We start from the raw sequence: 115343 nt of genomic DNA on the forward strand, positions 1-115343 counted from the left end.
CGCGAGGCGATGGAAGAAGCGTGCGGGCGCATCGGCACCCAGCCGATGCGCCCGCACCGAAAAACCGAAGATCGAACAATTCCGGAAGAACAGGCCGTCGAGCAATTCGAACAGGCAACCGAACTCAAAACAGCCACGCAACCGAAAGCTAGAACAAAGCCGCCGAGAATCGCATCAGCCAGCCGCGAATAATCGCACAGGCGAACGACGAAAAACGTACGCACGCACCCAGCTATACGAATTCAAGACAACGCCCTAGGGAAATCGCAAACGCCGATCGGCGGCCGAATGGACGCGGCGTTCACCAATCCGGCCCGCCCGGCAGATTCCCGGCGCCGCGAATCCCGTCACCGACGGTCAACAATGGAACCCGCTCCGATGGCGCGAAGGGGGCCCCGGCCACTAGACTCCGCCGACCCGACCCGACCCGACCCGACCCGACCCGACCCGACCCGACCCGACCCGACCCGACCCGACCCGTGGCCGGGCCGACCCGACCCGACCCGTGGCCGGGCCGACCCGACCCGACCCGTGGCCGGGCCGACCCGTGGCCGGGCCGTCGGTCTTCAGGCGGTTAGAGGTCGGCGCCGGCCGCGGCGGTGCCGAAGGTGCGCAGGTCGCCCAGGTCGACGACCTCGACGCCGAGCGACGGCAGCCACCGCTGCGGAACTCCGGGACAGGCCGCTTCATAGCGGGCGGCGACGCGCTCCTCGGCGGTGCGGCGCCGGGCCAGGTCGGCGTGGGTGCGCAAGACGGCCGCCACCGGGTCCTGCGAGTCGGCTTCTTCGAGCTGGGCCGCGGCGCCCAGGGCGCGTTCGGCCGAGAGGTCGGCGGCGACCGGGGTGAGGCGGTTGAGGATCATGCCGTCGAGCGGCATCCGCTCCTCGGTGAGGCGCCGCGTGAAGTACACGGCCTCGCTGACCGCGGCCGGCTCGGGGGCCGCGATGACCAGGAACGACGTCTGCTCGTCCTGAAGGGCCCGGAAGGTCGCCTCGGCCCGCTTGCGGAACCCGCCGAAGGTGTCCTCCAGGCTCGCTGTGAACTCGGCGACATCGGTCAGCAGGTGCCCGCCGAGGACCTTGTTGAACACGCGCGTGAACACCGCCGCGCTCGCGCCCATGAGCGACAGCATCGAGCGCCGCGCCCCCGGTGTGGAGGCCGACAGGAGGCGGATGACGCGCCCGTCGAGGAACCGGGCCAGGCGGGCCGGGGCGTCGAGGAAGTCCAGGGCCGAGCGCGACGGCGGCGTGTCGAGCACGATGAGGTCCCACCGGCCCGTCGCCCGCAACTGGCCGAGCTTCTCCATCGCCATGTACTCCTGCGTGCCCGAGAACGTCGACGACACCGCCTGGTAGAACGGGTTCGCGAAGATCTCCGCCGCCCGCTCCTTCGTCGTGTGCGACGCCACGACCTCGTCGAACGTCCGCTTCATGTCGAGCATCATCGCGTCCAGGGACCCGTCCCGGACCCCCGCGACCGGTCGCGGCGTGTTGTCGAGCGCCTCCATGCCCAGCGACTGCGCCAGCCGCCGCGCCGGGTCGATCGTGAGTACCACCGTGCGGCGCCCGTGCACCTCCGCCGCCCGCAGCGCCAGCGCCGCGGCCGTCGTGGTCTTGCCCACGCCGCCCGAGCCGCAGCACGCGATCACATGCTTGCGCTCGTCACCCAGGAGCGCGTCGACGTCGAGCTCAGTTCGCATCCGGTCCTCCAGGCATGAGCCGCCGGGCCAGCTGGTACAGGCCCGACAGGTCGACCCCCTCGGGGATCAGCGGCAGCTCCTCGACCGGCCGGCCCAGCTGCTCGAGCCGGTCCCGGTACCCGTCGACCGCGCGGATCTCGGTCCGCGCCGACTCGTACTCCGACATCAGGCCCTTCACGACGGCGTCGTCGGGCGCGATCCCCGCCCGCGCCAGGCCCGCGGCGAGCTCCTCGGCCGTGACCTCGGCCGGCTTCGCGCCCGTCACCTTGTTCAGGATGATCCGCCCCACGGGCAGGTCCGCGGCCATGAGCTCGCGGTGCGCGTCCACGGTCTCCTGCACCGGCATCGCCGCCGGCGTCGTCACCAGGTGCACCGCCGTCTGCGACGAGTGCAGCAGCCGCGCCACCGACCGCGAGTGCTTCCCGATCGGCCCCGTCTTCGCGAGCCGCCCCGACTCGACCGTGACGTTCAGGAACTTCACCACCCGGCCCGTCGGCGGCGCGTCGAGGACGACCGCGTCGTACGCCATCCGCCCCGCCTCCGCGCGCGACACCGCCTCCTTCAGCTTGCCGGTGAGGAGGATGTCGCGCAGCCCCGGCGCGATCGTCGTCGCGAAGTCGATCGCCCCGAACTTCTGGAGCACCCGCCCCGCCGAACCGAGCCGGTAGAACAGCGTCAAATAGTCGAGCAGCGCCTCGTCGGCGTCCACCGACTGACCGAACACCTCGCCGCCGCCCGCGCCCGCCGCGAGGTGCCGCTCCTCGTAACCGAGGGACGACGTCTCGAACAGCGGCGCGATCCCTTGGCGCCCTTCGACCTCCACCAGCAGCACCCGCCGGCCGGGGCCGGCCAGCGCGAGCGCGAGCGCGGCCGCGACCGAGGTCTTCCCGGTGCCGCCCTTCCCGGTGACGACATGCAGGCGCGGCACCGGGAACGCAGAGGCAGTCATTCATCGGAGTCTAGTCATCCGGCGGCGATCCCGCAGATGAGCCATTGCGGCTCGCCCTCCTCGGCTACGAGCGTGAACTCCCAGGTCGCCGGGGACGCGCCGCCCTCGATGCCGATCTCGGCAGTGACGGTCGCCGCACCGACCGAGCGGCCGGTCTCGGTCACCTCGCCCCATTCGAAGCCGCGGTCGCCCTCGGCCGCCGACATCGCCGCGACCGCCTCGCTCAGGTCCCGGTCGGCCTTGTCGGTGCACAGCCAGGCCGCGGCCGCGTCGGCGTCGCGCTCGTCGAGGAGCGCGCCGAGGAACGCGGACACGGTCCGCTCCGGTGTGTCGGTGACGTCGGCGGCGGTGCCGCCGACGAACAGGCGGGTCGCGCCGAACACGAGCGCGGCGCAGAACAGGACCGCCGCGGCGGCCGTCACGACCGACCACAGCAGGCCGGAGTCGCGCGCGGGCGGCGGATCGGACGGGGCGGGGCGCCGCAACGCGGGCTCCTGGCGCGGGACCTGCGCGGGCGGAGGCTCGGCGGTGCGCACGGGTTCGGCGGCGTCCGACGACTGCGCCGCAGTGTCTGCCGGCATGGGGACTCCCTGGTTCACTGGTGCGGCCCGGGGCCGCGGGACTCTTCGGGGAGGCGACGCACTCTGAGCGTAGCGGTGCGCCGCGGGCGAATCAAGACGCCGTACTGTGGGCGCATGGAGAAATGGGAGTACCTCACGGCGCCGCTGCTGATCCACAACACCAAGATGATCCTCGATACGTTCGGTGACGACGGCTGGGAACTGGTCACGGTCCTGCCCGGCCAGAACTCGGAGCAGCTGGTGGCGTACTTCAAGCGCAAGAAGGAGCAGTAGCCGTGGCGGACGTGGAGCAGGCGCTCGCGCGCCTCGGCCTGAAGCTGCCGGCGGTCGTGCCGCCGGTCGCCGCCTACCAGCCCGCCGTCGTGTCGGGGGAGTACGTGTACACCTCGGGGCAGCTCCCGATGGTCGAGGGCGCCCTGGCCGCGACCGGGAAGGTCGGCGCGGAGGTCGACCCGGAGCGGGCGTACGACCTGGCGCGGATCTGCGCGCTGAACGCGCTGGCCGCGGTGGCGTCGGTGGCGCCGCTCGACCAGGTGGTCCAGATCGTGAAGGTCGTGGGCTTCGTGGCGTCGGCGCCGGAGTTCACCGGGCAGCCGAAGGTCGTGAACGGCGCCTCGGAGCTGCTGGGGGAGGTGTTCGGGGAGGCCGGGACGCACGCGCGCAGCGCGGTCGGCGTGGCCGTGCTCCCGCTGGACGCGCCGGTCGAGGTCGAGCTCGTCGCCCGGCTCGCGCCGAGCGCGAAGACCGTCCTCGTCTAGCGGCCTCCTCGAGCGGCACCGTCGAGTCGCGTCATCGAGCCGCATCGTCGAGCGGGCATCGTCGAAAGCCGGCATGGTCGAGTCGCATCGTCTCGGTCGCGTCGCCTCGTCGCATCCTGATTCCCGGACCGGTCGGCCCCCGCGGGGGCCGACCGGTCCGCTGTTTCGTCAGGTGATGGACGGGAGGATGCGGGTCTGGACCTCGCCGAGGGCGACGGTGGTGCCGCGCGGGCCGGGCGCGGTGGCGGTGATGGTGACGACGTCGCCGTTCTCGAGGTTCCAGCGGCCGGTGACGGCCTCGCCGGAGCCGTACATGAGGCCGGGGCGCAGGACCGCGCCGCCGGCGGTGAGCTGGGCGAGCTGCTGCGCGGGCGTCCAGCAGGCCTCGGCGAAGTCGGCGCCGGCGACCGCGACCCCGTTGACCTCGATGTTCAGGTGCAGGTCGAAGCCGTACCGGTCGGACTCCTTCAGGTAGGAGGCCATGTCGGGGGCGGGCTGGGGCGCGGCGGTGCGGGCGGCGCCGAGCGACTCGATCGGGGTGACCCAGGCGCTCATGGACGTCGCGAACGACTTGGAGGCGACCGGGCCGAGGCCGTCGGTCTCGAGCTCCTGGAAGTCGCGGGCGGTCCAGTCGTTGAGGAGGACCGCGCCGAACACGTAGTCCTCGAACGCGTCGGGGGACACGGGCCGGCCGAGTTCGGACTCGCCGCCGACGATGAACCCGACCTCGGCCTCGATGTCGAGGGCGCGGGTCGGCCCGAACGCGGGCTGCCCGTCGTCGCCGCGGCGGTGCCCGGCGGGCCGCACGAGGTCCATCCCGGAGGGGATGAGCGTCGAGGGCCGGCCGTTCGAGGCGCGCGGGTAGACCCGGTCGGAGCCGGGGGCGCGCATCGTGAAGTCGACGTAGTCGGTGACCAGGAGCGGGGCGTGCATGACCGCGTCGGCGAGCGGCGTGAGCCAGGTGGACGCGACGTCCTGGAGGCTCGGTTCGCTCAAGGCCTCCTGGACCTGGGCGCGGACCTGCTTCCACGCAGGCTTGCCGAGCGACAGGAGCCGGTTGAGGGCGGGGTCGCGCAGCGCGGTGCAGGCGGCGCACGTCTGGCAGTCGCCGGAGAGGACCGCCTTGTGCATGTCGAGGATCTGGTCGCCGATGCGCACGCCGATCCGCGGCAGCGTCTCGTCGGCGGTCGAGAAGACCCCGAACGGGAGGTTGTGGATGTTGAAGGGGCTGTCGTCGGCCCCGGGTACCCAGCAGGTCGTCACTTGTCGTCCTCCATCGGATCGGTGTGATGGAGTAACGAGCGCGGACCGCCGGAGGTCACTCGGGGTTGCGGTGCCGGCGCAGAACTGTGAACCATCCCACCCAGGCGGCGACGGCGACGGCGGCGAAGCACAGGCGCGCCCCGGTGCCGATCTCGGAGCCGAGGAGCGCGGGGACGGCGAAGACGACGGCGAGGCCGAGGAGGATCGAGCGGCCGAGCGCGCCGCTGAAGACGCCGTCGCCGGCGATCTTCTCGCGCCACTGCGGGTCGCCTGCGTCCGCGTCGACCCAGCGGCGGCGCACGCGCCGCGCCTCGGGCGGCAGGGTCGGGGCGTAGGCCTCGGCGCCGTCCGGGTCGAGGTCGGCGGCGGCCCGCCGGGAGCGCTTCGCGAGGTCGTCCATGCCGAGGTCCTCGGCGATCGCGGCGAGCGTGCGGTGGGTGCGCGGCTGGTCCGGCGCGAGGTTCACGGCGTTCCAGGCGGCGTCGAGCGCGGGCTGCGCGGCCCCGGCGCGGCGGGTGATGAGCGCGTAGTGGACGTGGTGCAGCCAGGACGTCCGGTCGAGGTCCAGGAGGCTCGCGGCGGCCTGCATCGCCTCGTCGCGGCGGCCCGCGTCCGCGAGCGCGTACCCGCGGGTGATCATGGCGCGGCGGTGCCCGGGCGTCTGGGCGAGGGCGGCCCCGGCGTAGACGAGGGCCTCGTCGGGGTCGTGCTCGGCGAGGGCGCAGACCGCGGCCATCGCGTTCGCGTCGGGGTCGAGGGGGTCGAGGCGCAGGGCCGCGTCCGTCTCGGCGCGCGCGTCGGGCACCTGGCCGAGGTCGTACAGCATCTCGGCGCTCTGGAGGTGCTCGGCGACCGTGCGCTTGGGGTCTGCGTCCATGGGTCTACTCCCGGACAGGTCTCAGGGCTGGTACAGCAACGCTACCGCGGTCGCTGCCAGGCCCTCGCCGCGTCCGGTGAAGCCCAGGCCGTCGGTGGTGGTCGCGGAGAGCCTGACGGGCGCGCCGACCGCCTCGGACATGGCGGCCTCGGCCTCGGCCCGGCGGGGCCCGATCTTGGGGCGGTTGCCGATCACCTGCACGGAGACGTTCCCGACGGCCCAGCCGGCGTCGCGGACGCGGCGGGCGGTCTCGGCCAGGAGGGCGGTCCCGGAGGCGCCGGCCCATTCGGGCCGGTCGGTGCCGTAGTTGGAGCCGAGGTCGCCGAGGCCGGCGGCGGAGAGCAGGGCGTCGCAGGCCGCGTGGGCGGCCGCGTCCCCGTCGGAGTGCCCGGCCAGCCCGGCCTCGCCGGGCCAGTCGAGGCAGGCGAGGCGGCAGGGCCGGGCGGCGTCGAAGCGGTGCACGTCGGTGCCGTGCCCGACGACGGTGGGCAGGATGGAGTTCACGCTGGCGTACTGCTGGCGGGGCCGGCTACTTGACCGGGGCCTCCGAGAGCAGGACCTTGTCGAGGATGTTGTCGGCCTCGTCCTTGACGCAGTCCTCGGCGAGGGCGATCTCGCCGGTGAGGATCTCGCGGGCCTTGGAGAGCATGCGCTTCTCGCCGGCCGAGAGGCCGCGTTCGCGGTCGCGTCGCCACAGGTCGCGGACGACTTCCGCGATCTTGAGCGGGGACCCGGAGGCGAGCTTCTCGACGTTCGCCTTGTACCGCCGCGACCAGTTGGTGGGTTCCTCGGTGTGGGGGGCGCGCAGCACCTCGAAGACCTCTTCGAGGCCCTCGGCGCCGACGACTTCCCGGACGCCGACGAGCTCGACGTTCTTTGCTGGAACCTTGACCGTGAGGTCACCCTGCTCGACGCGCAGCACGAGGTATTCCTGTTCGATACCGCCGATGACGCGAGTCTCTACAGCTTCAACGAGTGCGGCCCCGTGGTGGGGGTAGACAACGGTCTCGCCGACACTAAAACCCATAGGATCGAAACCCCTTTCGCTGTGTCTAGCCTAACACGGGTTCGGGGTTTTCCCCGACAGCGGATCGCCACGAATTCCCTGGTCAATTGGTATGTGACTGATTACTCTACGGCACCTTGCACTTTCGGCGGAGATGCGGATGAGGCGAATGAGGCCCAGGTCGCTCCGCTGTGCCGGGCGTCTCCCCGCGCCGTTCGCGCCGGGGGCGGGCCCGCGGGACGGGGCCGGGCGGGCTCGCCGGGACGGCCCGCCGACCGCGGCCCCGGCCCCGATGCCGTTCGAGCCCAACGCGACCCGCGATCCCGTGAGACCTGGGTTCCACCGCCGCACCGGCCCGGGGGAGAGGTGAGAGCGAGTCGTCTACGCTGTCGTCAGCATTCCTGTCGGAACTCGGAGAGGACCAGCAGTGGCCAAGGGGATCAGGACGGCGGTCACGGCCCGCCGGGCGGCCGCCATCGCGATCGCGGGCGCCGCGGCCGCGACGCTGTCGGCGTGCGGCGCGGGCCAGGTGACCCAGACCGACGTGAAGGTGAGCGCGATCGCCGGGGTGAACCTCGACGAGGGCGACCTCGCGCTGCGCGACCTCCAGGTCGAGTTCGACTCCGCCGAGGGCTACGCCGCCGGCGACGACGCCGCCCTGCGCGCGTGGATCGGCAACGAGGGCGACGACGAGGCCCGCCTCACCGGCGTGGTCGCGTACGCCAGCGAAGAGGACGCCCTCGCCGACGCCGACGAGACCCTCACCGACACCTGGGCCGGCACCGTCACCCTCGTCAGCCCCGCCGCGCCCGTCGAGGAGACCCCCGCCGAGGACGCCACCCCGTCCGAGGGGACCTCCGAGAGCCCCGCCGGCGAGACGCCCTCCGAGGGCGAGAGCGAGTCCCCCGCGGCCGAGGAGCCCGAGTTCGAGGGCGACCCCGTCATCGACGTCGCCATCGCCCCCTCCGACTACGTGCGCCTCGACCAGGGCGTCGAGGACGGCGACTACCTCCTCGTCGAGGACCTCGCGGTCGACCTCCCGGTCGGCGGCCGGCTGTGGGTCAAGTTCGTCTTCGCCGACGGCACCGAGGCCCTCGCCGCCCTCCCCATCGGCCAGGACCTCACCGGCGACGAGGAGCGCGAATACTACGAGCCCGAGGAAGCGGCCGAAGGCCACTAAGACGTCGCGTCGAGGCCCCGGTCCGCTCGGACCGGGGCCTCGCCCGTTCACCGGCACAGCGGCCAGCGCCGCTCCACGGCCTCGTCGCGGCCCTTCCGCTTGAAGTACGCCTCCAGGCTCGCCGCGTCCTCCGCGTGCCACCGGATCTGCGACACGTGCAGCTCCTGCGGGGTCAGGTCGCCGACCTCCGGGTACAGCGCCCCGATCGCGCGCGCCAGCGCGACCGTCGCGGCCGCGTCGCCCGCCGCCGAGTGCGCCCCGTCGTGCACGACCCCGTAGTGCAGCGCCGTCGCCCCCAGGGTGCGCTTCCCGCGCCGGTACCGGTCGACGCGCTTGTCGAGCACCGACGGGTCGATGATCGACATCCGCTCCCACGCCGGCTGCTCGATGCCGTGCCGCTCCAGCTCGTACGACAGGAGCGTGCAGTCGAACCCGGCCCGGTACGCCACCACCGGCGTGCCCGCGTCGACGGCCGCGCGCAGCGCCGCCGCGACCTCCGCGAGCGCCTCCGCCGCGGGCCGCCCCTCCGCCTTCACCTTCTCGTCGGTGATCCCGTGGACCTTCGTGGCGCCCGGCGGGATCGGCACCCCCGGGTCGATCAGCCACGTCAGGTCGCCCGTGCCGGTCACCAAGGCCGCCTGCACGATCCGGTCCCGGTCGACGCCCACGCCCGTGGTCTCCGTGTCGAACCCCAGCAGGGGCCCCTCAAACCATCGCTCGCTCATGTCCACACCGTACCCGTGGCCACCGACAATCCCGCCGATGCGCTGCGGGGAGCGAGGAACCGCCACGAGCCGGGCAATGCCGACCCGGTGTTCGAAACGGACTGACGGACCCGCCGTCTACCGTTGCCGCATGGCGGAGAACCGAGGGCCGGGGACGCCGGGCACCGTCCTGGAGGCGGTGCTCGAACGCGTCACGTACGCGAACGAGGAGACCGGGTACACGATCGCCCGCGCCAGCCCCGCGCGCGGCGGCGCCGACCTCGTCACCGTCGTCGGCCCGCTCCTCGGCGCCCAAGTGGGCGAGTCGCTCTCGCTCACCGGCCGCTGGTCCAGCCACCCCAAGTACGGCCGCCAGTTCGAGGTCTGGTCCTACCGGACCGTCCTCCCCGCCACCGTCCAGGGCATCGAGCGGTACCTCGGCTCCGGGCTCGTCAAGGGTGTCGGCCCCAAGACCGCCGCGAAGATCGTCGCCCACTTCGGCACCGACACCCTCGACGTCATCGACGCCGACGCCGCCCGCCTCATCGAGGTCCCCGGCCTGGGACCCAAGCGCACCAAGGCGATCGCCGCCGCCTGGGAGGAGCAGCGCGCGATCAAGGAGGTCATGGTGTTCCTCCAGTCCGTCGAGGTCTCCACCTCCCTCGCCGTCCGCGTCTACAAGCAGTACGGCGACGCCTCCATCGGCGTCGTTAAGAACGAGCCCTACCGGCTCGCGAACGAGGTGTGGGGCATCGGGTTCAAGACCGCCGACGCCATCGCCCGCGCCGTCGGCATCCCCGAGGACTCGCCCGAGCGCATCAAGGCGGCCCTCCAGTACACGCTCTCGCAGGCCTCCGACTCCGGCCACTGCTTCCTGCCCGCCCCGAACCTCGTCGCCGACACCGTCGAACTCCTCGCGCTCCCCGCCGGGCCCGTCGCCGCCGCCCTCGCCGAACTCGCGGACGCCGGCGAGCGCGTCGTCGCCGACGACGTCCCCGCCGGCGACTCCACCGTGCCCGCCCGGTACCTCGCCCCGTTCTTCCACGCCGAGCGCGGCCTCGCCGCCGGGCTCCTCTCGCTCCTGCGCACGAGCGAGGACCGGCTCGGCGCCTTCCGCGGCGTCGACTGGGACAGGGCGTTCGCGTGGCTGCGCCGCCGCACCGACGCCGAACTCGCCCCCGAGCAGGCCGAGGCCGTGCGCCTGGCCCTCACCGAACGCGTCGCCGTCCTCACCGGCGGGCCCGGCTGCGGCAAGTCGTTCACCGTCGCGTCCATCGTGGCCCTCGCCCGCGCCAAGGGCGCCAAGGTCATGCTCGCGGCCCCCACCGGGCGCGCCGCCAAGCGCCTCGCCGAGCTCACCGGGTTCGAGGCCCGCACCCTCCACCGGATGCTCGAACTGCGGCCCCGCGGCGACGCCGCCTACGACCGCGACAACCCCCTCGACGTCGACCTCCTCGTCGTCGACGAGTCCTCCATGCTCGACACGGTCCTCGCGAACAAGCTCGTCAAAGCCGTCCCGCCCGGCGCGCACCTGCTCCTCGTCGGCGACGTCGACCAGCTCCCCAGCGTCGGCGCCGGCGAAGTCCTCCGCGACCTCCTCGCCGCCGATGCGATCCCCCGCGTCCGCCTCACCCGGATCTTCCGGCAGGCCGCCGAGTCCGGCGTGGTCGCCAACGCCCACAAGGTCAACCGCGGCCAGTTCCCCGAACTCGACGGCTACGGCGACTTCTTCTGGTTCGCGTGCGACGACAACGACCTCGTCGCCGACCGGATCGTCGAGATCGTCGCCCGCCGCATCCCCGCCCGCTTCGGGCTCCACCCCGTCCGCGACGTCCAGGTCCTCACCCCCGTGCACCGCGGCGGCCCCGGCGCCGGGAACCTGAACGCGCGCCTCCAGGAGGCCCTCACGCCCGCCCGCGACGGGCTCCCCGAACGCCGCCACGGCGGCCGCGTCTTCCGCGTCGGCGACAAGGTCGTCCAGATCCGCAACGACTACCAGAAGGGGAAGGCCGGCGTGTTCAACGGCACCGTCGGCATCGTCCAGGGCATCGACCCCGTCGCCCAGACCCTCACCGTCCGCACCGACGAGGACGAGGACGTCGACTACGACTTCACCGAACTCGACGAGCTCCAGCACGCGTACGCGATCACCGTCCACCGCTCCCAGGGCTCCGAGTACCCCGCGGTCGTCGTGCCCGTGACCACGAGCGCGTGGACGATGCTCCAGCGCAACCTCGTGTACACCGCGATCACGCGCGCCAAGCGGCTCGTCGTCCTCGTCGGCTCCAAGCAGGCGCTCGCGGCCGCGGTGCGCACCGCGGGCACCGGGAAGCGCCACACCGGGCTCACGCACCGGCTCGCGGCCTGACGGCCGCTAGTCCTCGCGGGGCGGCTCGATCGGCCGCTCGCCCTTCGCGGTCGGGTACACGACCCAGTACGGGGACCGCTCGTCCCGCTTGTACGAGCGCTGCGTCACCACGACCATGAGCCCCACCAGGCCTCCGCCCACGACGAACAGGGCGAGCGCGACGGCGCTGGAGGCGTCCACCGCTAGCGGTAGTTCGTGAACTGGAGCGCGACCTCGAGGTCCTTGCCCTTGAGGAGCGCGATGACCTCCTGGAGGTCGTCGCGCTTCTTCCCGGTGACGCGCAGCTTGTCGCCCTGCACCTGCGGCTTCACGCCCTTGGGGCCCTCGTCGCGGATGATCTTCCCGATCTTCTTCGCGTCCTCGGTGGAGATCCCCTGCTTGAACGCGACGTCGATCTTCGTCTCCTTGCCGGACTGGCGCGGCTCGGACGCGTCCAGGGCCTTCAGGGAGATCCCGCGCTTGACGAGCTTCTCCCTGAGGACCTCCAGGGCCGCCTTCGCGCGGTCCTCGGTCTCGGCCGAGATCACGGCCGCCTCGTCGCCGCTGCGGTCGACCTTCGCGCCGGTCCCGCGGAAGTCGAACCTGGTCCCCAGCTCCCGCTGGGCCTGGTTGATCGCGTTGTCGAGCTCGGCGAGGTCGATCTCGGAGACGATGTCGAACGAGGCGTCGGCCATGGCGTCCGTCCTTCCAGTGTCGTAGGCAGCTCCGCGTCGGCACCGCAGCGAAGCGGCACAGCACACGACGCGGGGGCGCGACCGCCAAGCTTAGTCCGGGCCCGCAGCCCCGCGCGCCCGCGCCCGGACCCGACGGCAGTGAACGCGGTCTCAACAGGGGACAACCCGCTTGCGCGCCCCCAGGGAGGGGACGCTATTCTTGCTCTCGCTACACGCCACGGCAGGTTACCCAAGTGGCCAAAGGGAGCTGACTGTAAATCAGCCGTCATCGACTTCGCAGGTTCGAATCCTGCACCTGCCACCAGTAGCACAAGGCCCGCCTCAGACGCTGAGGCGGGCCTTCCGCGTTCCCTGCCCGCGCGGCCGGGCGCGGCGAGCCGACGGCGTCCCGGACGCCGCCACCGCGGACTCTCCGGCCGCTGGAACCGGACCATGACCGGCCGGGCCCCGGCGCCTCCACGACCCCCGGCCGCCGCTCACACCTGCGCCGGCGCCGCCGCCCGCGGCAGCCACGCCGCCGTCTCCCAGCCGCCCTCCGGGCGCTCCTGCGCCCGCAGCTGCCCGCCGACCGCCTCCACGCGCTCCCGCAGCCCCACCAGGCCCAGGCCCGAACCCGACAGCGCCAGCGGCTCGCGGCCGAACCGGCCCCGCGCCTGCCGGCCGTCGTCGCGCACCGACACCTCCATGCCGTGCCCGCCCGCCGCGGCCACGACTACCCGCACCCGCGTCGCCTCCCGGGCGTGCTTGCGCACGTTCGTCAGCGCCTCCCGCACCACCCGGTGCGCCGTCGCCGCGATCTCCGGCGCCACCGCGCCCGCCAGCTCCGGCGAGATGAAGCACGTCGCGTCCGTCCCCTCCCGGTTGAACCGCTCCACCAGGTCCTCGATCTGCGACAGGTCGCCCAGCGGGTTCACGCCCCCGCCCGCGTCGTCGTCGCGCAGCATCCGCACCATCCGCCGCATCGACGCCAGCGCCGCCAAGCCCGCCTCCTCGATGTCCGCGAACGACTTCCGCGGATCGGTCGCCGCGACCTGACCCGCCTGCGCCAGCACCACCATGCCCGTCACGTGGTGCGCCACGAAGTCGTGCATCTCCCGCGCCAGCTCCAGCCGCTCGGCCCGCCGCACCTCCTCCTGCGTCTCCTGCCGCAGCTTGTCCATCGACCGCAGGTACGCGCCGAACCCGATGACCGAGAGCATCGCCATGACGACCATGACCGTCCCGCCGACCGCCGACCCCGGGTACACGAACAGGCGCGCGCCGACCACCAGGATCGCCGCGCCGAGCGCGAACGCCACCCACCGGCCCGGCGCCGCGTCCCAGTGCCGCACCGCGAACAGCAGCAGCAGTCCCAGCGCCAGCAGCTCCGCCGACCCGACCCCGCGCGGCCCCTGGTCGTACACCATGTCGACCCCGGTCGCCACCAGCGACGCGACCGACGCGATCGCGATCCAGTGCTTGCGGCCCGGCCGGTACCAGACGTACACGCCGATCGCGAGCAGCGACGTCGCGCACTGCAACCACGCCACCCACGAGTGGTAGGGCGGCTTCTCGTCCGGGAGGTGCGAGGTCGTCTCCGCGACGAGGGTGACCAGGAGGACGGAGACGATGCCGATCTTGAGCAGGCGCATCAGCAGCCGGTTGAAGCGGCTCGACATCGGCCGCCTGGGAGCGTTCATGCGCTCGAAGGTAACCCGGATTCCGGCGTCCTCGGTCGAACGGCCGACCCGCGCCGCCCGAAACCCGTCGCCGAGCCGAAGCAGGCCGCACCCGTCCCGGGCGACGCTGGACCGCATGAACGGAATCCTGGAGATCGGCACCGCCCTGGGCCTCGTGCTCACCGCCGTGTTCCTCATCGCGGGCGTCGCCCTGCCCTTCCTCCCCGACCAGCGAAAGGCCCGCCGATGAGACCCCCCATGCTCAGCGCCAGCTCCCTCGTCAAGCACTTCGGGACCGCGCCCGCGCTCGACGGCGTCGACTTCGCCGTCGCCCCGGGCGAATCGGTCGCCGTGACCGGGCCCAGCGGCTCCGGCAAGTCCACGCTCCTGCACTGCCTCGCCGGGATCATCCGGCCCGACGCCGGCGAGGTGCGCCTCTACGACGAGCGCATCGACACGCTCTCCGAGCGGTCCCGCAGCCACCTGCGGCGCACCCGGTTCGCGTTCCTGTTCCAGTTCGGGCAGCTCCTGCCCGAACTGCCCGCCGAGGAGAACGTCGCGCTGCCGCTCATGCTCGGCGGCACGCCGCGGCGGGCCGCGCTCGGACCGGCCCGCGCGCAGCTCAAGCGGCTCGGCCTCGAAGGCAAGGAGGGGCGGCGCCCCGGGGAGCTGTCGGGCGGGGAGGCGCAGCGGGTCGCGCTCGCGCGGGCGCTCGTCGTCAACCCGGCGGTGGTGTTCGCGGACGAGCCGACCGGCGCGCTCGACCGGGCCACCGGCGACCAGGTGATGGGCGTCCTGCTCGACACGGTCGCCGAACTCGACGCGGCGCTCGTGGTCGTCACGCACGACCCGCGGATCGCGTCCCGGTGCACGCGCACGATCGAGATCCGGGACGGCCGCCTCAGCGGCGTCCCGCGGACCGGCGACGGCGCGAAGGACTTCGACGGGTTCGCCGACGCCGCGGCGCGGCGCCCTGTCATCGACGGCGAGGGCCGGTTCGGGCCCGAACCGGTCGCGGAGGTGTGGCGATGACCGAGCTGGCCTGGCGCCTGACCCGGCTCGGGGGGCGCGGGGCGCTCCTCAGCACCGGGCTGACCGCGCTCGCGGTCGCGGTGGCGACGCTGCTGCTCCAGTTCGCGGTCGCGGGGAACTTCGCGTTCGACGCGCGGGGCGACCGCACGTCGTGGCGCGACGCGCCCGAGGCCGACGGGGCCGGGACGGCGGTCGTGGCGACCGCGCTCGACCACTTCGGCGGCACGTCGGTCACCCGGGTCGACCTCGCGGCGCTCGACGGCGACGCGCCCGCGCCTCCCGGCATGGACGCGTTCCCGGCGCCCGGCGAGGTGTGGCTCTCCCCGGCCGCGGCCGAGCTGCTCGAGGGCGTGCCCGAGTCGGAGTTCCTCGCCCGCTACGGCGACGTGGAGGTCGCGGGGGAGCTCGGCGCGGAGGCGCTCGCGCACCCGAACGAGGTGGTCGCGGTCGTGGGCCGCGCCGCGGACGACCCGGTGATGAGCGCGGAGCGGTTCAACGCGGACGCGGTGTCGCCGCGGGCGATCGACGGGTTCGAGGGCGGCCGGAAGGACGTCGTGTACGGCTTCTACATGATCCTCATGGTGCTGGCCGCGATCCTCATGGCCGTCCCGGCGGCGGTCTTCGGGGCGGCGGCCGCGCGGCTCACGGTGTCGCGGCGCGACGAGCGCCTGGCGACGCTCCGCCTGATCGGCGCGACGCCGGGGCAGGTGATGCGGTTGACGCTCATCGAAACGGTGCTCGCGGCGGCCGCCGGCTCCGTGGCCGGGACCCTCCTCTGGATGCTCGTGACGCCCCTGGTGGCGCTCATCCCGATCGACGGCGGCCGCTGGTTCGTCGCCGACCTGTGGTCCGGCGCGCCCTGGATGGCGGTCGTGGCGCTCGCGGTGCCGGTGCTCGTCGCCGGCTCGGCCCTCATCGGGCTCCGCAGCGTCGTGATCAGCCCCCTCGGGGTGGCCCGGCGGGTGAAGCCCAAGGGCCTCAAGGCGATCCGGGTCGCGGTGTTCGTGGTCCTGTCGGTGCTGTTCATGATCGCGACCCAGCTGGTCGGCGGGAGCATGATCGCGGTCGCGATCCTCATCGTGCTCTTCGCGGCGACCCTCGCGGCCGTGAACCTCATCGGCCCCTGGACCGTGCAGCGCCTGGGCCGCCTGCTGGCCCGCACCGCGAAGAGCCCCGCCCGGCTCCTGGCCGCCCGGCGCCTCGCCGAGGACCCGAAGGCCGCCTGGCGCACCGTGTCCGGTGTCGCGATCGCGGGCTTCGTCGCCGGGTCGGTCGCGCTCTTCCCGATGATCGTGACCGACACGAGCACCGAGGCGACCGAGTCCCTGGCCGCCCTGGTCCCCGCCGACGAGGCCGAGGCCCTCGCGGCGACCCTGACGGCCGAGCTCGGGGACCAGGCCGAGGTCGCGGTCGTCGACGGCAGCGGATACCTCACCGGCGGCCCGGGCACGGCCGTGATCGAGGCGACCACCGCGGGCGCGGAGGTCGAATCGGTGCGCACCACCATGACCGCGGTCCTCCCGGGCGACCCGCCCGAGCGCGAGATCGACTCGAGCATCCTGTCGAACCGCCTCGTGGACTCGGTCCGCACGGGTGTCACCGTGGTCCTCGCGGTGGTCTTCCTGACCGCGGCCGTCTCGGCCGCGATCAGCGCCATCGGCTCGGTCCTCGACCGCCGCCAGACCTACCGCCTCCTCCACCTCGCCGGCACCCCGCAGGAAGTCCTCGACCGGGCCCGGCGCCAGGAGACCCTGCTGCCGCTCGCGATCCTGGGCGGGGCGTCGGTCCTCACCGGGATGCTCCTGACCTCACCGGTCATGGGAGGCATGGGCTTCGACGTGAGCGGGGCCCTGATTCTCGGCGCGACGCTCGCAGTCGGCACCGCATCGGTGATCGGCGCCGGGGCCCTCTCGCGGCCTCTGCTGCGGTCGGTGATGCAGGACGTGAGCCCGCGGCCCGACTAGGCTCCCCGGCGAGTCCGCGAGTCCGCGAGTCCGCGAGTCCGCGAGTCCGCGAGTCCGCGAGTCCGCGAGTCCGCGAGTCCGCGAGTCCGCGAGTCCGCCTCCGATGCGGGGCGGCCCGGGCCTCTTGATTGCGCATCTGCGGAGGTGGCTGGCGTTTGCGGCTTGGGCGTCGGCTGTTGGTTCGGGCGGTTGGTTCGGCTCGGATTGTTGGTTTTTCGGTGCGGGCGCATCGGCTGGGTGCCGATGCGCCCGCACTTTCTTCCATCGCCTCGCGAGGCGTCATCTGGCAGGAGCCGCGCGGGAGTGCACTCCCGCGCGAACTTCAGGGGGCGGCCCCCGAGGTATCCCACATTCACCGCCAGTCCTTCCAGACCAGCACCACCTCCCTCCTCCTCCACCACCACCAGGAGAAAGGTGTTTTTGCTACCAACAATCACAGGTCCCACCAGATCTGTACAGGAGAAGTTTCGGGCCTGTGGATAACTTTTGTCCTTGCTGGTGGTGGGGGTTTTGGGGTGGACGATGCGACGAAAGGCGGCTCAGCGGGTTGAATTCGGGCGGCTCGGGGTAGGCGGGGTGGTGGGGCGGCGAGGTACAACTAGAGGGGTGATGGTTAGGCGAGCCTAACCGCTTTTTCTTGACGAGGCCGACCTTGCGGCTCGACGGCTTCGCCGAGTGGACCTGTGAGCCGCTTGACTGAAGGAGCCCGCATGGCTGAGCGCCGTGAACGCAGGAGCCCGCAGCTGACGACCGCCGAAGTGGTGCGGACCGAGCAGGTCACGCCGCACATGATCCGCGTGGTGCTCGGCGGGGAGGGCCTCGCGGACTTCGCGTGCGGCGACTTCACCGACCACTACCTGAAGCTCCAGTTCCCGGTCCCCGGCGTCGAGTATCCCGAGCCGTTCGACCTCGCGAGGATCCGCGAGGAGTACCCGCGCGAGCAGTGGCCCGTGACCCGCACCTACACCGTGCGCCGCTGGGACCCCGCCGCGCGCGAGCTCTGGATCGACTTCGTCTACCACGGCGACGAGGGCGTCGCCGGCCCCTGGGCCGCCAGCGCGCGGCCCGGGTCACTGCTGCGGTTCGCCGGGCCCGGCGGCGGGTACGCGCCCGGTCCCGAGGCCGACTGGCACCTGCTCGCGGGTGACGAGAGCGCGCTGCCGGCGATCGCGTCGGCGGTGGAGCGGCTCTCGCCCGGCGCGCGGGCCTACGTGTTCCTCGAAGTCGAAGGGCCCGAAGAGGAGCAGCAGCTCAAGTCCGCCGGCGACGTCACCGTCTCCTGGCTCCATCGGGGCGGGGAGCGGGTCGGGAGCCGGCTCGTGGACGCCGTGCGGGACTTGGAGTTCCCGTCGCCGAACGTGCAGGCGTTCGTGCACGGCGAGGCCGGGTTCGTGCGGGAGATCCGCCGCTACCTGCGGTTCGAGCGGGAGGTCCCGCGCGAGCGGCTCTCGATCTCCGGGTACTGGCGGGTCGGGCACAACGAGGACGGCTGGCAGTCCTCCAAGCGCGAGTGGAACGCCGTCGACGAGGCCGAGGAGGCCCGCGCCGCCCACTAGCCGGCGCCCCCTGCCGCGCACTGGTCCGCTCGACGCAAGCACTCCTAGTCGGTGCGGCACCGCTTGCCAAGCACTCCTAGCCGGTGCGGCGGCGACCAGCTCGCCCAGCACTCCTAGCGGGTGCTGCACAGCTCGCCCAGTGCTCCTGGCCGGTGCGGCCGTGTCCGGCAGCTCCTCCTCGCGGGCGGACGCTCTACGGGCGCAACCGGTCTCGGGAGAGGCCGAGCCCTCGCCGCTAGTCCCCGGTCGTCGCCGCGTCGTCGGTCGCCGCGCCCGGGTCGACCGTGCTCGTCTTGACCCACTGCGGGTTCGCGGCCATCCACTCGGCCATCGTGTCGTTCTGGAGCGCCGCCCACAGCGACTCCGCCGCCTCGGCCTCGGCGCCCTCGTGGATGAGCTCGATGTCGCCCCACTCGGTGCCCTGCTCGGAGCTCGCCGGGACGCGGACCGTCGTCATCGCGTTCGGGTCGATGTCGCGCAGGCTCAGCGCCAGGTCCGTCACCGTCAGGCCCGCCGGGAGGTCCAGGGTCACCTTGTCGCCGAAGCCCTCCAGGAGGTCGGTGAGCTTCGCGGGGTCCTGGAGGAAGCCCTGCTCCTTCGCCTTCTCCAGCAGCGACTTGATCGCCTGCTGCTGGAAGTTCTGCCGCGCGTAGTCGCCGTACAGGTCCAGCTCGTAGTCGATCTCGTCGTAGAACTGGTAGCGCTGGCGCACCAGGTCGAGCGCCGCCTCCTGCTCGTACTCGTGGCAGCCCTCTTCGAAGACGCGGTCGGTGTGGTGGGACTGGAACTCCTTCCAGGTGCACACCTCGATCGAGCCGACGAGGTCGACCATCTCCACGAAGCCGTTGAAGTCCGCGGTCGCCCCGAGGTGGAAGTCGAGGCCGGTGAGCTCGTGGACGGTGGCGACGACGTTCGCGCGGGTCTCGTCCCAGTCGTCGGAGATCGACGCGGCGTGGTTGAGCTTGTTCTGGCACGGGTTGTTGGAGAAGCCCGGCCCGCAGTCGGGGATGTCCACGAGGAGGTCGCGCGGGAGCGACACCATGGTCGCCTCGGTGAGCTCCTTGTTGACGTGCACCACGATCATCGTGTCGGACCGCACCGAACCACCCTGCTTGTCGGTGCCGAGGACCAGGATGTTCAGGGGCCCTTCGAGGTTGCTCACGTCGACCTCGGCCTGGTAGTCGTCGAGGATGTTCTCCTGCTCGATCGTGTTGTTCGCGCGCTCCAGCGCGTACTGCGCGAACCCGGCGGTCGCGCCGGCCACGACGAGGGTCACCCCGCCGGCGTACATCATGAAATGGGCCCACCAGGGCGCGCCGCTCTTGCCGGCCATGCGTCTCCAAAGGCTCGGGGTCAGTCCCGTGGAAGACGCTCCGGAACGCCGCAGGGGTTGCCCGGCGCGGAGCCCGGCAACCCCTGGAGCGGCTGCGTGACGGTCAGTCGGTGGTCGCCTCCGTGGAGGCGTCCTCCCCGGCGGGCTCCTCGGTCGTGGCGCCGGTGTTGCTGCCGGTCTGCTTGACCCACTCGGGGTACTGGGCGATCCACTCGGTCATGGTGTCCTCCTGGAGCGCCCGCCACAGCGCGTCGGCCGCGATCTGCTGCTCGCCCTCGGCGATGACCTCGGAGGAGCCGACGTCGGTCTCCTGGGACGTGGCCGGGACGCGGATCGAGGTGATGTCCTCGGGGTTGAGGTCGCGCAGGTTCAGGGCCAGGTCGATCGCGGTGAGGCCGTCGGGGAGGTCGAGGGTGAGCTTGCCCTCCAGGCCCTCGAGGACCTCGTTGAGGCGCGTCGGGTCCGTGGCGTAGCCGTCGGCCTTGAGCTCCTTGATGAGCGCCTTGATGGCCTGCTGCTGCATGGCCTGGCGGCCGTAGTCGCCCCACAGGCCCTTCTCGTAGTCCTCGGGCTCGTCCCACGGGTAGCGCTGCCGGATGAGGTCGAGGGCCTCCTCCTTGTTGTAGTAGTTGCAGCCCTCGGGGAATGTGCGGTTCTCGCCGTGGATCGAGGTGATCTCGTGCCAGGGGCACAGCTCGATCTCGCCGACGAGGTCGACCAGGTCCATGAAGCCGTTGAAGTCGACGGTCGCGCCGATGTGGAACTCGACGCCGGTGAGGTTGTAGATCGTGTCCACGACGTTCGCGCGGGTGACGTCCCAGTCGTCGGAGATCGACGCGGCGTGGTTGAGCTTCTGCATGCAGGTGTTGTTGCCCCAGTCGGGGCCGCAGTCGGGGATCTCCACGTACAGGTCGCGGGGCAGCGACACCATCGAGACCTCGGTGAGCTCCTTGTTGATGTGCACCATGATCATGGTGTCGGAGCGGGTGGAGTCGCCCTGTTTGTCGATGCCGAGCACGAGGATGTTCAGGGGGCCCTCGATGTTCTCGACGTCCATCTCGCCCCGGTTGTTGATGATGTCCTCTTGCTCGATGGTGTTGTTCGCCGTGTGGAGGGCGTACTGGGCGATCCCCGCTGTCGTGCCGGCGACGACCATCGTCACGCCGCCGGCGTACATCATCAGGTGGGCCCACCAGGGCGCGCCGCTCTTCACTGCCATGCTTCTCCCAGGGTCGGGTGAGCCTACTGCCGTATAACGCTTCGGTAACGCCCCCCGGTTGCGCTCCGGGACCAGGCTAATCGGCGGTCTCCGTCACGGCGTCGCTAGGGGCGCCGGTCGTGGCGGGCGACGTGGTCGCGCAGTCGGGGGCGGAGTCGCCGCTCAACCAGTCAGGATACTCGCACGCCCACTGCTCGACCGTGTCGTTCGCGATCGCCTCCCACAGGGCGTCGGCCGCGACCTGCTCGTCGGTGCCCTCGTGGATGAGGACGTACGAGGTCCCGTTGATGCTCCCCTCCGAGGAGGGCGTGCCGATCGAGATGATCTCGTTCGGGTCGACGTCGCGCATCTGCGTGATCATGTCGACCAGGTTGTAGCCGCCGACGTCGACGGTGAGCGCGTCGCCGAACGAGTTGAGCAGCTCCACGGCCTTCGCCGGGTTCGTCGCGTAGCCCTGCTCCTTGGCCCGCTCCAGGATCTTCTTGATCGCCTGCTGCTGCATCTTCTGGCGCCCGAAGTCCCCCCAGGTGCCGTTCGCGTAGTCCTCCTCGGAGTCCCACCCGTACCGCTGGCGCACCAGGTCGAGCGCGTCCTTCTTGTCGTACTCGGCGCAGCCCTCGGGGAACGTCTTGTCCGTGTGGATCGAGGTGATCTCGTGCCAGGGGCACAGCTCGATCGTGCCCAGCTCGTCGACCATGTCGAGGAAGCCCTCGAAGTTCGCGATCGCGCCGCCGTCGAACTGGATGCCCGTCAGGTTCGTGATCGTCTCCGCCGTGTTCTGGAACGACTCGCCCCAGTCCTCGGAGTACGCGAACGCCTCGGTCAGCTTCGTCTCCTCCGCCGGGACCCCCGAGGGGATCTCCACCAGCAGGTCGCGCGGCAGCGAGATCATCGAGACCTGCGTCAGGTCCTTGTTGATGTGCACGATGATGTCGGCGTCGGTGCGGGCCTCGCCGCCCGCGTCCACCCGCTCGTCGGTGCCGAGGACGAGGAAGTTCAGCGGCCCCTCGATCGGGGCGCCCTCCTCGGTCTCGACCCGCTGGTCGCCCAGCAGGTCCTCCTGGTTCACCGAGTTGTTCACGAGGTTGAGGCTCACCTGGGCCGCGATCGCGCCGCCGCCGGCCACGACCATCACCATCGAGCCGCCGATGACCATCGCCTTCGCCCACCACGGCGAGGTCGCCTTGGCAGCGTGCCTGATCGGGTCGCCCATGAGCCTTCTCCCGGGAACTACAGGTGGGGTGTCGCGGCGCGGCTGGGGGAGGCCGTCCGCCTCGCGGTGAACACGCGTCGTCCACCAGCGGGGTTGCGTTCACCAGACAGTAGTTCATGTTCATCCGGTAACCGCTTCGCATACCATGCCGTCCGGCTCCCGGTCCGGACGAAAACGGATTACAAGACCGAATACAGTATGACGCTTGCCACAGCCGCCGCGAAGGCGAACGCGGCACCGAGCTTCGGCCCGCTCCACGGGCGCCCGCACACCACCCGGCCGGTCTCCCCGTGCACCGCCACCATCCGCCGCCCGCCCCGGTGCGGGTACGACGCCAGCCACACCGGCAGCAGCACCAGCCGGTACCCCAGGCCCGAGAACGCCGTCTCGATCACCGGCACGTGCTGCGCGTCCCCGCCCACCCGGGACCGCACCTCCCGCTCGATCCCGGCCGCCATCCGCGCCTTCGCCAGCTCCAGCCCGACCTCCGGCTCCAGGTCGTACCGCTGCACCCAGCAGCCCTCCAGCAGCGACGCGTCGAACGGCACCGCATCGCCGAGCGTCCAGTCCCGCATCAGGTCCGCGAGCATCCGCGCCTCCACCCGCACCGTCGCCGGGATCGCCACGTCCGCGAACACCAGGTCTACCGACCCCGCCGCCGGACGCCACCGCACGCCCCGCACCCGGCTCCCGCGCGCCCCCGCCCGGCCCGCCCGCGACCAGTAGAAGTCCCCGCGCGCCGCCCGGTACCGCGACCGCGTCCACGCCCCCCACACCCAGTGCGGCAGGTACGCCGCCCGGAAGGACTCCGACTCGTCCACCCGCCGGAACGCCCGCGGCGCGAACCACCGCCGCCGCGCCGCCTCCCGCAGCAGCCGCCGCGCCGTCGCCCGCTCCACCCGGAACGGCACCATCGCGTCCGGCACCACGATCGCCTCCGGCGTGTCGTCCGCGTACCGCCCGGTCGCCTTGGGCGGCAGCGCCGCCCAGTCCGGGTCGACCAGGCGCCGGGCCGCGGGCCGCCCGTGCAGCGACGTCCCGCAGGAGCCGCAGGCCACGACGGTCGCACCGGCGGCCACCGGCAGCGGCTCGCCGCACGCGACGCACGGACACACAGGGAGCAAAGCCCACCATCCTTCCATTTCGGGCACTGCCCCAACTCTAGGGGCCCGAACGCCCCGAGGGGGGAGAACGCTTCGCGCCCATGCCCTTCCGAGGTCGCATCGGACGGCGCCCCGCACCTGCGGCACTGGATATATCGGCGCGGCGGTGGCAGGATAGAGCGCGTGACGCCACGGAGGGAGCTCACGTCAGCGCGTGATTATGCCGACCAGTACCGGCGTCTGCGCGGACTCATGCGGTCCGGCCAGGTGGCCGAGGCCGTCAGCGAGGCGACCTGGATCGTCTACAACTCCGAGACCGCCCAGCAGCGGGCCCAGGCGTGGCTGTTCATCCTCCAGGGCCAGATCAGCCAGCGCGCGATCGACAAGATCCCGAACACGATCGACCAGGCCGGCACCGCCGTCGCCCGGTGCCGGGACCCGCGCCTGGACGGGAAGTACCACGCGCTCGCGGCCTGGTACTACCACCACCACATCAAGTCCCTCGACTTCACCGCGCAGCGCCTGGTGCTGTCGTCCCGGGCGCTGCGGTCGATGACGGAGGCGAGCCAGGCCGCGGTGGACGCCTGGTACGACCTGGCGGTGATCCTCTCGAACTGCGGGTACCAGCAGCAGGCGGCGGGGGCGCTGGACCAGTGCCACATGCTCGCCGAGCGCGCCGGCGTGACGAGGTCCTCTGTGGAGGGCGTGGAGATCCGGGTGCGGGACGCGCTGCTGCGGTACTACACGGGCGATCCGCGGGCGTGCACGGGCCTGCTGCGGCAGGAGCTGCGGCGGGTGAAGCCGAACCTGCACGACCTGGACACGCGGGAGCTGGAGTGGGTGCACTACGCGCTGGCCCGGTTGAGCCTCCTGGGGTTCAGCGAGCAGTGGTCGGTAGAGCACCTGCTGCCGGAGGAGACGTCGTCGGTGGAGGCGCTGGACCTGCGGACGATGGCGCGGGCGTCGCGGCTGATCGCGCAGGCGCGGGGGCTGGAGGCCCTGGAGGTGCTGGAGGCGCGGGAGATCGGGGACGAGACGCTGGGGGTGATGGAGCCGCAGCACCTGCGGTCGCTGGCGCTGGTGGCGAAGGGCGACCACGCGGCGTCGATCCTGGCGGCGCACGCGACGACGTACGCGCTGTACAAGCAGATCAACGAGTTCCACACGATCTACCTGGCGTCGGCGGCGGCGCTGGTGGACCACGACCAGCTGCGGCGGGCGGCGGCGGGGTGGGCCGACCGGGCGAACACGGACGAGTTGACGGGGCTGCCGAACCGGCGGCGCCTGGACGCGTTCCTCGCGGAGGTCGAGGGGGACGGGATGATCGCGGTGCTGGACCTGGACGGGTTCAAGGCGGTGAACGACACGCACGGGCACCAGGCGGGGGACGCGATCCTACAGCGGTTGGCGGCGCTCCTGTCGAGCGTGGTGCGGTCGGGGGACCTGTTGGCGCGCACCGGGGGCGACGAGTTCATCATGGTGCTGCCGGGGGCGACGGAGTACGACGCGGACGCGGTGTCGGAGCGGATCCGGATCGCGGTTGCGGCGGAGAACTGGGAGTACTCGGTGCCGGGGACGCCGGTGGACGTGTCGATCGGGTGGGCGCGGCTGGCGTCGGGCGGGAACCCGGCGCAGACGCTGTGGGCCGCGGATCAGGCGATGTACCAGATGAAGCGGTCGCGGAAGGGACTTTTAACGCCTGACGGGGTCGAGGACTTCGGCGCGGTCTACTGGCAGGGTTCGTAGACGGTGTCGAGGTCGACGCCGGCGACGGCGCCCCAGAAGCCCTCTTCGGCGTAGTGGGCGCAGGCGGCGTCGCGGTTGGCGGGGTCGGCGGCGTAGTCGACGGCGAGGATGCGCTTGCCGGCGTCGTGGATGGCGCGGGTGTTGTCGAGGTTCTCGGCGCACCAGTCCTCGTCGCAGGGGGTGTCGGGGTTGAGGAACCAGAGTTCTTCGATGCCGATGCCGTCGATGGCGTCGAGGTAGCCGTCCTGGTGGACGAGTTCGGGGGAGTTCTGGGGGAGGATCGCGAACGGCCGGTCGGCGCCGTACTCGGCTGTGTATTCATCCGCGGCGATGACGAGGTCGGCCATCTTGCGGGCGAGGGTGTCGCGGGTCTCGCCGGGGACGAGGGCGAGGTCGATCTCCTCGTAGGCGTTGGGGACGTCGAGGTAGACGCCGTCGAAGCCGGCGCTGATGGCCTGGTCGAGGCGGGGCTGCATGACGAGGTCCCACCAGTCGGGCTCCCAGTACCTGACGAAGTGCTCGTCGGGCCAGTCGTCCCACCGGTTGAGGACGAGGCCGGCGTCCGAGGCGGTGACGGCGTCGTATTCGGGGCGGTAGGTCTCGATGGAGCCCATGGAGAAGTAGGCGTAGACGGTCTTGCCGGCGTCGTGGAGGGCGGCGATCTCGGCGGCGGTCCAGTAGCCGTCGCCGCCGTCGCGGGCGAGGTCGATGACGGCGGTGGTCTGGGGTGCGGCGGCGACGGCGTCGAGGGCGTCGTCCTCGTAGCCGCTGAGCTGGTAGAGCCAGCCGTCGGGGGCGGCGGGGGCCTCGGTGGCGGCGTCGGTGCCGGCGTTGGTGCCGGCGTCGGGCTCGTCGGCGTCGGCCTGGGTGCAGCCGGCGAGGAGGAGGAGCGGGGCTGCGAGGGCGGCGCCGATGCGTCGGGTCATGCCGTGGAGCCTAACGCGGTCCGTCCATGGCGAGCGCGGGTCGCGGCCGCGGCGGGCGCGGCTCGGGGGCCGGTGGGCGGCGTCGGTCTCGCGGGGCCCGGTGTCCGTGTCGCGGTTGTGCGCCGCGCGCGGTTCAGGCGCCGGAGCTGATGGCCTCGGCGACGGCTTCGACGGCGAGGGCGCGCACGACGTCGACGTTCGCGGGGACGGCGCCGGTGGCGGCGGCGATGAACGCGTCGCCGTCCATGCGGGTGTGGATGACCGGGCTGACGGCCTTGGCGAGGCCGTCGTGGGCGCCTTGGGAGACGAGCGCGCACTCGACCTTGTCGAGGCGGGCGTTGGTGACGACGACGCCGATGGTGGTGTTGCGTCCGAAGGTCCCGCTCGCGAACCCCTCGGGGCGCAGGAGGCCGCGGTCGAGGGGGCCGGGTTCGCCGAAGGCGTTGACGGCGGCGAGGGCGGCGACGACGACGGGTCCGGCGCTGACGGTGGCGGTGCGCAGGCCCGAGGGGAGGGTGACGCCGCGCCACTGGCCGACGGTGGCGCCGCGGCCGGCGCCGATGGGGCCGTCGAGCGCGGGTTCGAAGGGGGCCATGGCGGCGTCGCAGGCCTCGTAGCCCTGGGCGGCGGCGGGGGCGGTCCCGGTGCCGTCGAGGTCGTAGAGGCCGAGGGCGGGGACGATCGGGACGGTGCCGCCGGGGGTGGCGACGCCGCGGCCGCGCTCGGCGAGCCACTGCATGACGCCGTCGGCGGCGGCGAGGCCGAACGCGGAGCCGCCGGTGAGGAGGACGGCGTCGATGCCGGCGTTCGAGCGGAGGGGGTCGAGGAGCTCGATCTCGCGGCTGGCGGGGGCGCCGCCGCGGACTTCGCCGGAGGCGAGGACGGCCTCCTCGAACAGCAGCACCGTGCAGCCGGTGTGCTCGCCGGTCCAGTGGCCGACGCGAACTCCCAAGTCCCGCATCCGGACAGCGTACCGCCACGGGGCCCTTGGACGCCTCCCGAATTCGATGACCGAACGGTAACTCAGTTCTTTGTAGACAGTGTCGCGGGACACCTGTGACCCACGCGAAATCCCTGGATTTCCTCGTCGGACGGGCTTAACATTGACGCAGAGGCCCGGAAGCAGCGGAGCCGGAACGGTGAACCCGAACCGCTCCTGCAAGCGGTCTCCCGAAGCGGTCCAAGGCGACCGCGACGGCTCCCCGCCGTCGACAATGGCGTCATCGACGAGCGGCCAATCCCCCTTCATCAACAATCCGGCGCACCCCGCCGGGAAGGAAACCATCATGTACGAGTTCGTAGGTGCTTACCTCGCAGTCGACGCCGCCAACACCGTTGCCACCTCGGCCCTGCCGAACGCCCCGGTCGTTGACGACGGGCGGGCCGACAAGCCGTATGCCTTCGGCGTCACCCGCCCCGAGAAGGTCCGCCTCTCGACCGCCGGCGTCCTGCGCCGCGTGGCCGACCGCGTCGAGGGCCGCGCCCTCGCCGGCCTGGCCCGCTAGGTCCGAGCGGCGAGCGCGCCCACAAGGCGCCGCGCCCAGACTGCAACACTCAACCCGCTGAACGCGCCGAAGGCCCTCCAGGGCCCGGCGCGTTTCGCACGCCCGGACACGGGTGCGGGCCCCGGCCGCCACGGCCGGGGCCCGTTTCGCCGCGCCCGGCCCTAGCCGCGGACCCTGCGCCGCGCCAGCGCGAGCAGGGCCGCGCCGGCCAGGACGGCGGCCGCTGCGGCGGCGAGGCCGGCGGCCGTCTCGTTCCCGGTGGCCGGGAGCTTCGGGGGCGCGGTCGCGTCGGCGTCGACCTCCACGTCGAACACGGCGGTGTTGTCGCCGAGGTCGGCGTCGAGGAGCGGCGGGACGCCGCCGTCGCGGACCGCGTCGATCTCGACCAGGCCGCCCGCGGTCGCCTCGGCGTCGGCGATGCGGACCGTGAGGCCGAGCGGCAGCTCCGCCCCGGCTTCGACGCTCAAGGTGAAGCAGGCGAAGTCGAACCGGTCGAGCGCGGTCCCCTCGGCCGCCGCCCGGTCGTATTCGGCCTCGAGATCGGCGGGGTCGAGGCACTCCCATGCCGAATCCGGGTCGAACGACACGAGTTCGAGGCCCGCGGGCAGCTGCCCGCGCAGCGTGTACGAGCCGGGCTCCATGTTCTGGAAGAGGGCGCCGGCCGGGCCCGCGTTGGACGCCTCGACGGCGGTCTCGACGGTGTCGCCCGCACCGCCGGCGACCGGGACGTCGGCGACCGCGAGGTCGTACGGGTGCTCGGTCGTCTCGATGGTGATGTCCCCGCCGAACTCCGGGTCCGAGGCGCCTGGGCCGTCCCAGGTGTCGGCGGTGGTGAGGCCGAGGAGGTTCGGCGAGTCCGGGTCCCACCACGGGACGCCGTAGAGGTCCAGCTCGTCGGCGCTCACCGCCTGCACGGTGTAGGCGCACGCGCAGACCTCGAAGGGGCCCGGCGCGTCCGGGTCGACGGTGTAGGTCGCCGGCCCGGTGAACGTGAAGACCTCCCCGGGGAGGTCCTCGAACTCGGTGAAGAAGCAGGCGCGGCCGCGCGGGTCGTCGAAGAACGAGGAGCCGGTGAAGCAGTTGTCGTAGGGCGCGTCGACTTCGAGGCCGTCGACCGTCTGCCCGTTGCGGGCGGGGCCGCCGAACTGGACCAGGATCGCGCCGGTGTCGGCGGGCAGCGCCGCGTCCTGGAGGAAGCGCGGGTTCACCTCGACCGAGCCGCCCGGGTCGACCCCGGTGAACGCCAGGTCGGCGTGGAGGTACGGCTGGTAGGGGTGCTCGTCCTGCGCCTGGGCCTGCGCCGGGGCGGCGGCGGCCGCCGCGAGCAGCGCCGCGGCCGCGGCGGCCAGACGGATCGGGATTCGGTTGGACGCCATCGGGGGCTCCCTTCGTCGGTGTCGATCCCCCCGTGTCCGAAACGTCCGGAGGCCGCTGCCGGTTGCGCGGCACCGGGGAAACGTTCGGTGCCGACCGGTGCTCCGGGGACGCGGCAGGGCGCCCGGCCTGTGGAGGCCGGGCGCCCGGTGTCCTGGTGGTTCGTCGCCTCGGGCTACTCGGCGGCGGTGGCCTTGCGGCGGCGGGTGAGGACGAACAGGACCACGCCGAGGACGAGCGCGGCGGCCGCGCCGGCCAGGATCCACGTCATGGACGAGCCGGTCTTCGGGAGCTTCCCGGAGCCGCTGCCGTCGGCGTTGAGCGTGAGGTCGGCGGTGTTGTTGGACAGGTCGCCGTCGAGGGCGCCCGGGTACTCGGTGTCGCCGAAGGCGACGAGCTGGAGCGAGCCCTTCGCGTCCGCCTTGGCGTCGGTGATCTCGACGGTCAGGTCGAGCTCGGTCTCGCTCAGGGCGGGGAACTCCGCGAAGATGCAGATGAAGTCGGCGCCTTCGACGTCCTCGATCGCGGGCGTGGTCTCGCGGAAGTACTGGTCCGCGTCGTCCTCGCAGTAGTAGGAGTCGGTGTCGTCGACGGACACGAGCTCGGTGCCCTTGGGCAGGTGGCCGACGAGGGCGTAGGAGCCGGGGCCGTCGAAGAAGCTCGGGGCCCAGGTCGACTCGGAGTTCTCGATCTTGACGGTCACGTCGACCTCGTCGCCGTTGGCGCCCTTGATGTTCTCGTCGCCGACGGCGAGGTCGTACGCGTTCGGGGTGCTGCTGATGGTGATGGCGCCCGCGTAGGGCTGGCCGAACTCGCCGGTGGCGCCGGTGGAGACGAGGCCGAGCAGGTTGTCGGAGCCCTCGTCCCAGAAGACGCCGCCGTACTCGGACTCGAAGGTCTCGGCGTCGATCGCGGCGACGGTGTAGTAGCAGCCGCAGACCTCGATCGGGCCGGGGGCGTTCTGGTTCACGAGGTACGGGACGGGCTCGCTGAGGGTGAACCCGGTGCCCGGGGCGTCCTCGAAGTCGGTGACGAGGCAGGCGACGTCGCCGTACTCGAGCTCGGTGCAGTTGTCGAACACCGCCTGCGCGAAGGCGAGGTTGTGGGGGAGGTACTCGGCTCCGGCGAGGGTGACGACCACGGCCGCGGTGTCCTCGGGGAGCGCGTCCAGCTGGTAGACGTCCGGCTTGACCGCGGCGGTGTCGCCCGGGGCCACGCCGTCGAAGTCGACGCCGCCGTGCAGGTACTGGCCGTCGTGGTCGGGGACGACGATCTCGGTGACGCCCTCCTGGACCGCGACGCTCTCGTCGTCGACCATGACGGTGAGCGTGTAGCCCCACTCGCCCGCCTGCGCCGCGTCGAGCGCCCCGTACTCGAGCTCGAAGTGCAGCGAGCCGTCGGCGTCGTGGGCGATGCACGAGAGGGTGTTGTAGGTCGCGTCCATCCCGCAGAATCCGTCGTCGGTGCTGACGCCGCCGTAGTGCATCTCCTCCTGGTTCTCCCATTCGAGGACGGCGGTGACCTTGTGGGCGTCGGGCTCGAAGTCGTCGCCGAACTCGATGTCGAGGGTCGCCGGGGAGAACCCGGCGCCGGCCTCGAGGACCTCGGGGTGGTCGAACGCGATCTCCGGTTCGGCGGGCTGGGCCTGGGCCGGGAGGGCGAACGCCCCGGCGCCGAGGGCGGCGGCCCCGAGCAGGGCGGCCAGGCGCAGAGGGGCGCGCTCGGGCCGGAAAAAGGGTGCAGACATGGCAGGGTTCCTTGACTGGTGAGAGTGGACAGTCCCTTGTGGGTTCCTCCGCGGGGACTCGATGACAGTAAGACGCCCTCGGCCGCGCACCTGATGCACTCCGGTCCGAGATTTTTCCGGAGTGTTGCGCAGTGCACACGCAGAGGGCGCCCCTCCGGTGGAGAGACGCCCTTCTTGTCCGTGTCTGTACGGGTGCTAGGCGCGCCAGCCCGGGATCGGGAACGCCTTGGTGTACTCGCGGATCTCGCCCGCGATCACCTCGAGCTCGGCGTCCTTGCCGTCCTTCGCCGCCCCCACGGCCCGGTCGATCCAGCCCGCGATCGCGTCCATGTCGCCCTCGCCCATGCCGCGGGTCGTCACCGCGGCGGTGCCCAGGCGCAGGCCCGACGGGTCGAACGGCTTGCGGGTGTCGAACGGGACCGTGTTGAAGTTCAGCTCGATGCCCGCGATGTCGAGGGCCTTCGCGGCCGGCTTGCCGCCGATGCCCTTGCTCGTCAGGTCGGCCAGGATCAGGTGGTTGTCGGTGCCGCCCGAGACCAGGTCGAAGCCGCGCTCGGCGAGCGCGGCGGCGAGCGCCTTCGCGTTCTTCACGATCTGCGCCGCGTAGTCCTTGAACGACGCCTTCGCGGCCTCGCGCAGCGCGACCGCGATCGCCGCGGTCGTGTGGTTGTGCGGGCCGCCCTGGAGGCCGGGGAACACGGCCTTGTCGATCGCCTTCGCGTGCTCCTCGTTCGCGAGGATCATCGCGCCGCGCGGGCCGCGCAGGGTCTTGTGCGTGGTGGTGGTGACGACGTCGGCGTGGCCGACCGGCGTCGGGTGCGCCCCGCCCGCCACGAGCCCGGCGATGTGCGCGATGTCGGCCATGAGGACCGCGCCCACCTCGTCGGCGATGGCCTTGAAGCCGGCGAAGTCGATCGTGCGGGGGATCGCGGTCCCGCCGCAGATGATGAGCTTCGGGCGCTCCTTGCGGGCGATCTCGGCGACCTCGTCGAGGTCGATCAGGCCGGTGTCCTTGCGGACGCCGTACCGCGGGTTGTTGAACCACTTGCCCGTCGCGGACACCGCGTGCCCGTGGGTCAGGTGCCCGCCCATGTCGAGGGCCATGCCCAGGACGGTGTCGCCCGGGTTCAGGAACGCCAGGTAGACGGCCAGGTTCGCGGGGGACCCGGAGTACGGCTGGACGTTCGCGTGGTCGGCCCCGAACAGCTCCTTGGCCCGGTCGACGGCCAGCTGCTCGATCGGGTCGATGAACTGCTGGCCCTCGTAGTAGCGCTTCCCGGCGTACCCCTCGGAGTACTTGTTGGTCAGGATCGAGCCCGTCGCCTCCATGACCGCCTGGGACACGTAGTTCTCGGACGCGATGAGGCGGATCTTCTCGGACTCGCGGCGACCCTCGGCCTCGATGAGCCGTTCGATCTCGGGGTCGGCGGCCGCGAGGTTCGCGGTGAGGGCCTCGTAGGCGTCGGACATGCAATGCTCCTCGCTGATCGGCATGATCTCGCACGGCGACCGGGCAGGTGGCCTTGATGGTCCGAGCATAGCCCGGGGCCCCGGCCCGGGGCCGGGACGTTTCCCTGCGTGTGAGACGGCCCGGGGCCTCCGCGCTCACCGGACCGGCCGTACGAGACTCCATTGCGTACACGCAGTAGCGTGCGACGTATGTCACCTAGATCCGCCGCGAAGACCGTCGGCGCCGGGTTCGCGGTCGCGGCGCTCGCCGCGCTCGCCCAGCTCGGCCTGGCCTACGGCTTCGGGCTCCTCTCCTGGGCCGACGCGGCCCCCGGCGCCGCCGACCCCGTCCTCGACTACCGCTGGAACGCCAACCTCGCGTGGGTCGCGTGGTTCTCGGCCGCGTCCGGCGTCGTCGGCGGCCTCGCCTCCGGCGCGATCGGCTCCCGGGCCTCCTCGCGCGCCACCCCCGCCACCCGCGTCGCCGCCGTCCTCGCCTCCGCCGCCGGCGCGTTCGCCGTCGGCCCCCTCGTCTCCCTCTCCGCCGAGCAGGGCGCCGGCTTCTCCCGCTTCCCCGTCGACCCGCTCATCGCCGCCGGCCTCGGCGCCGCCGTCGGGTTCGCGCTCGCGCTCATCGGCCTCTCCTCCCGGTCCGTGGCCGTCAACGTCGGCGCCTCCGCCGGCCTCGTCTGGCTCCTCGCGGTCCTCGGGGTGTTCTGGGAGGTCGGCGACCGCGTCTCCCCGGTCACCGAGCTCGCCGTGTGGGGCTCGTGGGCCGGGCCCGACACGTTCCTCGGCACCCGCGGGTTCTCCATCGCGCTCCCGTTCGTGACCGGGTCCCTCGTCATCGGCGCCGTCGTCGCCGCGTTCGCCCGCCGCGGCCACATCTCCTCCTCCGGGTACCGCATCGCCGCGGCCTCCGGCATCGCCGGGCCCCTCATCGTCACCGTCGCCCACCTCGTCGCCGGGCCTTCCCGCCTCGACAACGCCGAGTCCCTCGCCGTCATGCTCGTCGGCCCCTACGCCGCCATCGCCGGGCTCCTCGGCTCCCTCGTCGTGTGCGCCCTCCCCAAGGCCGGCGGCCAGCTCGACGACCGGCCCGAGCCGGCCGGGCCCCCCGCCGGCCTCGTCGAGTCCGCCCCCGGCTGGACCGTCCCCTCCCCGGCCTCCGCCTACGACGACGAGGAGGACACCCGCGAACTCGCCGCCGCCCCCGCCAAGCCCAAGCGCCCCACCCGCCGCGAGAAGCAGGCCGCGAAGGACGCCGAGCGCGCCGCGAAGCAGGAGGCCGCCAAGCGCGCCGAATGGGAGCCGCAGGCCGGCGACGACGACCCGAACCCCGACGTCGACTGGGTGCAGGAGCTCAAGGCCGTCGACGCCGACGAGCCGCAGGAGGCCCCCGCGCGGCGCGCCAAGAAGACCGCCGCCCGCACTCGCCGCAAACTCGGCGGCGACGCGAGCGCCGAGTAGGGGCGCGCAGAGATATTAGGAGCGCACAGAGATATAAGGAATACAGAGCGCAAGCGGCGCAAGCGAAAGCGGCCGGGCCCCGCGGGGCCCGGCCGCTCACGCGCTCACACGTCCCACTCGTGCACGGGGCGCCCGTCCGCCGCGCGGGCCGCGTAGTCCAGGACCATCGCCCGCAGCGCGTCCCGCCGCTCCAGCCGCTGCCGGTGCTCGGCCACCTGCACCCGCGCCACCTGCCAGGTCGCGCCGTTCACGCCCCGGCGGCACCGCGCCTCGATCACCCCCAGGTAGCGGTCCGCGTCCCGGCCGCTCACCCCCAGCGACGACAGCCCCTCCGCGGCCTTCGGCAGCAGCTCCTCCAGCACCAGGCGCCGCACCGGGACCAATCCCAGGCCCGGCCACTCCTGGTCGGCGTTGATGCCGTGCCGCGCCGCCGCCCGGAAGTTCGCCGCCGCCGTCGCGAACGAGAACCGCTCGCTCAGCGGCACCGGCGCGTCCGCGAAGGACGCGACCAGGCCGTAGAACAGCGCCATGTTCGCGCAGATGTCCACCGCCGTCGGCCCCGCCGCCACCACCCGGTTCTCCACGCGCACATGCGGACGGCCCCGGTGCACGTCGTACACCGGCCGGTTCCAGCGGTACACGGTCCCGTTGTGGTAGCGCAGCTCCCGCAGGGACGGCACCCCGCCGCCGGCCACGACCGCCGCGGGGTCCTCCTCGTCGCACAGCGGTAAAAGCGGCGCGAAGTGCCGGTAGTTCTCGTCGAACAGGTCGAGCACGCCGCCGATCCACCGCTCCCCGAACCACGCCCGCGGCTTCGCGCCCGCCGCCCGCTGCTGCGGCCGCCGCGTGTCCGTGCCCTGCTCGAACAGGATCACCCGCGTCTCGGCCCACAGCTGCCGCCCGAACAGGTACGGCGAGTTCGCCGCCGTCGCCACCTGCACGCCCGCGAACGCCTGCGCCGCGTTCCAGTACCGCGCGAAGTCCTCCGGCGCGACCTGGAGGTGGAACTGCACCGACGTGTTCGCCGACTCCGGCGCGATCGTCGACGACGTGAAGTCCACCGACTCCGCGCCCTCGATCTCGATCCGCAGGTCCTCGCCCCGCTGGGACATGATCTCCTCGTTGAGGATCCGGTACCGCCGCGCCCGCGACAGCGCGTCCACCCCCATGTGGTCGGTGAACAGCGTCGGCATCGTCCCGATCGGGCAGATCTGCACCCCGGCCTTCCCGGCCGCCTCCCGCACCTCCGCCAGCACCGCCGCCAGATCGCTCTCGTACCAGGACAGCCCGGCCCCGTCCAGCAGCCGCGGCGGCAGGTTCAGCTCGAGGTTGAACGCCCCCAGCTCGTGCTGGGCGCCGTACAGCGCGTCCTCCTCGCCGGAGGTGTGCAGGTGCTCCAGCACCGCGTCGTTCGCGAACGCCGGACTCCCGTCGGGCTCAAGGAGGTCCAGCTCGAGTTCGAGGCCCGTCATGGGCCGGCCGCGGTCCAGGCGCTCCTCGGAGAGCAACTGCGCGAGGGCCGCTCGTCCCGCCTGGAGTCTCGCCGAATACGCGGGGTGATCCCAGTGCTTCAAGGCAGAGCCGGTCACCTCGTCGCCCATATGTCCCTCCCCAGGAATCGAACGTCCATCAACTCTAGGACGCTTGGTCATGCGCTGGCTACCAAAGGAGAAGTTGTTTCGTCCCAAATGGTGTACGTCGCGCTCATATTAGGGAGTCGTCCGAGGAGGTGGTGTCGGGATCTTGACACAACGGGGTCCCGTCCGGCGACGCACCGTCGCCGCGCCCGCCGCCTCCGTTGCAGCCCCGGCAGTCCCGGCCCGGCGCCCCCGCCCCGATAGGATCGCCGCGTGTCCGAACAGCGCCCGCCCCGCCGGCCCGCCGACTTCCTCGCCGCCCACCGCGGGGGCGGCCTCGCCACCCTCCTCGACCAGCGCGGCGGCGCGCTCTTCGCCTACGCCGCATGGCGGACCGGCCTCAAGCCGACCCACCTCACCCTGCTCAACCTGGTGCTCGGCCTGGGCACCAGCGCCACCGTCATCGCCTACATCCCCGCGGCGCAGGACGGCGCGCCGTGGTGGCCCGTCGCCCTCGGCGCCCTCGTGCTGTGGCACACCGCGTACATGCTCGACTGCGCCGACGGGCAGCTCGCGCGCGTCACCCGCACCGGCTCCGACGCCGGCGCGCGCGTCGACATCCTCGCCGACGTCGCCGTCCAGGTGTCGGTCGTCGCCGCCGTCGTCGCCGTCACCAGCGCCTACGCGCCGTGGGTCCCCGCCTGGTGCGGCGGCGCGTACGCGGCCGTGAACATGACGAACCTCGTCACCTCGGTCATGGCCAAAGAGGACGCCTCGGTGTCGATGGTCAAGAGCACCAACATCATCGTGCGGCTGATCAAGCTCGTCCGCGACTACGGCTTCGTCATCGCCGCCGTCGCCCTCGCGCTGCTGCGGCCCGAGCTCATGGCGTTCGTGATGCTGTTCTTCGGGACCGTGAACGCGCTGTTCCTGCTGGCGAGCATCGCCGTCAACGCCCGCGCCACGCTCCGCTGAGCCGGGGGCTCACCGCCGCTCGGCGAGGAGCTCCTCGTAGATCTCGATCTGGCGGCGCAGCGTCACGTCCGGGGAGAACACCGACTCGTAGCGGGCGCGCGCGTTCGCGGCGAACGGCGCCGGGTCCTTCGCGACCGTGTTGATCGCGGCCGCCAGGGCGACCGGGTCGGTCGGCGCCACGACGCCGGCCGGGGCCGGGGTGGACTCGCCGACGATGAACGGTGAGCCGCCCTTGTCGGTCACGACGAGCGCGCGCCCGGCGGCGATGGCCTCGACGCCCGCGGTCGGGAGGAGGTCCCCACAGACCGAGGGGACGACGACCGCGGCGGCGGCCGCGATCGCGGCGTCCCGGTCGGCCGGCTCGAGCTGGCCCAGGTACTCGATCTCGGGGTTCGCGGCGGCGGCGTCCTCGACGAGGCCGCGCAGGGGGCCGTCCCCGGCGATGCGCAGCGGCACGCCCGGGCGCGCCTCGCGCCACGCGTCGAGGAGCAGCTGCACGCCCTTCTCCTCCGAGAGCCGGGCCACGAGCAGGAAGCCCTCGCCGAGCGGGGCGACCCCGGGGTCGGTGACCGTGTTCGGCTTCAGGCGGATCCGCTCGTCCGGGATGTCGATGCTGCGCAGGAACGCGGCCATCGCGTCGGTGGGCACCAGGTACCGGTCGACCGACCGCCAGGTGTCGCGGTGCGCGCCGAGGGCCACGGCCATGACCGCGCTCTGCGCGCGCGAGCCGCGGTAGCAGGCGTGCAGGACCCCGGGCCCGTTCCAGCGCTTCCCGTGGCAGTCCCGGCACTCGCGGCCGTCGCGGAAGTACAGCCCGTTGATGCAGTCGTGCCGGACGTTGTGGATGGTGTGCACCACCGGGAGGCCGGCGCGGTGCGCGGTGCGGACCACCGACGGCGACAGCAGCGGGTAGGGGTTGTGCAGGTGGAGCAGGTCGGGCCGCTCGCGCTCGATGAGCTCGGCGAGGCGCCGCTGCGTCCCGGGGGCGTGGATCGGCGACGTCGCCAGCTTCGCCTTCTCGTGCGGGGGAAGGGAGGCGATCTCGTCGGAGGAGCGCATGAACGGGACGACCTCGACCCCGGCGTCGCGGAGACCGGCGATCTCGTTGTCCACGACGACGTTCTCGCCCGACGGCCGTTCCGAGACGTACCTGTTGTGGGCGACGATGATCTTCAAGGAGGTCTTCCTCACGCGGGGTGGTGGGAACGGCTTTCAGCTCGGCCGAATATACCGCAGGAGCTGAATAGGTGTAGGTTGTCGGGTACCGTGTCGGCGGGCCGCCCGGTGATGAGGAGACGCAGCGTCGATCTCCGCCCGCGGACACTCACCTCCACCGTAAGCTGACGACCGCAGGGATGTGCAGTGGCTACGAGCCTGGAACGTCCAGCAAATAATCTCCACGGACGTGGAAGTGTTCCGTACGGACGGACGGGGACGCAGGTGGCCGGTGCGCGCGTGGGCGGTGACCCCCAGCTGGTCACGAACGGAGCGACCCGCCGCACCTGGCGGCGCCTCGTCCGCGCCTCGAACTGGCACCGCTACTACCAGGGCGCGCTCGTGGGCGTCGACCTGTTCGCGGCCCTGCTCGCCACCGTGATCGCCGTCAACTTCACCCACTCCCCGAGCGCCGGCTTCGACTCCGACGACCAGCTCCACTTCTTCTACCTCACCGTGTGGGTGTTCCTGCCGGTCGCGTGGCTGCTCGCCCTGTGGGGCACCGGCTCCTACGACCGCCGCTACTTCGGCATGGGCAACGAGGAGTTCAAGCGCGTCATCCGCGCCTCCATGTTCATGCTCGCGCTCGTGTCCTTCGCGGCCCTGACGTTCAAGGCCGACGTCTCCCGCGTCGCGGTCGCCGTCATCCTCCTCGCCGCCGCGCTCCTCGTCTGCGGCCTGCGCTACGCCGCCCGGTACGGCCTGCACAAGATGCGCCTCGCCGGGAAGGGCGTGCAGCGCGTCCTGCTCATCGGCGCCTACCCCGAGGCGCTCGAGGTGTACCGGACGGTGCGCCGCGCCCCCGCCGCGGGCCTGGTCCCCGTCGGCATATACGTGACCGAGGGCGCCTCCTCGGTCCGCAACCTCGACACCCCGGTCCCGGTCTTCGCCGGGACCGACGTCGTCACCTGCGCCGAGCGCCTCGAGGCCGACACGCTCGCCGTGTGCGGCTCCGCCTCGGCCGACGCCGCCGACCTGCGCCGCCTCGCCTGGCAGCTCGAGGGCACCGGCCGCGACCTCGTCGTCGCCCCCGCCCTCACCGACATCGCCGGCCCCCGCGTGCACATCCGCCCCGTCGAGGGCCTGCCGCTCCTGCACGTCGAGGAGCCGAAGATCTCCGGCATCGGCTGGCTCATCAAGAACGTGCTCGACATCTCCTCCTCGGTGTTCGGCCTGGTCCTGCTCTCGCCCCTGTTCCTGGCCGTCGCGATCGCGATCAAGTCCGACAGCCCCGGGCCGGTGTTCTTCCGCCAGAACCGCGTGGGCCGCGACGGCGAGACGTTCTCGTGCTGGAAGTTCCGCACCATGTACATCGACGCCGAGGAGCGCCAGGCCGCGCTCATGATGCACAACGAGACCGACGGCCTGCTGTTCAAGATGAAGGACGACCCGCGCATCACCAAGGTCGGCAAGTGGCTCCGCCGCACCTCCATCGACGAGTTCCCGCAGCTCATCAATGTCGTCCGCGGCGAGATGAGCCTCGTGGGCCCCCGCCCGCTCCCGGCCGAGAACGGCGACTTCCTCGGCGACGTGCGCCGCCGCCTGCTCGTGCGCCCCGGCATCACCGGCCTGTGGCAGGTCTCGGGCCGCTCCGACCTCTCCTGGGACGACGCGGTCCGCCTCGACCTCTACTACGTCGACAACTGGTCCCTCACGACCGACCTCCAGATCCTTTTCCGCACCGTCGCCGTAGTATTGCGCCGAAAGGGCGCGTACTGACGGGCACACGGGCGTGCGTTGAGCGAATGCACAGCCTGCGCCCAGGTGAACGCCAGGCCAACCCTGATAATCTGGGATCTTGATGACTACTTACGGAACCGGCAGCCGCATCCTCGTCACGGGCGGCGCGGGCCTGGTGGGCAGCCACCTGGTCGACGCGCTCCTGGCGAAGGGCTGCGACGTGACCGCTGTCGACAACTTCTCCACCGGCTCCCGGGCCAACCTCGACCCCCACGAGCGCCTCACCGTGGTCGAGGCCGACGTCACCGAGGGCCTCCCCGTCGGCGACGAGCCGTTCGACGCCGTCCTCCACTTCGCGTGCCCGGCGAGCCCGGTCGACTTCGAGACGCTCCCGGTCGAGATCCTCCGCGTCGACTCCGTCGGCACCCTCCACGCGCTCGACCGCGCGCTCGCCGACGGCGCCCGCTTCCTCATGGCCTCCACCTCCGAGGTCTACGGCGACCCGCTCGTCCACCCGCAGCCGGAGTCCTACTGGGGCAACGTGAACCCGATCGGGATCCGCTCCTGCTACGACGAGGCCAAGCGCTTCTCGGAGGCCGCGGTCGCGGCCTACCACCGCCACAAGGGCCTCGACGCCGCGATCGTGCGGATCTTCAACACGTACGGCCCGCGGATGCGCCCCGACGACGGCCGCGTCATCCCGAACTTCATCTCCCAGGCGCTCGCGGGCGAGCCGCTCACCATCCACGGCGACGGCTCCCAGACCCGCTCCCTGTGCTACGTCGACGACCTCGTGGCCGGCCTGGTCCTGCTGCTCGAGTCCGGCGAGTACGGCCCGGTCAACCTCGGCACCGAGTACGAGCTCACCGTCGGCGAGATGGCCGAGGTCATCCTGCGCCTGACCGGCTCCTCGTCCCCGATCGAGTACACCGACCGGCCCTCCGACGACCCCGAGCGCCGCCGCCCCGACCTCACCGCCGCCCGCGAACTCCTCGGCTACGAGCCGCAGGTCCACTACGAGGCCGGCCTCAAGGCCACCATCGACTACTTCGCGGCGCAGCGCGCTGCGGGGAAGCTCACCGCCGTCTGAGCGTGCTCCGGCCTCCCGCCCCGCGTGCGCGGTCCGGGAGGCGGGCGGACACCACGTAAGCTGGCGCCATGACGTATTCCGGTTCCAACTACCGCGGCAGCGCCTCGGTGCCGCCCGCGGGCGGCGGCGGGGGCGCGCGCGTCGCCGCGGCGGCGGCCGGCGGACCGACCCGGCGGGGCCTCATCGGCTCCGGGATCGGCCTGGTGGCCTCCATCGCGGCCACCGGCGGCGGGTTCGCGATCTGGTCGACCGCCAAGACCGCCGACGCGGACCTCGACCGGCCGTTCGACCTCGAGGCCATCCCCGAGGACGAGCGCCCCGAGCGGCTCAACGGCGCCCTCAACATCCTCGTGGTCGGCTCCGACCACCGCGAGGGCAACGCGGAGGAGGACGCCCGCTCCGACACGGTCATCCTCATGCACGTCAACGAGGAGGGCACCGAGGCGTACGGGGTCTCGATCCCGCGCGACCTGTACGTGCACATCCCCGAGTACCCCGAGGCCAGCAACTACCCCGAGTACACCGGGGACGACGCGAAGTTCAACGCCGCGTACCACTGGGGCGGCGTGCCGCTGACCGTGCTCACCGTCGAGGAGCTCACCGGGGTCCGCATCGACCACGTCGTCGAGATCGACTTCGCCGGCCTCGTCCAGGTCGTCGACGCCCTCGGCGGCGTCACGATGGACATCGAGCCCGCCGACGCCCCCGACTACTACGACGAGAACGGCGTCACCTCGATCCACGGCGAGCACCGCTACTTCGAGGCCGGCCCGCTGCTGCTGAACGGCGAGGAGGCGCTCGACTACGTGCGCCAGCGCTACCAGTGGAACCGCGGCGACTTCGCCCGCATGCAGCACCAGCAGGAGCTCATCAAGGCCATCATGGACTCGGCGCTGAGCGCCGGCGTCCTCACCGACCGGGGCCGGCTCACCAGCTTCATCGAGTCGACCTCGGACGCGGTCAAGGTCGACACCGAGTTCAACGTGGTGTCGACGGCGATCAGCCTCATGGACCTGCGCAGCGACGACCTGGTCTTCATGACCACGCCGAACCTCGGCACCGACACGATCGACGGCGAGTCCGTCGTCGTCTACACGTACGACCTCGAGAACCCCGAGGCCGACAACCCGGAGGCGACGAGCCTGTGGGAGGCGATCCGCGAGGACACCGTGTCCGCGTGGATCGAGGCCAACCCGGCCGACGAAGGGGAATAGGCGCCGCGCGACGGGGCCCGGCCGTCCGGCCGGGCCCCGCCGCGTTCCCGCATGCCTGTGCGAACCGGTTGGTCCTCAGTGGCTGGTGCGGCCACCGGTTCGCTTGCGCCCATTGGGACTTGTGGGGCCCGATGGAGTGATCCCGAAGCCCGGCAGTGTGATCAAGGTCGTACGATGTGCGCAACGTACCTTCGACGAAGAGGCTGAGCCATGGCAGAGAACGACGAATACGTGCCCGACTTCGACATCTCCAGGCCGACCATCGCCCGCGTCTACGACGCGATCCTCGGCGGCAAGGACAACTTCGCGGCCGACCGCGAGGGCGCGGCCGCCTACATGAAGTACGTGCCCAACGCGAAGGACGTCGCGCTCGACAACCGCGCCGGCCTCAAGAAGGGCGTGGAGTACATGGCGCGCAAGGGGATCGACCAGTTCCTCGACATCGGCGCCGGGCTGCCCACGATGGAGAACACGCACCAGATCGCGCAGGCGATCAACCCGGACGCGAAGGTCGTGTACGTGGACAACGACCCGATCGTGCTCGCGCACGGCCGGGCCCTGCTGGCCACCAACAAGTCCACGACGATCGTGACCGCGGACCTGCGCGACCCCCAGAGCATCCTGGACAACGAGGAGGTGCAGGCCGCGCTCGACTTCACCCGCCCGATCGGGCTCATGGTCGTGGGCCTGCACATGCACTTCCACGACGACGAGCAGCCCGACGAGTGGGTGCGGGTCCTCATGGACGCCTGCCCGAGCGGCTCCTACCTGCTCATCACCGACTTCGTGGACACCGGCGAACCGCTCCAGAAGGCCATCGAGCAGGCCGGCCTGGAGTCCCTGGGCAACGGCTGGATCCGCACGCCCGAGCGCATCCGGGAGCACTTCCTGGGCCTGCCGCTGGTGGACGACAAGCTGGAGTTCATCCCCCGCTGGTTCCCCGGCGAGCCCGACCGCGAGGTCCCGGCCGTCGAGGACCTCGAGCCCTGGCACAAGATCATGATGGGCGGCATCGCCTACAAGGCGTAGCCCGCACCGCTCTGCGAACGGCGCGCGGCCCCCGGGCCGCGCGCCGTCGGCGTGCCCGGGCATTCCCGGCACCCCGAGTTCACTCTTCAGGGTGAATTCACGAGGATCGGGCGGAAGCGTCCAGGGGCCGGTTCCGGGCGCCGGAACCGAGAAGCGGTCACTAAGAGTAGTGGTCGCGGATGATCTTGTGGATGATGTCGGGCGTCTCGCGCGGCTGGGCGGCCTGCACGCAGAGGTGCTCCATCGCCGCCTGGTAGGCGTCCACGTCGGCGTCCCGGTCGAGGTAGAGCCCGCCGGTGAGGTGCTCCATGTAGATGACGTCGTCGAGCTCGGGGTAGGCGAAGCGCAGCCACGTGAAGGGCGCGCCGGCGCCGGAGTGGGCGCCGCTGGTGAAGCGCACGATCTGGATCCGCACGTTGGGCCGGTCGCAGGCCTCGATGAGCGAGACGAGCTGCTCGCGCATGACGGTGCGCCCGCCGAAGGGCCGGTGCAGCGCGGCCTCGTCGATGACCGTCCACAGGGTCGCCGGGTCGTGCTCGCGGTCGAGCACCTTCTGCCGCGCCATGCGCGCGTCGATCCGGTTGTCGATCTCCTGGAGCGGGGTGTGCCCGTAGCCGAGCATGAGCAGCGAGCGGGCGTAGTCGCGGGACTGGAGCAGGCCGGGCACGAGCTGCACCTCGTAGGTGCGGATCGTGGAGGCGGCGCTCTCCATGTCGAGGTAGGTGGCGAACCAGTCGGGCAGGGCGTCGCCGTACGGGTGCCACCAGCTGGGCTTGTTCGCCTCGCGGCACAGGGTGAGGACGCGGTCGATCTCGGCCTGGTCCCTGACGCCGTACATGACCATGAGGTCCTCGACGTCCCTGAGCCGGAACGAGACGCGGCCCAGCTCCATGCGGCTGATCTTCGACTCGGAGCCGCGGATCTCGAAGCCCGCCTCCTTGCGCGTGATGTCCGCGGCCTCGCGGAGGCGGCGCAGCTGCCCGCCGATGATCATCCGCAGCGCTGTGGGCCCGGTCGGGTTGTCCTCTTTGCTCGCCATACCGCCCACCTCCTCTCGCGGGGATCCGTCCGGCAGGAACAGCTCACCCTGACAGGGTAGCCCGTCGGGCCGGTCCTGCCAGGGTGAGTCTGTCGCCGTTGGGCTTCCGTCCGACGGTCCTAAGCGATCATGTCGTCGAACTCGCCGTCCTTGGCGCCTTCGACCAGGGCCCGGATCTCGCCGATCGTGTAGATGAGGGCGGGACCCTCGGGGAACCGGGAGTTGCGCACCGCGATCTCGTCCCCGCCGGGGAGCGCCGCCAGCTCGACGCAGTTGCCGCCGTTGGGGCCGCTGCGGCTGCTCTTGCGCCAGGTCAGCGTCGAGGGGAGTTCCCCTGCCGGGATGCCGTTGCGTGCCATGTCCATAGAGATCCTTCCACCAGTGGCCGGTAGGTCCGGCCGGATCTGTCTGCTTGCGCCGAATGCCGGAGGCGTGGAACCGGGCGCCGGCGGGGAATACCAGACGGACACCGCAGCGGACGATTCCGACATCCCCGCAGTCGATCGGATCAAGTGTTGCACATTACACACAGTGACTGCACGGGAGGATGGGCGCGCAGATGCACGTGCATCTGCCCGGTGTCGATGCATGTTACGATGAATGTGACAATGCACATAGACACGGCCGCGCCAGGTGTGCGACCGTTGTCCCGGTCTCAAATGCCGCTAACCGACGTTCCGGGCAGCGACAGGCGGAACGGTGCGAAACCTCCGGGTTCCGCTCCGGCAATCGCCTTCGATGGAGCGTCGCGCATCGCACAACCGAACACGCCAGTCGTCGTCATGCAGTGCCTGACCGGGCCCCGCCTCGGTGAGGCCCGATCGTCGCCCGGAGAGGGGTTGGGTGCCATATGGAACGTCTCGAGGCGCAGACGTTGCTACAGGCAGCCGCGGCAGGCAAGCTGCGGAGCTCGATGTGTCAGCAGGTGATGGCCATCGAGTACGACCGCAGCGGCCAGGTGCTCTACCGTTGCGCCCGCTCGTGCGGGAAGCACACCGCGGACGCCGCCCAGGTCCAGGCAGGACTCCTGTGGCACTACCGCGGCCGGAGCATGGGGGAGCACTACGGGCTCCCGGACGAGGACATCGTGGACGACATGTTCGCCTCCCTCCAGCTCGCCTGGATCAGGGACGGCGACATCTACACGGCGCGCTTCCGCTGACCGCAGCGCGTCCCGAAGACCTTTCTCCATTTGGTGGGATAGAGCTTCGGGGAGGCCGGTGGGGGCCTCCCCGAGCTCTTCACCAAGACCAGAACACACCGCGAACAGTGCTGACACACTGAACAGAACGGGCGGGACCACCAGGGCCCCGCCCGTTCGCCGTCCCCGGCCGCGCAGCGTCGTTCCCGACGGCTCCGACGTTCACGGTGCCGACCTGGCGGGGAGACGAAGCCGGTGCCGGCGGAGGGCGTCGGCGATCCGGCCCGGGATCAGGCGGACTGGTCGGTCGTCGGTGGTGAAGGGTGCCGGTGGAACGCACCTCCTAGGCTGATCCGCGGGGCGCGGCGGAGCTCGATCGCTGTGGCTTCCACATTGGAGGCGACGTCGGTCGTCGGGAGGAGACGCATGAGGCATCGTGAAGCGGAGCTCTGGGCGGCGCTGGAGTCCGCGCAGTCGGTGGAGGACTTCGAGATACAGCAGGCGCAGCTTGAGGACGTGGTCAGCGGTGCCGAGGCCGGAGGCTTCGCCTCGCTCGCCTTCGTCGCCCGGCGGGCGCTGGCGGACGCGTACTGCGTGGGGCGGCAATGGGACCGGGCCTTCCCCCTGTTCGCCCGCTGCCTCGCCGAACACGACGCCCGCACGCGTGAATTCGATCCGCGCGAAGAGGCGGAACTGCGCTCCTGGTACTGCTGGATCATCCGGTCGATGGCCGAGTTCCCGGCCATCGGCCTGCCCCAGATCTCCACCGCGCTCGACGACGTCGAACAGCGCTACAAGGCGGCGGGCGGGGACCTCCGGGAGGTGTTCGCGCTCCGCCGCTCCGTGGCGCACATCGCCGCGGTCTGGGAGCAGGAGGAGCATTACTTCCGGCAGTGGACCGCCGCGGGCGGACCGGACCCGGACAGCATGTGGGACTTCAGCTTGCAGGTCGCCCGGCTCACCGACCGCGGCGACGACGCGGCGGCGTACGAGCTGGCCTCCGCGGTGCTGGCCGGCGCGCGGACCTTCGCCGAGCCTCCGGTGCCGGTGCAGATCGACATGCTCCTCCCCCTGGTGCGGCTGGGCCTGCACGCCGAGGCCCGGCGGGCGTTCCGGCTCGCCCGCCGCGGCATCACCCGCGACGTCTACCGCTACGAGTACAGCGGCAGGCTCATCGAGTTCTGCGCGCTCACCGGGAACCTCGACGCGGGCCTCGAGACGTTCAGCAGGATGATGTGGGGCTTCGCGACCCTGAACCGGCCCACCGGGAAGATGGACTTCGCCGCCGCGGTGGCGGTGCTGATGCGGCGGATGGTCGACGCCGGCCGCGGCGACGAGCCCGTCGCCTGGGCGAAGCAGGGCGAGGACGAGTACGCCGACGCCGCGCAGATGCTGGAGCGGATGCGCGGCATCGCGCTCGATCTGGCGGCGCAGTTCGACGCGCGCAACGGCACCACCGCCCAAGGCGACCGGATCCGCGCCCGCCTCGCCGCGCGACCGGTCGCGCAGGTCCGGATGAGCGCCGCGAGCTACCGGCTCACCGCGGGCATCCCGGCCGGTCTGCCGGCCGAGGAGCTGCTGTCCCAGGCCGAACGGCACTTCGAGCGCGAGCAGCGCACCGCGGCCCGCGACCACCTCCTGGCACTCGGGCGGCCGCCCGCGCACCTGGCCGCCCGCCATGCGCATCTGCGGGCGCTGCTGCACGGCGGACCGGACCAGGGGCCCGCGCTGCACGAAGCCGCCGAGCGGTACCAGGCCGAGGAGGAGTGGGTTCGCTTCGCGCTCTGCATGTGCGACCTGACGGTCTGGATGGCCGACAACGGGAGGGTCGACGACGCGGCGCCGCTGGTCACCCAGATGCGCGACCTGCTGCGCAGACTGCCCGACCAGAGGGCGATCGCACTGGCGGAGTTCGCGTTCGCCAACGTCATGACCGGAGTGGTGGACTCGGAGGAGATCGACCTCGCCCTGGCCCGTGCCGCCGAGGCCGCCGCCGAGTCCGGCGACCCCTACGTCGTCGCCCTCGTCGCGAACCGGCGGGTGGGCAGGGCGGTGCGGCGGGAGGACCCGCCGGAGCAGGTCATCGCGCTGGCGGCGACGATGCGCGACGCCGCGTTGGACGCGGACTGGCCGGCCCAGGCGGTCCGCGCGCTCTCCCTCCTGGAGACGGCCCACGCCAGGGCGGGCACCACGGCCGCGTACCGCCGGGAGGTCGACCGGAGGATCGCCGGGTTCCCTTCGGACACACCGCGTGTCGTGCGGGCGGGCTACGGCTATGCGCAGGCCCGCGGACTCCTCGCCGACGGCCGGGCGGCAGCGGCCGTCCCCGCCCTGGAGGAGCTGATCGCCGTGGAGCGCCCCAGCGGCGTGCCGACCATGCACTGGCACTGGCTCGCCCAGGGCTACGTCGCGGCCGATCGCCTCGACGATGCGGTCGACGCCGCGGAGATCGACGCGGACTTCCTCGACGAGCAGCGGGAACGCGACAGCCTCGAGGAGCCCTCGACGGCCGACGCGAACCGTAAGCTGCTCGTCGAGTGCTACCGCCGGCTCGGCGATGCCGAAAGCGCCCTGGAGCACCTGGAGATCCTGAGTCGCAACGCCCACAAACGGGACGACGCGCAGCTCCAGGACTACGTGCGGGCGCAGGTCGATCAGGTCCGGCAGGTCATGGCGCGCCGCACCTGATCGGCCCGACCGGAAGGAGCGGACCGGCTGCGGCGGCCACCGGATCACGCCGGAGCACGCCGCCGCGGGCCCGAGGGCTCAATCGCGACCCGGTCCGACGATGTCGATCTCCGGTCCTTCGACCCCGCTGACCACGGGGGTCCGGGCGATCGGCGCGGATGCGGCATCAGGCGGGCTCGCCGGGATCGCGTCGGGGGCGGCGTCGTGGATGACCGGGAGCCTCGTCCAGCGGAGCAGGGTGCGGAGCTGGCCCGCGGCGTGCTGGATCGCGGGATCGGCGCCGAAGCGCATGGCGGCCTCGAGCGCCCGGGTCTCATCGGAGAGGCGCATGGCGCGGCTGCGGTGGTCGGCGAGTTCGATGACGGCTTCGCGGTCACCGGTCGCGGAGAGCAGCACCAGGACCGGCCGGTAGCTGCCGGTCTGCTCGCGCGCCTCGGCGCTGCCCGGCTGTGAACCGCGGACCTGCTCCAGGCGCACTTCCGAACGGACCCGGGAGAGGTCGAGGACTGCGGGCGCGCGCCGACCGGGCCTGACCACGGTCAGCTCGGTGCCGTCGAGGTACAGCAGGTCACCCGCGCCCACCCGGAACGCGTAGCCGATGGCGTAGGGCCACGTCAGGAAGATGAGCCCGACGATGACGCCGGTGCCCTCGTAGGAGAGCCCGGTGCCGCTGCTGCTGCGGAAGCTCGATCCGTGATACGCGGTCCACTCGAATCCGCCGTCCATGGTTCCGAGGACCACGGACACCGCGATGAGGGCGACCCCGAGGCAGGTGCCGACGATGCGCATGCGGCGAACGAGGACCGCCGTCTGTTCGGGGCCGAGGAAGGCGCCGACTCGCGACTCCATGCGCCGACCGCTGAATGATCTACCGGGCATCAGGCCTGGCCGCCGGTCGCGTCGGAGGGGACGCCGTCGGACGCGGTGTCGAAGGAGGATGCGTCGTAGCCGGCGAAGTCCTTGTACGCCACGACGTTCCGGGACCGCAGGATCTTCAGCGCCCGCCGCCGGACCTTCCGGAGGACTTCGATGTCGCTCGGCGACAAGGAGGCGACGTCCACCGTCGGGGGCTTCTCGGTGACCCGGAACCGGACGTGGACGACGATGGTGCCGACCGCGAACGCCGTCAACAGGAGGAACGGCGCGGCCAGCACCGCGTTCGGGGCGGACTCCCAGGTGCGGAACAGGGCCGCCCCGAGGGACAGGGTCGCGATCACGACGATCATCACCGTGATGCCGTTCAGGGTCCGGTCCCACTGCCGGTACGGCGTCAGCAGCCACGGCACGAAGAAGCCGAGGACCGCGCAGGCGGACAGGCCGGCGCCCGCCCACGCCACCGGGAGCAGCGCTTCGTTGTCGACGGCGCCGGTGAGCATGAGGATGCCCAGCGCCACCGCCGCGCACAGGGAGAAGATCGCGAAGCCGAAACCGAGCCCGGCCACGGCCTTCCCCAGCGCCGTGCGCCGGTACCAGCGGTTCGCGAGCGCCAGCTCCACGTGCGCGTAGTCGAGCACGACCCGGTTGAGCGCCCCGATCTCGAACGGTTCGAAGGTGTCGTAGACGGTCGCCCACTCATTGGGCTGGATGGCGGCTGCCTTGGGCATCGGGCCTCCTCGATCTCGGTGGCGACGCCGCCGCGAATTCTACGGAACGAGCGCAAGAGCACTCGCCGGCGCTGCGAAGACCGGCGGGCGGGACGCGGAGGAAATCTGACCCAAATCTGACCGGCGGGCCGGAATCGGCCGCCCAGAGCCGGACCCAGCCCGACCGGACCTGAGAGAACACGAACGGCCCATGACCGGGAAGTCCCTGGTCAGGGCCGTTTCGGCTGGTGTCTGCGGTGGCAGGAGTGCCCCAGGCAGGATTCGAACCTGCGACGCACGGTTTAGGAAACCGACGCTCTATCCCCTGAGCTACTGGGGCGACGGATGCCGAGTCTAGCCGATCGGTCGGGCGCGGGCGAGGCGGCGCAGCTCGACCGCGGCGAGCCTGGCGGTCTCGGCCGCGTCGTCGTCGGGCTGCTGCTGGGAGCGGCGCTCGGCGTCGACGCGGTGCAGGTACGTCTCGACTTCGAGGGCCCGGCGGGGCTCCTCCCAGCCGAGGACGGCGCCGGCGAGGGCCGCGGCGTCCATCGCGGCGCGGGTGCCGCGGTCGAAGCTCTCGATGGACAGGCGCAGGCGGCGGGTGAGCAGGTCGTCCAGGTGCAGCGCGCCCTCGTACCGCGCGGCGTACACGATCTCCGCGCGCAGGTAGTCGCTGTCGGCGACCGGGCGGGCGAGCTGCGGCTGCTCGGCGACCATCTGGAGGAGCTGCGACGCGAGGTTCCCGTAGCGGCGCAGCAGGTGCTCCACGACCTCGACGGACACCTTGGCGCGCTTCGCCATGCGGGCCCGCGCGCTCCAGTAGACGTCGAAGCCGTCGGCCCCGAGGAGGGGGAGGAGGTGCGTGCCGCTGGCCGGGACGTCGGGGCCGAGCCGCGCGGCGGCGGCGTCGACCGCGTCCCGCGCCATGATCCGGTAGGTCGTGAGCTTGCCGCCCGCCACGAAGAACAGGCCCGGCTCGGGCTCGACCACGGCGTGCTCGCGGCTGAGCTTCGAGGTCTCCTCGGTCTCGCCGCGCAGCAGCGGGCGCAGCCCCGCGTAGACGCCCTCGACCTCGGACACGTCGAGGCGCTTGCCGAGGACGTCGCTCGCCTGCTGGAGCAGGTACGCGACGTCGCTCGCCGACGCCGCCGGGTGGGCCGGGTCGAGGTCCCACGCGGTGTCCGTGGTGCCCACCAGCCAGTGCCGGTCCCACGGGATGATGAACAGGACGCTCCACTTCGTGCGGGAGATGATCCCCGCCGAGCCCCGGATCGCCGACCCCGGCAGCACCAGGTGCACGCCCTTCGACGCCTTCACCGCCATGCCCGACCGCTCCGGGAGCATCCGCGCCAGCTCGTCGCTCCACACCCCGGCCGCGCAGACGACCGTGCGCGCCTTGACGAACCGCTTCACGCCCGCCTCGACGTCGAGGACCTCCACGCCCGAGAGGCGGCCCCGCTCGCGGCCGAAGCCCACCGCCTGCGCCGAGGTCACCACGGTCGCGCCGAGCGAGGCGGCGGTGCGCGCCAGCGACACCACCAGGCGGGCGTCGTCCACCTGCGCGTCGTAGTAGCGGATCGCGCCGCGGACGCGCGGGTCGAGGTCGGGGAAGGCCCGGAGCGCGCCGGCCCGGGACAGGTGCCGGTGCCACGGCAGGCCCCCGCGGCCGCGGCCGGGGCCGAGCGCGCTGGCGAGCACATCGTAGGCGGCGACGCCCGCGCCGTAGTACGCCCGCTCCCAGACCCCCTTGAGCGGCAGCAGGAACGGCACCGGCCGCACCAGGTGCGGGGCCAGGCTCCCGGCGAGGAGGCCGCGCTCGGTGAGCGCCTCGTGGACGAGGCCGAGCTCGAGCTGCTCGAGGTAGCGCAGGCCGCCGTGGACGAGCTTGCTGGAGCGCGAGGAGGTCCCGGACGCCAGGTCGCGGGCCTCGACGAGCGCGGTCTTCAGCCCCCGCGAGGCGGCGTCGACGGCCGCCCCCGCGCCGGTCGCGCCGCCGCCGACGACGAGCACGTCGAACTCCTCGCGCCCGAGCCGCTCCAGGTCCGCCCGCCGCCGCTCCGGAGAGAGGCGGCCGGCCTGCGATCGGGTCCAGGACACGGGCGTGCGCATGCGTTCACGATACGTGCAGCGAGCTGGGCTGACACCCGTCTCCGCGCACCCGGCGCGTAAATTGGAAGGGTGAGCACGCACCCCCCTTCGCGCCCGGACAAGCTCACCGTCGTCGCCCGGTTCCTCCAGTTCAAGCTGCGGATCCCGGTCATCGCCGCGGTGTGCGCCTCGATCCCCGCCGTGTTCCTCACCGTCTGGACCGACGGCGACCTCGCCTTCGCGGGCAAGGCGATCGGGTGGGCGGCCGGCGCGGTCCTGTGGTTCGAGTCGGTGGTGCTCCTGCTCGCGGCCGAGCACAAGCGCGCATGGCTGTGGCGCCACAAGTGGATGCTCATGGTGTGCGCGCTGACCCTCGCCAGCCTCGTCCTCGCCGCGGGCGGCGCGCAGGTCCTGCGCCTGGCCTACCTGCTCGGGACGATCCGGGCGCTGCGGGCCAAGCGCATCTTCGACGCCGCCGGCGTCCTCGCCCGGCGCTTCAGCCTCGGCCTGTGGTGGCGCTCGGGCCTGTTCACCGGCGCGGGCGTCGCCGCCGCGATCGCCGCCGTGCTCCTGTTCGACCCCGACGCCGAGTACCGCGAACTCCTGCACTGGTTCGACGCGAACCTGCGGCTCCTGCCGATCCTCGTCGCCGGCGCGGTCCTCGCCGTCGCCACGTGGTACTTCGTGCGCTCGCGCGCCGACGCCCGCCGCGCCGAGCGGGCCGCCGCGGCCGCCGTCCCCGGGCCGCGCGCCCCCGCCGAGACCCCGATCGAAGCCGCTGTCGAAGCCGCTGTCGAAGCAGCCGTGGAGGCCGCGGCCCCGGCCGCCGAGACCCCCTGAGATCGTCCTTCCTCGACGCCGCCGGCCCTTCGAGTAGGCTCGGGCGCGTGGATACCGACGACCTGATCACCCTGACCGGACTGCGCGTCCACGGACGCCACGGCGTCTTCGACTTCGAGCGGGACACCGGGCAGGACTTCATCGTCGACGTCGCCCTCCGCACCTCCACCGCCAAGGCCGCCGCCAGCGACGACCTCAAGGACACCGTCGACTACGGCGCCCTCGCCGACACCCTCGCCGCCATCGTCGCGGGCGAGCCCGTCGACCTCATCGAGACCCTCGCCGAGCGCCTCGCCGCCGCCTGCCTCGCGCTCGACGGCGTCCGCTCCGCGCGAGTGACCGTCCACAAGCCACAGGCGCCGATCGCCCAGCGGTTCACCGACGTCGCCGTCACCATCGAGCGGAGTGCACCGTGAGCAGGGTCGTCTTCAGCATGGGCTCCAACCTCGGCGACCGCGAGGCCGCGCTCCTCGCCGCCGTCCGCGCCGTCGGCCCCGAGGCGGTGTCCGACGTGTACGAGACCGCGCCGTGGGGCGGGGACGACGAGCAGCCCGCCTACTACAACATCGCGGTGATCGCCGACGACCCCGCGCGCTCCCCGCACGACTGGCTCGCCCTCGGCCAGCGCCTCGAGGCCGAGTCCGGCCGCGTCCGCGACCCCGAGCGCCCCTACGGGCCGCGCACGCTCGACGTCGACCTGATCGCCGTGTGGGACGAGCACGGCCCCGTCCGCTCCGACGAGCCCCGCCTCCTCCTGCCCCACCCGCTCGCCCATCTGCGGGCGTTCGTGCTGGTCCCGTGGTTCGCCGTCGACCGAGACGCGGAGCTGCCCGGCAAGGGCCGGGTGCGGGACCTGCTCCGCGACGAGACCGTCGCGGCGGACGCGCGCGCGCTCCGCCGCCTCCACCCGATATGGTCAAGACATCATGAGTGACGGGAAGCACGGTCCGACGCCGAGCCTTCGACCGACTGCGCCGTCCACCCTCGCGGTGGCGGCACTCGTCGGGGCCGCGTTCACGCTGCTTTTCGTCGCCCGCTACTACCAGCACGCCCCCGACCTCGCCTGGTACAACTCCGTGGTCGTCCTCGCCCTCGCCGCGCTCCTCGCCTGGCTGGCCTGGACCACCCGGAAGGCGCTGCGCCCCAGCAGGCGCCGCCTCCAGGCGGCCGCGATCGACGGGCGCGACCCGTCGCCCGCCCCCGGACGGCTCGACGGCCCGGAGCACGCGCTCCAGATCGCCCGCCTCGCCGTCCTCGGCAAGGCCGCCTCCATCGCCGGTGCCGCGTTCTTCGGCGCGTACCTCGGCTTCACCGTGTGGCTCGCGGTCCAGGCCGGGCGCCTGACCGCCGCCGCCGACGACCTTCCCGCGGCGGTGCTCGGCACCGCCGCCTGCGCCGTGCTCACCGCGGCCGCGGTCTGGCTCGAGCACTCCTGCCGCATCCCCCCGCAGGACCGCGACGGCCGCGACCGCCCCGACCGACCCTGAACCGACCCCGCAGCGCTGGACCCATCCCCCGACATCCCCCATATCTCGCGCGTTTAGAGGTGCGCCCCATGAAATTCGACTCCCCATCGCAAGACCGCGACTCGACCTCGCAGATGAAGACCGTCGCGACGGGCGACGACGAGACCCCCGCCGACCGCATGGCGGTGCACGTGGTCTGGGAGATCGGCCTGCTGCTCCTCGGCGGCGGCGTCCTGTTCGCCCTCACCCAGTCCTCCGGCGGGCCCTTCGGCGAGGGCGGCTGGAGCGCCTTCGCCGCCGCGCTCGCCCCGGCGGTCATGCTGACCTGCGCGATGGCCGTGTCGCTGCGCGTCGGCGCCGTCAACCTCGCCGTCGGCCCGATCGCGCTCCTCGCGGCCTGGATGTTCGCCGACGCCTCGGGCTCCGGCTCGGTCATGGCGCTCGCCGTCGGCCTCGGCGCCGCCGCGTTCACCGGCATCGTCCTCGCCACGCTCACCGCGTGGCTGCGCGCCCCCGGATGGGCGGCGAGCGGCGCCGTCGGCGGCGCGATCGGCCTGTGGGCCGGGACCGCCGGCGACCCGGGCGCGTTCGCGCTGTCCGCGCTGCCGGGCACCGGCGTCCTCGCCGCGCTCGCCGGCGCGGCGGGCGTCTCGCTGTTCCTCGGCCTGGTCGGCGCGTTCGCGGGCGTCCGCGCGCGCCTCGCCCCGATCCGCGAGACCGCGGCCGGCGAGCGGCACGGCCGCGGGGGACTGGTGTTCCTCGGCGTGCTGCTCTCCTCGTGCCTGTCCGGCGCCGCCGGCGTCGTCACCGCCTGGACCGCGGTCCCGGACGCGGGCGCCGCGGGCCTCCCGGACCCGATCCTGCTCACGGTGCTCGCGCTCGGCGCGGCGCTCCTGGGCGGGACGAGCCTCCTCGGCCGCCGCGGCGGCGTGTGCGGCACCGTGTTCGCCGCGGCCCTCGTGCTCGGCCTGATGTGGCTCGCGGAGGCGCGCGGCTGGAGCTTCGACCCGAGCTGGATCGCGTTGAGCGCCATCGTCGCCGGCTTCCTCGTGACCCGCCTCGTGGAGGCCATGAACCAGGTCGACGAGGTCGAGGCCGCCTCGGCCTCCCGCGCCGGGTCGGTCGAGGACCTGCGCGAGGAGGACCCGCGCGACCGCCGCGACACCGGCGCCTACGAGCGCTACGACGAGGACCTCGCCGACCTCGGCGCCGGCGGCGACCCGTGGACGACGAACTCGGGGAGCATCCGCACCGGCGGCGTCCCGCAGCAGCCCGCCGACCCGTTCGGGGCCTCCGGGGTGTTCGACGACCTGCGGGACGGGTACGGGACCCGCTTCGACACCGACCGCCGCCACGGCCGCTGACCGACCGCCCTCGACACCCCATAGAGGACAGAGACCATGACGTACGTACCCCCGGACCGCGACGACCAGGCCCTGGACCAGACCCAGCACCTCGACTTCGCGGCCGCCCCCGGCGCCGGCCATCCCTTCGGGAGCGGCGTCGACGACGCCCGGCCGGTCGACCCGTTCGCGGGCCGGCCCGCGACGACCGTCGGCTACGCCGAGGCGGCCGCGCCCGCGCGCGACCGCGTCGGCTTCCAGTTCGTCTGGGAGGGCATCCTCCTGCTGCTGACCCTGAACGCCCTGTTCCTGGTCTACCAGCGCCGCGAGGAGGTCTTCGGCGGCGGCCTGTCCATGGACGCGCTCGGCCCGCACTTCGCGGGCCTCGCCTCCCTGATCCTCGTCGCGGCCGCGTTCGGCCTGACGCTGCGCCTCGGCGCGGTGAACCTGGCCGTCCCGGCCATGCCGGTCCTGGTCCTCATGAGCCCGTCGCTGTTCGTCGGGCCGGACCCGCTGGTGGGCCTGGCCTACACGGCCGGGGCCGCGGCGGCCGTCGCGGTCCTGTTCACGGTGCTCACCGTGGTCCTGCGGATTCCGCCGTGGCTCGCGGGCCTGGCCTCGCTCGTGGTCATGGGCGGCTCGTACGCGGCGCTCGACGAGCTCGCGGGCGCGCTCGGGTCCGGCGAGCCCGGCGCCTGGACGAACCCGGGGAACCTGTGGCTGCTCCTCGGCGCGGCCGTGCTCTCCGCGATCGGCGGGCTCATCGGGCTGGCGCCGGGCGTGCGCGAGCGGTTCAGCAAGGTGAAGGGCGCGGCCGACGGCACCGGCGACCGCGAGGCCGGCTCGGTCGCCGTCCTCCTGGGCGGGACGTTCCTGGCGCTGCTCCTCAGTGCCCTTGCCGGGTTCCTGCCGCTGGTGTTCGGCGGCGACCTGGAACCGGAGCTGTCCGCGGTGTTCGCGGTGAACGCGGACGCGAGCCTGGTGCTGACCCCGCTGGTGTTCATCGTGGTCTTCCTCGCGGGCACCAGCCCGTGGGGCCGGCGCGGCGGCGTCCTCGGCACCGTGCTCGCCGCGGTCGCGGTGTGGGCGCTCGCGCTGGTGTGGAACAGCCTCGACCAGGACGTGTACGGCGAGTGGACCGGCGCGGCCGCCGCCGGCCTGCTGCTGCTCGGCCTCTTCGTGTCCTTCGGCCTCGACCGCCTCGGCCGGCCCCGGGAGGCGCTGGAGCCCGAGGACGCCACGGCCGAGATGCGGCCCTTCGACTCCCCGAACGGCGCTGTCGACGACGGCACCGGCCTGTTCGAACCGACCCTGCCGGACGCGGCCTCCGCGAACCGGTAGCGGCGCATCGAGTGCGGGGCCGTCCTCCGGGGCGGCCCCGTGCGCCGTCCGCGGGCGGTCCGAGGCGGCGGCTGCTGACTGCGGTGCCCCTAAACGGCAATGCTTTGAAACGCAGTGCCCCCACACGACGGTGCTTCTAAACGACGGTGCCCCTTATACGACGATGACGCGGATGCCGGCCTCCTCGAAGCCGCGCAGCTGGTCGGCGGGGGCGTTGCCGTCGGTGACGAGGGTGTGGACGCGGTCGGTGGGGCAGATGCGCGCGAAGGCGTGGCCGCCGATCTTGGAGCCGTCGGCGATGACGACGACCTTGCGCGCGCGGGCGGCCATGAGCGCGTTGATCGCCGCCTCGCCCTCGTGGTGGCTGGTGGCGCCGAGCTTGTGGTCGATGGCGTCGACGCCGAGGAACGCGATGTCGAGGGTGATCTCGCGCAGGATCGGGGCCGCGAGCGGGCCGATGAGCTCGTAGGACTGCGGCCGCACCACGCCGCCGACGACCACCACCTTCAAGTGGGGCCGCACGATGAGCTCGTTGGCGATGTTGAGCGCGTTCGTGACGATCGTGAGCCCGGTCGAGCCGGGGGTCGCGACGAGGTCGGTGCGGGTGGCGAGGGCGCGGGCGACCTCGGTGATCGTGGTGCCGCCGTTCAGGGCGATGACCTGGCCGGGGCTGACGAGCCCCGCGGCGGCGGTGCCGATGCGGTGCTTCTCCTCGACGTGGCGGGCGGTCTTGTAGCGCAGCGGGAGGTCGTACGAGATGCCGCCGGCGACCGCGCCGCCGCGGGTGCGGGTGATCATCTGCTGCTGCGAGAGCTGGTCGAAGTCGCGCCGGATCGTCGCCTGCGAGACGCCGAGCCGCTCGGCGGCCTCCTCCACGGTGATGCGTCCGGTCTCTGCGAGGATCTCCAGCAGGGTGTTCCACCGGGCGTAGCGGTCCACGGCGCTCCTCGTCGTTCGCAAGTCGGGATCGGGACGGCGGCGGGCCGCCGCCGTCTGCACGATAGTGTTCGAAGTATGCTCTGGGGCGCTCGGGCCGTGCTCATGCGGTGCTCGCGCGCTCACGATCATTGTGCCGCACCGGGGTGGGCCGACACACGCCGGACCGATTGGAAGGAGCGCCGGTGGACGGCGTCATGCTGCCGGCCGTGGGCCGGATCGTCACCCCCGACGGCGTGGTCAACGGGACCCTGAGCGTCGACGGCGACCGCTTCGAAGGGGTCCTGGAGCGGGACGGCGAGCCCACCGGGTGGGTCCTGCCCGGGTTCGTCGACGTCCACTGCCACGGCGGCGGCGGGTTCTCGCTCGCCAACGGCGACGCGGACTCGGCCCGCGCGGCCGCGGCCTTCCACGCCTCCCGCGGGACGACCACCGTCGTCGCCTCGCTCGTGTCCTCGCCGCACCGGTTCCTGCTCGACGCGACGAAGGCCCTCGCGCCGCTCGCCGCCGAGGGCGTCATCGCCGGGGTGCACTTCGAGGGGCCCTACATCTCGGCCGCCAAGTGCGGCGCGCACGCCGTCGAGGTCCTGCGCGACCCCGACGTCGGCGAGCTGACCGAGCTCATCGAGGCCGGGCGGCTCGCGGACGGCACCAGCGCCGTCAAGATGGTCACGGTCGCGCCCGAGCTCGACGGCGCCCTGGAGGCGATCGAGTTCCTCGACGGGCAGGGCGTCGTCCCCTCGATCGGGCACACGAACGCCTCCTACGAGGAGACCGTCGCCGGGATCGACGCGGGCGCCCAGGCCGCCACGCACCTGTTCAACGCCATGCGCGCCTTCAACCACCGCGACCCCGGGCCCATCCCCGCGCTCCTGAACGACGAGCGGATCTTCTCCGAGGTCGTGGCCGACCCGGTGCACCTGCACCCGGGCACGATGCGCTTCGCGTTCGACCTCTCGCTGCCGGCGTGGACGCTCCTGGTCTCCGACGCGATGGACGCCGCCGGGCTCTCGGACGGGCACTACGTGCTCGGCCGCCACGAGGTCGAGGTCGAGGACGGCGTCGCCACCGTGGCGGGCACCGACGTCATCGCCGGTTCCACGATCACCATGCTCGACGCGGTCCGCAACGCGGTGCGCCTGGCCGGGCAGAGCGTCGAGGCCGCCTCGCAGATGGCCTCCGCGACCCCGGCCGAGCTGCTCGGCCTGCGCGAGGTCGGCGCGATCGAGTCGGGGAAGTACGCCGACGCCGTCGTCCTCGACGACGACCTGAACCTGGTCTCGGTCATGCGCCGCGGCGCCTGGCTCCAGGTCTGAGACGCGAGGAGGGGCCCGGCGGTCCGCCGGGCCCCTCTCCTTGCGCGTCAGTACATGTCGTACGTGGCGGTGCCCGCGCCGATGAGCACGTAGATCAGGCAGAACGTGAAGAACGAGACGATGCCGAGCACGAGCCCGGCGATCGCCGCGTTCCTGTTCGTCGCCTGGCCCTTGTTCGCGCGCGACCAGCCGATCGCGCCGAAGATGATCGCGAGGACGCCGAGCGGCCAGCTGAACGCGTTGAGCCCCGGCACGAACGACAGCGCGACCGCGATGATGCCGAGGACGAGCGCGGCCTTGCCGAGGCCGTTGCGCTCCTGCTGGGCGTAGAGCGGGCCGTCGCCGTTGTAGGGCGGCGGGGGCGGAGGCGGCGGCGCGGCCGCGTACGGGCTGTACCCGGCGCCGGCGGGCGGCGGCCCGGGCGGGACGCCCCCGGGGATGTCCGGGCTCGGCGTCCCGAAGTCCTTCGGCGGCCGGCCCGGCGACTCCGACACCGAGCGCGGCGCGCCCTCGCCGGTGTCGGCGAACCCGTCCGGGTTGCCCTCGGGCGGCGCGCCGGGCGTCTCCCGCGGCTCGGCGAAGTCCGCCGGGGTCGTCGCGGGGCCGTCCTCGTTGCCGGTGAAGGGCGCGTTCTCCGGTTCGCCCGCGGGCGAGCTGTCGGTGTTCGGGCTCCAGGGGCGGTCCTCGTCGTCCGGGCGCTCCGGTTCGGGCGGCCCGGGGACCGGCGGGTAGGTCGTCATGGTGCCCCTCCTCGGATCGTGCGCACGCGGCGCCGATGCCCCGCAAGGTAACCCAAACCTCACCGGGCGTGTGCCGAATCAGGGGAACCGGAGGGGCGCTCACGCGATTCGAGAACTCCGTTCGGATTTTTTGGGGTTAGGGGTTTACTACCCGTCAGTAGACGAGTAGAAATGAGTTACGGATCCGGACGGACTTCCCGGGGACATGGTCCCCAGAGATCGGAAGGATTCGTGCACCGCCGCCGAGCACCCACGTGCGACCTGAGCCGTCGGGAGGCGCAGCGGGTCCAGCACCTAGGAGCAGGACGCCGCTAGAAAAGACTTCACGCTTGGTAACTCGGTCGGAAGTGCAGCTAGTTCGAGCGGCCCAGTCGAGGCGATTGACCGACTGGGCCGTGTCGTCTGCCCGCCAAGGGGTTCCGCCCGCCCGCGGCCCGCTCCCGGCGCCTGTGTCCGAACTGACTGGGAACCGTCGGCCGCGGCTGCAAGAATGGGCCTCGATGACCACGATCGAACCCGGCTGGTACGCCGACCCCGCCGACCCGTCCACCCAGCGCTACTGGGACGGCTCCGCCTGGGTCGGGAAGCCGATCCCCGCGGGGGCCGAGCCCCCCGCCGAGCCCGAGCCGCTCGACCCCGCACCGGAGCCCCTCCCCGCCTCTACTGTGGACGCGAACGTCCAGGAGCTCCCGCCGGACCCCCGCTTCGGCGCCGGCCCGCCCCCCAAGGTGATCCAGCGGACCCCCGGCGCGGTCCAGCCGCCCGGGACCCTCCCCATCCGCTCCCTCGGCGTCACCGTCGGCTGGATCTCCGGCCGCGACGTCGACCGCATCCTCGAAGGCCGCGTCCTCGCCCACCCCGGGCAGCGGTTCGTGGCCCGCATCGTCGACACCGTCGCCCTCGTCCTGCTGAACGCGGTCGTCAACGGCTACTTCATCTACCAGTTCATGCAGACGGTCTGGCCGTACATGCTCGAGATGGCCGCCGCCGACGACCCGAACGACGTGCAGCTGCCCGCCCGCGCCTCCGACCAGTGGTGGGTCGTCCTCCTCATCTCCCTCGGCCTCTGGTTCGCGTACGAGGTCCCCGCGACCCTGAACTCCGGGCAGACCCTCGGCAAGCGCCTCATGGGCATCAAGGTCGTCTCGCTCGCCCCCGCCGGCCTCGGCTGGGGCCGGCTGCTGCTGCGCTGGTCGTACGCGGCGCTGCCGCTCCTGTGCTTCCCCTTCGGCGCGATCCTCTGGATCATGGACGGGATATGGTGCATCCGAGACCAACCCTTCCGCCAGTGCCTCCACGACAAGTCGCCGGGAACGGCCGTCGTGGAGGCGGGACCCCAGAAGGAGCCCACACCATGACGAACGAGCCGATCCGCGAAGACCTCGCCGCGATCCCCCGCTACGTCCCCGGCAAGGCGCTGCCCCAGGCGCTCAAGCTCTCCAGCAACGAGGTGCCGTACGGGCCGCTGCCCGGCGTGCCCGAGGCGATCGCCGACGCCGCCGCGAACGTCCACCGCTACCCCGACATGGGCGTGGTGCGGCTGCGCGAGGAGCTCGCCGCGCGCCTCGGCGTCGACGCCGACCGGATCGCCACCGGCACCGGGTCGGTGGCCCTCATCGGCCACCTCCTCCAGGCGATCGCGGTCCCCGGCGGGGAGGTCGTGTACTCGTGGCGGTCCTTCGAGGCGTACCCGATCGCCGCCACCGTCGCCGGACTCAGGTCGGTGCAGGTCCCCAACACCGCCGACCACCGGCACGACGTCGACGCGATGATCGCGGCCGTCGGGCCCGACACGCGCGCGGTCATCGTGTGCAGCCCCAACAACCCGACCGGCCCGGCCGTGACGGCCGAGGAGCTCGACCGGGTCTTCGGCGCGGTGCCCGAGTCGGTGCTCGTCGTGATCGACGAGGCGTACCGGGAGTTCGTGACCGACCCGTCGCTGCCGGACGGCGTCGAGCGGTACGGGGACCGGCCGAACGCGGTCGTGTTCCGGACCTTCTCGAAGGCGTGGGGCCTCGCGGGCCTGCGCGTCGGCTACATGCTCGCGCGCGCCGACGTGGCGGACGCGGTGCGCCGGTGCGTGATCCCCTTCGCGGTCAACGGGCCCGCGCAGGCGGCGGCGCTCGCGGCGCTCGCGGCCGAGGACGAGATGCGGCGGCGGGTGGCGCTGGTGACCTCGGAGCGCAAGCGGGTCGTCATGGGCGCCAGGGAGATCGTGCCGGACGTGCCGGAGACGCAGGCGAACTTCTGCTGGCTTCCCCTGGGGGAGCGGGCGGTCGAGTTCGCGGCGCACTGCGAGGCGCGCGGGATCCTGGTGCGGCCCTTCGCGGGCGACGGGGTGCGGGTGACCGTGGGCCTGCCCGAGGAGAACGACGCGCTGCTGGAGGCGCTGCGCGACTGGCGCTGAACGCGAGGGCCGGTCGGGTTCGGTGCCGCCCCCGGTCGCAAGGATGCCCGGGGGGTCCGACGGTTCGATGTGATCTGAAGGGCCGCAACGGCTTCGCGGGTGTCCGGGCGCCCCACCGGCGCCCGGAGCCGGCTACTTGGCGGCGGTGCTGCGCTCGTTCTGGTCGCAGAACGCCTCGTACATCTCGGTCAGGGTCTGCTTCTGGCGCGGGGTGAGGTCCCGGTCGGTGGCGATCGCCAGGGGCGTCGCGGAACCCTCGTCGCCGCCCATGCCGGCCCGGAGGTACATGATCGGGGTGGTCATCCGCAGCGCCAGCGCCAGCTGGCGGAGGACGGCGCCGCTGGGGCGGCGCACGCCGCGCTCGCCCTGGAGGTAGGGGTTCGAGACCCCGGCGGAGTCGGAGAGCTCGCGGAACGAGACGTGCGCGCGTTTGCGCACGTCCCGGACGAATGAGCTGAAGTCGCGATCTGTCACCCGCGTCACCATACGCGCCTCGGCGCGGCGCCGCCACCTGGGCCCGCCTGTCCAACCCGACATTCGGTACTACCGGCCGACACCGGGCTCACCCGATCAGACGATATGAAAGGGACTCGGCAGGCGGTTGCGTCTCAACCCCTCGCCGCCGTGTGAACGCAGCCGATACCATCGGAAGTCGACGCGTAGCGCGTCCCTGCGACGCATGACGAGGAGGGGAGAACCGGTGAGCGTTCTGCAACGCTTGGAAAAACAACTGGAGGGCCTGTTCGAGGGCACCTTCAACAAGATGTTCAAGGGCGTTGTGCACCCGGTCGAGATCGCCAGCGCCATGCAGCGCGAGGCGGAGACCCACAAGGCGGTCCTCGCCGGAGGCCGCGTGCTGGTGCCGAACCGATACGTCATCGACCTCTCGCCGCCGGACCACGACCGGCTGGCGCCGTACGCCGCGGCGCTCGCCCAGGAGCTGGCGCAGTCGCAGGCGGAGTTCATCGGCGAGAACGGCTGGACGGTCTACGGCGACGTCATCGTCGAGATCGAGCGCGGCGAGGGCCTGGACACGGGCATGTTCCGCGTGACGGCCGAGGTCGCGGCCCTGAACGAGGGCGTCGACCAGCCGGTGTCCGGCGGCGGCTACGGTCCCGCGCACCCGCAGGCCCCCACCGGCCCGGTGCTGGTGACCGCCGACGGCCGCCAGTTCTCGGTCGCCCACGGCGCCACCGTGATCGGCCGCGGCGAGCAGGCGCAGATCCGCCTCCCCGACGTCGGGATCTCCCGCCGCCACGTGCGCATCGACTTCGACGGCCGCCAGGTGTCGGTCACCGACCTCGGCTCCACGAACGGGACCCTGGTCAACGGCCAGCGGGTCACCACCGTCTCGATGCAGCCCGGTGACGTGATCCAGATCGGCACCACGTCGCTCACCCTCCAGGCCGGGTAGTCCACCGGCGTCCTCGGCGCGCCCCGACCCGCGAGGGCCGGGGCTTCGTTCATGGCTCGCCGCCGCGGCCGCGCCGTCGTGTGCGCGGCCTTTCTTCTACGGGCCCTTGCGTGTAGCGGTCGGATGACGGGGCGGCTTCGGCGGCTCCGCCGCTGGGGCGCGCGCCCGTGGGCTACCGTGTTCGTGACCGTTCGTTCAGCCGCTGGGGAGCCGCGCCATGCCTGAGATAGTCCAGACCGTCGCCCGGTTCGGGTTCCTGGTGCTCCTGTGGCTGTTCGTGTTCGCGGCGGCCCGGACGATCACCCGCGACCTCCTGGCGCAGCGGCGCCCCGCCGCGGCCGGCGGACCGGCCGCGGGGCCGGTGTCGGCGCCGCCCGCGCCGGGGAACCGCGGCGGCCGCCCGCAGGCCGCGCAGGCCGCCCAGTGGCTGGTGGTGACGACCGGCGAGCTCCAGGGGCGCCGGTTCGTGCTCTCGGGCCAGCCGATCTCGATCGGGCGCGCGGCGGACTCGACGATCGTCATCCGCGACGACTTCGCGTCGAACCGGCACGCGCGCGTGGTCCCCGTCGACGGGCAGTGGATGGTCGAGGACCTGGGCTCCACGAACGGCACCTACCTGGGGCGCGCTAGAGTCACCAGACCCACGCCGGTCCCGCTCGGGGTGCCCATCCGGATCGGTCGCTCCTCGTTCGAGCTGCGCCCGTGAGCCCGAGGTGTGACGCGGCGATGTCGGCATCGATCAGCGGGCGTGCCCCGCGCTACGGCGGTTGATACATGAGTTTGCACCTGCGATACGCGGCCATCTCCGACCGCGGTGTGGTGAGGCAAGGGAACCAGGACTCGGTGTTCGCCGGGTCCCACTTCATCGCCGTCGCCGACGGCATGGGCGGCATGGCCGCCGGCGACCTCGCCTCGGCCATCGTCATCAACACCGTGGCCCGACTCGACGTGCCCCCGCCGCCGGACTCCGTCGTGGACGAGCTCGCGGACGCCGTCGCCGACGCGAACCGCGCGATCCGCCGCTGCGTGGCCGACGACCCGCAGAAGGAGGGCATGGGCACCACGCTCACCGCCCTGTGGTTCGACGGCGAGTGGTTCAACCTGGTGCACATCGGCGACTCGCGTGCCTACCGGATGCGCGAGGGCGGGTTCGAGCAGGTCACGGTCGACGACACGTACGTGCAGATGCTCGTCGACGAGGGCCGGATCACCGCCGAGGAGGCCGAGCGGCACCCGCAGCGCTCGCTGCTGCTGCGGGCCCTGGGCGCCTCCGAGGTCGAGCCGGCGTTCCAGACGATCAAGGGCATGCCGGGCGACCGGCTGCTGCTGTGCTCCGACGGCCTGTCCGGGCCGGTCTCGGACGCCGACATCGCGCGCACCCTCCAGTCCTCGGCCACGCCGCAGGAGGCCGCGCAGACCCTGGTCCAGCAGGCGCTCGACGCGGGCGCGCCCGACAACGTGACCGTGCTCGTCGCGGACGTCGTCGAGGAGGACCCGGGCGAGCAGCGCCAGATCATCGGCGGCGCGGCCGCCGACCAGCGCCTCGCCGAGTCCGACACGGCCGTGCTGCGCGCGGTGAGGGAGGACGGCGAGCCCGCGGACGAGGCCACCGTCGACCTCCGCCCGAGCGGCGGCGGCGAGCAGGCGGAGGACGGGAAGCCGGCGAAGCGGCGCGGCCGGGTGTGGCGGACCGTGCTCTCGTGCCTCATCGTCCTGGTCCTCGCGGCCGGGGCGGGCGCCTACTGGGCGCGGACGCAGTACTTCATCGGGGTCTCCGACGCGGGCAACATCAGCGTCTTCCGGGGCCTCCCTTTTGAGGTGGCCGGGCTCCGCGCGGCCTGGCTGGACACCGAGTCGGACCGGCCCGCCTCCGAGGCGACCGACGAGGTCGAGGCGGACCTGGCCGACGGCATCCGCGTGGACGGGCGCGAGGGCGCCGAAGCCGAGCTGGAGGAGCTGACCGATCCGGCCTCCACCAACGAGAACCTGGACCCGCTGTGCTCCGCTTCGGACACTGAGGCGGTGCCGACCGCCGCAAAGGACTGCCGCGAGGACTGAGCGTCACCGTTGTACGCTCACAGCGTCCGGCCCCCGAGTGCGCGGGGAGCGTCCAGGCGCGTGAGGAACCCGGCGCGCGGGCGCCATAGCAGAGCGAGGGGAACCGATGGCCCAGCCCATGTCGGCGACAGCCCGGGCGGCGGCGCCGACCGAGACGCCGCTCACGCCGCTGACGGGCATGCCCAAGCGCATCGGCCGCGAGATCGTCATGCTCGTCATGGGCGGGATCGGTGTCTTCTGCTTCCAGCTGACGATCGACCTGGCGCTGGCGCAGCGGACCACGGACGTCACCTACCTGCTGCCGCTGACGATCTTCATCGTCTCGATGTGCGCGTGGGGGTCGGTGAAGTTCCTGGCGCCCTACGCCGACCCGCTGTTCGTGCCGATCGCCGCGTTCCTCACCGGCATCGGCATCGTCTACATCCGCCGGATCGACCGGACCGCGCTCCTCGACGCCGATCCGCTGCCCGAGTCCGCGGGCGTCTTCGCCGGCCAGGGCGGGCGCCAGCTCATGTACTACATGGCCGCGGTCGTCGTCATGACGGTCCTGCTCGCCGTCGTGCGCAACCACCGGATGCTCCGCGGCTACGCGTACATCCTCCTGTTCGCGGGCATCACGCTCGCGGCGCTGCCGGGCTTCCTGCCGGCGTCGATCTCGGAGTCGGGCGGCTCCAAGAACTGGATCCGCTTCGGGTCGTTCTCGGTGCAGCCCAGCGAGTTCGCGAAGCTGATGCTGCTCATCTTCTTCGCGGTCTACCTGGTGCGCAAGCGCGACATGCTGTCGGTGGCCGGGAAGAAGATCCTCGGGCTCCAGCTGCCGCGCATGAAGGACCTCGGCCCCATCGTGATCGTGTGGGCCGCCAGCCTCGTCATCCTCGTCATGGAGCGCGACCTCGGCACCTCGCTGCTGCTGTTCTCGATCTTCCTGTCGATGCTGTACATGGCGACGCGCCGCGCCTCGTGGATCCTCATCGGCCTGACGATGTTCATCGGCGGCTGCGTCGCGATCTACCCGTTCTTCTCGCACCTCCAAGTGCGCGTGGCGATCTGGCTCGACCCGTGGGCGTACGTCGACGACCCGGTGACCTCCTCGTACCAGCTCGTGCAGGGCCTCGTGGCGCTCAACTCGGGCGGCCTGCTCGGGAACGGCCCCGGCGCGGGCAACCCGAACCGCATCCCCGCCTCCGAGTCCGACTTCATCCTCGCCGCGATCGGCGAGGAGGTCGGCCTCATCGGGCTCATCGCGATCCTGCTGCTGTACGCGGTCCTGGTCGAGCGCGGCTTCAAGACCGGCATCATGTCGCGGGACCTGTTCGGCAAGCTCATGGCCGGCGGCCTGGCGTTCCTGGTCGCGTTCCAGCTGTTCGTGGTGTTCGGCGGCGTCACCGGCCTCATCCCGATGACCGGCCAGACCACGACGTTCCTCGCCGCGGGCGGCTCCTCGCTCGTCGGCTCCTGGCTGCTCCTCGGCCTCCTCGCGCGCGTCTCCGACGACGCCCGCAAGCCCTGGCAGGCCTCCTACGGCCTCATGAAGACCGAGGCCCCGCCGGAGTTCCTCGCCGAGCAGGCCGCCAAGCGCGCCGCCGAGGAGGCCGCGAAGGCCGAGGCCGCCGGCGTCATGGACTCCGGCCCGATCCCCGGCGGCGACCAGCCGACCGAGCTGATCATCCCCGGGCACCTCCAGGGCGGTGCGCCCGGCACCGGCACCATGGAGGAGGACGTGGTCGCCCCGACCCGCCAGGGCCCGCAGTCCCCGCCCGCCGGCCCGTCCTCGCCGCCGCCCGGCGGCCCGCACTCCCCGCCGCCGCCCGCGGGCGCCCAGCCGTACCGGCCGCAGACCCCGCCGCCCGGTTCCGCGTACGGCCCGCCGCCGGGGCCGCCCCAGGGCCCGCCGACCCGGCCGGCCCCGCACACCCCGCCACCGCCGCCGCCCTCGGCGTTCGACCCCCGGACCGACTCGAAGGAGGGCGACCGATGAACCCGGCACTGCGCCGCACCGGCATGCTCGCGCTGATCCTGCTGGGCGCCCTCATCGCCCAGTCCACCTGGGTCGGCTTCTTCGACCACGAGGACTACCAGGGCCAGCTCGACGCCCGCACCCTCATCGCCGAGTACTCGGTGCCGCGCGGGCAGATCCTCGCCGGGGACGTCGTCATCGCCGAGTCGCTGCCGAGCGGCGGGCAGACGTACAAGTACCAGCGCAACTACCCCGAGGGCGACTACTTCGGGAACATCACCGGCTTCAACTCCTTCAACTACGGCTCCAGCCGCCTGGAGGCCGCCGAGGACTCGATCCTCGACGGCTCCAGCTCGCTGCTCGCCTTCGACGACTTCTGGGCCACGGTCACCAAGGAGCAGAAGCCCGGCGGGAACGTCGTCACCACGCTCGACGCCGACCTCCAGCGGACCGCGTACGACGCGCTCGCCGACGCCGGCGTCAAGGGCGGCGCGGTCGTCATCGACCCGCAGACCGGGCGCATCCTCGCGCAGGCGTCCTACCCGGGCTGGAACCCGACCGAGGTGTCCTCGAACGACGGCGACACCGCGACCGCGGCGTGGACGGCGGTCAACGAGGACGAGGACAACCCGGCCCTCGACCGCACCGGCCAGGAGTGGTACCCGCCCGGGTCCACGTTCAAGACCATCGTCGCCGCCGCCTACATCGAGGCCACCGGCGCGGACGCCGGCACGATGGTGCCGGCCGGGAACGAGTACGACCCGCCGAACACCGACCACGTCATCACCAACTCGTCCGACCAGTGCCCGGACCAGGAGATGACCCTCGAGGACGCGTTCCGCCTGTCGTGCAACACGACCTTCGCGCGCCTGTGCGTCGAGGAGCTCTCGGCCGACGACATCACGAGCATGGCCGAGCAGTTCGGGTTCGGCGAGGCGTTCGCGACCCCGCTGGAGACCCTCGCCTCGCAGACCGGCGACATCTCCGAGGACGCCTTCCGCGCCCAGGCGTGCATCGGCCAGCAGGAGGTCCGCGAGACCGTCCTCCAGAACGCGATCATCGCCGGCACCATCGCCAACGACGGCGAGCGGATGCAGCCCCAGCTCATCGACCGGCTCACCGACTCGCAGGGCGACACGGTCGAGAACGGCGACGAGGACTCGGCCGGGCGCGCGATCGACGGCGACACCGCCGAGGAGCTGCGCAAGCTCATGGAGGCCGTCGTCGAGGACGGCACCGGCTCGAACGCGCAGATCGACGGCTACACCGTCGGCGGCAAGACCGGCACCGCCGAGCACTCCGACTCCAGCGAGAACCGCCTCCCCGACCACGGCTGGTTCCACGGCTGGGCCATGAACGAGGACGGCGAGCCCGCCGTCGCGGTCGCCGTGTTCCTCGACTCCTACGGCCAGGGCGCCTCCGCCGAGGCCGCCGACATCTCCGGCACCCTCATGCAGCAGGTGCTGGAGGGCGGCGGCGAATGACCGCCCGCGCGCCGCGCCGCAAGGGGGCGTAGGGAAGACGCGAGAAGGACACGGTTTCCTCACGATCGCCGGGAGCGGCAACCGAAGGGGCCGCCGGGACGTGGATCTTCGGAGACGGTTCGGCGGCACCGCGATAACGAGGCCCCTGGTGCCGGGCGACCTGCAAGTAGACTGAAGCGTCGATCCCCCGGAGCCGATCCGCCGAAGAAATGAGGAGACGCCGTGTTGAGCCCCGAAATGCTCCTCGGGCAGCGCTATCGCCTGCGCGAACGCATTGCCGTGGGTGGCATGGGCGAGGTCTGGCGGGCCGAGGACACCGTGCTCGAGCGCACCGTGGCCGTCAAGGCCATGCTGCCCTCCCTGCTGAGCGAGCCGGGCTTCACCCAGCGCTTCACCGCCGAGGCGAAGACCGTCGCGGCGCTCACCCACCCCCACATCGTCAACGTCCACGACTTCGGCAACGCCGACCTGCCCAGCGGCGAGAGCACGGCCTACCTCGTGATGGAGTACGTCGAGGGCAAGTCCCTCGCCGACCTCATCGCCGAGCGCGGCCGCATCGACGCCCGCGAACTCATGCCCATCATCGCGGCCACCGCCGAGGCCCTGCACCACGCCCACGTGCACGGCGTCATCCACCGCGACATCAAGCCCGGGAACATCCTGGTGCGGGACGGGAACGGCCGCGCCGTCCTCACCGACTTCGGCATCGCCCGCTCCGGCGCCTCCGGCGACCTCACCCAGACCGGCGCCGTCATGGGCACCGCCTCCTACATCGCGCCCGAGCAGGCCGAGGGCACCGGCGTCCTCCCGGCCTCCGACATGTACTCGCTCGGCGTCGTGGCCTTCCACGGCCTCACCGGGCACCGGCCCTTCCAGGCCGAGAACCCGATCGAGCTGGCGCTGCACCACGTGCGCACCCCCGCGCCGCCGCTCCCGGAGGACATCCCGCCCGGGGTGCGCTCGTTCGTCGCGCGCGCCATGACCAAGGACCCGCACCTGCGGTTCGCGACCGGCGCCGAGATGGCCGCCGCCGCGCTCACCGCCGTCGACGCGCCCCCCGCCACGTCCGTCATGCCGCCGGTCGGGGCGCTGCCGCGCCGCGCCGGCGTCGTCGCCATGGGCGGCCCGGTCGCCGGCGTCGCCGACCCCGCCGTCCAGTACCCGCCGCCCGGCACCCCGTCGCCGCCCGGGGTCGACCTCGGCGCCGCGCCGCCGCCCGGCGCGCCGAAGCCCGGCCCGAACAAGGCGCTGCTCGGCGCCCTCGTGGGCCTGGCGGCCCTGGTCCTGGTGGGCGGTATGGTGTGGCTGCTGCTGTCGATGAACGGCGGCGACGACCCGAACGGCGGCGAGGACCCGACCGGCGACACCGAGACCTCCGAGACCACCGGGGACGACGGCGGGCAGAGCCCCGACGAGGAGACCACCCCCGACGACACCCAGACCGACGACGGGCCCACCGGGGGCGGGGGCGTCGGCGACTGCCTCCCCGGGGCCGACTGCAACGACCGATAGCGGGCTTTCGGGCCCGGCGCTGCCACTAGAATCAATCCGCGATGAACGGAACACGAGGACGTAAAACGCGATGACGACAGAGCCCCGCCTGCTCGGCGGCAGATACGAGATCGGCGAGGTCATCGGCTACGGGGGGATGGCTGAAGTCCACCGTGGCCGGGACCTGCGACTCGGCCGAGACGTGGCGGTGAAACTCCTCCGGGCCGACCTGTCCCGCGACGAGTCGTTCCTCATCCGCTTCCGGCGCGAGGCCCAGAACTCGGCGTCCCTCAACCACCCCAACATCGTCGCCGTCTTCGACACCGGCGAAGAGGCCGGCATCCCGTACATGGTGATGGAGTTCGTCAACGGCCGCACGCTCAAGGAGGTCCTGATCGCGGAGGGCCGCTTCGAGTACACCGCGGCCTGCGAGGTCGTCGCCGACATGTGCTCGGCGCTCGACTTCAGCCACAAGCACCACATCATCCACCGGGACGTCAAGCCCGGCAACGTGATGCTCTCGGACACCAGCCAGGTCAAGGTCATGGACTTCGGCATCGCCCGGGCCCTCGCCTCCGGTCAGGCCACCATGACCCAGACCAGCGCCGTCATCGGCACCGCCCAGTACCTCTCGCCCGAGCAGGCGCGCGGCGAGACCGTCGACGCCCGCTCCGACGTGTACGCCGTCGGCTGCGTCCTCTACGAGCTCCTCGTCGGGCACCCGCCGTTCACCGGCGACAACCCGGTGTCCGTCGCCTACCAGCACGTGCGCGAGGAGGCCCGGCCGCCGTCGGAGCTCAACCCGAACGTGCCCGCCTCGGTCGACGCCGTCGTCATGAAGGCCCTCGCGAAGAACCCCGAGAACCGGTACCACTCGGCGGCCGAGATGCGCGAGGACCTCATCCGCGCCGCTCGCGGCCAGGAGGTCATGGCCCCCGCGGTCATGGCCGCCGGCGACCGGACCGCGATCATCGGCGACCCGGACGCGACCACGCCGATCCGCCAGCTCCCCACGTCCTCCAGCAGGCGCCGCCCCTGGCTCATCGCCCTCGGCGTGGTCCTCGCGCTCGTCGCGGTCACCGCGGCCGCGTGGGGCATCATGCAGGCCATGAACGAGGCGGCCATGGTGACCGTCCCGGGGGTGATAGGCCAGACCCAGGCGGAGGCGACGGAGACGCTCCAGGACCAGGGCCTCGAGGTCGAGGTGGTCCCGCAGAAGGCCGAGGTCGCCGACGACCCCGAGCTCGGCAACGTCGTCGCGCAGACCCCCGAGGCCGACGAGGAGGTCGAGGAGAACACGACGGTCCGGATCACCGTGCTCGTCGCCCCCGACGACGTCGAGGTCACCGACGTGGTCGGCGACCAGTTCGAGGAGGCGCAGGCGACCCTCGAAGAGGACAACCTCGTCGTGGAGAAGCGGGAGATCGCCAGCACCGAGGAGCCCGGCACGGTCCTGGAGCAGGACCCGGCCGGCGGCGACATGGTCCCGCCGGGCACCAAGGTGACGCTCACCGTCTCCGCGGGCGGCGAGTCCACGGTCCCGGACGTGCGCGGCATGCTCGTCGACGTGGCCGTGTCGACGCTCGACGAGGCCGGCTTCGAGGTCGTGGTCGAGTACGGCACCGGCGGCTCGACCGCCGGCGTCGTCTACGAGCAGAACCCGAGCAACGGCTCCACCGAGGAGGAGGGCGCCACGGTCACCATCACCGCCCAGGGCGTCGTGGTCTCCTGGGAGGCCGACACCACGCCGCAGGCGCTGATGGACTCGCTCAACAGCGCCGGCCTGGCCGCCACCATCGACGGCGACGCGACCCTCCCGACCATCGAGAGCGTCTCCGGCCCCGACGGGCAGCTCACCAGCGGCACCGCCGTCGCCCCCGGCACCGAGATCACCATCGTCCCCGCGGCCGACGACGGCGGCGGAGGCGGCGACGAGACCACCAGCGAAGACGAGACCTGCCAGAACCCGCTCGACACGCCGCCGTGCGACGACGGCGGGAACGGCAACTGACGGACCGAACGGGGCCCGGTGCGAACGCACCGGGCCCCGTTCGCAGTCCTCGACCGCTAGGCGACGGCGAGGTTGAGCTCCTCCCGCTCGGCCTCGGCCAGGTGGTTCTGGAGCCGGCGCGCGCGGAGCGTCGCGTCGGCGACCTCGCAGATCCGGGCGATCTCCACGTCGGCGGGGGACATCGCCGCGAGGCCGTGCTCCACCAGCCAGATGGTGACCTCCGCCCACGAGTACAGGCTCACCCTGGGCCGCGGCACCCGTGGTTCGGGGAACCCGCCGGCCCCGCGCCGGCCGGTCGCCCAGTGGTCGACGGCGGCGAGCGTCCTGCCGGTGCGCTCGGCGATCTCGGCGAGGGACACGTAGTCCTCGGTGACGCCGAGCAGGTCCACCTCGGCCCGCCGGCCCTGCCTGATGGCCGACACGACCGCCTGGATCGCCGAGGGGGCCTCGCGGCGGAAGGTCCCCCAGCCCTCGCCTCCCGTGTCGGGGTCGAAGGCGATCAGGGCGTCGTCCCAGCCGGCCTCGTACAGCGCGTCGACGACGTGGTCACCGGGCGGGGCGGAGAAGCGCAGTTCGAATTCGTACACCGTCACCGTTTCATGCTCCCTTCTCGATGTCCGCTTCCGGACCGTGCGAACAGTCGTCCGCGGCCCGCCGAAGCAACCTGGCGAAGTCCTCGGGCGATCGCGGCGTGGACCAGATCGATCGCGGCGGCCGGCAACCGGACTCGCCGCCGGGGCAGTAGGCCCGGCCCCAAGCGTGCCCGCTGGACCCCCTGATCTTCCAGCCTCTCGCCTCCATGTACTCGATCGCCGCGCGGATGTGCTTGTCGGGATGTCTCGGCATGTAGAAATAACACTACATGCACTTCCCGGTGAGCGGTAGCGACACGCGACGCCTCTCGGGCAGACGGAAGGGCCCCGGCCTGGCGGCCGGGGCCCTTCGCTTCCCTCGTTCGCCGCGCGTGACCCGCCTCGGTGCTGCGCGGCCGCGGCGGGCCCCGGAGGGCCCGCCGCCGAGTCCGGCTCCCGGAGCGAGCAGCGTCTCCGGGAGCGGATCCTGGTCCCCTACGCGGGCTCGATGCCGCCCTCGAGGATGCGGACCATGATCGGGTTGTCGAAGTAGATGTCGTTGAGCTCGTAGTCGCCCGGCGCGATCTCCTTCACCCGCTCGCCCTCGATCGCGTACGAGACGCGCTGGTTGAGGAACAGCGGCAGGCGCGGCAAGGTCTCGTTGAAGACGATGCCGAGCGTCTTGTTCGCCTCGGCCTGCTCCTCCTCGGTGCCCTTCTGCGACGCCAGGTACAGCTCGTCCACGTTGACCGTGCCGAGCGAGGCCGTCTCGACCTCCGCGGTCGGCAGGCCCATGCCCGGCGCGTCCGCGGTCTGCGAGTTGTCCGTGAACCAGGTCATCTGCCAGGAGCCGTACACGTACGGCACGAACGGGTTCGCCCACTGGCGCACCGCGATGTCGAACTCGCCGGCGCCCCAGATGCCCCACGGGTTGTCCGCCGGGACGTTCTCGTAGGCCACCTTCAGGCCGAACTCCGACAGCTGCGAGGCCGCCTGCTCGCCAGTGAGCGAGAAGTCGGTCCAGCCCTCGACGCCGATGATGGTGTACTCCGCGAGCGACCCGTCCGGCTTGTGCCAGCCGTCCGACTCCTTGGCCCAGCCGGCGCCGGTGAGGAGCTCCTCGGCCTTGGCGTGGTCGGTCGCGTAGAACTCCAGCTCCACGTCGTCGAACAGGCCCTCGGCGTGCGGGTCCGGCAGACCCGTGTAGGTCGACGGGATGTAGTAGCCGCCGTTGCCCTTCGCGATCTCGCCGATGACCTCGGTGTCGAAGACGTACATGAACGCCTTGCGCACGTTCGGGTCCGCGAACTCGGGGAACCGGCCCTGGTTGAGCATCAGGCCGACGCCGTCGTAGCCGGGGGTCGACAGCTCCTTGAGGCCCTCGACGCCCGCGATCGTCTGGCGGTCGGTCGCGCCGAGCACCTGGGTCGAGTAGTCCACCGCGGACGAGAGCAGGAACTGCACCGAGGCGGCGTTGTCGCCCTTCTGGACCTCGATCGTCTCGAACTTCACCTGGTCGGCGAACAGGCCGTCCTCGTGGACCGACATGGTGATGACGGTCTCGCCGATCTGCTCGAACTTGTAGGCGCCGCAGGTGATGAAGTCCTCGTCGAGGAAGTCCTCGGCCGCGATCTTCTCCGACAGCGCGACCTGGCCCGGCCCGCCCTGGACCTCGCCGGCCTCGACCAGGCCCTGGGCCTCGTCCATCCACGCGCCGTAGCGCGAGTAGGGGAGCACCTGCGCCTTGAGCGCGCCGTGCTCGACGCCGGTGAACGACTCGGTGTAGGTCACCGTGACGGTGGTGTCGTCGTCGGCGGTCACCGACGCGAGCTGGTCCCAGCCGATGGTGCCCTGCGCGGCGTTCAGCTTCTGGAGGTAGATCGTGCCGGCCACGTCCTTCGAGGTGACGTCGGTGCCGTCGGTCCACTTGATCCCCGAGCGCAGCTTGATCGTCAGCGTGGTGCCGTCGAGGGCCACCGACTCGGCCAGCTGCGGCACCCACTCGTGCGTCTCCCAGTTCAGGATCGCGCAGCGCGGGATGAACAGCTCGGCCACGGGAGCGGCGGTCAGCAGCACACCGGTGTTCAGCGCCGCGTTGTAGTGCTCGACGGACACGTCGAACGGGTACACGTACACGAACTTGCCGCTGGCGCCTTCGCCCCCGCCGCTGTCGGCCTGGCAGGCCCCGAGGACGGAGGTGGTCGCAACGGCGCCGGCGCCGAGGCCGACCGCCTGCATGAGGTTGCGTCGGCTGATCTCGAATCGCTGAGAGGTCATCGCCGTTTCCTTTCGATGTAGAGGGCGATAGAGGTTATGAGGATGAGGAACAATCCGAGTCCGACGGTCAGCGCGCTGATGGAGGACTCTGCGGTTCCGCTGGGCAGGAGGAGCAGGAGGAGCACCGCGGCCAGGGTCAGGAGGACCCCGAACGCCAGCCCCGCGCGGGCGATCAGGCCGACCATGCCGCTCCAGGTGTCTTGTGTGGATCTTCGGCCGCCCCCGCCGAGGCGGGACGCCGCGAACCGGGGACGGCGTCGAGGGTGAGCGTCCGGTCGGGCGCCTCCGCCGCGTCGCGCCGCCGGTCGCGCGCCACCACGTGGCAGGCGACGCGGCGGCCGCGGGCGGCGCCGCCCGCGCCCTCCAGGGCCGGGGCCGCGCTGTCGCACAGCCCCGGTTCGAAGGCGGGGCAGCGGGGGTGGAACGCGCAGCCGGCGGGCAGGTCGGTCAGGGACGGGATCTCGGCCGAGCGCAGCCGCTCGGCGGCCTGGTTGGCCTTCGCGAGGTCGGGGTCCGGTTCGCACACGGCGCCGATGAGCGCCTTCGTGTACGGGTGCTGGGGGTTCCCGATGACCTCCGGGGTGGGGCCGTGCTCGACGACCTTCCCCAGGTACATGACCGCGATCTCGCCGTCCCACGCGAAGTACTTCGCGACCGCGAGGTCGTGGGTGATGAACAGGAAGCCGACGTCGAGGTCGTCGCGCAGCCGCCCGAGGGTGTTGAGCAGGCTCACCCGGATCGACACGTCGAGCATGGAGGTCGACTCGTCGCAGATGAGCAGCTCGGGGTTCATGGCGAGCGAGCGGGCCACGTTGACGCGCTGGCGCTGGCCGCCGGAGAGCTGGTGCGGGTAGGCGTCGAGGTAGGACTCGGGCGGCGTGAGGTCGACCAGCTGGAGCAGCTCGGCGGCCTTGGCGCGCGCCTCGGCGCGGTTCCCGACCAGGCCGTGGCGCTTCAGGCCCGCGGTGAGCGTCGAGGCGACGGTGCGGGTCGGGTTCAGGGCCGCGTACGGGTCCTGGTGGATGTACTGCACGGCCCGGCGGTAGGCGCTCCGCTCCGCCGCGCCCATGTCCGCCAGCGGCTTCCCGCGGAACTCGACGGCGCCGGCGGTGGGCCGGGTGATCCCGGCGGCGGCGCGGGCCGTGGTGGTCTTGCCGCAGCCGGACTCGCCGACCAGGCACAGGACCTTGCCGGCCCGCACTTCGAGGTCGACGCCGCCGACGGCGGCGACCGGGCCCTTCCTGGTGTCGAAGACCTGCTCCAGGCCCCGGAGCCGCAGCAGGGGCGCGGCGCCCTGGGAAGCCTCAGACATTGGCGTTCTCCTTCCGGCGGAGGATGACCTGGTCGTGGTGGAGGCACGCGACCGAGTGGTGCATGGCCTGCGGGCGGTCGGTGAGCAGCTCCAGCGGCACGCGGTCGCGCTTGCACTCGGCGGTGGCGAAGGCGCAGCGCGGGTTGAACGCGCAGCCGTCCGGCATCGACTTGAGGCTGGGCGGGTAGCCGGGGATCGACTCCAGCGCGGGCCGGTCGCCCTTGACGGGCATGACCGCGTTGATGAGCCCGGCCGTGTAGGGGTGCTTGGGGCCGTAGAAGATGTCGCGCGCCGAGCCGGTCTCGATGATGCGGCCGGCGTACATGGTGGCGACCCGGTCCGCGAGCTCGGCGGCGAGGCCGAGGTCGTGGGTGATGAACACCATCGTGAACCCGAACTTCTTGCGGAGCTCGTGGAGCTGCTGCACGATCGAGCGCTGCGTGAGCAGGTCGAGCGCGGTGGTCGGCTCGTCGAGGACGAGGACCTGCGGGTCGAGCGCGATCGCGAGCGCGATGAGGGCGCGCTGCTTCATGCCGCCGGACAGCTCGTGCGGGTACGCCTGGAGGACGCGGTCGGGGTCGAGGCGCACGGTCTCCAGCAGCTCCCCGGCGCGGGCCTCCACTGCGGCCCTCGTCCAGCGCTTGCGGCCGCCGGCGTGGTCGCGGAGGGTGTCGGCGAAGTGGTCGCCGATGCGGATGACCGGGTTGAAGGCGTTCATGGCGCCCTGGAAGACCATGGCGGCCTCGTTCCAGCGGAACCGGCGCAGCTGCTCCTTCTTCATCTTCAGCAGGTCGGCGGTGGAGCCGTCCTTGAGCCGGTAGGTGAGGGAGCCGGAGGTGATCTCGCCGAGGCCGGGCAGGAGCCGCAGCAGGCCGAGGCCGAGCGTGGTCTTCCCGCAGCCGGACTCGCCCACGAGCGCGAGCGACTGGCCCTCGTACAGGTCGAGGTCGACGCCGCTGACGGCGGTCACGGACTCCTTGCGGCCGGTGCGGTAGGCGATCGCGAGGTCGCGGACGCTGAGGATCGGGTCGGTCATGGTCTCACCTTTCCCGGAGGCGCGGGTTGAGGGCCTGGTCGAGGCCGCGGCCCATCGTGACGAGCCCGATCGTGAAGAGCACGATCATGAACAGCGGCGCGACGACGAACGGCAGGGCGACCGGGTTGAGGTAGAAGTTCTGGCCCCAGGACTGGTGGATCATCAGGCCCCAGTTCGGCGTGCCCGAGGGCATGAGGCCGAGGACGTAGAGGCCGACGATCGCGTAGATGGCCTGGTTCACCGAGATCACGAAGTTCACGAAGATGAACCCGGCCATGTTCGGCAGGATCTCCCGGAAGACGATGCGGGCCGCGCCGAGGTCCTGGAGGCGGGCGGCCTCGACGAACTCGCGCTCCTTGAGCGACATGACCTGCGCGCGGATGGAGCGGAACAGGAAGGCCCACATGGTGGAGCCGACCACGATCGAGATGCCCCAGGCGGGGATGTCCTCGAAGAACGCGACGACCGCGAGCATGAGCAGGAACTGCGGGATGGTGACGGTGACGTCGGTGAGCTGGAGCAGCACCGAGTCGACGCGGCCGCGGAAGTAGCCGGCGATCGAGCCGAGGGCGACGGCGACGAACACGGCCATGAGGGCCGCGAGCGTGCCGACCCAGATGGGCTCGGCGCCGGAGTTGACGAGGATCTTGAAGGTGTCCTTGCCCTCGTACTGGGTGCCGAGCCAGTGCTCGGCCGAGGGCTCGGTCCAGATCTGCGTCGTGTCGGTCGGGTTGTGCTGGTCGATGACGAGCGGGCCGACGAAGGAGAACAGGACGATGGCGAGGACCAGGACGGTCCCGGCGAACCCGGCGGGGGAGCGGGTGAGCCCGGTCCACAGGCGTCCGAGGAAGGACTCCTTGAAGTGCTTGCGGGGCTTGGCGATCGCGGCGTCCACGGTGGTCATCAGGCGTCCTGCCCTTCGGACTTGATGCGCGGGTCGATGCGGACCAGGAAGAGGTCCACCACGAGGCTCGCGATGACGACGGAGGTGGCGAGGATGATGACGGCGGCCTGCACGACCGGGTAGTCGCGGTTCCCGATGGCCTCCATGAGCATCTGGCCGACGCCGGGGTACTGGAGGATCTGCTCGATGACGATGGAGCCGCCGACGAGGGTGCCGAGCTGGAGCGCCACCTGCGGGATGATCGGCAGGAGCGCGTTGCGGCCGACGTACCCGCGCGAGATGCGGCCGGGCTTGAGGCCGCGGGCCTGCGCCACGGTCACGTAGTCCTCGGTGAGGACCTCGGTGGTGGCGGCCTTCATGTTGAGCATGAAGGAGCCGGTGGCGGTGAACGCGAACGCGATGATCGGGAGGATCGCGTGGAACAGCGCGTCGCCGAAGAACACGAAGTCGAACCCGGGCTCGACGCCGGCGGTGATCCGCCCGCGCATGTCGAGGAAGGGGAGGACGCCGAGCATCGTGTAGCCGACGACCACGACCGCGGCGATGAGGATGTAGTTCGGGACGCCGGTGAGGAACGACCCGACGGAGGTCATGGCGTGGTCGAACCAGGAGCCGCGGCGGTAGGCCATCGCCATGCCGACCGAGAGGCCGACGACGATCGCGAGGACCACGCCCGCGCCGACCGCGAACAGCGTCCACGGCAGGTACTCCATGACGTGCTCGAACACGGTCTTGGAGGGGTTGGTGAGCGAGTTCCCGAAGTCGAGGGTGACCAGGCCCTTGAGGAAGTCGAGGTACTGCGCCCAGACGTTCGCGTCCGGGTCGTAGTTGATGATGTTCGCCGCGGTCGCCATCGCCTGCTCGTGGCTCATGCCGGCGGAGTTCAGGCGACCGGCCATGATCTCGATCGGGTCGCCGGGCATGAGGTGCATGAGCAGGAAGGTGATCGTGGCGACCAGCCACACGACGAACACCGACTGGCGGATGCGGCGGAAGGCGTAGGAGGTCCACGCGCGGCGGAGGACGGACGAGCGCGCCGCGGGGGGCGGCGGACCGACCGCCGCGTCCGGCGGCGGTGCCGGTCGCCCGCTCGCATGCTGCGCCGAGGTCGGTGCGGAAGGTGCGGTCACCTGGGGCACTCCTTCGTGCGTGGTCGGGGCTGGAGGCGGGGCGTGCTGCCGCGCCGCCGGGTACTGGATCGCGAAACAAATTGGAAAGATTGTTTCTAGTTAACGAACTTACCTGTCGTGACCCGGCGCACGCCAGCCTTGAGACGGAATCGTTACGTTGAACTTCAGGAGACGTTTTCCCTGGTCTCATCCGGGAGGTGCCGTCCGACGGTAGCCGGTCCGCGACGCTGCGGACAGCTCCTTCGGGGCGCGCCCGGCCGATCCCGGGCCGATGGGGCCGTTCGGTCGATGGTGCCGTCCGCCGAGCGGCCGCGCCCGGGCGGGCTGTGGCCAAGGACTCCCCGGGCGGGCGGCGGCCCCGCGTTCGAGTCCAGTACGCTCGTACTGTTAGGAGCAGTCCGCTCCCCGTCCCGACCACGCGCGGCGAAGCGCAAGGAGAGGTGCCGAAACCCATGGCGAAGATCAAGGTCGCGAACCCGGTCGTCGAACTCGACGGCGACGAGATGACCCGCATCATCTGGAGCAAGATCAAGGACGAGCTGATCCACCCCTACCTGGACGTGGACCTGCACTACTACGACCTCTCGATCGAGCACCGCGACGCCACCGACGACCAGGTCACCGTCGACGCCGCCAACGCGATCGCCGAGCACCACGTCGGCGTCAAGTGCGCGACGATCACCCCCGACGAGGCCCGCGTCGAGGAGTTCGGCCTCAAGAAGATGTGGCGCTCCCCGAACGGCACCATCCGCAACATCCTCGGCGGCGTCGTCTTCCGCGAGCCGATCATCATGAGCAACGTCCCCCGCCTCGTGCCGGGCTGGACCCAGCCGATCATCATCGGCCGCCACGCCCACGGCGACCAGTACAAGGCCACCGACTTCAAGGTCGACCGCCCCGGCACCCTCACCGTGACCTTCACGCCGGCCGACGGCTCCGAGCCGATCGAGTTCCAGGCCGCCGAGTACCCGGAGGGCGGCGGCGTCGCCATGGCGATGTACAACTACCGGAAGTCCATCGAGGACTTCGCGCGCGCCTCGTTCCGCTACGGCCTGGCCCGCGACTACCCGGTCTACATGTCGACCAAGAACACCATCCTCAAGGCCTACGACGGCATGTTCAAGGACGTGTTCCAGGAGATCTTCGACAACGAGTTCAAGGCCGAGTTCGACGCCAAGGGGCTCACCTACGAGCACCGCCTCATCGACGACATGGTCGCCGCGGCCATGAAGTGGGAGGGCGGCTACGTCTGGGCCTGCAAGAACTACGACGGCGACGTCCAGTCCGACACCGTCGCGCAGGGCTTCGGCTCGCTCGGCCTCATGACTTCTGTGCTCATGACCCCCGACGGCCAGACCGTCGAGGCCGAGGCCGCGCACGGCACCGTGACCCGCCACTACCGCGCCCACCAGCGCGGCGAGAAGACCTCGACCAACCCGATCGCCTCGATCTTCGCGTGGACCCGCGGCCTGTCGCACCGCGGGAAGCTCGACGGCACCCCCGAGGTCAGCGGCTTCGCCGAGACCCTCGAGCGGGTCGTCATCGACACCGTCGAAGGCGGCAAGATGACCAAGGACCTGGCGCTCCTCGTCGGCCGGGAGCAGGAGTGGCAGACCACCGACGAGTTCCTCGACACCCTGTCGGAGAACCTCGCCAAGAAGGTCGCGGCCTAGCGCGTAACCGGGTCGCCGCAGACTCGTTGTAGAGGGTGCGGTCACTGCTCGGCGTCGCTTGCGAGCCGGGCTCCGAGCCCCAGTGCGGTGGCCGCCCCTTCCCAGTTGGAGGCCCCGGCCGACGTGTGCAGGCGCACACTCGGCAGGGGCCTCCCCCCTTTCGCGGCTTGTAAACTAGCCGGGTTGCACACCGGTTCGCGCAGTTCGCGGCGGACCGCGCCCCCCGACCGAAAGGCAGACATGAGAGGCGTCATCCTCGCCGCCGGACAGGGGCAGCGCCTGCGCCCCGACACCGACCGCCTCCCCAAGACGCTGCTGCCGGTCACCGCGACCGAGACCATCCTCGACACCGTCGTCCGCGGCCTCGCCGAGGTCGGTGTGACGGACATCGCCGTCACCGTCGGGCACGCCGCCGAGCGGATCGTCGAGCACGCGCCGTCCCTCGAGTCGCGCTACGGCGTCGAGGTGACGATCGTCGAGAACGACAAGCCGCACTGGAACAACGCGTACTCGCTGTGGACCGCCCGCGAGCACTACGCCGGCGGCGCGATCCTCGTCAACGGCGACACCGTCCACCCCGCGAGCATCGAGCGGCGCCTCCTGGCCGCCGCCGAGACCGACCCGCGCCTGCTGCTGGCCCTCGACGACCACAAGGAGCTCACCGAGGAGGCCATGAAGGTCCGCATCGGCGAGCACGGCGTCGAGCTCATCCACAAGGTCCAGCCGGTCGAGTCCGCCGCCGGGGAGTACATCGGCGTCAGCCTCATCCCGGCCGGGGTCGCCGAGGAGCTCACCAAGGCCCTCGAGGCGACCTTCACCCGCGACTCGACCCTGTACTACGAGGACGCCTACCAGCTCCTGGCCGAGGCCGGGCGGATCGGCACCGTCTCCACCGGGCCGGTGCGCTGGACCGAGGTCGACGACCACGCCGACTGGGCCCTCGCCGAAGCGATCGCGGCGACCCTGTAGTGCCCACGTTCGCCCGCACCGTCCTCGCGCCGATCACGGTTGAGGTGTCCTCCGGAGCCGTCGCGCGGCTCCCGGAGCTGCTCGCGGACTCCCGGATCTCCTCGGGCGGGCGCGTCGCCGTCGCCCTCGGACCCGGCCTCGGCGAGACCATCGCCGACCAGCTCGACCACCTGCCCGACGCCGTCGTGCACACCGTCAAGGCCGGCAGCCTCGACAGCGCCAAGGAGCTCACCAGGCGCCTGCGCGACGACCACGTCGACGCCCTCGTCGGCATCGGCGGCGGCAAGCTCCTCGACACCGCCAAGTGGGCGGCCTCCGACCTGGGGCTGCCGATGGTCTCGGTCGCCACGAGCCTCGCCCACGACGGCCTCGCGTCCCCCACGGCCTCGCTGGAGCGCGACGGCGTCTCCGTCTCCTACGGGGTCCACCCGCCGCTCGCCGTCCTCGCCGACCTCGACTTCATCCGCCGCGCGCCCGCGAACCAGCTCCAGTCCGGCATCGGCGACGCCCTGACGAACCTGTCCGCGGTCGCCGACTGGCAGCTGTCCAACGAGGTGAACGGCGAGCCCGTCGACGGCCTCGCCGCCGCGATCGCGCGCACCGGCGCCGAGGCGGTCCTGCGCCACCCGGGCACGATCGCCGACGACGCGTTCCTGGCCACCCTGGCCGACGCGCTCATCCAAGGCGGCCTCGCGTCGAGCATGGCCGGATCGTCCCGGCCCTGCTCGGGCGGGTGCCACGAGATCGCGCACGCGCTCGAGGCGCTCCACCCCGGCCTGGCCTCCCACGGGGCCGAGGGCGCGATCGGGGCGCTCATCTGCACCTGGCTGCGGGGCGACGACGCCCTGTTCGCGGAGCTCTCGGCCGCCCTGAAACGGCACGGCCTGCCGCGCACCGCGAGTGAACTCGGGTTGACCACGGCGGAGCTCGCCACAGCGGTGGCCTACGCGCCGAGGACCCGCCCGGGCCGTTATACGATTCTCGAACATCGTGAACTGGACTCGGTGGCGCTGGAGCGACACCTGACGGAGATGATGCATGAGCTCGATTAGCCCGCACCCCGACGGCGTCTCCGGCCCAGCCGGAAACCGCGACGGGAGCCCGGACTCCAACGACGCGGCGGCCCCCCAGGGCGGCTTCGGCACCGGGCCTTCGGCCGCCCCCGCGGGCTACCCGCCGGGGGCCATGAGCTCCGGCTCGGCGGCGTTCGCGAGCCCGCCGCCGTCGGCCGCGCCCGGCATCACACCGCCGCCGCACCCCGGCCAGGCCCCGGGCACTCCGGGCGTGCAACCGCCTGCGCCGCAAGGCTACGGGCAGCAGCCCGGGCCGCACGCGCCCGCGCCGCAGCACCCCGCCCCGTACGGCCCGCCCGCGCACCCGCAGGGCCCGCCGCCGGCCGCGCACGGCTCTCCGCAGGCCCCCTACGGCGCCCCCCAGGCCCCGTACCACCCGGGCCAGCCGCCCCAGCACCCCCACCAGTCGCCGCAGGCGCCCCACGGCCAGCCGCCGCAGGGCCAGCAGCCCCCGCAGCCGTACGGCCAGCCCGCCCCGCAGCCGCAGGGCCAGCCGCAGCCGGCGCACTTCCAGCCGCAGACGCCTCCGCCGCCGCCCGCGGTCGCGCCCCCGCCGCCGCACGTCGCCGCGGGCAGCCCGGGCCAGGTCCCGCAGGCGCCGTACGCGACCCGCGTCGAGCCGGGCCGCGAGATGCCGATGGCCGGGGCCTCCCCGATCCGCCGCAACCTCGACGACACCGCCGAGCTCCCGGCGTTCCTCGACTCCGCACGCAGCGAGGAGGGGCCGCTCGACGAGTCCCGCAACGCCGTCGTCAAACCGCTCAAGCGGAAGTTCCCGCTCACCACCGGCTTCACCGCGCTCCTGCGCCACCGCTACGCCATGTCCGTCCTGGTCCGCCGCGACCTCGCGGTCAAGTACCAGGCCACGGTCATGGGCTACGTGTGGTCGCTCATCGAGCCGCTCGGCCTCACCGTCATCTACTGGTTCGTGTTCGACGTCGTCTTCGGCGGCGGCAGCTCGATCCCCGCCGACGAGAACGGCAACCGCCCCGGCTACCTCGTCTTCATCGTCTCGGGCATCTTCGCCTACCAGTGGTTCAGCTCCGCGGTGAACGAGGGCGCGAAGTCCCTCGGCGGCCAGGCGAGCCTCATCACGGTCATGAAGGTCCCCCGAGAGGTCTTCCCGGTCTCGAAGGTCTTCGCGCGCTTCGCCGAGTACGTCGTCGGGTTCCCGATCCTCATCGCCGTCGCCATCCTCGACGGCGGCGTGTTCGGCCTCAACCTGCTGTGGCTGTTCCCGGCGATCCTGGTGCAGGCCATGCTCACCACCGGCATGGTGTTCATCCTCGCCGCCGCGAACGTCCTGTTCCGCGACGTGCAGCGCTTCCTGCCGCTCGTCATGCGCGTGCTGTTCTACGCCTCGGCGATCATCTACCCGATCACCAAGGTCACCAGCGCCGAGTCGATGCAGAACCACCCGTGGCTGGTCAACCTGTTCACCTCGAACCCGCTCGTCGGCATCTTCTCGATGCACCGCGCCGCGTTCATCCCGGGCCTGGCCCCGTCGATGTACTCGGTCGCCGTGGCCGTCGGCGTCTCGGTCTTCCTGCTGTTCTTCGGCCGCTGGATCTTCTACCGCCTCGAACCGCGTGTGCTCAAGGCGCTCTAGGCGACAGGACGGCCCCGACGACCGCGTCGGGGCCGTTCCCGCGTTCCCGGCCGCCCCCGCTCCGGCCAATGTGGACGGAAGTGGCGAAAGGGGCCGACCGGGCGCGAGCGGCCCCGCGGGGCGGGACCGCCGTCGGTACGATGTGGGGAACGCCCGCAACCGAAGGCGTGTCCGGATAGTCGGATTGGTCACCGCCCAGTCCCCGACCGCGCCGGATGCGCCTAGTATGTGGGGCGACCACGCCCCGGCATCCCAGACGGAGAACTTCGCGCCATGACCTCCCCGCAGCCCCCGCGGCCCCAGCCCAGAGCCGCTGCCGGGGGCGGCGTCAACGAGGAGACGCTCCACCTGCCCGCCTCCACGCCCGGCGCGGCCGCCCCGCCCGCCGCCGCGACGCAGCGCACCGCCCCCAGCCCCTACCCGGTCCGGCCGCCGTTCCGCGCCCCCGCGCCCCCGCCCCCCGGCCCGCAGGCCCCGCCCGGCCCGATGCGCACCACCGGCGCGCACCCGCGCCCCGCGCCCGCCCCGCTCGCGGCCCCGCTGCGCTGGGAGGGCGTCGGCTTCCGGCCCGACATCCAGGGCCTGCGCGCCGTCGCCGTCGCCCTGGTGCTCCTGTCGCACGTCGGATTCTCGTTCGCCGCGGGCGGGTACGTGGGCGTCGACGTGTTCTTCGTCGTCTCCGGGTTCCTCATCACCTCCCTGCTCGTCAAGGAGGTCTTCGACACCGGGCGGATCTCGCTCGCCGGGTTCTACGCCCGCCGGGCCCGCCGCATCCTCCCCGCCGCGAGCGCCGTCACCATCGCGACCGCGCTCGGCGCGTGGCTGTGGTTCCCCGTGACGCGCCTCGAGGCGGTCATGCAGGACGCGTTCACCGTCATCGTGTACGCCGTGAACTACCGCTTCGTCGCCACCGAGACCGAGTACCTGAACGCCGACCAGATGCCCTCGCCGTTCCAGCAGTACTGGTCCCTGGCGGTCGAGGAGCAGTTCTACGTCGTGTGGCCGCTGCTGCTCATCGGGCTGCTCGCCCTCGCCAAGCGCAGCCCCCGCAAGCTCCTCAGCGCCGCGATCGCCTCGTGCGCCGGGATCTTCGCGCTCAGCCTGGTCCTGTCGGTGCTCACCACCGAGGTGTCGCAGCCGACCGCGTACTACGCGGCCCACACCCGCATCTGGGAGCTCGCCGCCGGCGCGCTCCTGGCGCTCATGCTCCCGACGCTCAAGCGGATCCCGGCCGCGGCCGCGTGGATCCTCGGCCTCGGCGGGCTCGCCGCGATCGTCGCCGCGGGCGTCCTGTACGACGCGTCGACGCCGTTCCCGGGCTACACCGCGCTCCTGCCGGTCCTCGGCACCGCGGCCGTGATCGCCGCCGGCTCGGGCGCGAAGAACCCCGCGAGCGCGCTCCTGGCGACCGGCCCGTTCCAGTACGTCGGCAAGATCTCCTACAGCCTCTACCTGTGGCACTGGCCGATCCTCATCCTGATCCCGCTCGCGGTCGACGCCGAGCCGACCGTGGGCCTGCACACGGTCCTGCTGCTCGCCACGGTCGCGGTCGCGCAGCTGTCGTACCTGTACATCGAGGAGCCGGTGCGCCGCGCCCGCCCGCTCCGGACGAGCAACATGTGGGGCCTGGTCACCGGCGTCGCCTGCTCGCTGCTCGGCATCGCCATGGTCCTCACCCTGACGCTCGGCTTCGGGAAGGTCCCGCCGCAGGAGGAGCCGGTCGACCTCGAGGCGGTCGAGGAGGTCGAGGACGTGTCCGAGATCGAGCTGCGGCTCCAGGAGGGCCTGGCGGTCACCACCGTCCCCGCCGACCTCGAGCCGTCCCTGACGAGCGTGGCCTCCGACGAGCCGGAGATCTACGGCGACGGCTGCCACCTCGACGCGTGGACCGAGAGCCTCCTCGACGGGTGCGCGTTCGGCGCCCCCGACAGCGGGACCACCGTGATGCTCTTCGGCGACTCCCATGCGGCCCAGTGGTTCCCGGCGCTCGAACCGATCGCGGTCGAGCAGGGCTGGCGGCTGGTGACGCGCACCAAGAGCGCGTGCACGCCCGCGAGCACCACCGTCTCCAACGAGACCGTCGGCGGCGAGTACACCTCCTGCTCCGACTGGCGCGAGAACGTCCTCGCCGAGATCGAGGAGGTGCGGCCCGCCATGGTGATCCTCAGCGGCGAGGACGCGCCCCCGATCGTGGAGTGGGAGGACGACGGCCCCGAGGCGTGGGCCCAGGCGTGGACCGACACGCTCGCGCGCGTCACCGCCGCGGCCGCGAACACCGTCGTGCTCACCGACACGCCGCGCAGCCCCACCGGTGATCCGATCCCCGAATGCGTGGCGCTGCACCAGGACTCGGTCGCCGAATGCGTCATGCAGCGCTCCGAGGCGATCGACGACTCCGGCAACCGCGAGGCCGCCATGGCCGCGCAGCAGGAGGCCGGCGCGACGGTCGTCGAGACCGTCGGCTGGTTCTGCTACGCCGGGGCCTGCCCCGTCGTCACCGGGAACCTCCTGGTGTACCGCGACTCCCACCACATGAGCACCCCGTACGCGCGGTCGCTCACCCAGCTGCTGCGGGACGAGCTCCCGGCGCTGTGAGCTGTGGCGCAGGCGTGTCGGGGCCCTGCTCGCGGGCCTCGGCCCTGGACCGCGCTTGGTACAGTGTGTATCGATCCCTTCCCCGTCGGGAGCCCGAGCCCCCTTGAGAGGAACGCCCCATGCGCAGGCTGACCGCACTCGCCGCACTCGTGCTGCTGTTCGCCGCCGGCTGCACCACCGGGGACGACCCGGGGAACGGCGAGGACCCGGGGACGACCGAGTCGGAGGCGCCGCCCGCGCCGACCGCGCCCGTCGAGCTGACGCTCACGCCCCCGGCCGGGTTCACCGCCGACACCACCGGCGCCGACCGCGAGGTGCTCTTCACCGACCAGCACGTGACGTACACGTTCTGGGTCGCCGGCGCCGAAGGCGGCTTCGACCGCATCCAGGTCACCTCGTACCTGCTCAGCGAAGGCGCCGACACCTCCACGTACGACGCGCAGGCGAACCTCGTCACCGACTACTTCGGGAAGCTCAACCAGCTCATCTCGCTGGACAACTACTACCCGACGATCATGCACCGGCAGGACGGCATCTACCGCTACGGCGAGGTCGTCGTCGACGGCGTCGAGGTCAAGTGGCAGGACCACTTCGTGTTCGCCGGCCAGTACCTCATCAACGTCACCTGCTCCTGGGACGCGCACTACGCCCAGGTCGACGCCGCCTGCGGCGAGGTGACCTCGACGTTCCCGTTCCCCGAGGACTTCACCGCGGCCGCGTAGGGCCCAGCGGCCGGCCCGGCAGTGCCTTAGAGCGTCGGGCCGAGCGTTCGGACCGGCCTCGGACCGCCGGGCCCGGGGGCCTCAGACCGCCAGGCCGAGCGCCCGGAATCGCTCGGCGTGCGCCTCGTGGCTGAACAGGCGCCGCGTCGTCGCGAACCCGGCCTCGCGCTGCTCCAGGTACCGGTCGTGGTCCCCGGTCAGCTCGGCGACGAGCCCGGCCACGTCGGCCGGCTCGGCGTACAGCGCCCCGGACCCGAACGCCGGCTTGAACACCGGCGGCAGCACCACCGGCAGGCCCGCGGCCATCGCCTCGACGGGCGCGCGCCCGAACGCCTCCAGCCACGACGAGCACGTGTAGTACACGTACACGTCCAGGCCGCGCAGGAACTCGCCCACGGCGACCTCGTCGAACGCGTACCCGGTCCAGTTCTCGGGCAGCCGCCCCAGGATGCGCCGCGGCACCTCGACACCGCCGAGCGCGCGGATCTCGAACCGCGGCCCCGCCGGGTAGCAGGCGCGCAGCTGCGACGCCAGCTCCGGCCACTTCGACAGGTGGTCGCGCGAGTGCCGCCCGATCCGCACCACGTCGCCGACCGGGTGGTCGCCGCGGACCGCGGTGGCCTTCAGGTCGATCGACGGGTACCAGTAGTCGGCCGCCAGGTCGACGCCCTCGAGCTCGTCCGCGTGGTGGTCGAGCAGCGCCTGGTGCACGAGCGGCCCCACGGTCACCCAGCGGTGGTCGCCGATCCAGTCGGTGAGCTTGCGGTGCACGCGGTCGACGTCCCACACGCGCTTGCGGCCCACGCCGCCCTCGTAGTACGTCATCGGCGCCTGGTTGACCACCAGCATCCGCTGCTCGGCCACGATCTCGGGCAGGTCGTCGCGCAGCACCGACGCGAACGGCGGGAACCGCATGAGCAGCAGGTCGCACGCGACCTTCGCGCGGTCGCCGACGATCCGCACCCGGTCGCCGTCCACGGCCTCCAGGACCTTCGCGTTCAGCGGCCGCCCCGGGTGCATCTCGAACAGCGGGTTGTGGACCAGGCCCACGCGCAGGCCCGCGGCCTTGAGCATGGCGATCTCGTTCAGGTTCGAGGAGGTCGTGCCGCCCGGCAGGTTGAAGTTCGAGGCGATGACGACGTCGTAGCGCTCCTCGGCGCCCCGCGGCGCGGTCCGCGAGTGGGCGAGCGCCGCCGCGGCGGCGCGCCGCACCGTGCGCGTGTGCGCGCCGTCGGACGCGATCGACCGGAGCGCGGGCGTGGAGGCGGTCGTGAACCCGGCGTCCAGGCGCTCCCGCCACTTGCGGACGTTCGCGAGCGCGCGCGTCTCCCGCTGGGCCGCGCGCAGGCGCCGCCGCGACAGCAGCTGCATCGGGCTCGCCACCCCGGACTCGCCCATCCGCTTGCGCAGCAGGGCGACCACGAGCGCGGCCTCGCCGGCCAGGACGGCCGCCATCGCGGGCAGGTACACCGCCGGGGGCGCGGTCAGCGCGAGGCCCGCGCCGGCGAGGGTGGCCGCCCCGACGGCGGTCCCGGCGAGCGCGAGCTTCCTCGCGGTGCGCATGCGTGCTCCGTTCATCGGCGGGCCAGCCGCCGCAGCAGGGCCTTGAAGCGGGGGAACCCGGGCGCGGACAGCGCGGCGACCGCGAGCGCGCCCGACGCGGACACGGCCGTGAACGACACCGCCGCCGCCGTCTCGGGCGCGGCGGCGAACCAGCTCGCGACCGCGGCGGCCCACAGCAGCGCGAACGCCGCGGCCCCGGCCGCGGCGAGGGCCCGGCGCGGGCCCCGGTGCTCCTCGGGCCGCGCCTCAGCGCGGGCCTCGCCGCTCCGCTTGGCCGACAGGATCGCGGCGACCGCCTGCGCGGCGGCGGGGCGGATCGTCCGCTCCCACGTCTCGGTGCGCCCCACGTCCGTGAACGCGAACTCGTCGCCGCGGCCCTCCCACAGGGACGGGTCGGTGACGACGAGCCGCTCGGCCGCGACCCGGTCGACGGGCGCGACGAACTCGACCGGGTTGTCGCCGTGCAGGCTCTCGTTGAGGAAGTCGAGGATCTCGGGGCGCAGGTGCCGCACGTCGGCGTGGAGGCGCAGCAGCGACTCGACGTGGACGATGCCGACGCGCTTCCCGGCGGCGGCGGCCTCGCGGGCGCGCTCGACGGCGCGTTTCTGGCCGTCCTCCCAGTAGCGGCAGTCGGCGACGTACAGCTCGTCGAAGGTCCGGCCGTCGAGGCGCACCCCGCGGCTCAGGCTGGGCGCGTACAGCTCCCGGCGGGGCGCGTCGGCCTCCATGAACCCGCTCGCGTGGCCGCGGCGGATCGCCTCGCGCCAGTGCTGGTGCGCGGACTGGTACGCCGAGCGCGCCGGGTGCTGCCAGCCGTTGTCGATCTCGCTGGAGGTGAGGGTGTCGCCGCTGAGGCGCACCAGCGTGAACACCTCGCCCTGGAGCTTGCGCACGGCCCGGTTGCCGAACACGGCCTTGAACCGGAAGTGGAACTCGGTGTCGGCGCCCTTGCGGAGCGCGTCGAAGTAGCCCATCCGCTCGCGCACCGGCTCGGTGCGGAACATGACCGACGTCGACCGCGGCCCCTGCACCGGCCGTCCGGTGTGGACGGCGGTGAGGTCCTCGCGGACCCTGATGCAGTTCGCGAACGTCATGACCAGCGCCGGGTCGGCGACCATCGGCGCGACCTGCCGCTCCAGCCACCTCGGGTGCGCCCAGTCGTCGGAGTCGAGGCCGGTCGTGAACACGCCCTTGCACTCCAGCAGCGCGCGGTTGCGGGCCCGGTAGGTGCCGGAGTTCTCCGGGAGCCGGAACAGCCGGATGCGCTCGTCGAGCGCGGCCGCCCGCGCCAGGATCTCCCCGTACTCGGGGCCGGAGGCGTCGTCGACGAGCAGCAGCTCCCAGTTCTGCCAGCTCTGCGCCACGACCGACCGGATCGCGGTGAACAGGGTCTCGTCGGGCCGGTAGCACGTCATGATGACCGAGATCCGCCGCTGCGCCCCGCTGACGGCCTCGGCGGGCCCGGCTTGGAGCCGGTCGAACCGCGGCCCGTCGCCCTCGGCCACGTCGAGGTCGGGCATCCCGGTGAAGACCCGGAACCGCTCTAGCCACGCGGCGGCGTCCCCGCCCCGGTCCGGATGCGCCTCGTCGGCCTCGAACGCGTGCCGCCACCGCGGCTGGAGGTCCCTGTACCGTTCGAGCACGCCCGCGGCCGACCCGGTCGCCGCGAGCGCGGCCTCGCCGTACCTGATCTGGAACTCCGGCAGCACCGACTTCGGGTCCAGCCGCTCGGCGAGCCGGAACAGCGCGTACGCGTCCCGGTACTCCCGCCGCCGCGCGAGCGCCGCGGCGTACCCGGCGAGCCGCCCGGCGTCGATCCCGGAAGTGTCGGCGTCCTCGGCTTCGGCGAGCGCGACGAGGTCGGCGTGCGCGGTGCCGGGCGCGGCGAGTTCGCGGGCGATGTCGACGGCGAGCGCGGAGCGGGTGCGGACGGTGGTGCCGTAGAGCGCCTGGACCGGTTGCGACCTGGCCTCGTCGAGCAGTGCCTGCGGGAGCGTCCTCGCCTGCGCGACGCGGTCGCCGGGGGCCTCGGCCGCGGGTGCGTTCGCGGGCAGCGGGGTCGCAGAGGTGGTTGAGGTCATCGATGCAGTCAGTCAGCCATGGGAGAAAGGGAAGCGGCCCGCGGGAGGCGCGCATGGGGCCGAGGCGATCCTAGCATGCGCGACATCGTCGAATGGTCCTCGCGTTTCTGGCAGTCGGCGTCGCCGCGAATGGAACGGCAGGTCAGAGGCGGTGCGGCACGGTCACGCCGAGCCGCGCGACCCGGCGGATCAGCGCCGCCGGGGAGAAGTCCTCTTCGACCTTAGCGAGCGCCCGCAACGCCTGCGCCTCGTAGGCCGCCGGGTCCCCGGCCAGGGCGCGCACCGCCGCGGCCACCCCGTCCGGACGACAGTAGACCGCCGCGTCCCCGAACAGCGCCTCGAAACGCCGGTCCATGACGCACGGCACCCCGGAGGCCATCGCCTCCAGCGGCGACCGTCCGAACGCCTCGACGCAGTCGTCGGCGATGAAGTACACGAACACGTCGAGCCCGTGCAGGAACTCCCGCGCGGGCACCGACCCGAACGGCAGCTCCACCCAGTTGCCCGGCAGCCCCCCGAGCAGCTCCCGCGGCGTCTCGGCGCCCCCGAGCGCGCGCACCTCGAACGCCGCGGGGTAGCACTCCAGCAGCCGCTCGGCCGTCTCGGGCCACTTCAGCGGCGCGTCCCTGGTGTGCCGCCCGATGCGCACCGGCCCCTCGTGCCGCGGGCGCTCGGCGCGCCGCCACTGGTCGGCCTCGATGATCTCGTACCAGTACTCGTCGGCGATGTCGATGCCCGCGATCGCATCCGCGTGGTGCCGCTCAAGCGTGCGCCGGACCTCGGGGCCGATGAGGTACCACGTGTGGTCCCCGAGCCACCCCTGCACGGTCTCGTGCACCGCGGCCGGGTCCCACTGCGGCCGCCGCCCCCCGTCCGGGCCGTAGTACGTGAACGGCACCTGGTTCACCAGCAGCACGGTCCGCCCCGCCTCGATCCGCGGCAGGTCGTCCATGAGCCGCTCCATGACGGTGGGCAGCCGCACCACCGCCAGGTCGCACCGCACCGCGTCGTGCGGGCCCACCAGCACCACCCGCTCCCCGTCCACCAGCTCGGCGATCTTGGGGTTCACCGGCACCGACACGTCCCACCGGTACACCGGGTGGTGCAGCAGCCCCACCCGCAGCCCGGCCCCGGTGAGCGCCCCGATGTCGGCGACGTTCGCCGACGTGTTCCCCCCGGGCAGCCCGAAGTGGGACACGATGAGGACGTCCACGACGTACTCGGCCCTGGCCGCGCGGGCCCGCTCCTCGGCCTGGAACCACTCGTCGAGTTCGCGCAGGACCGCCATCCGGTGCTCCGGCGGGTTCGCGGGGTTGCGGGCCGAGCGCAGCAGCGGATCGACCGCGCTGGCGGAGAAGCCGTTGCGGAGCCGGGCGGTCCACTTGTCGTGGAACTGCCGCCGCTCCTCCTCGGCCGGGTCCGCCGCGGTCTCGGCCGCGGGCGCGGCCGCGCGTTCGAGGGACCGCCGCACCCTGAGGTTGCGGGCGCGGCGCCAGACCTGCGCTCCCAGGACCGTGATCGCGGCGCACTCGACCGTGAGGACGGCGCCGACGACCGCGGCGGCGGCGGACGGCGGCAGTGCGAGCACGGCCGCCGCGGCGAGCGCGGCCCCCGCGCCCGCCCACAGGAGGGCGGCCCGTCCTCGGGTCCGCCTGATCGCCGTGCCGCTCATCGCGCCCCGCTCTCGTCCGCCGTGCCGGCCGGGCCTCCCGGACCGGGTCGGGCGCCGGGGACCCGGACGCCCAGTGCCGCGACGCGGCGCAGCAGCGCCTCGTGCGAGAAGTGCTCCCGCACCACCGCCAGCGACCGCTCCGACTGCGCCCGGTAGCGCTCCGGGTCGGCCATGAGGCCCCGCACCACGTCCTCGACCTCGTGCGGCTCGCAGTAGAGGCCGCCGTCGCCGAACAGGGGCCGGAAGCGGGGCGGCATGACGCACGGCAGCCCGGCGGCCATGGCCTCCATGGGGGAGCGGCCGAACGCCTCCACGTACTCCTCGGCCGTGAAGTACACGGCCACGTCGAGCGAGTGCAGGAACTCGATCGCGGGGACCGACCCGAAGGGGTACTCCGTCCAGTTCGCGGGCAGCTCTCCGAGGACCCGCCGGGGCGACTCGGCGCCGCCGAGGACGTGGACCTCGAAGTCCTCGCCGTCCGGGTGGGCGGCGCGCAGGTCCTCGGCGATGGTCTGCCACTTCAGCGGGTGGTCCCGCGAGTGGCGTCCGATGCGGATGGTCCCGTCGGGCTCGCGCGGGCCCTCGCGGCGCCACAGGTCCGGGTCGAGCGAACCGAACCAGTAGTCCTCGGCGAACTCGATCCCGGCGAGCTCGTCGGCGTGGTGCCGCTCCAGGGTCTCGCGCACCGACGGGCCGATCGCGTACCAGGTGCTCGGCCCCGCCCAGGCGGCGAGGTTGTCGCGCACGGTCGCGACGTCCCACGAGAAGTGGCGGCCGCCGTCGGGCCCGTAGGACTCGAACGGCGTCTGGTTGATCAGGAGGACCGTCCGGGCCGGCTTGATCTCGGGGCGGTCGTCGAGCGGCTTCGCGAGCGAGGGCGGGAACCGGACGATCATCAGGTCGCACGTCACGTCGTCGCCGGGCCGGAGCATGACGGCGCCCTCGGCCGCGAGCTCGGCGACCTTCGGGTTCACGTCGCGGCCGACGTTCCACTCGAACACCGGGTGGTGGAGCAGCCCCACGGACAGGCCCGCCCGCAGGTAGGCGCGCACCTCTTCCACATTGGAGGCCGTGGTGCCGCCGAGCAGGTTCAGGTTCGAGACCAGGACGATGTCGAGGTGCCCCTGGAACGGCTCGTCCCGCCGCTCCCGCAGGCCCTTGCGCCACTCGACGATCGCGTCGAGCATCGCGATGCGGAAGGGGTACGTGCCCTGCTCGTTGTCCGCGTACCCGTACATGACCGGCAGCGCGGTCGCCGAGAAGCCGCGCGTGAGGCGTGCGGTCCAGCGCCGCAGCGGGCGGAGCTTCCTGGCGGGGAGCTTCCCGGCCCGCACCGGCTGCGGCGCGGTGACGGGGGCGGCCTGGGCCGGCGCGACCGCGGCCTCCTTGACCGCGTCCTCCAGCCGCAGCAGGAGCGCGGCCAGCAGCCCCAGTTCGAGGACCGCGACCACGGCGGCGACGGCGAGCGCGGCCGGGCGACTCGGCGCCAGGACCACGGCGGCGACGGCCGCCGCGAGTCCGGCGAGCGCCGCCGCCGGGGCGGGGCCGATCCGCCGCAGCCGCCGCTTGAGGCGGCCGAGACCGCGTCTGAGCATCCGCTTCATCGGCGCAGCCGCCGGGCGGTGAGGGCGATCGCGACGCAGCCGGCCGCGGCGAAGCCGGTCGCCGTCGTCGTCAGGGCCGCCGCCGGACCCGCTGCGGCAGCGGCGAGCCCCGTGCCCGCCGCGGCCGCAGCAGCCGTCCCGGAGGCGGTCAGCAGGCCGCGGGTCCCGGGCCGCAGCAGGCCCACCCGGACCCGAAGGGGCTCAGGCGGCTCCACCGGGGCCGGAGGGGCCTGCGGGACCGCGGTCCCCGTGACGCCGTAGTCCTGTTCGAGACAGGTGAGGAGCGACCGGTCGGCGGCGACCAGGCGGTGCGCGCCGGAGCGCTCCAGATCCGCGAACAGCAGGCCGTGCTCGGCGGCGAACGCGAGCACCTCCGGCGCGATCGCGGCCGAGCCGGCGAGGGCGTCCCAGGCGGGGTAGTGCACCAGCCCGACCGTCTCGCCGTCGGCCGCGGCGGCCGCGGCCTCGTCCAGCAGCTCGCGCCGCGAGCGGTCGACGCGCCGCCAGTCGGCGGCCGCCACGAGGTCGAACCGGTCGGGGACGGCGCCCCGCTCCAGGAGCTCCCGCGGCGCCGGGAACGGCCGCTCCGGCGGGGAGGCGGCCAGGAACGGCTTGGAGCGCCCCTGGCGAGTCCGCTTGTGCCAGTGGCGGAACGCGTTCTCGTACGCGGCGCGTGCCGGGGAGACCCACTCGGCCGCCACCTCGGACTCCGAGAGCGATCCGGCCCGGTGCCGCACCGCCGTGAGGTACCGGCCGCGGAGGAACGCCACGCGGCCGCTGCCGAAGTGCCGCTGGACGCGGAGCTTGAACTCGGTGTCCGCGCTCTTGAGCACGGTGTCGTAGAAGCCGATGCGCTCGCGGATCTCGCCGGCGCGGAACATGACGGACGTGGACCGCGTCTCGGTCAGGCGCAGCTCGGGGGTGACGGCGGGCTCGAGGCCGCCGGTGCAGCGGACGCCTTCGGCGACCGACATGACCAGGCCGGGGTCGGCCAGCAGCGGGGCGATCTGCCGCTCGATCCACCGCGGGTGGGCCCAGTCGTCCGAGTCCAGGCCGGTGATCACGGCGCCCTCGGCCATGCCGAGGGCTCGGTTGCGGGCCCGGTAGGTCCCGCCGTTGGTCCGCTGGCGGACGAGCCGCACGCGCTCGTCGAGGCGGCCGCATTCGACGAGCAGGTCCGCGTATCCGGGTCCCGACGCGTCGTCGACGAGGAGCAGCTCCAGGTTCCGCCAGCTCTGGGCGAGGACCGACCGGACCGCGGTGAGCAGTTCGGGACCGGGCTCGAAGCAGGTCATGACGACGGAGACGAGGGGGCCGTCCTCGACCGCCCGCACGCCGTCGGGACGCAGCCGTCCCAGGAGGTCGGGCCCGGCGTCCCCGAGGACGACGCCGTCCCAGCCCGCGAAGTCGAGGAACGCGGGCACCCAGCGCCGCTCGTCCCCGGGCGACGCGGCCCGCAGCGCGGCGCATTCGGCGGCCCCCCAGTAGGCGTCCGGCACCCGGCCGTAGGTCCGGCGCAGCGATCGCAGGAGGCGGAGGTCGCCGCGCAGTCCCGCCAGCCGGACGTGCGCGATCTGGTCCCGTTCGGGCAGTGCGTCGCCGAGGAGCCTCCTGGCGCGCCCGTACATCGCCAGGGCCGCGTCCTGGTCGCCGTCGTCGAGCGGCTGGGCGGCGAGCGCGTAGGCGAGGTCGCAGTAGGCGCCGAGGTGCAGCTTGGAGGACTTCACGCGCCGGTCGAACGCGGTGTGGTCGACCGCGTCGACCGGGTCGCGCTCCTCGGGGTGGGCGAGGAGCGCCAGCAGCCGCCGCCCGGTGCGGGAGCGCAGCCGGAGCGCGTTGGCGAGCACGGCGCCGCTCGGCGCCGCCGCGACTCGGGGGAGTACCGATTCGAGGTACGGGGTGGAGGGTGGGAGGGGCATGCTCATCCCTTTCCTGTCGCAAGGTCCTGCATTTCCTCTGCTCCGATTTCCGCCGCATTCGAACCGTCCACTAGGGGCAGATCGTGCAACGACGAATAAATCGGGCGACTGGGGCAAGTCGATGCTACAGCAGCGCGTCGAACATGGCGCGTTCCGAACAGGCCGGTGAACGGTGAGGGGCCCGTGCGCGGCCGGCGGGAGCCGGCCGCGCACGGGCCCGGGCGCGAAGAGGTGGGGCGGAGCGCGGCCGCTCAGGAGGGGGGCGGCACCGCGACTCCGTGGGCGCGGACCCGCCGGATGAGCGCCTCCTCGGAGAAGTGCCGGCGCACGTGCTCCAGGGCGCGGTCGCGCTGCTCGCGGTACGCCTGCGGGTCGGCGACGAGGGCCGACACCGTCGCGGCGACCTCCTCGGGCGCGCAGTAGACCGCCGCGGCGCCGAACGTCGGCTCGAAGACGCGGTCCATGACGACCGGGACGCCGGCGGCCATCGCCTCGAGCGGGGCGCGGCCGAAGGCCTCCTTGCCCTCCGAGGAGATGAAGTACACCAGGACGTCGATCTGCGACAGGAACGTGCGCGAGTCCATGGCGTTGAACTCGTACTCGACCCAGTTGTCCGGCAGGCCGCCCAGGATGCGCCGGGGGTGCTCGGCGCCGCCGAGGACGTGGATCTCGAACGGCGCGGTGTCCGGGTAGCACTGCGTCAGCGTCCGCGGGTCCTCGGGCCACTTCAGCTTGTGGTCGCGGGAGTGGCGGCCGATCCGGACCACGCCGTCCGCGGCGCGCGGCCCGTCGAGGGTCCAGCGGGCGGCGTCGATGCACTCGAACCAGGCGTCGGCCGCGAGCTTGAGGTCGGCGACCTCCTCGGCGTGGTGTTGGAGCAGCGTCTCGACCACCGTCGGCCCGGCGCCGTACCAGGTGTGGTCGCCCAGCCAGTCGCTCAGGTTCGCCTCGACGGTCGCGATGTCCCAGGCCTGCTCGCTGGGGCCCTCGGGCCCGTAGAACTTGAAGGGCGTCTGGTTGGCGATGATCACCACGGCGTCGGCCGTGAGCGCCGGCCGGTGCTCCAGCGGTTTGAGGAGCACGGTCGGCAGTCGGACGACCGCCAGGGCGCAGTGCACCCGGTCGCGGGCGTCGATGCGGACGACGCGGTCGCCGTCGATGAGCGGTTCGATCTTGTCGCTGATCGGAGTCGAAGCGCCCCAGCGGAACACCGGGTGCTGGAGCAGGCCGACCCGCAGCCCCGCGTCCCGGTAGGCGAGGATCTCGGCGGCGTTCGCCGAGGTGTTGCCCCCCGGCAGGCCGAAGTGGGAGACGATGACCACGTCGAACTCGAGGTCCCGGCCGTTGCCGGCGGTCTCGCGCTCCTCCCGGTGCCAGGCCAGCACCTCCTGGAGCAGGGCGATGCGCTCGTCCATGGGATGGGCGGTGTTCTTCGCGAGGCGGTCGGCCTCGGCCGCCGCGGTGTCCGGGAAGCCGCCGTAGAGCGCGTCGCGGACCTTGCGGGCCCGGTGCTCGAACGTGACGGCGCCCAGGCTCGGCGCGTCCTCCGCGAGGCCGCTGAGCACGGCCGCGGCCCGCTCGCGCGCCCGCATGTCGGCCGCGCCCCGGCGCAGCCGCGCCAGGTGGACGGCGGCGGCGGACGCGAGCACGGCGAGGACCGCGGCGGCGGCGCCGATCGCGGCGGCCGGCGGCAGGACCCACACGACCGCGGCCGCGACCACTGCCGCCGCGGCGGCGGTGATCGCCGTGCGGCGCTGCGAGGTGGCGGGCTGGTGGCGTCGGTTCATGCGGAGGTCCTCGCAGTCGCGGGTTCGTCGAGGTCGGCGGCGGGCGCGATCGGCGCGTCGAAGACGGCGGGATCGACGTCGATGCCGTAGCCGGCCAGGCGCTGCATGAGCGCCTGGGGCGAGAACCGCTCCCGGACCGTGCGGCGGCCGGCCTCGACCCGGGCCCGGTAGTACTCGGGGTCGTCCATCAGGCGGCGCACCTCGGCCTCGACCTCGTCGGGCCGGCAGTAGAACGCGCCCTCGCCGAAGAGCGGCTCGAAGCGGTCGGGCAGGATGCACGGCACCCCCGTCGCCATCGCCTCCAGCGGGGAGCGGCCGAACGCCTCCACGTACGCCTCGTCGGTGAAGTAGACGTACACGTCCAGCTCGCGCAGGAACTCGGACGCGTGCATCGACCCGAACGGATGGGACACCCAGTTGTCGGGGAGTGTGCCGATGATCCGCTGGACGGACTTGTGCCCGCCCATGACGTGGACCTCGATGTCGTCGCGCGCCGGGTACGCGGCCCGCATCTGGTCGGCCGCGTTGGGCCACTTGGTGATGTGGTCGCGGCTGTGCCGCCCGATGCGGATCGGCCGGTCCCCTCGCTCGGGCAGGTCGTCGCCGCGGTCCCAGCGGCGCATGTCGATCGTGTTGTACCAGGGCGCCGCGGCGACGTCGACGTGCGCGAGCTCCTCGGCGTGGTACCGGTCCAGGATGCCGAGCACGACCGGGCTGATGCCGTACCAGGTGTGGTCGCCGACCCACTCGGTGAGGTTCCGATGCACGTCGGCGATGCTCCAGGAGCGCCCGTAGCCGCCCGTGACGCCGTACTCCTCGTGCGGGGTCTGGTTGATGACGAGGATCGCGCGGTCGGCGCTGATCTGCGGCAGGTCGTCCATGAGCCGGATCATGGTGTTCGGGAGCCGGACGATCATGAGCCTGCACCGAGCCGTGTCCGCGGGCGTCAGCCGCACGACCTGCTCGTCGTCGACGAGCGCCTCGAGCTTCGGGTTGATCGGCCGGATGATGTTCCAGTTCCAGACCGGGTGGTGCAGCAGGCCCACGCGGAGCCCGGCCTCGCGGAACGCCAGGATCTCCGCCTCGTTCGACGAGGTGGTCCCGCCCGGCAGGTTCATGTTCGACACGATCACGACGTCGAAGTCGAGGTCGCGCGGCTCGCGCCGGTCCCGGCGCTCCTGCGCGTGCCATTCGCACAGGGCGCGCAGCACCTTGAGCCGGTAGCGCGGGTCCTCCTTCTTCGTCCTCGCCGTCTGGTACAGCACCGGCAGGGCCGCCTCGGACCAGCCGTTGTGCAGGCGCCCCGTCCACCGCACGTACGCCTTCTGCTTGCGGTCGGAGATCGGGCCCGAGAACTTCGGAGCCGCGGGGGCCGCCGGCGAGGGGTGGAGCGCCAGCTCCCGCGAGCGCGCCGCGGCGGCCCGCAGCCCGGAGACGGCGAGCACCGACGCGAAGACGACCACCCCGAGCAGCAGCGCCGCATAGGCCCGGCCGGGCTCCGGCGCGAACGCGGCCGCGAGCGGCAGGGCGGGCAGCAGCGCGAGCAGCGCCCAGGGCCAGCGCTTGCGCAGCCTCCTGGCGATTGACCGGAGTTTCATGGAGGGACGGGTCCTTCTGGTTGTGTGCAGGGTGGTCGACATGGGGCGCTAGCGCTGGTGCAGGCGCCGCGAGAGCTGGCGGCTCAGGCCGAGCCCGGCCACCGCGGCCGCCGCGGCGGCGCCGCCGGCCAGCACCCAGAGGGGCTCGGGGCCGGTCCAGACGGACGCGAGGGCGGCGGCGCCGGCGGCGGGGACGCCGAGGCCGACGAGGAGCCGGTCGCGGCGCCGCAGCAGGGGCCGGACGGCGGGCGCCGGGGGTCTGCGCCGCTCGGCCCGCGGCTCCTCGCCGGGTTCGACCACGCGGACGTCGGCGCCGTCGATCTCCGGGTGCTCGAAGCGGAGCAGCTCCAGGTATTCGGGGGTGGGCGCGACGAGGGAGGGGGCGACGCCGGGCCGGATGTCGGTGAAGCAGAGCCCGTGCTCGGCGGCGATCTTGAGGACGTACTCGGGGATGAGCGCGCGCCTGCCGTTCACGTCGAGCCATTCGGGGCAGTGGGCGAGCGCGACGCGCTCGCCGTTCGCCGCGGCCTCGACCGCCTCGTCGAGCATCGCCGAGCGGGTCCGGCCCGCCAGCCGCCAGTCCGCGGCGTAGACGCGGTCGTACGTGAAGGTCGCCTCGGCGCCGGGCAGCGTGAGCGAGACGCTGAGCGGGAACGGCCGCCGCACCGGGAGCGAGTCGAGGAAGGCGGGTTCGGCCTTGGCCTTGATCTGCCGGTGCCAGTGCATGAAGGCGGAGTGGTACGCGAACCGGCCGGCGCTCATCCAGGCGCGGGAGATCTCACCGGCGGAGAGGGTCTCGCCTTCGCGGCGCATGATCGTCATCGGCCGGGTGGTGACGCGGGTCCAGCTCCGCGGCCCGAACCGGCTGCGGATCCGCCGGATGAACTCGGAGTCGCCGTTCTTGCGCACCTCGTCGTAGAACCCGATGTGCTCCCGGATCGGCTCGGTGCGGAACATGACCAGGGTCGAGCGGGCGGCGATGACGTCGACCTGGGGGTCGACGACCGGCCGCAGGTCGGTGGTGGTCGACAGCGCGCAGGACTCGACGGCGACGAGCCGCGGGTCCTTGAGCATCGGCCGGACCTGGCGCTCGAGCCGGCGCGGGTGGGCCCAGTCGTCGGAGTCGAGCCCGGTGATGAAGGCGCCGTTCGCCGCGGTGATGGCCCGGTTGCGGGCCTTGTAGGTGCCGCCGTTCTCGGGCTGCACGAGCACGGTGACCCGGGGGTCGATCTCGCCGACCTCGCGGAGGACGTCGGCGTACTCGGGACCGGAGGCGTCGTCGACGACGAAGAGCTCCCAGCGCTTCCAGGACTGCGCCTGGATGGACCGCACCGCGGTCAGCAGGGCCGGTCCCGGCTGGAAGCAGGTCATGACGACCGAGATGAGCGGGCCGTTCTTCCACCCGGCCTTGGCGGTGGTGGTGAGGTTGTCGATCGTGGCCCGCGCCGGGTCGGCCGGGAGCCGGAGGTCCTCCCAGCCCGAGAGGGCCTGGAGCTCGCGTTCGAGCCGGGCGTTGCCGCCGCCGTTCGCGGGGTGGGCGGCCAGGCTCGCGATCGCCCCGCGCAGGGCCGGCGTGCAGTCCCGGTAGGCGCCCAGGAGGCGCCGCGTCTTGGCGGCGTCCCCGCTCAGATGGGCGGCGATGACGTGGAGGTCCTGGTGGGCCGGGTCGAGGCCGCCGCCGAGCCGCCGGTGCGCGAGGTCGAACAGGGCGGTGCCGCGGCGCACGTCCTCGGGTCCGCGCGGCTGGAGCACGAGCCCGGCGGCGAGCGCGCAGAGCGCCTCGAGGTTCAGCGGGACGCGCGACAGCTGCGGGAAGCGGTCGACGGAACGCCAGAAGACATCGGGATCAGTGGGATATGCGAGATATGCCAGGACTGAAAGCGACAATTTGGAACGGTGGAATTGCCCCCATTCGAAAATGGCTCCGACACCGTCGGCACTGGAGGTTTCCAGGACGCGCTCGATGAGGGCTCGCGATGCAGGGGGGTTCGGAGTGGGCATGGAGTACCGTTCGGATTCTCTGGCTGGGGAGGATTGCGAACCATCCTAACATCGGGTTCTCCGATGTGAACTCTCCGAAGGGCCGGGGGAGACCCGCTCGACCAGGTCAGAACTCGGGTTTCGGCTCGCGGCTGAGCACGATCGTGCCGTGGTCGTGGGGCAGGGAGCGGAGGCTCCAGCCCTCGAACCGCTCCGCCCAGCGCTCGCCGATCCGGTGCTCGTCGTCGCGGCGGGTGTCGTCGAGCACCACCACGGCGTCCTCCGCGAGCCGGTCGACGAGCACCGGCAGCGCGGGGTAGCGCGCCTGCGGGCCCGTCGTGCCGGGCGGGCCGTCGACCAGCAGGAGGTCGATCGGCGCGGCGGGGAGGACCGCCGGGTCGTACCAGCGCCAGGGCGCGCCTTCGACCTCCACGTCGGTCAGCGGGGCGTCGAGGACGGTCGCCCACTGGTCGAGGCCGCGCTCCTTGAGCATGGCCCGGGTGGCCTCGGCGAAGCGGGGGTCGTGCTCGAGCGCGTGCACGTGGCCGCGTCCGACGGACTTGAGCGCGTATGCGAGGACGACCGTGGTCGAGCCCGAGCCGCATTCGAGGACGCGCGTCCGCCCGTCCTCGACGACCCGGCGGTAGAGGTACCGGGCCAGGTCCGGGCCGGCCGCCCAGCCGTGGAGCGGCGGGAGCGCCCGGTCCGGCTCGATGTCCCGGTACAGGGCGGTGAGGTCTTCGATCTCGGCGTAGACCATCCGGTTCCACTCGCGCACCAGGCGGCGGGTCTTCGCGGGGAAGGAGGCGACGCCGTCGCGGACGTCGTCGAGGACCGCCGCGATCTCGGCGGTGCGGTCGCCCTCCAGGGCGAGGCGCCGGGTCTCGCCCGGGACGAGGTCGATCCGCTCCCCGAGCGCGCCGACGCGCTCGCCGAGGCGCCGCAGCGACTTCTCGTGCGACCGGTGCTGCCGGTCGAGCCCCTGCGAGAGCGACGCGACCTGTTCGGCGAGCCGCGCGAGGTCGGCGTCGCGGCGGGTCTGCCGCGCCTCGGCCCGGCGCGCCTGCCGCCACAGGACGGCGGCCGCGCCGCACAGCGACGTCGAGAGCAGCGCGTACGCGGCGAGTGCGGGCCCGCCGAGGGCGTAGCCGCCGGCCGCCGCGGCTGCGGCCGCGGCGGCCCCGATTGCGATCGTGCGGATGCGGGGGGTCATGGCCATCGCCTCACTCGTGCCCCGGGGTGGGCGGTCGGGTCGGGGGTCTTCGGCCGGTCCCGGGCGGCGGCGGGGTGTCCGATGGGGATCGGCGACGCCGCTCACGTGCCGGCGTGCCGATCCTAACGGAGTCCTAGTGCCCGACTCCCGCCACCGGGCGGACCGCCGCCCGGATCTGGGCGGCGAGGTGGTCGTGGTATTCGGGGATGAAGTGGAAGGGCTCGTGGCCCCAGCGGTTGTGCGGGTCGGGGACGCGGAGCTCGGCCGGCATGGAGATGACGGTGGCGCGCGGGCCGAGGGCGGCGATGAGGTGGTCGTAGGCCGGCGCGAGCCAGGCGTTGTGGCGCATGGACTCGTCGATGCGGCGCACCGGGGAGCCGTCGGCCTCGTGGGTGGCCCAGAAGGTGCGGTGGACGATCACCTGGTGGTCGGGGCGCAGCAGGGCCGCGAAGCGGCGGCAGGCGTCGGCGAAGGGCCCGTCGGGGCGCAGGTCGGTGTCCTCGGGGACCTTGCGGTGCCCGGGGCGGCCGAGGAAGTCCTGCTTGTAGGACTTGGTGGCGGTGACGATGCCGTGTCCGGTGTGGACCATCGGGAGGCGCTCGTCGCCGAGGTCGATCACGATCGGGTGGTTGAGCCGGGGGAGCGTCTGCGCCGCGGTCTTGCGGTGCTCGTTGAGGATCACCTGCCGGTTGAAGACGTTGTCGGTGGTGATCTCGGCCGGGTCGATCGGGGAGGGCGTGGAGACCACGCTCTGGAGGCGCGTGCGCGAGAAGTACTTGATCGGCCTGGGGAGCGGCGCGCGGCCGACGTCGGCGGCGTCGCGGGTCACGCAGGTGCCCAGGATGGAGTAGCGCAAGGTGTCGTCGGGGGTCATGGTCAGTCGCTTCCTGCCGTTGACTTTCCGAGGGTTTTTCGGTTATGACCGGATCGACCCTAGCAGAGGCGGACCCTCCCGAACCGGGGCGATCCCGGCGGGAACGCGAATGGGCGCGGCCGGAGCCGCGCCCTCTCGTCCCGTTCCGGGGAGTCCGGTCAGACCAGGCCCTTCTTCTCCAGGGCCGAGCAGACCGTGTCGACGATCTTGCCGGTCACGAGGTAGGGGTCCATGTTCGCGTTCGGGCGGCGGTCCTCGAGGTAGCCCTTCTTGTCCTTCTCGACCTGCCACGGGATGCGGATCGAGGCGCCGCGGTTGGAGACGCCGTAGGAGAACTGCGAGTAGTGGGCGGTCTCGTGGGCGCCGGTGAGGCGGTCCGCGATGCCGTCGCCGTAGACGGCGATGTGCTCGGCGGCCTTCTCGCCGAGGGCCTCGCACGCGGCGATGATGGGCTCGTAGTCCTCGCGCATCGCCTTGGTGGAGAAGTTGGTGTGGCAGCCGGCGCCGTTCCAGTCGCCCTTGGCGGGCTTGGGGTCGATCGTCGCGGAGACGCCGAACTCCTCGGCGGTGCGGTACAGCAGCCAGCGGGCGATCCACAGCGAGTCGGAGACCTCGAGGGCGGTCGCGGGGCCGACCTGGAACTCCCACTGGCCCGGCATGACCTCGGCGTTGATGCCGGAGATCGGCAGGCCGGCGGCGAGGCAGTTGTCGAGGTGCTTCTCGACGATCTCGCGGCCGAAGATCTCGTCGGCGCCGACGCCGCAGTAGTAGCCGCCCTGCGGGGCCGGGTAGCCGCCCTCGGGGAAGCCGAGCGGGCGGGAGCCGACCATGAAGGTGTACTCCTGCTCGATGCCGAACCAGGACTCCTGCGCGGCGTACTTCTCGGCCGTGGCGGCCGTGGCGGCGCGGGTGTTCGACGGGTGCGGGGTGAGGTCGATGTCGAGGACCTCGCACAGGACCAGGATGTGGTCGCCGCCGCGGATCGGGTCCGGCACGACCTTGACCGGGTTCAGCACGCAGTCCGAGGTGTGGCCCTCGGCCTGGTTGGTGCTGGAGCCGTCGAAGCCCCAGATCGGCGGCTCTTCGCCGGCTCCGAGGATCTTGGTCTTGGAACGCAGCTTGGCCGTCGGCTCGGTGCCGTCGATCCAGATGTACTCGGCTTTGATCGCCATCAGGTAGGAGCCCTTCTTCATAAGCGGTCCAGCTCAGGGCCTCCGACCGGAACGGAGGTGGTGCGCGGTCGAGCCTCGGGCTGTGCTGCCACGCTCCCAAACAGCAATTTCCCGTTCGTTGATCACTTGTAAACAGTGTGTTAACCGGTGCTGTGCGTGAGCAGCGAGGGGCTGTGAGTCCCTCTCGCCCTATTTCGAGGCAGAAAATATGCTTCACCCCGTATCCCCGGTTGGTCCGGTCTCGTTCTTACCAGTGCGAGCGGCGAGGCCGCTCGCGCTCAGGTTCAGGACGACGGGGGAGACGATGGGACGCATCGCGGACGGCAGCGGGGTCACTCGCCGCCTCAGCGTGCCCCGGTTCCTCCTCGGCGCCGCGCTCACAGCATTCGGCTCCCTGCTCTTGGGAGCCTTCGCCATGGCGACGTCCGCTTGGGCATCAGACGATTCCGCAGCATCGCAGGGCCTTGCCGCGATGACCGATCCCCTCTCCGCAGAGGTGTCCGACATGTCGCGCCTGGCCGCGCGACTGGTCCCGCAGAACCAGCAGGGACATCGGACGCCGGCGGAGCCAGGGGAGGTCACGGGGCTGGTGTCGGGCCTGGCCGAGCCGATGGGATCGCTGGTGGACGAGACGGACGAGACCGTGCACCGCATGCTGCCGACCGGCGCCGGACCCGGCTTGCTCGACCTGGACGACAAGTCCGTCGGAGACGGCACCGCCGAAGTGGTGGCACCGCTGGTGGGAACCCTCGTGCAGGGAACGGCGTCCATTGCGGACCGCCCCGCCCCCGTGGTGTCCGGTGTCTACAAGACTGTCGCGCCCCCGACCGATCAGGTCGGCGACCTGGCGCGACTGGTGACCGATGGCCTGCGTCTCGGCGACGCGACGACGCCCGGGAGCGTCCTCGCCGCTGCCGCAGGACAGCCGAGCTTCACCACGCTTGCGGCGAATGCCGACTCCAGCGAGGTGGCGGCGGCGCTCACAGGAGCGCCCAGCGGCCGGCCGGCCGCCGCCTTCGAGTGCTCCGCAGCCGATCAACTGCGGGGGGCGGACCGTTCCGAGGTCGAAGAGGTGCGCGGCACGCCGCGCACCGCCGCACAGCCGTGGAGGCACCACGGCCCCGCGCTTCCGGACCTGAAGATCATCCCCGGTGGAGCCACTGGCTCGACCGCCGGTGTCAGCGTCGACAGCGGTCACAACGCTGTCTGCGTCTCCCCGTCCGCCGCGGGGGAAGAGGTGTCACTCTCCCGCACGGTGATCGGGGAATTGGGGCGGCCGCTGGACCGCGCCGCCGAGCTGTCCGTCGCCCCAGACTAGCGCCGCCGCGCGTCGGGGCGCGGGAAACGAAGGCCGCCTTCGAAACTCCCACCGGTTGCAGTGCTTGCGAATCCGCATCCCAGTGCACTCCGGCGCCCCGACGCGCGGCAGGCCGTCGCCGTCGCCTCCGCAGAGGCGGGGATTTCAACGAAAGCCGCCCGAGTCATCGGGTGCACAACCCAGAAGGAAACCGCAACTCATGCGCAAGGTTCTCACCGTTGCCGCCGTCGCCGCCGGCGCCGCCGCCATCTCCGCCGCCCCCGCGATGGCGGGCGGCAACAACTCGGGCGTCACCGCCGGCCCGGTCAGCCTGGTGAACATCGACGCCTCGAGCGCCGCCCACTGGCAGATCTGCGGCCAGAACGTGCTGGCCCAGTCCTTCAACCAGAACTGCGACAACCGCGACCACATCGGCCCCGGCCCGCAGTCCGGCGTGACCCCCGGCGACGTCTCCGCCGCGAACCTCGACGTCTCGAGCGCCGCGCACTGGCAGATCTGCGGCCAGAACGTGCTCGTGTCGCCGTCGCTCAACCAGCAGTGCAAGAACTACGACCACCTGAACGAGCACTAGAGCTTCCCGGTCCGGGCCGCCGCTGCGGCGGCCCGGACCGCGGGACAACCAAGAAATCCGAAAGAGAACGGGGAAACAAACAATGCGCAAGGCTCTCGCCGTCACCGCCGCTGCCGCCGGTGCGGTCGCCGCTCTCGGCTCCGCCGGCACCGCCATGGCCCAGAACTCGGGCGTCTGGGCGGGCCCGGTCAGCCTGGTGAACATCGACGCCTCGAGCGCCGCCCACTGGCAGATCTGCGGCCAGAACGTGCTCGCGCAGTCCTTCAACCAGAACTGCGACAACCGCGACCACATCGGCATGGGCCCGCAGTCCGGCGTGCAGGCGGGCGACGTGTCGCTCGGCAACCTGGACATCTCGGACGCCGCCCACTGGCAGATCTGCGGCCAGAACGTCGGCGTCTCGCCGTCGCTCGACCAGCAGTGCAAGAACTACGACCACCTGACCCACGCGGCCGAGTAATTCGACCGGGGGCGGGCCCCAGTGCCTGTGGGCCCGCCCCGTCACTTCACGAAAGGAACTATCACATGCGCAAGGTTCTCGCCGTCACCGCCGCCGCTGCCGGCGCCGTCGCCGCCCTCGGTGCGGCTTCGCCCGTCATGGCCGCGGCCTCCGGCGTCAACGCCGGACCGGTCTCCCTGATCAACATCGACGCCTCCGACGCGGCGCACTGGCAGATCTGCGGGCAGAACATCCTGACCCAGTCGTACGACCAGAACTGCGACAACCGCGACCACTTCGGTGAGGACCAGGGCTCCGGCGTCAACGCCGGCGACGTGTCCCTCGCGAACGTGGACGCCTCGAGCGCCGCGCACTGGCAGATCTGCGGCCAGAACGTGCTCGCGCAGTCGTTCGACCAGGTCTGCGACAACCGCGACCACTACGGCGACAACGCGGGCTCCGCGGTGAACGCCGGCCAGGTCTCGGCCGCCAACCTCGACGCCTCGAGCGCCGCCCACTGGCAGATCTGCGGCCAGAACGTCGCGGTCGCGCCGTCGTGGAACCAGCAGTGCCTCAACGCCGACCACGTCACCGACGACGGCGACGGCCCCGACAAGGGCCACGACCAGGGCGACTACTAGACCAGTAGCACCGCCCCCGGTTTGGTCGAGAGAAGAGTAGAGGAACATGCGGAACACCACCATGGTGGCGGTCTCGGCCGCTGCGGCCGCCGCGGCGGCGGCGCTCACCGGAGGGGCCGCCCAGGCGTCCACTCCGGACTGGCTTACGGTCGCCACCGTGGAGTCCGAGCACGACTCGGTACTGCCCGGTGTCTGCGAGGCCGACGGCGTGGGCACCCTCGCCGACACGGCCTGCGACACCGTCCTCGGCTCGCCTTCGGCGGCCGAGACCCAGGCGCTTCCGGAGCTCCCCGAGGGCTACGGGGGCATGCCGTCGCTCGCGAACGTCGACCTGCGGAACTTCTCGAAGTTCAAGATCTGCGGGATCACCGTCGCGGGCGAGTCGCGGGATGCCACCTGCGACAACTCGATCGAGGGCCCGAGGGAGCCGGTGGGACCCGGAAGCGGGGTCTCGCTGGTGAACGCCGACACCACCGGCGCCTTCCAGTGGCAGGTCTGCCAGATCAACGTCGGGCAGACGCCGGTGGCGGGCGACTGCTAGCCGCCGCGATCGACCTTCGTACCCAAGCGGCCGGAGTCCGAGAGGACTCCGGCCGCTCCCCTATGCTCTATTACTCTGCGCCGCTTCGAATCCCGTGCGTCCACGGGACGCCGGCCGCGAGCGCGACCTCCTGCCCCAGCACCCGCACGGCCGTGTCGACGCGCGAGACGAGCGCGAGCTCGCGGACCTCGCCGCCGCGCCAGACCAGCCGCTCGACGGTCACCCCGCCGCGGGCCCGCAGGCCGCGCACCTCCCCGTCCGGCCAGGCGCTCGGGAGCGCCGGGAGCAGTTGGAGGACCGGCACGCCGTCGACGGTGCGGTGCGACTGCACGAGCATCTCGGCGATCGCCGCGGTCGTCCCGAAGTTCCCGTCGATCTGGAACGGCGGGTGCGCGCACAGCAGCGAGGTGTAGACGCCGCCGTCCGCGTACTCCGCGCCCGCGCCGCGGAACCCGACCGGCGTGAGGAACTCGCCGAGGAGCTTGTGCGCCCGGTCGCCGTCGCCGAGGCGCGCCCACAGCGCGGTCTTCCACGCGAGGGACCAGCCGGTGCCGGCGTCGCCGCGCGCTTCGAGGCTCTTGCGGGCCGCGTCCAGCAGCTCGGGGGAGTCGGCGAAGGAGTCGCCGGGGAAGACCCCGTACAGGTGCGAGACGTGGCGGTGGTGCGGCTCGGACTCCTCGCGCTCGTCGGCCCATTCGAGGAGGCGGCCGTCGGCGCCGATCTTGGGTCCGGCCAGGCGCGGCAGCGCCTCCTGAATGCGCTTGACGAGCTGGAGGTCCTCGCCGTGGAGGGTCTCGGCGACGACGTCGGCGGCCTCGACGACGAACGCGAACAGCTCGCGCACGAGCGCCGCGTCCATCCCGGTCGACTCGTCGATCGCCGAGTTCCCCTGCGGGGTGACGAACTCGTTCTCGGGGCTGGAGGCCGGGTTCGTGACGAGCGTGCCGTCGCTGCCCTCCGAGAGGCGGTCGTACGCGAAGCGGGCCGCGCCGAGGACGGCCGGGAGGCGGTCGGCGAGGAACTCCTCGTCGCGCCCGAACCGCCAGTGCTCGGCGATGTGCATCGAGAGCCACAGCCCGCCCATGGGCCAGGCCTGCCAGCAGGCGCGGCCGTCGACCGGGGTGGTCAGGCGCCAGTAGTCGGTGTTGTGGTGGCAGCACCAGCCGCCCGCGTCGTACATCCGCCGCGCGGTCTCGGCGCCGGTGACCGCGAGCCCGTCGACGAGGTCGAACAGCGGCTCGTGGAACTCAGGCAGGCCGCAGGTCTCGGCGGGCCAGTAGTTCATCTCGACGTTGATGTTGGTGGTGTAGTCGCAGTTCCACGGCGGCGTGACCTGGTCGTTCCAGATGCCCTGGAGGTTCGCGGCCTGCGTGCCGGGCCGCGAGGACGCGGCCAGGAGGTAGCGGCCGAACTGGAAGGCGAGCACCGCCAGGCCCTCGTCGGACTCCCCCGAGGCGCGGCGGCGCAGCCGCTCGGCGGTCGAGCCCTCGGCGGCGGGCGCCGAGCCGAGTTCCAGGGCGACGCGGTCCATCACGTCGCGGTGGGCCGCGAGGTGGTCGTCGAGCAGGGCCTGCCAGCCGGTCGCGGCCGCGCGGCGGGCGTCGCCCTGCGCCCGTTCGAGGGCCGCGGCCCCGTCGAAGTCGGAGTGGAGCGCGAGGTAGACCTCGACCTCGCGGCAGCCGGTGAAGCGGTGCCCGGCGGTCGCGGGCGTCAGCTCGCCGTCGCAGCGCAGCTGCGCGTTCAGGCCGAGGCGGCGCACGCCCTCGACGCTGGCGTAGTCGATCCCGCCGCCCTTGTGGATGGTCGAGGGGGCGTGCCCGGTGACGCTCAGCTCGTCGTAGTCGGCGGAGGTGGCGCCGCCCTCGTGCGGCCACGCGAAGTCCAGGGCGAGGTCGAACGGCTCGGCCGCGCTCCAGCGGATCGCGATGACGCCGTAGGCGACCGAGGCGAACACCTCCTGGCGGACCCGGCCGCGCACGGTGGTCGCGACGCCGTCGCGCAGGTCGAGTTCGCGGTGCTCGGGCCCGGCGTCGTCGGAGTGGACCGCGGTGAACGCGCCCGCGGGCTGGTACGCCTGGGTGCTCGGGCCCTGAAGTCTCGTGAGGAGCTGGTCGGCGGCGAAGAACTCGCCGCGGCGCACGAGTTCGGCGGCCTCGGCGGCGATCCCCTCGACGCCGTCGGGGACGCCCTTGTTGCCGTCCCCCGACCAGAAGCCGTCCTCGTTCAGCTCGATCCGGTTCCCGACCAGCATCGCCCCGACCCGGCCGTTCCCCAGGGGAAGGCCCTCGTGCCAGGCGGCGGCAGGACTGTCATAGCTCAGCTTCAATGCTTGCGGCATGCCGATATCCTATAGGATCTACGATCCTGCTCGGCCGCGGTCGCACCGCCATCGTCATGGAATCGTGATGCAACTTCTCTTTTGCGGTGCGCGTGATCTGAATGCCCATCACGAATCCGGCACATTCGTTTCCCTTGGCAGACGGAATACGGAGCTTTCCAACCGTGGAATTCAAGCAGCCCTTCTCATCCCTTCGCCTCGCCGCGGCCGCCGGCGTCGTCGGCGCGCTCGCCTTCGCCGCCCCGGCCCACGCCGAGGTCGTGACCATCCCCATCAACCCGGGCAACGTCCCCACGACCGCCGCCGACCATGAGGACCAGTCCTGCGACAACCTGCCCGACGACCTCGGCGAGAACGTCGACGGCTGGGTCTTCGTGCTTCCCGCATCCGCCGGGGCCGAAGGGAACTTCCTCTACATCATCGCCGAGTTCGAGGACGAGAACGGCGACACCGTGTACTACGACACGGATGCCGACGGCGGGATCGTCTCCGGCTCGGGCGACAACAAGGCGTACATCATCACGCCCGCCGGCCTGACCCTGGTCGGCGCCGAGGCCGAGGTGAACGACCCCGATGAGGGCGCGGACTTCAACCTCACGCACGCCTGCGCCGGCACCCCCGGCGAGGAGCCCTCAAGCCCCGGTGAGGAGCCCTCGTCCCCGAGCGAGGAGCCGACCTCGCCCGGCGAGGAGACCCCGAGCGGCGAGGAGTCGACCACGCCCGGCACGACCCTGCCCACCACCGGCACCCCGCTGACCATCGCCCTCGTCTCCGCCGCGGCCCTGGCCGCGGGCGGCGCCGCGCTGTTCATGATCATGCGCCGCCGCCGCGAGGCCCAGGACTGGTAGGTCCAGGCACCTGAGAACGGCGTCCCCGGGGCCGAGCCCCGGGGACGCCGTCGTCTTTCGCCGATTTCGCGGTGGATTGGCAGGTCAGCCGTTCGGACGAATTCCGGAACCATCCGTTCGGAGCGCAACTGCCGCGCCCCCGCCTGCGTGATCATCTCGCCAGCGCCTGGCCCAAGGCGCAGTCGATACCCGGCACGTTCGACACCTCCGACCACCCATCACGGAGCGCAGTCCTTTGAGATTCACACGCCGACAGAAGGCCGCCGGCGCCGCGGCGGCCGCCGGCCTGGCGGGAGCCGTCGCGCTCGCCTTCGCCGTCCCCGCGCTGGCGGGGAACACCGAGACCATCGACATCAACCCGGGCAACGTGCCGACGACCGCCGCGGACTTCGAGGACCAGTCCTGCGACCAGATCCCGGGCGAGACCGAGGACTGGCTCGACGGCTGGGTCTTCGTCCTGCCCTCCTCGGTCGGCGCCGACGGGAACTTCCTCTACATCGAGGCCGTCTTCCAGGACGAGGACGGCAACACCCTGCGCTACAACACCGACGACGACGGCGGGATCGTCTCCGGTTCGGGCGACAACAAGGCGTACATCATCACTCCCGCCGGGCTCACGCTCATCGACGCCGCAGCCGACATCAAGCGGGACGAGGAAGAGGACAAGGGCAAGGGCGGCAACGGGAACGGGAACGGTGGCGGCAACGACCGCGACTACTTCAACCTGACCCACGCCTGCCCGGCGACCGAGGAGCCCCCGGGGGAGGAGACCCCGAGCGAGGACCCGACCAGCTCGTCCGAGGAGACCACTTCCGAGGAGGAGACGACTTCGGAGGAAGAGACGACCTCTGAGGAGGAGACCACCTCGGAGGAAGAGACGACCTCTGAGGAGGAGACCACTTCCGAAGAGGAGACCACCTCTGAGGAAGAGACGACTTCGGAAGAGGAGACCACTTCCGAAGAGGAGACGACCTCAGAGGAGGAGACGACTTCGGAGGAAGAGACCACCTCTGAGGAGGAGACCACTTCCGAGGAGGAGACGACCTCGGAAGAAGAGACGACCTCCGAGGAGGAGACCACTTCCGAAGAGGAGACGACCTCGGAAGAAGAGACCACCTCCGCCGAGGAGTCGTCGAGTCCGGCCGCGTCCAGCCCGGCGCCGTCCCAGACCAGCTCCGCCCCTGGCGCTCCGGCCACGTCGCCGGCCGGGTCGGCGCTGCCGACGACCGGTTCGTCGCTCACGTACATCCTGGTCGGGGCCGCGGTCGCGGTGCTCGCGGGGATCGTGATCATGGTGGTCATGCGCCGCCGCACCGAGGCCGACGAGGAGTAGGCGGGCGCGGGCGCGGGCTCCGAAAAAATCCTGGCCCGTTATCCAACCGTTATGCAACCGCACAAGACGCCGCCGCGTTTAGCAGTTGTCTCAGGGCAGGGAGCCCGGCGCGTTCGCACCGGGACGAGACCTCCGAACTACCGCCCGCTGCTTGACGGTGCGGTCCTTGTCGAGCCCCCGGAATCCTGCCACCGGGGGCTCGACCCTAAGTCGACGCCCCGGAGCCGTCCCCCCCTTGGCTCCGGGGCGTCGCCTTTCCGCGGCCTGTGAAGAGTGTGTAAAACTCGCAACTTCGCGCCCCGCTCGCTTCTCTTTCCGTGGCGGACCCGGTACATTACCCGCAGGTTCAGTACCTGCCCTTACCCTGTTTCCCGAGGTGCCTGCTGCCCGGCATCCACCACGCCTGCACAGGAGTGCCCGCCACATGGCCACTGAAGCCACAGAGAAGAAGAACGAGACGCCCGAGCCCGGGCGCCTCGACAAGTACTTCGGCATGACCGAGAACAAGACCAACTGGAAGCGCGAGGTCCTGGCAGGGACCACGACGTTCCTGGCGATGGCCTACATCCTCGCGGTCAACCCCGGCATCCTCAGCTTCGGCCTCTCCGAGGCCGGGGTCGACGCGCCGAACCCGGGCGCGGTCTTCACCGCGACCGCGCTCGCCTCCGCGCTCGGCTGCCTCGTCATGGGCCTGTGGGCCAAGTACCCCATCGCCACCGCCCCCGGCATGGGATTGAACGCGTTCTTCGCCTTCACCGTGGTCCTGACCCTCGGCATCCCGTGGCAGACCGCGCTCACCGGCACGCTCGTCTCGGGCGTGCTGTTCTTCATCCTGGCCGTCACCGGCGCCCGCGAGTCGATCATCAACGCGATTCCGGCGCAGCTCAAGCTCGCCGTCGGCGCGGGCATCGGCCTGTTCATCGCGTTCATCGGCCTCAAGGGCGGCGGCATCGTCGTCGGCTCCGAGGCCACGCTGGTGACGATCGGCGACTTCACCTCCGGCACGGTCCTGCTCACCGTGTTCGGCCTGGCCGCCACCGCCGTGTTCATGGTCCTGGGCTGGAAGGGCGGCGTGTTCTACGGCATGCTCGCGACCCTGGTCCTCGGCCTGGTCACCGGCGTCATCGACTTCCAGCTCGCCGAGGGCTTCACCCCGAACCTCGACTCGTTCGGCGCGGCCTTCACCGGCTTCGAGGACGCGTTCACCGTCCACATGATCGCGGTCATCCTGACCATGCTGTTCGTGGACTTCTTCGACACGGCCGGGACGCTGTTCGCCGTCGCCGGCCAGGCCGGCCTGGTCAAGGACGGCAAGCTGCCGCGCGCGGGCCGGGCCCTCGCCACCGACTCGATCGCGACCTCCGCGGGCGCCGTCCTCGGCACCTCGACCACCACCGCGTACATCGAGTCGACCGCGGGCGTCTCCGTCGGCGGCCGCACCGGCCTGACCGCGGTGACGACCGGCTTCTGGTTCATCGTCTCGCTCGTGGCGTTCCCGGTGTTCGGCCTGGTCGCCAACAACCCGGCGGTCACCGCGCCCGCGCTCATCGTCGTGGGCGTGCTCATGGCGAAGGCGCTCGGCGAGATCGAGTGGGCGAAGCTCGAGTACGCGATCCCGGCGTTCCTCATCGTCGCCGCGATGCCGCTGACGTACTCGATCTCCAACGGCATCGCCCTCGGCCTGGTGTTCTTCCCGGTCATGATGACCGCGAAGGGCCGCTGGAAGGAAGTCCACCCGATCGCCTGGGTGCTCATGCTCGCCTCGATCGGCTACTTCCTGTTCCTGACGGAGTAGCGGACCCGCACGGAGAAGGGCCCGGGAGGCGATCCTCCCGGGCCCTTCCGCGTTCCTTCCCTACGCGGCGCGGCGGAGCGCCTCGGTGAGCTTCATGCGCGAGCCGGTGTACAGGACGCTGCGCTTGTACAGCTGCGAGCCGAGCGCGAGCGCCCCCGCCGCGGCGGCCGCCAGGAGCACCGCGGAGAGGCCGACCTGCCAGGCCGGGACCTCGGTGATCGCCATGCGGGTGGGCATCGCGATGCCGGAGAACGGCGGCACGATCGACAGGACCTCCGCGAACGTGCTGGTCGGCGCGTTCAGCAGGAAGATCGCGCCCAGGTAGCTGAGCGTCAGCGACATGATGAGCGGGGTCAGGACCGACCCGGACTCCTCCTGGCGCGACACGAGCGAGCCGACGCCGCCGGCGAGGGTGCCGAAGAGCGCGAACGCCATGAGCCACCAGCCGATCGTGGAGACCGCGGCGGCGGCGGTGCCCGGCGGCAGGTCGCCGAGCATGCCGGTCGCGGCCGAGACGCCGAGGCCGACGGCGACCATGGCGACGAGGTTGACCAGGGAGATCACGCCGAGGCCGATGACCTTGCCGCCCAGCAGCTGCCAGGGCTTGAGGCTGGTCAGGAGGATCTCGACGATGCGGCTGGACTTCTCCTCGACGACGCCCATGGCGATGTACTGCACCGGGGTCATGAGCATCATGAACATGATGA

98 protein-coding genes and 2 tRNA genes (1 of these 100 running past the window's edge) are annotated in these 115343 nt (G+C 72.3%); 49 read left to right on the forward strand and 51 right to left on the reverse strand.

Features of this window, described 5'->3' with window-relative positions:
* Positions 1-192: hypothetical protein (locus EIW28_RS24385; RefSeq protein WP_158630491.1), on the forward strand; the 192-nt coding region annotated here is incomplete at its 5' end.
* Positions 193-574: 382 nt separating this feature from the next.
* Here the strand turns inward: EIW28_RS24385 and EIW28_RS21310 are convergent.
* From EIW28_RS21310 to EIW28_RS21320, 3 genes are read right to left on the reverse strand one after another with little or no spacing between them, the layout of a single operon-like run.
* The gene (locus EIW28_RS21310) at positions 575-1699 is read right to left on the reverse strand and encodes an ArsA family ATPase (RefSeq protein ID WP_125249743.1); all 1125 of its coding nucleotides are present in this window, start codon (positions 1697-1699) and stop codon (positions 575-577) included.
* Positions 1689-2648, reverse strand: a complete 960-nt coding sequence (locus EIW28_RS21315; RefSeq protein WP_125249744.1) for an ArsA-related P-loop ATPase — start codon at positions 2646-2648, stop codon at positions 1689-1691. The genes EIW28_RS21310 and EIW28_RS21315 overlap by 11 nt, the downstream gene beginning before the upstream one ends.
* 14 nt (positions 2649-2662) lie before the next feature.
* On the reverse strand, positions 2663-3229 hold the full coding sequence (locus EIW28_RS21320) for a hypothetical protein (protein ID WP_125249745.1): 567 nt from the start codon (positions 3227-3229) through the stop codon (positions 2663-2665).
* Between the two features lie 114 nt (positions 3230-3343).
* Here EIW28_RS21320 and EIW28_RS24540 point away from each other — a divergent pair, with 114 nt between their 5' ends.
* Together EIW28_RS24540 and EIW28_RS21325 are read left to right on the forward strand one after the other, a co-directional pair.
* Positions 3344-3502 carry a hypothetical protein gene (locus tag EIW28_RS24540; RefSeq protein WP_181245771.1) on the forward strand — a complete coding sequence of 53 codons (159 nt, stop codon included), beginning with the start codon at positions 3344-3346 and terminating at the stop codon, positions 3500-3502.
* Between the two features lie 2 nt (positions 3503-3504).
* Entirely contained in the window at positions 3505-3987 is a 483-nt protein-coding gene (locus EIW28_RS21325; protein ID WP_125249746.1) for a RidA family protein, read from the forward strand.
* A 168-nt stretch (positions 3988-4155) separates the two neighbouring features.
* On the opposite strand, the gene EIW28_RS21330 is transcribed toward EIW28_RS21325, so the two are convergent.
* The 4 genes from EIW28_RS21330 to EIW28_RS21345 are packed head-to-tail and all read right to left on the reverse strand — an operon-like array spanning position 4156 to position 7154.
* A complete protein-coding gene (locus tag EIW28_RS21330; protein ID WP_125249747.1) occupies positions 4156-5250 on the reverse strand; it encodes a fumarylacetoacetate hydrolase family protein in 1095 nt (364 codons plus the stop codon).
* Between the two features lie 55 nt (positions 5251-5305).
* Entirely contained in the window at positions 5306-6127 is an 822-nt protein-coding gene (locus EIW28_RS21335; RefSeq protein ID WP_125249748.1) for a tetratricopeptide repeat protein, read from the reverse strand.
* A 21-nt stretch (positions 6128-6148) separates the two neighbouring features.
* Positions 6149-6631, reverse strand: a complete 483-nt coding sequence (gene ispF / locus EIW28_RS21340; RefSeq protein WP_197717411.1) for a 2-C-methyl-D-erythritol 2,4-cyclodiphosphate synthase — start codon at positions 6629-6631, stop codon at positions 6149-6151.
* 25 nt (positions 6632-6656) lie between these two features.
* Positions 6657-7154 (reverse strand): CarD family transcriptional regulator, encoded by a 498-nt coding sequence (locus EIW28_RS21345; RefSeq protein WP_112134223.1) that lies wholly within the window; start codon positions 7152-7154, stop codon positions 6657-6659.
* Positions 7155-7560: 406 nt separating this feature from the next.
* Here EIW28_RS21345 and EIW28_RS21350 point away from each other — a divergent pair, with 406 nt between their 5' ends.
* Entirely contained in the window at positions 7561-8313 is a 753-nt protein-coding gene (locus tag EIW28_RS21350) for a hypothetical protein (RefSeq protein ID WP_125249749.1), read from the forward strand.
* A gap of 47 nt (positions 8314-8360) precedes the next feature.
* Here the strand turns inward: EIW28_RS21350 and EIW28_RS21355 are convergent, their stop codons facing one another.
* Entirely contained in the window at positions 8361-9038 is a 678-nt protein-coding gene (locus tag EIW28_RS21355; protein WP_125249750.1) for an exonuclease domain-containing protein, read from the reverse strand.
* A gap of 130 nt (positions 9039-9168) precedes the next feature.
* Here EIW28_RS21355 and recD2 point away from each other — a divergent pair, with 130 nt between their 5' ends.
* On the forward strand, positions 9169-11385 hold the full coding sequence (recD2, locus tag EIW28_RS21360; protein WP_125249751.1) for an SF1B family DNA helicase RecD2: 2217 nt from the start codon (positions 9169-9171) through the stop codon (positions 11383-11385).
* Positions 11386-11391: 6 nt separating this feature from the next.
* Here the strand turns inward: recD2 and EIW28_RS24390 are convergent, their stop codons facing one another.
* Complete coding sequence (locus tag EIW28_RS24390) at positions 11392-11565, reverse strand: hypothetical protein (RefSeq protein WP_158630492.1); 174 nt, start codon at positions 11563-11565, stop codon at positions 11392-11394.
* Positions 11566-11567: 2 nt separating this feature from the next.
* Positions 11568-12059, reverse strand: coding sequence for a YajQ family cyclic di-GMP-binding protein (locus EIW28_RS21365; protein WP_125249752.1), 492 nt, complete (start codon positions 12057-12059; stop codon positions 11568-11570).
* A 219-nt stretch (positions 12060-12278) separates the two neighbouring features.
* Here EIW28_RS21365 and EIW28_RS21370 point away from each other — a divergent pair.
* Positions 12279-12363: transfer RNA gene (locus EIW28_RS21370), tRNA-Tyr, on the forward strand.
* Positions 12364-12535: 172 nt separating this feature from the next.
* On the opposite strand, the gene EIW28_RS25500 is transcribed toward EIW28_RS21370, so the two are convergent.
* A complete protein-coding gene (locus EIW28_RS25500) occupies positions 12536-13738 on the reverse strand; it encodes a sensor histidine kinase (RefSeq protein ID WP_148102616.1) in 1203 nt (400 codons plus the stop codon).
* A 237-nt stretch (positions 13739-13975) separates the two neighbouring features.
* On the opposite strand from EIW28_RS25500, the gene EIW28_RS21380 reads away from it, so the two are divergent.
* The 3 genes from EIW28_RS21380 (at position 13976) to EIW28_RS21395 (ending at position 18269) form a co-directional block, all read left to right on the forward strand.
* Positions 13976-14749, forward strand: a complete 774-nt coding sequence (locus tag EIW28_RS21380; protein WP_232014105.1) for an ABC transporter ATP-binding protein — start codon at positions 13976-13978, stop codon at positions 14747-14749.
* Positions 14746-16713 carry an FtsX-like permease family protein gene (locus tag EIW28_RS21385; RefSeq protein ID WP_125249755.1) on the forward strand — a complete coding sequence of 656 codons (1968 nt, stop codon included), beginning with the start codon at positions 14746-14748 and terminating at the stop codon, positions 16711-16713. Before EIW28_RS21380 ends, EIW28_RS21385 begins: the two co-directional genes overlap by 4 nt.
* Before the next feature lie 710 nt (positions 16714-17423).
* Complete coding sequence (locus EIW28_RS21395; RefSeq protein WP_125249756.1) at positions 17424-18269, forward strand: siderophore-interacting protein; 846 nt, start codon at positions 17424-17426, stop codon at positions 18267-18269.
* A gap of 235 nt (positions 18270-18504) precedes the next feature.
* On the opposite strand, the gene EIW28_RS21400 is transcribed toward EIW28_RS21395, so the two are convergent.
* The 4 genes from EIW28_RS21400 to EIW28_RS21415 all read right to left on the reverse strand — a co-directional run bounded on the left by EIW28_RS21400 (position 18505) and on the right by EIW28_RS21415 (position 23158).
* On the reverse strand, positions 18505-19602 hold the full coding sequence (locus EIW28_RS21400) for an LCP family protein (RefSeq protein WP_125249757.1): 1098 nt from the start codon (positions 19600-19602) through the stop codon (positions 18505-18507).
* A 103-nt stretch (positions 19603-19705) separates the two neighbouring features.
* Complete coding sequence (locus EIW28_RS21405; protein ID WP_125249758.1) at positions 19706-20821, reverse strand: LCP family protein; 1116 nt, start codon at positions 20819-20821, stop codon at positions 19706-19708.
* Between the two features lie 76 nt (positions 20822-20897).
* Positions 20898-22034, reverse strand: coding sequence for an LCP family protein (locus tag EIW28_RS21410; RefSeq protein WP_125249759.1), 1137 nt, complete (start codon positions 22032-22034; stop codon positions 20898-20900).
* Between the two features lie 179 nt (positions 22035-22213).
* Complete coding sequence (locus EIW28_RS21415; protein WP_125249760.1) at positions 22214-23158, reverse strand: hypothetical protein; 945 nt, start codon at positions 23156-23158, stop codon at positions 22214-22216.
* A gap of 162 nt (positions 23159-23320) precedes the next feature.
* On the opposite strand from EIW28_RS21415, the gene EIW28_RS21420 reads away from it, so the two are divergent.
* Positions 23321-24883 carry a GGDEF domain-containing protein gene (locus EIW28_RS21420; RefSeq protein WP_125249761.1) on the forward strand — a complete coding sequence of 521 codons (1563 nt, stop codon included), beginning with the start codon at positions 23321-23323 and terminating at the stop codon, positions 24881-24883.
* On the opposite strand, the gene EIW28_RS21425 is transcribed toward EIW28_RS21420, so the two are convergent.
* Positions 24865-25809 carry an endo alpha-1,4 polygalactosaminidase gene (locus EIW28_RS21425; RefSeq protein WP_125249762.1) on the reverse strand — a complete coding sequence of 315 codons (945 nt, stop codon included), beginning with the start codon at positions 25807-25809 and terminating at the stop codon, positions 24865-24867. The two genes, EIW28_RS21420 and EIW28_RS21425, sit on opposite strands and share 19 nt — an antisense overlap.
* A gap of 133 nt (positions 25810-25942) precedes the next feature.
* Entirely contained in the window at positions 25943-26770 is an 828-nt protein-coding gene (locus tag EIW28_RS21430; RefSeq protein ID WP_125249763.1) for a P1 family peptidase, read from the reverse strand.
* A 325-nt stretch (positions 26771-27095) separates the two neighbouring features.
* On the opposite strand from EIW28_RS21430, the gene EIW28_RS21435 reads away from it, so the two are divergent.
* Positions 27096-27314: a hypothetical protein gene (locus EIW28_RS21435; protein ID WP_125249764.1), complete on the forward strand. Its 219-nt coding sequence runs from the start codon at positions 27096-27098 to the stop codon at positions 27312-27314.
* 161 nt (positions 27315-27475) lie between these two features.
* On the opposite strand, the gene EIW28_RS21440 is transcribed toward EIW28_RS21435, so the two are convergent.
* The 3 genes from EIW28_RS21440 to EIW28_RS21450 form a co-directional block, all read right to left on the reverse strand.
* Entirely contained in the window at positions 27476-28690 is a 1215-nt protein-coding gene (locus EIW28_RS21440) for an LPXTG cell wall anchor domain-containing protein (protein WP_125249765.1), read from the reverse strand.
* 173 nt (positions 28691-28863) lie between these two features.
* Positions 28864-30435 (reverse strand): LPXTG cell wall anchor domain-containing protein, encoded by a 1572-nt coding sequence (locus EIW28_RS21445; RefSeq protein WP_125249766.1) that lies wholly within the window; start codon positions 30433-30435, stop codon positions 28864-28866.
* Between the two features lie 195 nt (positions 30436-30630).
* A complete protein-coding gene (locus EIW28_RS21450; RefSeq protein ID WP_197717412.1) occupies positions 30631-31905 on the reverse strand; it encodes a serine hydroxymethyltransferase in 1275 nt (424 codons plus the stop codon).
* A gap of 189 nt (positions 31906-32094) precedes the next feature.
* On the opposite strand from EIW28_RS21450, the gene EIW28_RS21455 reads away from it, so the two are divergent.
* The gene (locus EIW28_RS21455; protein WP_125249768.1) at positions 32095-33354 is read left to right on the forward strand and encodes a hypothetical protein; all 1260 of its coding nucleotides are present in this window, start codon (positions 32095-32097) and stop codon (positions 33352-33354) included.
* A 104-nt stretch (positions 33355-33458) separates the two neighbouring features.
* Here EIW28_RS21455 and EIW28_RS21460 read toward each other — a convergent pair whose 3' ends face one another.
* The gene (locus tag EIW28_RS21460; RefSeq protein WP_125249769.1) at positions 33459-34955 is read right to left on the reverse strand and encodes a glutamate--cysteine ligase; all 1497 of its coding nucleotides are present in this window, start codon (positions 34953-34955) and stop codon (positions 33459-33461) included.
* 249 nt (positions 34956-35204) lie between these two features.
* Between EIW28_RS21460 and EIW28_RS21465 the strand changes: the two genes are divergently transcribed.
* On the forward strand, positions 35205-35906 hold the full coding sequence (locus tag EIW28_RS21465; protein ID WP_125249770.1) for a CDP-alcohol phosphatidyltransferase family protein: 702 nt from the start codon (positions 35205-35207) through the stop codon (positions 35904-35906).
* Positions 35907-35915: 9 nt separating this feature from the next.
* On the opposite strand, the gene EIW28_RS21470 is transcribed toward EIW28_RS21465, so the two are convergent.
* Positions 35916-37082 carry a glycosyltransferase family 4 protein gene (locus tag EIW28_RS21470; protein WP_125249771.1) on the reverse strand — a complete coding sequence of 389 codons (1167 nt, stop codon included), beginning with the start codon at positions 37080-37082 and terminating at the stop codon, positions 35916-35918.
* 279 nt (positions 37083-37361) lie between these two features.
* Between EIW28_RS21470 and EIW28_RS21475 the strand changes: the two genes are divergently transcribed.
* The 4 genes from EIW28_RS21475 to EIW28_RS21490 all read left to right on the forward strand — a co-directional run bounded on the left by EIW28_RS21475 (position 37362) and on the right by EIW28_RS21490 (position 42134).
* Positions 37362-38840 (forward strand): sugar transferase, encoded by a 1479-nt coding sequence (locus tag EIW28_RS21475; protein WP_232014108.1) that lies wholly within the window; start codon positions 37362-37364, stop codon positions 38838-38840.
* Positions 38841-38922: 82 nt separating this feature from the next.
* Positions 38923-39891, forward strand: a complete 969-nt coding sequence (locus EIW28_RS21480; RefSeq protein WP_125249773.1) for a UDP-glucuronic acid decarboxylase family protein — start codon at positions 38923-38925, stop codon at positions 39889-39891.
* Between the two features lie 68 nt (positions 39892-39959).
* The gene (locus EIW28_RS21485; protein ID WP_125249774.1) at positions 39960-41105 is read left to right on the forward strand and encodes an LCP family protein; all 1146 of its coding nucleotides are present in this window, start codon (positions 39960-39962) and stop codon (positions 41103-41105) included.
* Between the two features lie 210 nt (positions 41106-41315).
* On the forward strand, positions 41316-42134 hold the full coding sequence (locus tag EIW28_RS21490; protein WP_125249775.1) for an SAM-dependent methyltransferase: 819 nt from the start codon (positions 41316-41318) through the stop codon (positions 42132-42134).
* Positions 42135-42294: 160 nt separating this feature from the next.
* Here the strand turns inward: EIW28_RS21490 and EIW28_RS21495 are convergent, their stop codons facing one another.
* Positions 42295-43182 carry a helix-turn-helix domain-containing protein gene (locus EIW28_RS21495; protein ID WP_408612236.1) on the reverse strand — a complete coding sequence of 296 codons (888 nt, stop codon included), beginning with the start codon at positions 43180-43182 and terminating at the stop codon, positions 42295-42297.
* A 110-nt stretch (positions 43183-43292) separates the two neighbouring features.
* Positions 43293-43538 carry a DUF397 domain-containing protein gene (locus EIW28_RS21500; protein WP_125249777.1) on the reverse strand — a complete coding sequence of 82 codons (246 nt, stop codon included), beginning with the start codon at positions 43536-43538 and terminating at the stop codon, positions 43293-43295.
* A 548-nt stretch (positions 43539-44086) separates the two neighbouring features.
* Here EIW28_RS21500 and EIW28_RS21505 point away from each other — a divergent pair.
* On the forward strand, positions 44087-44335 hold the full coding sequence (locus EIW28_RS21505) for a hypothetical protein (protein ID WP_125249778.1): 249 nt from the start codon (positions 44087-44089) through the stop codon (positions 44333-44335).
* Positions 44336-44740: 405 nt separating this feature from the next.
* Complete coding sequence (locus EIW28_RS21510) at positions 44741-47002, forward strand: hypothetical protein (protein WP_125249779.1); 2262 nt, start codon at positions 44741-44743, stop codon at positions 47000-47002.
* Positions 47003-47080: 78 nt separating this feature from the next.
* Here the strand turns inward: EIW28_RS21510 and EIW28_RS21515 are convergent, their stop codons facing one another.
* The 4 genes from EIW28_RS21515 to EIW28_RS21530 all read right to left on the reverse strand — a co-directional run bounded on the left by EIW28_RS21515 (position 47081) and on the right by EIW28_RS21530 (position 50694).
* Positions 47081-47851 carry a hypothetical protein gene (locus EIW28_RS21515; protein WP_125249780.1) on the reverse strand — a complete coding sequence of 257 codons (771 nt, stop codon included), beginning with the start codon at positions 47849-47851 and terminating at the stop codon, positions 47081-47083.
* A gap of 29 nt (positions 47852-47880) precedes the next feature.
* Positions 47881-48606, reverse strand: coding sequence for a hypothetical protein (locus EIW28_RS21520; protein ID WP_125249781.1), 726 nt, complete (start codon positions 48604-48606; stop codon positions 47881-47883).
* Between the two features lie 246 nt (positions 48607-48852).
* Positions 48853-48925: transfer RNA gene (locus tag EIW28_RS21525), tRNA-Arg, on the reverse strand.
* Between the two features lie 14 nt (positions 48926-48939).
* Complete coding sequence (locus tag EIW28_RS21530; protein ID WP_125249782.1) at positions 48940-50694, reverse strand: glycerol-3-phosphate dehydrogenase/oxidase; 1755 nt, start codon at positions 50692-50694, stop codon at positions 48940-48942.
* Between the two features lie 69 nt (positions 50695-50763).
* Between EIW28_RS21530 and EIW28_RS25240 the strand changes: the two genes are divergently transcribed.
* From EIW28_RS25240 to EIW28_RS21555, 6 genes are all read left to right on the forward strand, one after another.
* Positions 50764-51513, forward strand: coding sequence for a hypothetical protein (locus EIW28_RS25240; RefSeq protein WP_232014109.1), 750 nt, complete (start codon positions 50764-50766; stop codon positions 51511-51513).
* Between the two features lie 47 nt (positions 51514-51560).
* On the forward strand, positions 51561-51929 hold the full coding sequence (folB, locus tag EIW28_RS25245) for a dihydroneopterin aldolase (RefSeq protein ID WP_232014112.1): 369 nt from the start codon (positions 51561-51563) through the stop codon (positions 51927-51929).
* Entirely contained in the window at positions 51926-52447 is a 522-nt protein-coding gene (gene folK, locus EIW28_RS21540; RefSeq protein WP_125249783.1) for a 2-amino-4-hydroxy-6-hydroxymethyldihydropteridine diphosphokinase, read from the forward strand. Before folB ends, folK begins: the two co-directional genes overlap by 4 nt.
* A gap of 55 nt (positions 52448-52502) precedes the next feature.
* Positions 52503-53000, forward strand: a complete 498-nt coding sequence (locus EIW28_RS21545) for a DUF3180 domain-containing protein (RefSeq protein ID WP_158630493.1) — start codon at positions 52503-52505, stop codon at positions 52998-53000.
* Between the two features lie 68 nt (positions 53001-53068).
* Positions 53069-54343 carry a hypothetical protein gene (locus tag EIW28_RS21550; RefSeq protein WP_125249785.1) on the forward strand — a complete coding sequence of 425 codons (1275 nt, stop codon included), beginning with the start codon at positions 53069-53071 and terminating at the stop codon, positions 54341-54343.
* 36 nt (positions 54344-54379) lie between these two features.
* Positions 54380-55663 carry a hypothetical protein gene (locus EIW28_RS21555; RefSeq protein ID WP_125249786.1) on the forward strand — a complete coding sequence of 428 codons (1284 nt, stop codon included), beginning with the start codon at positions 54380-54382 and terminating at the stop codon, positions 55661-55663.
* Between the two features lie 153 nt (positions 55664-55816).
* Here EIW28_RS21555 and EIW28_RS21560 read toward each other — a convergent pair whose 3' ends face one another.
* Positions 55817-56602 carry a DeoR/GlpR family DNA-binding transcription regulator gene (locus EIW28_RS21560; protein ID WP_125249787.1) on the reverse strand — a complete coding sequence of 262 codons (786 nt, stop codon included), beginning with the start codon at positions 56600-56602 and terminating at the stop codon, positions 55817-55819.
* Positions 56603-56796: 194 nt separating this feature from the next.
* On the opposite strand from EIW28_RS21560, the gene nagA reads away from it, so the two are divergent.
* A complete protein-coding gene (nagA, locus tag EIW28_RS21565; RefSeq protein ID WP_125249930.1) occupies positions 56797-57915 on the forward strand; it encodes an N-acetylglucosamine-6-phosphate deacetylase in 1119 nt (372 codons plus the stop codon).
* A 47-nt stretch (positions 57916-57962) separates the two neighbouring features.
* Here nagA and EIW28_RS21570 read toward each other — a convergent pair whose 3' ends face one another.
* Positions 57963-58655, reverse strand: a complete 693-nt coding sequence (locus EIW28_RS21570; RefSeq protein ID WP_125249788.1) for a DUF4190 domain-containing protein — start codon at positions 58653-58655, stop codon at positions 57963-57965.
* A gap of 500 nt (positions 58656-59155) precedes the next feature.
* On the opposite strand from EIW28_RS21570, the gene EIW28_RS21575 reads away from it, so the two are divergent.
* A complete protein-coding gene (locus EIW28_RS21575) occupies positions 59156-60013 on the forward strand; it encodes an RDD family protein (protein WP_125249931.1) in 858 nt (285 codons plus the stop codon).
* Entirely contained in the window at positions 60010-61062 is a 1053-nt protein-coding gene (gene hisC / locus EIW28_RS21580; protein ID WP_125249789.1) for a histidinol-phosphate transaminase, read from the forward strand. The genes EIW28_RS21575 and hisC overlap by 4 nt, the downstream gene beginning before the upstream one ends.
* Before the next feature lie 132 nt (positions 61063-61194).
* On the opposite strand, the gene EIW28_RS21585 is transcribed toward hisC, so the two are convergent.
* Positions 61195-61536 carry a helix-turn-helix domain-containing protein gene (locus EIW28_RS21585; RefSeq protein ID WP_197717413.1) on the reverse strand — a complete coding sequence of 114 codons (342 nt, stop codon included), beginning with the start codon at positions 61534-61536 and terminating at the stop codon, positions 61195-61197.
* A gap of 205 nt (positions 61537-61741) precedes the next feature.
* Between EIW28_RS21585 and EIW28_RS21590 the strand changes: the two genes are divergently transcribed.
* The 7 genes from EIW28_RS21590 to pknB all read left to right on the forward strand — a co-directional run bounded on the left by EIW28_RS21590 (position 61742) and on the right by pknB (position 71477).
* Positions 61742-62476 (forward strand): FhaA domain-containing protein, encoded by a 735-nt coding sequence (locus tag EIW28_RS21590; RefSeq protein ID WP_125249791.1) that lies wholly within the window; start codon positions 61742-61744, stop codon positions 62474-62476.
* Positions 62477-62693: 217 nt separating this feature from the next.
* Complete coding sequence (locus EIW28_RS21595) at positions 62694-63182, forward strand: FHA domain-containing protein FhaB/FipA (protein WP_125249792.1); 489 nt, start codon at positions 62694-62696, stop codon at positions 63180-63182.
* Positions 63183-63250: 68 nt separating this feature from the next.
* Positions 63251-64534, forward strand: coding sequence for a PP2C family protein-serine/threonine phosphatase (locus tag EIW28_RS21600; RefSeq protein WP_125249793.1), 1284 nt, complete (start codon positions 63251-63253; stop codon positions 64532-64534).
* 118 nt (positions 64535-64652) lie between these two features.
* Positions 64653-66512 carry an FtsW/RodA/SpoVE family cell cycle protein gene (locus EIW28_RS21605; RefSeq protein WP_158630494.1) on the forward strand — a complete coding sequence of 620 codons (1860 nt, stop codon included), beginning with the start codon at positions 64653-64655 and terminating at the stop codon, positions 66510-66512.
* On the forward strand, positions 66509-67975 hold the full coding sequence (locus tag EIW28_RS21610; protein WP_125249795.1) for a penicillin-binding transpeptidase domain-containing protein: 1467 nt from the start codon (positions 66509-66511) through the stop codon (positions 67973-67975). The genes EIW28_RS21605 and EIW28_RS21610 overlap by 4 nt, the downstream gene beginning before the upstream one ends.
* A gap of 222 nt (positions 67976-68197) precedes the next feature.
* Positions 68198-69487: a serine/threonine-protein kinase gene (locus EIW28_RS21615; protein ID WP_125249796.1), complete on the forward strand. Its 1290-nt coding sequence runs from the start codon at positions 68198-68200 to the stop codon at positions 69485-69487.
* 70 nt (positions 69488-69557) lie between these two features.
* Entirely contained in the window at positions 69558-71477 is a 1920-nt protein-coding gene (gene pknB, locus EIW28_RS21620) for a Stk1 family PASTA domain-containing Ser/Thr kinase (RefSeq protein ID WP_125249797.1), read from the forward strand.
* Between the two features lie 56 nt (positions 71478-71533).
* On the opposite strand, the gene EIW28_RS21625 is transcribed toward pknB, so the two are convergent.
* The 7 genes from EIW28_RS21625 to EIW28_RS21660 all read right to left on the reverse strand — a co-directional run bounded on the left by EIW28_RS21625 (position 71534) and on the right by EIW28_RS21660 (position 78708).
* Entirely contained in the window at positions 71534-72070 is a 537-nt protein-coding gene (locus EIW28_RS21625) for a hypothetical protein (RefSeq protein WP_125249798.1), read from the reverse strand.
* Between the two features lie 474 nt (positions 72071-72544).
* Positions 72545-74326: an ABC transporter substrate-binding protein gene (locus tag EIW28_RS21635; RefSeq protein WP_125249800.1), complete on the reverse strand. Its 1782-nt coding sequence runs from the start codon at positions 74324-74326 to the stop codon at positions 72545-72547.
* Positions 74323-74511: a hypothetical protein gene (locus EIW28_RS21640; protein ID WP_125249801.1), complete on the reverse strand. Its 189-nt coding sequence runs from the start codon at positions 74509-74511 to the stop codon at positions 74323-74325. The genes EIW28_RS21635 and EIW28_RS21640 overlap by 4 nt, the downstream gene beginning before the upstream one ends.
* Positions 74499-75638: an ABC transporter ATP-binding protein gene (locus tag EIW28_RS21645; protein WP_125249802.1), complete on the reverse strand. Its 1140-nt coding sequence runs from the start codon at positions 75636-75638 to the stop codon at positions 74499-74501. Before EIW28_RS21645 ends, EIW28_RS21640 begins: the two co-directional genes overlap by 13 nt.
* Positions 75631-76674, reverse strand: coding sequence for an ABC transporter ATP-binding protein (locus tag EIW28_RS21650; RefSeq protein WP_125249803.1), 1044 nt, complete (start codon positions 76672-76674; stop codon positions 75631-75633). The genes EIW28_RS21645 and EIW28_RS21650 overlap by 8 nt, the downstream gene beginning before the upstream one ends.
* Before the next feature lie 4 nt (positions 76675-76678).
* The gene (locus EIW28_RS21655) at positions 76679-77578 is read right to left on the reverse strand and encodes an ABC transporter permease (protein ID WP_125249804.1); all 900 of its coding nucleotides are present in this window, start codon (positions 77576-77578) and stop codon (positions 76679-76681) included.
* Entirely contained in the window at positions 77578-78708 is a 1131-nt protein-coding gene (locus tag EIW28_RS21660; RefSeq protein ID WP_125249805.1) for an ABC transporter permease, read from the reverse strand. Before EIW28_RS21660 ends, EIW28_RS21655 begins: the two co-directional genes overlap by 1 nt.
* A 452-nt stretch (positions 78709-79160) precedes the next feature.
* Here EIW28_RS21660 and EIW28_RS21665 point away from each other — a divergent pair, with 452 nt between their 5' ends.
* The 6 genes from EIW28_RS21665 to EIW28_RS21690 all read left to right on the forward strand — a co-directional run bounded on the left by EIW28_RS21665 (position 79161) and on the right by EIW28_RS21690 (position 87349).
* Positions 79161-80381, forward strand: a complete 1221-nt coding sequence (locus EIW28_RS21665; protein ID WP_125249806.1) for an NADP-dependent isocitrate dehydrogenase — start codon at positions 79161-79163, stop codon at positions 80379-80381.
* Between the two features lie 240 nt (positions 80382-80621).
* A complete protein-coding gene (locus EIW28_RS21670; RefSeq protein ID WP_125249807.1) occupies positions 80622-81350 on the forward strand; it encodes a phosphocholine cytidylyltransferase family protein in 729 nt (242 codons plus the stop codon).
* Complete coding sequence (locus EIW28_RS21675; RefSeq protein WP_125249808.1) at positions 81350-82402, forward strand: iron-containing alcohol dehydrogenase family protein; 1053 nt, start codon at positions 81350-81352, stop codon at positions 82400-82402. The genes EIW28_RS21670 and EIW28_RS21675 overlap by 1 nt, the downstream gene beginning before the upstream one ends.
* Positions 82389-84032, forward strand: a complete 1644-nt coding sequence (locus EIW28_RS25250; protein WP_232014121.1) for an ABC transporter permease — start codon at positions 82389-82391, stop codon at positions 84030-84032. The genes EIW28_RS21675 and EIW28_RS25250 overlap by 14 nt, the downstream gene beginning before the upstream one ends.
* A gap of 273 nt (positions 84033-84305) precedes the next feature.
* Positions 84306-86627, forward strand: a complete 2322-nt coding sequence (locus EIW28_RS21685; protein WP_125249809.1) for an acyltransferase family protein — start codon at positions 84306-84308, stop codon at positions 86625-86627.
* Between the two features lie 119 nt (positions 86628-86746).
* On the forward strand, positions 86747-87349 hold the full coding sequence (locus EIW28_RS21690; protein WP_125249810.1) for a hypothetical protein: 603 nt from the start codon (positions 86747-86749) through the stop codon (positions 87347-87349).
* 81 nt (positions 87350-87430) lie between these two features.
* Here EIW28_RS21690 and EIW28_RS21695 read toward each other — a convergent pair whose 3' ends face one another.
* The 11 genes from EIW28_RS21695 to glnII form a co-directional block, all read right to left on the reverse strand.
* A complete protein-coding gene (locus EIW28_RS21695) occupies positions 87431-88912 on the reverse strand; it encodes a glycosyltransferase family protein (protein ID WP_125249811.1) in 1482 nt (493 codons plus the stop codon).
* Positions 88913-88923: 11 nt separating this feature from the next.
* Positions 88924-90993 carry a glycosyltransferase family 2 protein gene (locus EIW28_RS21700; RefSeq protein ID WP_125249812.1) on the reverse strand — a complete coding sequence of 690 codons (2070 nt, stop codon included), beginning with the start codon at positions 90991-90993 and terminating at the stop codon, positions 88924-88926.
* Between the two features lie 142 nt (positions 90994-91135).
* The gene (locus EIW28_RS21705) at positions 91136-92665 is read right to left on the reverse strand and encodes a glycosyltransferase family protein (RefSeq protein WP_125249813.1); all 1530 of its coding nucleotides are present in this window, start codon (positions 92663-92665) and stop codon (positions 91136-91138) included.
* Positions 92662-94260, reverse strand: coding sequence for a glycosyltransferase family protein (locus tag EIW28_RS21710; RefSeq protein WP_125249814.1), 1599 nt, complete (start codon positions 94258-94260; stop codon positions 92662-92664). Before EIW28_RS21710 ends, EIW28_RS21705 begins: the two co-directional genes overlap by 4 nt.
* Before the next feature lie 5 nt (positions 94261-94265).
* Entirely contained in the window at positions 94266-96188 is a 1923-nt protein-coding gene (locus tag EIW28_RS21715) for a glycosyltransferase family A protein (protein ID WP_158630495.1), read from the reverse strand.
* 251 nt (positions 96189-96439) lie between these two features.
* Positions 96440-97975 carry a glycosyltransferase gene (locus EIW28_RS21720; RefSeq protein WP_125249816.1) on the reverse strand — a complete coding sequence of 512 codons (1536 nt, stop codon included), beginning with the start codon at positions 97973-97975 and terminating at the stop codon, positions 96440-96442.
* Complete coding sequence (locus EIW28_RS21725) at positions 97972-99573, reverse strand: glycosyltransferase family protein (RefSeq protein ID WP_158630496.1); 1602 nt, start codon at positions 99571-99573, stop codon at positions 97972-97974. The genes EIW28_RS21720 and EIW28_RS21725 overlap by 4 nt, the downstream gene beginning before the upstream one ends.
* Positions 99574-99621: 48 nt before the next feature.
* Complete coding sequence (locus tag EIW28_RS21730) at positions 99622-101460, reverse strand: glycosyltransferase family 2 protein (RefSeq protein ID WP_125249818.1); 1839 nt, start codon at positions 101458-101460, stop codon at positions 99622-99624.
* A 220-nt stretch (positions 101461-101680) separates the two neighbouring features.
* A complete protein-coding gene (locus EIW28_RS21735) occupies positions 101681-102766 on the reverse strand; it encodes a class I SAM-dependent methyltransferase (RefSeq protein WP_125249819.1) in 1086 nt (361 codons plus the stop codon).
* A gap of 133 nt (positions 102767-102899) precedes the next feature.
* Complete coding sequence (locus tag EIW28_RS21740) at positions 102900-103640, reverse strand: DUF6270 domain-containing protein (RefSeq protein ID WP_125249820.1); 741 nt, start codon at positions 103638-103640, stop codon at positions 102900-102902.
* Between the two features lie 158 nt (positions 103641-103798).
* Positions 103799-104812, reverse strand: coding sequence for a glutamine synthetase (glnII, locus tag EIW28_RS21745; protein WP_125249821.1), 1014 nt, complete (start codon positions 104810-104812; stop codon positions 103799-103801).
* A 304-nt stretch (positions 104813-105116) separates the two neighbouring features.
* Between glnII and EIW28_RS21750 the strand changes: the two genes are divergently transcribed.
* The 5 genes from EIW28_RS21750 to EIW28_RS21770 all read left to right on the forward strand — a co-directional run bounded on the left by EIW28_RS21750 (position 105117) and on the right by EIW28_RS21770 (position 108322).
* Entirely contained in the window at positions 105117-106130 is a 1014-nt protein-coding gene (locus EIW28_RS21750) for a hypothetical protein (RefSeq protein WP_125249822.1), read from the forward strand.
* A 199-nt stretch (positions 106131-106329) separates the two neighbouring features.
* A complete protein-coding gene (locus EIW28_RS21755) occupies positions 106330-106701 on the forward strand; it encodes a hypothetical protein (protein WP_125249823.1) in 372 nt (123 codons plus the stop codon).
* Positions 106702-106783: 82 nt separating this feature from the next.
* The gene (locus tag EIW28_RS21760) at positions 106784-107161 is read left to right on the forward strand and encodes a hypothetical protein (RefSeq protein ID WP_125249824.1); all 378 of its coding nucleotides are present in this window, start codon (positions 106784-106786) and stop codon (positions 107159-107161) included.
* Positions 107162-107226: 65 nt separating this feature from the next.
* Entirely contained in the window at positions 107227-107781 is a 555-nt protein-coding gene (locus tag EIW28_RS21765) for a hypothetical protein (protein WP_125249825.1), read from the forward strand.
* A gap of 46 nt (positions 107782-107827) precedes the next feature.
* On the forward strand, positions 107828-108322 hold the full coding sequence (locus EIW28_RS21770) for a hypothetical protein (protein ID WP_125249826.1): 495 nt from the start codon (positions 107828-107830) through the stop codon (positions 108320-108322).
* A 70-nt stretch (positions 108323-108392) separates the two neighbouring features.
* Here the strand turns inward: EIW28_RS21770 and EIW28_RS21775 are convergent, their stop codons facing one another.
* Entirely contained in the window at positions 108393-110660 is a 2268-nt protein-coding gene (locus tag EIW28_RS21775; RefSeq protein WP_125249827.1) for a glycosyl hydrolase family 95 catalytic domain-containing protein, read from the reverse strand.
* Positions 110661-110824: 164 nt separating this feature from the next.
* Here EIW28_RS21775 and EIW28_RS21780 point away from each other — a divergent pair, with 164 nt between their 5' ends.
* The 3 genes from EIW28_RS21780 (at position 110825) to EIW28_RS21790 (ending at position 114636) form a co-directional block, all read left to right on the forward strand.
* Positions 110825-111508: an LPXTG cell wall anchor domain-containing protein gene (locus tag EIW28_RS21780; RefSeq protein WP_158630497.1), complete on the forward strand. Its 684-nt coding sequence runs from the start codon at positions 110825-110827 to the stop codon at positions 111506-111508.
* A gap of 235 nt (positions 111509-111743) precedes the next feature.
* Positions 111744-112841, forward strand: coding sequence for an LPXTG cell wall anchor domain-containing protein (locus EIW28_RS21785; protein ID WP_125249829.1), 1098 nt, complete (start codon positions 111744-111746; stop codon positions 112839-112841).
* A gap of 424 nt (positions 112842-113265) precedes the next feature.
* On the forward strand, positions 113266-114636 hold the full coding sequence (locus EIW28_RS21790) for an NCS2 family permease (protein WP_232014122.1): 1371 nt from the start codon (positions 113266-113268) through the stop codon (positions 114634-114636).
* 60 nt (positions 114637-114696) lie between these two features.
* On the opposite strand, the gene EIW28_RS21795 is transcribed toward EIW28_RS21790, so the two are convergent.
* Positions 114697-115343, reverse strand: partial view of an ABC transporter permease gene (locus EIW28_RS21795; protein WP_125249830.1) — the 3' portion only. The gene runs 538 nt beyond the window's last position; the window shows 647 of its 1185 coding nt (coding positions 539-1185); its start codon lies off the right edge, out of view; its stop codon occupies positions 114697-114699.

The organism is Glycomyces terrestris (assembly GCF_003933745.1).
GTDB classification, from domain to species: Bacteria; Actinomycetota; Actinomycetes; order Mycobacteriales; family Micromonosporaceae; genus Glycomyces; species Glycomyces terrestris.

Excerpts from the sequence above, each read along its gene's own strand:
- EIW28_RS21430 (WP_125249763.1), bottom strand. The coding sequence starts at position 26,770 with ATGCGGGACTTGGGAGTTCGCGTCGGCCACTGGACCGGCGAGCACACC.
- EIW28_RS21645 (WP_125249802.1), bottom strand. The coding sequence starts at position 75,638 with ATGTCTGAGGCTTCCCAGGGCGCCGCGCCCCTGCTGCGGCTCCGGGGC.
- EIW28_RS21335 (WP_125249748.1), bottom strand. The coding sequence starts at position 6,127 with ATGGACGCAGACCCCAAGCGCACGGTCGCCGAGCACCTCCAGAGCGCC.
- EIW28_RS21670 (WP_125249807.1), top strand. The coding sequence starts at position 80,622 with ATGAGAGGCGTCATCCTCGCCGCCGGACAGGGGCAGCGCCTGCGCCCC.
- EIW28_RS21770 (WP_125249826.1), top strand. The coding sequence starts at position 107,828 with ATGCGGAACACCACCATGGTGGCGGTCTCGGCCGCTGCGGCCGCCGCG.
- EIW28_RS21435 (WP_125249764.1), top strand. The coding sequence starts at position 27,096 with ATGTACGAGTTCGTAGGTGCTTACCTCGCAGTCGACGCCGCCAACACC.
- EIW28_RS21750 (WP_125249822.1), top strand. The coding sequence starts at position 105,117 with ATGGGACGCATCGCGGACGGCAGCGGGGTCACTCGCCGCCTCAGCGTG.
- EIW28_RS21590 (WP_125249791.1), top strand. The coding sequence starts at position 61,742 with ATGACGAGGAGGGGAGAACCGGTGAGCGTTCTGCAACGCTTGGAAAAA.
- pknB (WP_125249797.1), top strand. The coding sequence starts at position 69,558 with ATGACGACAGAGCCCCGCCTGCTCGGCGGCAGATACGAGATCGGCGAG.
- EIW28_RS21385 (WP_125249755.1), top strand. The coding sequence starts at position 14,746 with ATGACCGAGCTGGCCTGGCGCCTGACCCGGCTCGGGGGGCGCGGGGCG.
- EIW28_RS21405 (WP_125249758.1), bottom strand. The coding sequence starts at position 20,821 with ATGGCAGTGAAGAGCGGCGCGCCCTGGTGGGCCCACCTGATGATGTAC.
- recD2 (WP_125249751.1), top strand. The coding sequence starts at position 9,169 with ATGGCGGAGAACCGAGGGCCGGGGACGCCGGGCACCGTCCTGGAGGCG.
- EIW28_RS24540 (WP_181245771.1), top strand. The coding sequence starts at position 3,344 with ATGGAGAAATGGGAGTACCTCACGGCGCCGCTGCTGATCCACAACACC.
- EIW28_RS21755 (WP_125249823.1), top strand. The coding sequence starts at position 106,330 with ATGCGCAAGGTTCTCACCGTTGCCGCCGTCGCCGCCGGCGCCGCCGCC.
- EIW28_RS21715 (WP_158630495.1), bottom strand. The coding sequence starts at position 96,188 with ATGCCCCTCCCACCCTCCACCCCGTACCTCGAATCGGTACTCCCCCGA.
- EIW28_RS21700 (WP_125249812.1), bottom strand. The coding sequence starts at position 90,993 with ATGACCTCAACCACCTCTGCGACCCCGCTGCCCGCGAACGCACCCGCG.
- EIW28_RS21710 (WP_125249814.1), bottom strand. The coding sequence starts at position 94,260 with ATGCTCAGACGCGGTCTCGGCCGCCTCAAGCGGCGGCTGCGGCGGATC.
- EIW28_RS21725 (WP_158630496.1), bottom strand. The coding sequence starts at position 99,573 with ATGAAACTCCGGTCAATCGCCAGGAGGCTGCGCAAGCGCTGGCCCTGG.
- nagA (WP_125249930.1), top strand. The coding sequence starts at position 56,797 with ATGCTGCCGGCCGTGGGCCGGATCGTCACCCCCGACGGCGTGGTCAAC.
- EIW28_RS21530 (WP_125249782.1), bottom strand. The coding sequence starts at position 50,694 with ATGCGCACGCCCGTGTCCTGGACCCGATCGCAGGCCGGCCGCCTCTCT.
- EIW28_RS21690 (WP_125249810.1), top strand. The coding sequence starts at position 86,747 with ATGCGCAGGCTGACCGCACTCGCCGCACTCGTGCTGCTGTTCGCCGCC.
- EIW28_RS21610 (WP_125249795.1), top strand. The coding sequence starts at position 66,509 with ATGAACCCGGCACTGCGCCGCACCGGCATGCTCGCGCTGATCCTGCTG.
- EIW28_RS21445 (WP_125249766.1), bottom strand. The coding sequence starts at position 30,435 with ATGTCTGCACCCTTTTTCCGGCCCGAGCGCGCCCCTCTGCGCCTGGCC.
- EIW28_RS21365 (WP_125249752.1), bottom strand. The coding sequence starts at position 12,059 with ATGGCCGACGCCTCGTTCGACATCGTCTCCGAGATCGACCTCGCCGAG.
- EIW28_RS21600 (WP_125249793.1), top strand. The coding sequence starts at position 63,251 with ATGAGTTTGCACCTGCGATACGCGGCCATCTCCGACCGCGGTGTGGTG.
- EIW28_RS21765 (WP_125249825.1), top strand. The coding sequence starts at position 107,227 with ATGCGCAAGGTTCTCGCCGTCACCGCCGCCGCTGCCGGCGCCGTCGCC.
- EIW28_RS21595 (WP_125249792.1), top strand. The coding sequence starts at position 62,694 with ATGCCTGAGATAGTCCAGACCGTCGCCCGGTTCGGGTTCCTGGTGCTC.
- EIW28_RS21440 (WP_125249765.1), bottom strand. The coding sequence starts at position 28,690 with ATGGCGTCCAACCGAATCCCGATCCGTCTGGCCGCCGCGGCCGCGGCG.
- EIW28_RS21410 (WP_125249759.1), bottom strand. The coding sequence starts at position 22,034 with ATGGGCGACCCGATCAGGCACGCTGCCAAGGCGACCTCGCCGTGGTGG.
- EIW28_RS21665 (WP_125249806.1), top strand. The coding sequence starts at position 79,161 with ATGGCGAAGATCAAGGTCGCGAACCCGGTCGTCGAACTCGACGGCGAC.
- EIW28_RS21480 (WP_125249773.1), top strand. The coding sequence starts at position 38,923 with ATGACTACTTACGGAACCGGCAGCCGCATCCTCGTCACGGGCGGCGCG.
- EIW28_RS21400 (WP_125249757.1), bottom strand. The coding sequence starts at position 19,602 with ATGGCCGGCAAGAGCGGCGCGCCCTGGTGGGCCCATTTCATGATGTAC.
- EIW28_RS21510 (WP_125249779.1), top strand. The coding sequence starts at position 44,741 with ATGAGGCATCGTGAAGCGGAGCTCTGGGCGGCGCTGGAGTCCGCGCAG.
- EIW28_RS21345 (WP_112134223.1), bottom strand. The coding sequence starts at position 7,154 with ATGGGTTTTAGTGTCGGCGAGACCGTTGTCTACCCCCACCACGGGGCC.
- EIW28_RS21650 (WP_125249803.1), bottom strand. The coding sequence starts at position 76,674 with ATGACCGACCCGATCCTCAGCGTCCGCGACCTCGCGATCGCCTACCGC.
- EIW28_RS21460 (WP_125249769.1), bottom strand. The coding sequence starts at position 34,955 with ATGGGCGACGAGGTGACCGGCTCTGCCTTGAAGCACTGGGATCACCCC.
- EIW28_RS21355 (WP_125249750.1), bottom strand. The coding sequence starts at position 9,038 with ATGAGCGAGCGATGGTTTGAGGGGCCCCTGCTGGGGTTCGACACGGAG.
- EIW28_RS21685 (WP_125249809.1), top strand. The coding sequence starts at position 84,306 with ATGACCTCCCCGCAGCCCCCGCGGCCCCAGCCCAGAGCCGCTGCCGGG.
- EIW28_RS21570 (WP_125249788.1), bottom strand. The coding sequence starts at position 58,655 with ATGACGACCTACCCGCCGGTCCCCGGGCCGCCCGAACCGGAGCGCCCG.
- EIW28_RS21550 (WP_125249785.1), top strand. The coding sequence starts at position 53,069 with ATGAAATTCGACTCCCCATCGCAAGACCGCGACTCGACCTCGCAGATG.
- EIW28_RS21705 (WP_125249813.1), bottom strand. The coding sequence starts at position 92,665 with ATGAGCGGCACGGCGATCAGGCGGACCCGAGGACGGGCCGCCCTCCTG.
- EIW28_RS21695 (WP_125249811.1), bottom strand. The coding sequence starts at position 88,912 with ATGCGCACCGCGAGGAAGCTCGCGCTCGCCGGGACCGCCGTCGGGGCG.
- glnII (WP_125249821.1), bottom strand. The coding sequence starts at position 104,812 with ATGGCGATCAAAGCCGAGTACATCTGGATCGACGGCACCGAGCCGACG.
- EIW28_RS21720 (WP_125249816.1), bottom strand. The coding sequence starts at position 97,975 with ATGAACCGACGCCACCAGCCCGCCACCTCGCAGCGCCGCACGGCGATC.
- EIW28_RS21310 (WP_125249743.1), bottom strand. The coding sequence starts at position 1,699 with ATGCGAACTGAGCTCGACGTCGACGCGCTCCTGGGTGACGAGCGCAAG.
- EIW28_RS21505 (WP_125249778.1), top strand. The coding sequence starts at position 44,087 with ATGTGTCAGCAGGTGATGGCCATCGAGTACGACCGCAGCGGCCAGGTG.
- EIW28_RS21515 (WP_125249780.1), bottom strand. The coding sequence starts at position 47,851 with ATGGAGTCGCGAGTCGGCGCCTTCCTCGGCCCCGAACAGACGGCGGTC.
- EIW28_RS21760 (WP_125249824.1), top strand. The coding sequence starts at position 106,784 with ATGCGCAAGGCTCTCGCCGTCACCGCCGCTGCCGCCGGTGCGGTCGCC.
- EIW28_RS21520 (WP_125249781.1), bottom strand. The coding sequence starts at position 48,606 with ATGCCCAAGGCAGCCGCCATCCAGCCCAATGAGTGGGCGACCGTCTAC.
- EIW28_RS21655 (WP_125249804.1), bottom strand. The coding sequence starts at position 77,578 with ATGACCACCGTGGACGCCGCGATCGCCAAGCCCCGCAAGCACTTCAAG.
- EIW28_RS21320 (WP_125249745.1), bottom strand. The coding sequence starts at position 3,229 with ATGCCGGCAGACACTGCGGCGCAGTCGTCGGACGCCGCCGAACCCGTG.
- EIW28_RS21490 (WP_125249775.1), top strand. The coding sequence starts at position 41,316 with ATGGCAGAGAACGACGAATACGTGCCCGACTTCGACATCTCCAGGCCG.
- EIW28_RS21575 (WP_125249931.1), top strand. The coding sequence starts at position 59,156 with ATGACCACGATCGAACCCGGCTGGTACGCCGACCCCGCCGACCCGTCC.
- EIW28_RS21425 (WP_125249762.1), bottom strand. The coding sequence starts at position 25,809 with ATGACCCGACGCATCGGCGCCGCCCTCGCAGCCCCGCTCCTCCTCCTC.
- EIW28_RS21500 (WP_125249777.1), bottom strand. The coding sequence starts at position 43,538 with ATGGACATGGCACGCAACGGCATCCCGGCAGGGGAACTCCCCTCGACG.
- EIW28_RS21315 (WP_125249744.1), bottom strand. The coding sequence starts at position 2,648 with ATGACTGCCTCTGCGTTCCCGGTGCCGCGCCTGCATGTCGTCACCGGG.
- EIW28_RS21775 (WP_125249827.1), bottom strand. The coding sequence starts at position 110,660 with ATGCCGCAAGCATTGAAGCTGAGCTATGACAGTCCTGCCGCCGCCTGG.
- EIW28_RS25250 (WP_232014121.1), top strand. The coding sequence starts at position 82,389 with ATGAGCTCGATTAGCCCGCACCCCGACGGCGTCTCCGGCCCAGCCGGA.
- hisC (WP_125249789.1), top strand. The coding sequence starts at position 60,010 with ATGACGAACGAGCCGATCCGCGAAGACCTCGCCGCGATCCCCCGCTAC.
- EIW28_RS25500 (WP_148102616.1), bottom strand. The coding sequence starts at position 13,738 with ATGAACGCTCCCAGGCGGCCGATGTCGAGCCGCTTCAACCGGCTGCTG.
- EIW28_RS21555 (WP_125249786.1), top strand. The coding sequence starts at position 54,380 with ATGACGTACGTACCCCCGGACCGCGACGACCAGGCCCTGGACCAGACC.
- EIW28_RS21790 (WP_232014122.1), top strand. The coding sequence starts at position 113,266 with ATGGCCACTGAAGCCACAGAGAAGAAGAACGAGACGCCCGAGCCCGGG.
- EIW28_RS21455 (WP_125249768.1), top strand. The coding sequence starts at position 32,095 with ATGTCACCTAGATCCGCCGCGAAGACCGTCGGCGCCGGGTTCGCGGTC.
- EIW28_RS21485 (WP_125249774.1), top strand. The coding sequence starts at position 39,960 with ATGACGTATTCCGGTTCCAACTACCGCGGCAGCGCCTCGGTGCCGCCC.
- EIW28_RS21380 (WP_232014105.1), top strand. The coding sequence starts at position 13,976 with ATGCTCAGCGCCAGCTCCCTCGTCAAGCACTTCGGGACCGCGCCCGCG.
- EIW28_RS21640 (WP_125249801.1), bottom strand. The coding sequence starts at position 74,511 with ATGGTCGGCCTGATCGCCCGCGCGGGGCTGGCGTTCGGGGTCCTCCTG.
- EIW28_RS21740 (WP_125249820.1), bottom strand. The coding sequence starts at position 103,640 with ATGACCCCCGACGACACCTTGCGCTACTCCATCCTGGGCACCTGCGTG.
- EIW28_RS21605 (WP_158630494.1), top strand. The coding sequence starts at position 64,653 with ATGTCGGCGACAGCCCGGGCGGCGGCGCCGACCGAGACGCCGCTCACG.
- EIW28_RS21395 (WP_125249756.1), top strand. The coding sequence starts at position 17,424 with ATGGCTGAGCGCCGTGAACGCAGGAGCCCGCAGCTGACGACCGCCGAA.
- EIW28_RS21735 (WP_125249819.1), bottom strand. The coding sequence starts at position 102,766 with ATGACCCCCCGCATCCGCACGATCGCAATCGGGGCCGCCGCGGCCGCA.
- EIW28_RS21450 (WP_197717412.1), bottom strand. The coding sequence starts at position 31,905 with ATGTCCGACGCCTACGAGGCCCTCACCGCGAACCTCGCGGCCGCCGAC.
- EIW28_RS21635 (WP_125249800.1), bottom strand. The coding sequence starts at position 74,326 with ATGACCTCTCAGCGATTCGAGATCAGCCGACGCAACCTCATGCAGGCG.